Origin of the sequence: Pseudomonas fulva, from assembly GCF_023517795.1 — a bacterium.
Lineage (GTDB): Bacteria > Pseudomonadota > Gammaproteobacteria > Pseudomonadales > Pseudomonadaceae > Aquipseudomonas > Aquipseudomonas fulva_D.
In genome coordinates, this window is sequence record NZ_CP082928.1 from 1,885,165 (window position 1) to 1,998,642 (window position 113,478).

The 113,478-nt window shown below is 65.5% G+C and carries 106 protein-coding genes (2 of these 106 cut by a window edge); 52 read left to right on the forward strand and 54 right to left on the reverse strand.

Annotated elements, in window-relative coordinates:
• The 6 genes from K8U54_RS08450 to K8U54_RS08475 all read right to left on the reverse strand — a co-directional run.
• A protein-coding gene (locus K8U54_RS08450) for a sarcosine oxidase subunit alpha (protein WP_249909713.1) crosses the window boundary here: on the reverse strand, positions 1-2,292 show its 5' portion. Its footprint begins 741 nt before the window's first position; the window shows 2,292 of its 3,033 coding nt (coding positions 1-2,292); its start codon is at positions 2,290-2,292; its stop codon lies off the left edge, out of view.
• Positions 2,289-2,615, reverse strand: coding sequence for a sarcosine oxidase subunit delta (locus tag K8U54_RS08455; protein ID WP_249909714.1), 327 nt, complete (start codon positions 2,613-2,615; stop codon positions 2,289-2,291). Before K8U54_RS08455 ends, K8U54_RS08450 begins: the two co-directional genes overlap by 4 nt.
• A 55-nt stretch (positions 2,616-2,670) precedes the next feature.
• On the reverse strand, positions 2,671-3,921 hold the full coding sequence (locus K8U54_RS08460; RefSeq protein ID WP_249909715.1) for a sarcosine oxidase subunit beta family protein: 1,251 nt from the start codon (positions 3,919-3,921) through the stop codon (positions 2,671-2,673).
• Positions 3,922-4,050: 129 nt separating this feature from the next.
• Positions 4,051-5,304, reverse strand: coding sequence for a serine hydroxymethyltransferase (gene glyA, locus K8U54_RS08465; protein WP_249909716.1), 1,254 nt, complete (start codon positions 5,302-5,304; stop codon positions 4,051-4,053).
• Positions 5,305-5,465: 161 nt separating this feature from the next.
• On the reverse strand, positions 5,466-6,194 hold the full coding sequence (locus tag K8U54_RS08470) for a TraX family protein (protein WP_249909717.1): 729 nt from the start codon (positions 6,192-6,194) through the stop codon (positions 5,466-5,468).
• Between the two features lie 101 nt (positions 6,195-6,295).
• Entirely contained in the window at positions 6,296-6,595 is a 300-nt protein-coding gene (locus K8U54_RS08475) for a hypothetical protein (protein ID WP_070885087.1), read from the reverse strand.
• Between the two features lie 213 nt (positions 6,596-6,808).
• On the opposite strand from K8U54_RS08475, the gene K8U54_RS08480 reads away from it, so the two are divergent.
• Complete coding sequence (locus K8U54_RS08480; protein WP_249909718.1) at positions 6,809-7,846, forward strand: threonine aldolase family protein; 1,038 nt, start codon at positions 6,809-6,811, stop codon at positions 7,844-7,846.
• Positions 7,847-9,047: 1,201 nt separating this feature from the next.
• Here K8U54_RS08480 and gbcB read toward each other — a convergent pair.
• Positions 9,048-10,148, reverse strand: a complete 1,101-nt coding sequence (gene gbcB / locus K8U54_RS08485; protein WP_249909719.1) for a glycine-betaine demethylase subunit GbcB — start codon at positions 10,146-10,148, stop codon at positions 9,048-9,050.
• Between the two features lie 354 nt (positions 10,149-10,502).
• Between gbcB and gbcA the strand changes: the two genes are divergently transcribed.
• Both gbcA and K8U54_RS08495 read left to right on the forward strand, forming a co-directional pair.
• Complete coding sequence (gene gbcA, locus K8U54_RS08490; protein ID WP_249909720.1) at positions 10,503-11,795, forward strand: glycine-betaine demethylase subunit GbcA; 1,293 nt, start codon at positions 10,503-10,505, stop codon at positions 11,793-11,795.
• Between the two features lie 234 nt (positions 11,796-12,029).
• Positions 12,030-16,028, forward strand: a complete 3,999-nt coding sequence (locus K8U54_RS08495; RefSeq protein WP_249909721.1) for a hypothetical protein — start codon at positions 12,030-12,032, stop codon at positions 16,026-16,028.
• A gap of 269 nt (positions 16,029-16,297) precedes the next feature.
• Here the strand turns inward: K8U54_RS08495 and K8U54_RS08500 are convergent, their stop codons facing one another.
• The 4 genes from K8U54_RS08500 to choX all read right to left on the reverse strand — a co-directional run bounded on the left by K8U54_RS08500 (position 16,298) and on the right by choX (position 19,647).
• Positions 16,298-16,768 (reverse strand): thioesterase family protein, encoded by a 471-nt coding sequence (locus tag K8U54_RS08500; RefSeq protein WP_249909722.1) that lies wholly within the window; start codon positions 16,766-16,768, stop codon positions 16,298-16,300.
• Positions 16,769-16,770: 2 nt separating this feature from the next.
• Entirely contained in the window at positions 16,771-17,736 is a 966-nt protein-coding gene (locus K8U54_RS08505; RefSeq protein WP_249909723.1) for an L-carnitine dehydrogenase, read from the reverse strand.
• A 20-nt stretch (positions 17,737-17,756) separates the two neighbouring features.
• Positions 17,757-18,641: a 3-keto-5-aminohexanoate cleavage protein gene (locus K8U54_RS08510; protein WP_249909724.1), complete on the reverse strand. Its 885-nt coding sequence runs from the start codon at positions 18,639-18,641 to the stop codon at positions 17,757-17,759.
• A gap of 70 nt (positions 18,642-18,711) precedes the next feature.
• Positions 18,712-19,647 carry a choline ABC transporter substrate-binding protein gene (gene choX / locus K8U54_RS08515; protein WP_249909725.1) on the reverse strand — a complete coding sequence of 312 codons (936 nt, stop codon included), beginning with the start codon at positions 19,645-19,647 and terminating at the stop codon, positions 18,712-18,714.
• A 191-nt stretch (positions 19,648-19,838) separates the two neighbouring features.
• On the opposite strand from choX, the gene K8U54_RS08520 reads away from it, so the two are divergent.
• Positions 19,839-20,810, forward strand: a complete 972-nt coding sequence (locus tag K8U54_RS08520) for a GlxA family transcriptional regulator (protein ID WP_249909726.1) — start codon at positions 19,839-19,841, stop codon at positions 20,808-20,810.
• Between the two features lie 23 nt (positions 20,811-20,833).
• Here the strand turns inward: K8U54_RS08520 and K8U54_RS08525 are convergent, their stop codons facing one another.
• Positions 20,834-24,190, reverse strand: coding sequence for a hypothetical protein (locus tag K8U54_RS08525; RefSeq protein ID WP_249909727.1), 3,357 nt, complete (start codon positions 24,188-24,190; stop codon positions 20,834-20,836).
• Positions 24,191-24,920: 730 nt separating this feature from the next.
• Here K8U54_RS08525 and K8U54_RS08530 point away from each other — a divergent pair.
• Positions 24,921-26,651: an ATP-binding protein gene (locus tag K8U54_RS08530; RefSeq protein WP_249909728.1), complete on the forward strand. Its 1,731-nt coding sequence runs from the start codon at positions 24,921-24,923 to the stop codon at positions 26,649-26,651.
• A gap of 48 nt (positions 26,652-26,699) precedes the next feature.
• Here the strand turns inward: K8U54_RS08530 and K8U54_RS08535 are convergent, their stop codons facing one another.
• The 13 genes from K8U54_RS08535 to K8U54_RS08595 form a co-directional block, all read right to left on the reverse strand.
• Complete coding sequence (locus K8U54_RS08535) at positions 26,700-27,755, reverse strand: EscU/YscU/HrcU family type III secretion system export apparatus switch protein (protein WP_249909729.1); 1,056 nt, start codon at positions 27,753-27,755, stop codon at positions 26,700-26,702.
• A complete protein-coding gene (gene sctT, locus K8U54_RS08540; protein ID WP_070885073.1) occupies positions 27,755-28,573 on the reverse strand; it encodes a type III secretion system export apparatus subunit SctT in 819 nt (272 codons plus the stop codon). Before sctT ends, K8U54_RS08535 begins: the two co-directional genes overlap by 1 nt.
• Before the next feature lie 3 nt (positions 28,574-28,576).
• A complete protein-coding gene (locus K8U54_RS08545; protein ID WP_042556779.1) occupies positions 28,577-28,846 on the reverse strand; it encodes an EscS/YscS/HrcS family type III secretion system export apparatus protein in 270 nt (89 codons plus the stop codon).
• 3 nt (positions 28,847-28,849) lie between these two features.
• Complete coding sequence (sctR, locus tag K8U54_RS08550) at positions 28,850-29,509, reverse strand: type III secretion system export apparatus subunit SctR (RefSeq protein WP_042556778.1); 660 nt, start codon at positions 29,507-29,509, stop codon at positions 28,850-28,852.
• On the reverse strand, positions 29,506-30,510 hold the full coding sequence (gene sctQ, locus K8U54_RS08555) for a type III secretion system cytoplasmic ring protein SctQ (RefSeq protein WP_249909730.1): 1,005 nt from the start codon (positions 30,508-30,510) through the stop codon (positions 29,506-29,508). Before sctQ ends, sctR begins: the two co-directional genes overlap by 4 nt.
• On the reverse strand, positions 30,507-30,977 hold the full coding sequence (locus K8U54_RS08560) for a hypothetical protein (RefSeq protein ID WP_249909731.1): 471 nt from the start codon (positions 30,975-30,977) through the stop codon (positions 30,507-30,509). The genes sctQ and K8U54_RS08560 overlap by 4 nt, the downstream gene beginning before the upstream one ends.
• On the reverse strand, positions 30,974-32,296 hold the full coding sequence (locus K8U54_RS08565) for a FliI/YscN family ATPase (RefSeq protein WP_249909732.1): 1,323 nt from the start codon (positions 32,294-32,296) through the stop codon (positions 30,974-30,976). Before K8U54_RS08565 ends, K8U54_RS08560 begins: the two co-directional genes overlap by 4 nt.
• Positions 32,277-32,876, reverse strand: coding sequence for a type III secretion system stator protein SctL (gene sctL, locus K8U54_RS08570; RefSeq protein ID WP_249909733.1), 600 nt, complete (start codon positions 32,874-32,876; stop codon positions 32,277-32,279). Before sctL ends, K8U54_RS08565 begins: the two co-directional genes overlap by 20 nt.
• On the reverse strand, positions 32,873-33,499 hold the full coding sequence (locus K8U54_RS08575; RefSeq protein ID WP_249909734.1) for a hypothetical protein: 627 nt from the start codon (positions 33,497-33,499) through the stop codon (positions 32,873-32,875). The genes sctL and K8U54_RS08575 overlap by 4 nt, the downstream gene beginning before the upstream one ends.
• On the reverse strand, positions 33,496-34,275 hold the full coding sequence (sctJ, locus tag K8U54_RS08580; RefSeq protein ID WP_249909735.1) for a type III secretion system inner membrane ring lipoprotein SctJ: 780 nt from the start codon (positions 34,273-34,275) through the stop codon (positions 33,496-33,498). The genes K8U54_RS08575 and sctJ overlap by 4 nt, the downstream gene beginning before the upstream one ends.
• Positions 34,276-34,277: 2 nt before the next feature.
• On the reverse strand, positions 34,278-34,598 hold the full coding sequence (locus tag K8U54_RS08585) for a hypothetical protein (protein ID WP_371923720.1): 321 nt from the start codon (positions 34,596-34,598) through the stop codon (positions 34,278-34,280).
• A 102-nt stretch (positions 34,599-34,700) separates the two neighbouring features.
• On the reverse strand, positions 34,701-34,901 hold the full coding sequence (locus K8U54_RS08590) for a hypothetical protein (RefSeq protein WP_249909737.1): 201 nt from the start codon (positions 34,899-34,901) through the stop codon (positions 34,701-34,703).
• Positions 34,902-34,925: 24 nt separating this feature from the next.
• Positions 34,926-35,555, reverse strand: a complete 630-nt coding sequence (locus K8U54_RS08595; protein WP_249909738.1) for a type III secretion protein — start codon at positions 35,553-35,555, stop codon at positions 34,926-34,928.
• Positions 35,556-35,663: 108 nt separating this feature from the next.
• On the opposite strand from K8U54_RS08595, the gene K8U54_RS08600 reads away from it, so the two are divergent.
• Positions 35,664-36,467, forward strand: a complete 804-nt coding sequence (locus K8U54_RS08600; protein ID WP_249909739.1) for a tetratricopeptide repeat protein — start codon at positions 35,664-35,666, stop codon at positions 36,465-36,467.
• A 26-nt stretch (positions 36,468-36,493) separates the two neighbouring features.
• Here the strand turns inward: K8U54_RS08600 and K8U54_RS08605 are convergent, their stop codons facing one another.
• The 7 genes from K8U54_RS08605 to K8U54_RS08635 form a co-directional block, all read right to left on the reverse strand.
• Positions 36,494-36,889, reverse strand: a complete 396-nt coding sequence (locus K8U54_RS08605) for a hypothetical protein (RefSeq protein WP_249909740.1) — start codon at positions 36,887-36,889, stop codon at positions 36,494-36,496.
• 14 nt (positions 36,890-36,903) lie between these two features.
• Positions 36,904-38,181 carry a type II and III secretion system protein family protein gene (locus tag K8U54_RS08610; protein ID WP_434059992.1) on the reverse strand — a complete coding sequence of 426 codons (1,278 nt, stop codon included), beginning with the start codon at positions 38,179-38,181 and terminating at the stop codon, positions 36,904-36,906.
• The gene (sctV, locus tag K8U54_RS08615; RefSeq protein WP_249909742.1) at positions 38,178-40,316 is read right to left on the reverse strand and encodes a type III secretion system export apparatus subunit SctV; all 2,139 of its coding nucleotides are present in this window, start codon (positions 40,314-40,316) and stop codon (positions 38,178-38,180) included. The genes K8U54_RS08610 and sctV overlap by 4 nt, the downstream gene beginning before the upstream one ends.
• On the reverse strand, positions 40,313-40,654 hold the full coding sequence (locus K8U54_RS08620) for a tetratricopeptide repeat protein (RefSeq protein WP_249909743.1): 342 nt from the start codon (positions 40,652-40,654) through the stop codon (positions 40,313-40,315). Before K8U54_RS08620 ends, sctV begins: the two co-directional genes overlap by 4 nt.
• Complete coding sequence (locus K8U54_RS08625) at positions 40,651-41,022, reverse strand: hypothetical protein (RefSeq protein WP_249909744.1); 372 nt, start codon at positions 41,020-41,022, stop codon at positions 40,651-40,653. Before K8U54_RS08625 ends, K8U54_RS08620 begins: the two co-directional genes overlap by 4 nt.
• Position 41,023: 1 nt before the next feature.
• A complete protein-coding gene (locus tag K8U54_RS08630; protein ID WP_249909745.1) occupies positions 41,024-41,989 on the reverse strand; it encodes a SctD/MshK family protein in 966 nt (321 codons plus the stop codon).
• A 141-nt stretch (positions 41,990-42,130) separates the two neighbouring features.
• The gene (locus K8U54_RS08635; protein WP_167364722.1) at positions 42,131-42,292 is read right to left on the reverse strand and encodes a hypothetical protein; all 162 of its coding nucleotides are present in this window, start codon (positions 42,290-42,292) and stop codon (positions 42,131-42,133) included.
• 426 nt (positions 42,293-42,718) lie between these two features.
• On the opposite strand from K8U54_RS08635, the gene K8U54_RS08640 reads away from it, so the two are divergent.
• The 13 genes from K8U54_RS08640 to K8U54_RS08700 all read left to right on the forward strand — a co-directional run bounded on the left by K8U54_RS08640 (position 42,719) and on the right by K8U54_RS08700 (position 58,757).
• Positions 42,719-43,696, forward strand: a complete 978-nt coding sequence (locus K8U54_RS08640; RefSeq protein ID WP_249909746.1) for a dipeptidase — start codon at positions 42,719-42,721, stop codon at positions 43,694-43,696.
• Between the two features lie 135 nt (positions 43,697-43,831).
• Positions 43,832-44,362 (forward strand): DUF5943 domain-containing protein, encoded by a 531-nt coding sequence (locus K8U54_RS08645; RefSeq protein ID WP_074889884.1) that lies wholly within the window; start codon positions 43,832-43,834, stop codon positions 44,360-44,362.
• 87 nt (positions 44,363-44,449) lie between these two features.
• On the forward strand, positions 44,450-46,510 hold the full coding sequence (gene dgcA / locus K8U54_RS08650) for a dimethylglycine demethylation protein DgcA (RefSeq protein ID WP_249909747.1): 2,061 nt from the start codon (positions 44,450-44,452) through the stop codon (positions 46,508-46,510).
• A gap of 128 nt (positions 46,511-46,638) precedes the next feature.
• Positions 46,639-48,627, forward strand: a complete 1,989-nt coding sequence (gene dgcB / locus K8U54_RS08655) for a dimethylglycine demethylation protein DgcB (protein WP_249909748.1) — start codon at positions 46,639-46,641, stop codon at positions 48,625-48,627.
• Positions 48,628-49,857, forward strand: a complete 1,230-nt coding sequence (locus tag K8U54_RS08660) for an electron transfer flavoprotein subunit alpha/FixB family protein (RefSeq protein WP_249909749.1) — start codon at positions 48,628-48,630, stop codon at positions 49,855-49,857.
• Between the two features lie 89 nt (positions 49,858-49,946).
• On the forward strand, positions 49,947-50,720 hold the full coding sequence (locus tag K8U54_RS08665) for an electron transfer flavoprotein subunit beta (RefSeq protein ID WP_249909750.1): 774 nt from the start codon (positions 49,947-49,949) through the stop codon (positions 50,718-50,720).
• Between the two features lie 39 nt (positions 50,721-50,759).
• Entirely contained in the window at positions 50,760-51,011 is a 252-nt protein-coding gene (locus K8U54_RS08670) for a hypothetical protein (RefSeq protein ID WP_249909751.1), read from the forward strand.
• A 430-nt stretch (positions 51,012-51,441) separates the two neighbouring features.
• Complete coding sequence (gene sbnA, locus K8U54_RS08675; protein ID WP_249909752.1) at positions 51,442-52,416, forward strand: 2,3-diaminopropionate biosynthesis protein SbnA; 975 nt, start codon at positions 51,442-51,444, stop codon at positions 52,414-52,416.
• A 6-nt stretch (positions 52,417-52,422) separates the two neighbouring features.
• A complete protein-coding gene (sbnB, locus tag K8U54_RS08680) occupies positions 52,423-53,454 on the forward strand; it encodes a 2,3-diaminopropionate biosynthesis protein SbnB (protein ID WP_249909753.1) in 1,032 nt (343 codons plus the stop codon).
• On the forward strand, positions 53,448-55,238 hold the full coding sequence (locus K8U54_RS08685; protein ID WP_249909754.1) for an FAD/NAD(P)-binding protein: 1,791 nt from the start codon (positions 53,448-53,450) through the stop codon (positions 55,236-55,238). The genes sbnB and K8U54_RS08685 overlap by 7 nt, the downstream gene beginning before the upstream one ends.
• A complete protein-coding gene (locus K8U54_RS08690; protein ID WP_249909755.1) occupies positions 55,235-55,849 on the forward strand; it encodes a glutathione S-transferase family protein in 615 nt (204 codons plus the stop codon). The genes K8U54_RS08685 and K8U54_RS08690 overlap by 4 nt, the downstream gene beginning before the upstream one ends.
• Positions 55,850-55,861: 12 nt before the next feature.
• The gene (locus tag K8U54_RS08695) at positions 55,862-57,298 is read left to right on the forward strand and encodes an L-lactate permease (RefSeq protein WP_249909756.1); all 1,437 of its coding nucleotides are present in this window, start codon (positions 55,862-55,864) and stop codon (positions 57,296-57,298) included.
• Between the two features lie 16 nt (positions 57,299-57,314).
• Positions 57,315-58,757 (forward strand): PLP-dependent aminotransferase family protein, encoded by a 1,443-nt coding sequence (locus tag K8U54_RS08700; RefSeq protein WP_249909757.1) that lies wholly within the window; start codon positions 57,315-57,317, stop codon positions 58,755-58,757.
• Between the two features lie 565 nt (positions 58,758-59,322).
• On the opposite strand, the gene K8U54_RS08705 is transcribed toward K8U54_RS08700, so the two are convergent.
• Positions 59,323-60,423 carry a GlxA family transcriptional regulator gene (locus K8U54_RS08705; protein WP_249909758.1) on the reverse strand — a complete coding sequence of 367 codons (1,101 nt, stop codon included), beginning with the start codon at positions 60,421-60,423 and terminating at the stop codon, positions 59,323-59,325.
• 1,259 nt (positions 60,424-61,682) lie between these two features.
• On the opposite strand from K8U54_RS08705, the gene K8U54_RS08710 reads away from it, so the two are divergent.
• The 7 genes from K8U54_RS08710 (at position 61,683) to modC (ending at position 68,816) form a co-directional block, all read left to right on the forward strand.
• Positions 61,683-62,879, forward strand: a complete 1,197-nt coding sequence (locus K8U54_RS08710; protein ID WP_249909759.1) for a quaternary amine ABC transporter ATP-binding protein — start codon at positions 61,683-61,685, stop codon at positions 62,877-62,879.
• 1 nt (position 62,880) lies between these two features.
• Positions 62,881-63,762 (forward strand): ABC transporter permease, encoded by an 882-nt coding sequence (locus K8U54_RS08715; RefSeq protein ID WP_249909760.1) that lies wholly within the window; start codon positions 62,881-62,883, stop codon positions 63,760-63,762.
• 43 nt (positions 63,763-63,805) lie between these two features.
• Positions 63,806-64,750, forward strand: coding sequence for a choline ABC transporter substrate-binding protein (locus tag K8U54_RS08720; protein ID WP_249909761.1), 945 nt, complete (start codon positions 63,806-63,808; stop codon positions 64,748-64,750).
• A gap of 208 nt (positions 64,751-64,958) precedes the next feature.
• A complete protein-coding gene (locus K8U54_RS08725; protein ID WP_249909762.1) occupies positions 64,959-65,819 on the forward strand; it encodes a glycine betaine ABC transporter substrate-binding protein in 861 nt (286 codons plus the stop codon).
• A 186-nt stretch (positions 65,820-66,005) separates the two neighbouring features.
• Positions 66,006-66,764, forward strand: a complete 759-nt coding sequence (gene modA / locus K8U54_RS08730; protein WP_434059993.1) for a molybdate ABC transporter substrate-binding protein — start codon at positions 66,006-66,008, stop codon at positions 66,762-66,764.
• Between the two features lie 277 nt (positions 66,765-67,041).
• Entirely contained in the window at positions 67,042-67,725 is a 684-nt protein-coding gene (gene modB, locus K8U54_RS08735; RefSeq protein ID WP_249909763.1) for a molybdate ABC transporter permease subunit, read from the forward strand.
• Positions 67,722-68,816, forward strand: coding sequence for a molybdenum ABC transporter ATP-binding protein (gene modC, locus K8U54_RS08740; RefSeq protein ID WP_249909764.1), 1,095 nt, complete (start codon positions 67,722-67,724; stop codon positions 68,814-68,816). Before modB ends, modC begins: the two co-directional genes overlap by 4 nt.
• Positions 68,817-69,083: 267 nt before the next feature.
• On the opposite strand, the gene K8U54_RS08745 is transcribed toward modC, so the two are convergent.
• Together K8U54_RS08745 and K8U54_RS08750 are read right to left on the reverse strand one after the other, a co-directional pair.
• Positions 69,084-70,022 carry a sigma 54-interacting transcriptional regulator gene (locus tag K8U54_RS08745; protein ID WP_249909765.1) on the reverse strand — a complete coding sequence of 313 codons (939 nt, stop codon included), beginning with the start codon at positions 70,020-70,022 and terminating at the stop codon, positions 69,084-69,086.
• 52 nt (positions 70,023-70,074) lie between these two features.
• Entirely contained in the window at positions 70,075-70,656 is a 582-nt protein-coding gene (locus K8U54_RS08750; RefSeq protein WP_249910421.1) for an RBBP9/YdeN family alpha/beta hydrolase, read from the reverse strand.
• A gap of 270 nt (positions 70,657-70,926) precedes the next feature.
• On the opposite strand from K8U54_RS08750, the gene oscA reads away from it, so the two are divergent.
• The 5 genes from oscA (at position 70,927) to K8U54_RS08775 (ending at position 75,058) form a co-directional block, all read left to right on the forward strand.
• On the forward strand, positions 70,927-71,109 hold the full coding sequence (gene oscA / locus K8U54_RS08755; protein WP_013793331.1) for a sulfur starvation response protein OscA: 183 nt from the start codon (positions 70,927-70,929) through the stop codon (positions 71,107-71,109).
• 132 nt (positions 71,110-71,241) lie between these two features.
• Complete coding sequence (locus K8U54_RS08760; RefSeq protein WP_249909766.1) at positions 71,242-72,243, forward strand: sulfate ABC transporter substrate-binding protein; 1,002 nt, start codon at positions 71,242-71,244, stop codon at positions 72,241-72,243.
• A 77-nt stretch (positions 72,244-72,320) separates the two neighbouring features.
• Positions 72,321-73,133: a sulfate ABC transporter permease subunit CysT gene (gene cysT / locus K8U54_RS08765; RefSeq protein ID WP_249909767.1), complete on the forward strand. Its 813-nt coding sequence runs from the start codon at positions 72,321-72,323 to the stop codon at positions 73,131-73,133.
• Positions 73,134-73,143: 10 nt separating this feature from the next.
• The gene (gene cysW, locus K8U54_RS08770; RefSeq protein ID WP_249909768.1) at positions 73,144-74,004 is read left to right on the forward strand and encodes a sulfate ABC transporter permease subunit CysW; all 861 of its coding nucleotides are present in this window, start codon (positions 73,144-73,146) and stop codon (positions 74,002-74,004) included.
• A 61-nt stretch (positions 74,005-74,065) separates the two neighbouring features.
• The gene (locus K8U54_RS08775; protein WP_249909769.1) at positions 74,066-75,058 is read left to right on the forward strand and encodes a sulfate/molybdate ABC transporter ATP-binding protein; all 993 of its coding nucleotides are present in this window, start codon (positions 74,066-74,068) and stop codon (positions 75,056-75,058) included.
• A gap of 477 nt (positions 75,059-75,535) precedes the next feature.
• Here K8U54_RS08775 and K8U54_RS08780 read toward each other — a convergent pair whose 3' ends face one another.
• The gene (locus tag K8U54_RS08780) at positions 75,536-76,057 is read right to left on the reverse strand and encodes a DUF962 domain-containing protein (protein WP_249909770.1); all 522 of its coding nucleotides are present in this window, start codon (positions 76,055-76,057) and stop codon (positions 75,536-75,538) included.
• Positions 76,058-76,145: 88 nt separating this feature from the next.
• Between K8U54_RS08780 and K8U54_RS08785 the strand changes: the two genes are divergently transcribed.
• Both K8U54_RS08785 and K8U54_RS08790 read left to right on the forward strand, forming a co-directional pair.
• The gene (locus tag K8U54_RS08785) at positions 76,146-76,823 is read left to right on the forward strand and encodes a Crp/Fnr family transcriptional regulator (protein ID WP_249909771.1); all 678 of its coding nucleotides are present in this window, start codon (positions 76,146-76,148) and stop codon (positions 76,821-76,823) included.
• 107 nt (positions 76,824-76,930) lie between these two features.
• On the forward strand, positions 76,931-78,883 hold the full coding sequence (locus K8U54_RS08790; RefSeq protein ID WP_249909772.1) for an alkaline phosphatase family protein: 1,953 nt from the start codon (positions 76,931-76,933) through the stop codon (positions 78,881-78,883).
• Positions 78,884-78,901: 18 nt separating this feature from the next.
• Here K8U54_RS08790 and K8U54_RS08795 read toward each other — a convergent pair whose 3' ends face one another.
• On the reverse strand, positions 78,902-79,426 hold the full coding sequence (locus tag K8U54_RS08795; protein ID WP_249910422.1) for a dihydrofolate reductase: 525 nt from the start codon (positions 79,424-79,426) through the stop codon (positions 78,902-78,904).
• 113 nt (positions 79,427-79,539) lie between these two features.
• Here K8U54_RS08795 and K8U54_RS08800 point away from each other — a divergent pair, with 113 nt between their 5' ends.
• From K8U54_RS08800 to K8U54_RS08820, 5 genes are all read left to right on the forward strand, one after another.
• Positions 79,540-80,646, forward strand: coding sequence for a glycerophosphodiester phosphodiesterase (locus tag K8U54_RS08800; protein ID WP_249909773.1), 1,107 nt, complete (start codon positions 79,540-79,542; stop codon positions 80,644-80,646).
• A 68-nt stretch (positions 80,647-80,714) separates the two neighbouring features.
• The gene (locus tag K8U54_RS08805; RefSeq protein WP_249909774.1) at positions 80,715-82,091 is read left to right on the forward strand and encodes a DUF2868 domain-containing protein; all 1,377 of its coding nucleotides are present in this window, start codon (positions 80,715-80,717) and stop codon (positions 82,089-82,091) included.
• Complete coding sequence (locus K8U54_RS08810) at positions 82,084-83,502, forward strand: GTPase/DUF3482 domain-containing protein (RefSeq protein ID WP_249909775.1); 1,419 nt, start codon at positions 82,084-82,086, stop codon at positions 83,500-83,502. Before K8U54_RS08805 ends, K8U54_RS08810 begins: the two co-directional genes overlap by 8 nt.
• Positions 83,499-83,771 carry a hypothetical protein gene (locus K8U54_RS08815; protein WP_249909776.1) on the forward strand — a complete coding sequence of 91 codons (273 nt, stop codon included), beginning with the start codon at positions 83,499-83,501 and terminating at the stop codon, positions 83,769-83,771. The genes K8U54_RS08810 and K8U54_RS08815 overlap by 4 nt, the downstream gene beginning before the upstream one ends.
• Before the next feature lie 16 nt (positions 83,772-83,787).
• Positions 83,788-84,108, forward strand: coding sequence for a cupin domain-containing protein (locus K8U54_RS08820; RefSeq protein ID WP_249909777.1), 321 nt, complete (start codon positions 83,788-83,790; stop codon positions 84,106-84,108).
• A gap of 101 nt (positions 84,109-84,209) precedes the next feature.
• On the opposite strand, the gene K8U54_RS08825 is transcribed toward K8U54_RS08820, so the two are convergent.
• Positions 84,210-85,091, reverse strand: coding sequence for a DMT family transporter (locus K8U54_RS08825; RefSeq protein WP_249909778.1), 882 nt, complete (start codon positions 85,089-85,091; stop codon positions 84,210-84,212).
• 90 nt (positions 85,092-85,181) lie between these two features.
• Between K8U54_RS08825 and K8U54_RS08830 the strand changes: the two genes are divergently transcribed.
• The gene (locus K8U54_RS08830; RefSeq protein WP_249909779.1) at positions 85,182-86,105 is read left to right on the forward strand and encodes a LysR family transcriptional regulator; all 924 of its coding nucleotides are present in this window, start codon (positions 85,182-85,184) and stop codon (positions 86,103-86,105) included.
• The gene (locus K8U54_RS08835; RefSeq protein ID WP_249909780.1) at positions 86,102-86,431 is read left to right on the forward strand and encodes a hypothetical protein; all 330 of its coding nucleotides are present in this window, start codon (positions 86,102-86,104) and stop codon (positions 86,429-86,431) included. Before K8U54_RS08830 ends, K8U54_RS08835 begins: the two co-directional genes overlap by 4 nt.
• Before the next feature lie 69 nt (positions 86,432-86,500).
• Here the strand turns inward: K8U54_RS08835 and K8U54_RS08840 are convergent, their stop codons facing one another.
• The 4 genes from K8U54_RS08840 to K8U54_RS08855 all read right to left on the reverse strand — a co-directional run bounded on the left by K8U54_RS08840 (position 86,501) and on the right by K8U54_RS08855 (position 89,498).
• Positions 86,501-87,025: an REP-associated tyrosine transposase gene (locus K8U54_RS08840; RefSeq protein WP_249909781.1), complete on the reverse strand. Its 525-nt coding sequence runs from the start codon at positions 87,023-87,025 to the stop codon at positions 86,501-86,503.
• Between the two features lie 89 nt (positions 87,026-87,114).
• Entirely contained in the window at positions 87,115-87,909 is a 795-nt protein-coding gene (locus K8U54_RS08845; protein WP_249909782.1) for a thymidylate synthase, read from the reverse strand.
• Positions 87,906-88,706 (reverse strand): prolipoprotein diacylglyceryl transferase, encoded by an 801-nt coding sequence (lgt, locus tag K8U54_RS08850; RefSeq protein WP_249909783.1) that lies wholly within the window; start codon positions 88,704-88,706, stop codon positions 87,906-87,908. The genes K8U54_RS08845 and lgt overlap by 4 nt, the downstream gene beginning before the upstream one ends.
• A gap of 9 nt (positions 88,707-88,715) precedes the next feature.
• On the reverse strand, positions 88,716-89,498 hold the full coding sequence (locus K8U54_RS08855; RefSeq protein WP_249909784.1) for a sulfite exporter TauE/SafE family protein: 783 nt from the start codon (positions 89,496-89,498) through the stop codon (positions 88,716-88,718).
• 25 nt (positions 89,499-89,523) lie between these two features.
• Here K8U54_RS08855 and K8U54_RS08860 point away from each other — a divergent pair, with 25 nt between their 5' ends.
• On the forward strand, positions 89,524-89,988 hold the full coding sequence (locus K8U54_RS08860) for a hypothetical protein (protein WP_249909785.1): 465 nt from the start codon (positions 89,524-89,526) through the stop codon (positions 89,986-89,988).
• On the forward strand, positions 89,979-90,725 hold the full coding sequence (locus K8U54_RS08865; RefSeq protein WP_249909786.1) for an NRDE family protein: 747 nt from the start codon (positions 89,979-89,981) through the stop codon (positions 90,723-90,725). Before K8U54_RS08860 ends, K8U54_RS08865 begins: the two co-directional genes overlap by 10 nt.
• A 117-nt stretch (positions 90,726-90,842) precedes the next feature.
• Here the strand turns inward: K8U54_RS08865 and ptsP are convergent, their stop codons facing one another.
• Entirely contained in the window at positions 90,843-93,122 is a 2,280-nt protein-coding gene (gene ptsP, locus K8U54_RS08870) for a phosphoenolpyruvate--protein phosphotransferase (RefSeq protein ID WP_249909787.1), read from the reverse strand.
• 10 nt (positions 93,123-93,132) lie between these two features.
• A complete protein-coding gene (locus K8U54_RS08875; protein ID WP_013793353.1) occupies positions 93,133-93,612 on the reverse strand; it encodes an RNA pyrophosphohydrolase in 480 nt (159 codons plus the stop codon).
• Positions 93,613-93,777: 165 nt separating this feature from the next.
• Here K8U54_RS08875 and K8U54_RS08880 point away from each other — a divergent pair, with 165 nt between their 5' ends.
• A complete protein-coding gene (locus K8U54_RS08880; protein WP_249909788.1) occupies positions 93,778-94,431 on the forward strand; it encodes an HAD family hydrolase in 654 nt (217 codons plus the stop codon).
• A gap of 67 nt (positions 94,432-94,498) precedes the next feature.
• Here K8U54_RS08880 and K8U54_RS08885 read toward each other — a convergent pair whose 3' ends face one another.
• On the reverse strand, positions 94,499-95,032 hold the full coding sequence (locus tag K8U54_RS08885; protein WP_249909789.1) for an SgcJ/EcaC family oxidoreductase: 534 nt from the start codon (positions 95,030-95,032) through the stop codon (positions 94,499-94,501).
• Between the two features lie 160 nt (positions 95,033-95,192).
• On the opposite strand from K8U54_RS08885, the gene K8U54_RS08890 reads away from it, so the two are divergent.
• The 4 genes from K8U54_RS08890 to K8U54_RS08905 are packed head-to-tail and all read left to right on the forward strand — an operon-like array spanning position 95,193 to position 99,848.
• On the forward strand, positions 95,193-96,380 hold the full coding sequence (locus K8U54_RS08890; RefSeq protein WP_249910423.1) for a sensor histidine kinase: 1,188 nt from the start codon (positions 95,193-95,195) through the stop codon (positions 96,378-96,380).
• Entirely contained in the window at positions 96,377-97,057 is a 681-nt protein-coding gene (locus tag K8U54_RS08895) for a response regulator (RefSeq protein WP_249909790.1), read from the forward strand. Before K8U54_RS08890 ends, K8U54_RS08895 begins: the two co-directional genes overlap by 4 nt.
• On the forward strand, positions 97,054-99,378 hold the full coding sequence (locus tag K8U54_RS08900) for an ATP-binding protein (protein WP_249909791.1): 2,325 nt from the start codon (positions 97,054-97,056) through the stop codon (positions 99,376-99,378). Before K8U54_RS08895 ends, K8U54_RS08900 begins: the two co-directional genes overlap by 4 nt.
• Positions 99,375-99,848 carry a response regulator gene (locus tag K8U54_RS08905; protein ID WP_249909792.1) on the forward strand — a complete coding sequence of 158 codons (474 nt, stop codon included), beginning with the start codon at positions 99,375-99,377 and terminating at the stop codon, positions 99,846-99,848. Before K8U54_RS08900 ends, K8U54_RS08905 begins: the two co-directional genes overlap by 4 nt.
• A gap of 7 nt (positions 99,849-99,855) precedes the next feature.
• Here the strand turns inward: K8U54_RS08905 and K8U54_RS08910 are convergent, their stop codons facing one another.
• Positions 99,856-100,296, reverse strand: a complete 441-nt coding sequence (locus K8U54_RS08910; RefSeq protein WP_249909793.1) for a DUF2269 family protein — start codon at positions 100,294-100,296, stop codon at positions 99,856-99,858.
• A gap of 112 nt (positions 100,297-100,408) precedes the next feature.
• Positions 100,409-101,923 (reverse strand): threonine ammonia-lyase, biosynthetic, encoded by a 1,515-nt coding sequence (gene ilvA / locus K8U54_RS08915; protein ID WP_249909794.1) that lies wholly within the window; start codon positions 101,921-101,923, stop codon positions 100,409-100,411.
• 301 nt (positions 101,924-102,224) lie between these two features.
• Here ilvA and rpiA point away from each other — a divergent pair, with 301 nt between their 5' ends.
• Positions 102,225-102,896 (forward strand): ribose-5-phosphate isomerase RpiA, encoded by a 672-nt coding sequence (rpiA, locus tag K8U54_RS08920; protein WP_249909795.1) that lies wholly within the window; start codon positions 102,225-102,227, stop codon positions 102,894-102,896.
• A gap of 36 nt (positions 102,897-102,932) precedes the next feature.
• Here the strand turns inward: rpiA and K8U54_RS08925 are convergent, their stop codons facing one another.
• From K8U54_RS08925 to K8U54_RS08945, 5 genes are all read right to left on the reverse strand, one after another.
• Entirely contained in the window at positions 102,933-103,847 is a 915-nt protein-coding gene (locus K8U54_RS08925; RefSeq protein WP_249909796.1) for an SdiA-regulated domain-containing protein, read from the reverse strand.
• 103 nt (positions 103,848-103,950) lie between these two features.
• A complete protein-coding gene (locus tag K8U54_RS08930; RefSeq protein WP_249909797.1) occupies positions 103,951-104,862 on the reverse strand; it encodes an SdiA-regulated domain-containing protein in 912 nt (303 codons plus the stop codon).
• A 365-nt stretch (positions 104,863-105,227) separates the two neighbouring features.
• The gene (locus K8U54_RS08935; RefSeq protein WP_218548973.1) at positions 105,228-105,575 is read right to left on the reverse strand and encodes a NirD/YgiW/YdeI family stress tolerance protein; all 348 of its coding nucleotides are present in this window, start codon (positions 105,573-105,575) and stop codon (positions 105,228-105,230) included.
• A 274-nt stretch (positions 105,576-105,849) separates the two neighbouring features.
• Positions 105,850-106,515 carry a fumarylacetoacetate hydrolase family protein gene (locus tag K8U54_RS08940; RefSeq protein ID WP_249909798.1) on the reverse strand — a complete coding sequence of 222 codons (666 nt, stop codon included), beginning with the start codon at positions 106,513-106,515 and terminating at the stop codon, positions 105,850-105,852.
• 24 nt (positions 106,516-106,539) lie between these two features.
• A complete protein-coding gene (locus tag K8U54_RS08945; RefSeq protein ID WP_249909799.1) occupies positions 106,540-107,931 on the reverse strand; it encodes an FAD-binding oxidoreductase in 1,392 nt (463 codons plus the stop codon).
• Between the two features lie 184 nt (positions 107,932-108,115).
• On the opposite strand from K8U54_RS08945, the gene serA reads away from it, so the two are divergent.
• Positions 108,116-109,345, forward strand: a complete 1,230-nt coding sequence (gene serA, locus K8U54_RS08950) for a phosphoglycerate dehydrogenase (protein ID WP_075933329.1) — start codon at positions 108,116-108,118, stop codon at positions 109,343-109,345.
• Between the two features lie 62 nt (positions 109,346-109,407).
• On the opposite strand, the gene K8U54_RS08955 is transcribed toward serA, so the two are convergent.
• The gene (locus K8U54_RS08955; protein ID WP_249909800.1) at positions 109,408-110,031 is read right to left on the reverse strand and encodes a 2OG-Fe(II) oxygenase; all 624 of its coding nucleotides are present in this window, start codon (positions 110,029-110,031) and stop codon (positions 109,408-109,410) included.
• An 82-nt stretch (positions 110,032-110,113) separates the two neighbouring features.
• Here K8U54_RS08955 and K8U54_RS08960 point away from each other — a divergent pair, with 82 nt between their 5' ends.
• Positions 110,114-110,845, forward strand: coding sequence for a hypothetical protein (locus K8U54_RS08960; protein WP_070885010.1), 732 nt, complete (start codon positions 110,114-110,116; stop codon positions 110,843-110,845).
• Here K8U54_RS08960 and K8U54_RS08965 read toward each other — a convergent pair.
• On the reverse strand, positions 110,839-111,780 hold the full coding sequence (locus K8U54_RS08965) for an alpha/beta hydrolase (RefSeq protein WP_249910424.1): 942 nt from the start codon (positions 111,778-111,780) through the stop codon (positions 110,839-110,841). The two genes, K8U54_RS08960 and K8U54_RS08965, sit on opposite strands and share 7 nt — an antisense overlap.
• A 123-nt stretch (positions 111,781-111,903) precedes the next feature.
• Between K8U54_RS08965 and K8U54_RS08970 the strand changes: the two genes are divergently transcribed.
• A complete protein-coding gene (locus K8U54_RS08970) occupies positions 111,904-112,500 on the forward strand; it encodes a DUF6436 domain-containing protein (RefSeq protein ID WP_249909801.1) in 597 nt (198 codons plus the stop codon).
• Between the two features lie 117 nt (positions 112,501-112,617).
• Positions 112,618-113,478, forward strand: the 5' end (the start) of a protein-coding gene (locus tag K8U54_RS08975; RefSeq protein ID WP_249909802.1) for a penicillin acylase family protein. 1,518 nt of this gene lie beyond the right edge of the window; only the first 861 of its 2,379 coding nucleotides appear in the window; the start codon lies at positions 112,618-112,620; its stop codon lies beyond the right edge, outside the window.

Here is a 113,478-nt window from a genome sequence, read left to right on the forward strand (position 1 = left end):
GTACACCTTCAGCTCCGGCCATTCGGTCTGGTGGTAGATCTCCAGCCACTCCAGCACGCGCCCGGCACCGCCGGTGGTGGTGGTCATGACGAAATGGTTGTCGGCCAGGCAGGCGGTGACGCCGTCGTCGAAGACCATGCCGTCTTCCTTGCACATCAGGCCGTAGCGGGCCTTGCCGACGTCCAGCTTGGTCCAGGCGTTGGTGTACACGCGGTTGAGGAACTCGCGGGCATCCGGGCCCTGGATATCGATCTTGCCTAGGGTCGAGGCGTCGAGAATGCCCACCGCGTTGCGCACGGCCTTGCACTCGCGGGCCACGGCGGCGTGCAGGTCCTCACCGTTCTTCGGGAAGTACCAGGGGCGTTTCCACTGGCCGACGTCCTCGAACTCGGCGCCCTGCTGCAGGTGCCATTTGTGCAGAGCGGTGTAGCGCTTGGGCTCGAACAGCTCGCCGCAGTGACGGCCGGCGATGGCGCCAAACGTAACGGGCGTGTAGTTCGGGCGGAACATGGTGGTGCCCATTTCACTGATGCTGATGCCCAGCGAACGGGCGGCGATGGCCAGGCCGTTGATGTTGCCCAGCTTGCCCTGGTCGGTGCCGAAGCCCAGCGCGGTATAGCGCTTGACGTGCTCGACCGACTCGAAGCCCTCGCGAGTGGCCAGTTCGATGCCGGCAGCGGTGACGTCGTTCTGCTGGTCGACGAACTGCTTCGGCGCACGGGCGGTGTTCTTGTCGTGGGGCACCTGGAACAGCGCGATGGTGGCTTCCTCGATGCGCTTCTCGGCCTTCGGCAGGGTGCCGGTGACGGGCTGGAAGCCCACCTCGGCAGCGGCCTTGGCACCCGCTTCGAAACCGTCGGCGAGGCTGTCGCCCATGCCGAACACGCCGTTCACGGCACCGGCGCAGTGCCGTTTCTGGAAGCCCTCACCGGGTACGAAGGCGAGGATGTCTTCTCGCCATACCGGACGACCGCCGAGGTGCGACGCCAGGTGCACCACCGGGCTGTAGCCGCCGGAGCTGGCGATCAGGTCGCAGTCCACTGTCTCGCCGGGGCTGGTGACCTTGTGTTTGGCGGCGTCGATGGCGCAGATACGTGCACCGGTCACCCGCTTGCTGCCACGGGCCTCGACCACCGCGCTGCCGGTGAGCACGCGCACGCCACGCCGGCGCGCTTCTTCGACCCAGCTGCCGCGCGGGTTGCTGCGGGCGTCGGCCACGGCCACCACCTGGCGACCGGCGTCGAGCCAGTCGAGCACCACGCGGTAGGCGTAATCGTTGTTGGTCGACAGCACCAGCTTCTGGCCGGGCGCCACGCCATAGCGGCGCACGTAGGTCGACACGGCATCGGCCAGCATGTTGCCGGGCACGTCGTTGTTGCCATACACCAGCGGGCGCTCGTGGGCGCCGGTGGCCAGCACCACACGACCGGCACGTACACGGTGCAGGCGCTGGCGCGGCTGGCACGCTCCGTTAACCAAGGGCGGCGCGACCTCGCCGAGGTGATCGGTGAGGCGCTGGTGGATGGTGAGGAAGTTGTGGTCGTGGTAACCGTTGACCGTGGCGCGCGGCAGCAGGGTCACTTCCGGCATCGCTTCCAGCTCGGCGATGGCCTTGGCGGCCCACTCGGCGGCCGGCTTGTCGTCGAGCATCTCGCGGGTGGACAGCAGGCTGCCACCGAACTCTTCCTGTTCATCGGCGAGGATCACCCGGGCGCCACTGCGCCCGGCAGCCAGGGCTGCAGCCAGACCGGCAGGGCCGGCGCCGACCACCAGCACGTCGCAGTGCTGGTTCAGGTAGTCGTAGATGTCCGGGTCGTTTTCCTTCGGCGAGCGGCCGAGACCGGCGGCCTTGCGGATGTACTTCTCGTAGGTCAGCCACAGGTTCTGCGGGTACATGAAGGTCTTGTAGTAGAAACCGGGCGGCATCATGCCGCCGCCGACCTTGCCGAGGATGCCCATCAGGTCGGTGTTGACGCTCGGCCAGCCGTTGGTGCTGGTGGCGGTCAGGTTCTGGTACAGCGCCTGCTGGGTGGCGCGCACGTTGGGGATCTGCGCCGCCTCGGTGGAGCCGATCTGCAGCACCGCATTGGGCTCTTCGGCGCCGGCGGCGACGATTCCGCGCGGGCGCGAGTATTTGAAGCTGCGGCCGATCACGTCGACGCCGTTGGCCAGCAGCGCGGCGGCCAGGGTGTCGCCGGCGTAACCCTGGTAGGTCTGGCCGTTGAAGTTGAAGGTCAGCGGCTGGCTGCGGTCGATGCGGCCACCCTGGGCAAGACGATTGACCTGGCTCATGCCGTTACTCCTTGGTCGACGGCCTTCTTATCGGCGAGCGAAGCGTCAGTGACGCTGGGGCGCTCGCCGATCTTGTAGGTTTCGAGAATCTCGTAGCTCACCGTGTGACGGGTGACGTTGAAGTACTGGCGGCAGCCGGCGGCGTGGATCCACAGCTCGTGGTGGATGCCGCGCGGGTTGTCGCGGAAGAACAGGTACTCGCCCCACTCCTCGTCGGTGCAGGCGTTCGGGTCCAGTGGACGGGCGATGTGTGCCTGGCCGCCGGCGTGGAATTCTTCTTCGGAACGCAGTTCGCCACAGTGAGGGCAGAAGATGTGCAACATGCTCAGTACCTCCAGAAAACCATCGTCCCCCTCTCGCCGAGAGAGGGCGCCAAAATCAGTGGGCCACGCCGGCTGCGCCGTGTTCGTCGATCAGCGCGCCGTTGTGGAAGCGCTCGATGGAGAAGGCCTTGGCCAGCGGATGCATCTCGCCCTTGGCCAGGCTGGCCGCGAACACGTTGCCCGAGCCGGGCGTGGCCTTGAAGCCACCGGTGCCCCAGCCGCAGTTGAAGTAGAGGTTCTTGACCGGCGTCTTGGCGATGATCGGGCAGGCGTCCGGCGTGGTGTCGACGATGCCGCCCCACTGGCGGTTCATGCGCACCCGCGAGAGCACCGGGAACATCTCGACGATGGCCTGCAGGGTGTGCTCGATGGTCGGGTAGGAACCGCGCTGGCCGTAGCCGTTGTAGCTGTCGATGCCGGCGCCGATGACCAGGTCGCCCTTGTCCGACTGGCTGATGTAGCCGTGCACGGCGTTGGACATGATCACCGTATCGATGATCGGCTTGATCGGCTCGGAGACCAGGGCCTGCAGCGGGTGCGATTCCAGCGGCAGGCGGAAGCCGGCGAGCTTGGCCAGGTGCCCGGAGTTACCGGCGGCGACCACGCCGACGCGCTTGGCGCCGATGAAGCCCTTGCTGGTTTCCACACCGATCACCGCGCCGTCCTGCTTGCGGAAGCCGATCACTTCGGTCTGCTGGATCAGGTCGACGCCCAGGGCGTCGGCGGCGCGGGCGAAGCCCCAGGCCACGGCGTCGTGACGGGCCACGCCGCCACGGCGCTGCAGCGAAGCGCCGAGCACCGGGTAACGGGTGTTCTTCGAGCAATCCAGGTAGGGAATCATCTCCGCCACCTGCCTGGCGTCGACCACTTCGCCGTCGATACCGTTGAGGCGGTTGGCGCTGACCCGGCGCTCGATGTCGCGCATGTCCTGCAGGGTATGGCCGAGGTTGAACACGCCGCGCTGGGAGAACATGACGTTGTAGTTCAGATCCTGGGACAAGCCTTCCCACAGCTTCATGGCGTGCTCGTAGAGGTGCGCGGACTCGTCCCACAGGTAGTTGGAACGCACGATGGTGGTGTTGCGTGCGGTGTTGCCGCCGCCCAGCCAGCCCTTCTCGACCACGGCGACGTTCTTCACGCCGAATTCCTTGGCCAGGTAATAGGCCGTGGCCAGGCCGTGGCCGCCACCGCCGACGATGATCACGTCATAGACCGGCTTGGGCGTCGGGTTGCGCCACATGCGCTGCCAGTTCTCATGGTGGCTGAACGAGTGCTTGAACAGGCCGAAGCCGGAATAGCGCTGCATAAGGGACTCCTGAATTCTGCTTGCCGTAGGCGCGCACCCGGACCGCAGGACGGATGAAACCCATCGATCGGCGATGGGTTCCTGCGTCCTAGGGCATCAAAGCGGCAGCTCCGACGTGACGACGATGCGTTAGCGATAGACCGGGTAATCGGCGCACAGACCGGCCGCCAGGCCAGCCACCTGGGCCTCGACGTCGGCGTCGCCGAGGTGCTCGAGGATGTCGGCGATCCAGCCCGCCAGCTCACGGCACTGCGCTTCCTTGAAGCCGCGGGTGGTGACCGCCGGCGTGCCGATGCGCAGGCCCGAGGTCACGAACGGCGACTGCGGGTCGTTGGGCACGGCGTTCTTGTTGACGGTGATGCCGGCGCGGCCGAGGGCGGCGTCGGCGTCCTTGCCGGTGATGCCCTGCTTGATCAGCGAGAGCAGGAACAGATGATTGTCGGTGCCGCCGGAGACCACGTCGAAGCCGCGCTCGATGAATACCTGGGCCATGGCCTGGGCGTTCTTGATCACCTGGGCCTGGTAGTCCTTGAAGCCGGGCTCCAGGGCTTCCTTGAAGCACACCGCCTTGGCGGCGATCACGTGCATCAGCGGGCCGCCCTGGGCGCCCGGGAATACCGCGGCGTTGAGCTTCTTCTCGATCTCTTCGTTGGCCTTGGCGAGGATCAGCCCGCCACGTGGGCCACGCAGGGTTTTGTGGGTGGTGGTGGTGACCACATCGGCCAGCGGCACCGGGTTCGGGTACAGACCGGCGGCGACCAGCCCCGCCACGTGGGCCATGTCGACGAACAGGTACGCCCCGACCTTGTCGGCAATGGCGCGGAAGCGCGGGAAATCCAGGGTCTTGGAGTAGGCCGAGAAGCCGGCGACGATCATCTTCGGCTTGTGCTCCACGGCCAGGCGCTCGACTTCGTCGTAGTCGATCAGCCCGGTATCGGTGTTGATGCCGTACTGCACGGCGTTGTACAGCTTGCCCGAGGACGACACCTTGGCGCCGTGGGTCAGGTGGCCGCCGTGGGCCAGGCTCATGCCCAGGATGGTGTCGCCCGGTTGCAGCAGCGCCAGGTAGACGGCGGAGTTGGCGGAAGAGCCGGAGTGTGGCTGCACGTTGGCGTAGTCGGCGCCGAACAGCTGCTTGGCGCGCTCGATGGCCAGCGCCTCGACCTTGTCCACATGCTCGCAGCCACCGTAGTAGCGCTTGCCCGGGTAGCCTTCGGCATACTTGTTGGTCAGGCCGCTGCCCTGGGCTTCCATCACCCGCTTGCTGGTGTAGTTTTCCGAGGCGATCAGCTCGATGTGATGTTCCTGGCGACGCTCCTCGGCCTGCATGGCACTGAGCAGGGCGTCATCGTAGCCTTGAATCTGATCTTGCTTGCTGAACATCACGTTTCTCCCCGAGGCGCCTCGCAGCGCCGCATCTGGCTCGGTTGCTCGATATGAGTCTTGTTGCAGCGATGGTATGACTGGCCCTGGCGAGCCAGATGCCTATGTACGCCACGGGAGATTGCGTTTGCGACATGCCTGAGCGTCGCAATTGTGCATGCTCAGAGGCTGCGCAGCGCCACCAGAACAAGAAAGTGCGCGGGGTAGAACACATAAGCCCAGCGCCGCACCGGCGGCACCGCAAATGGCGGTTGTTGGCGCACCAGCAGCAGGCCCAGCAATGGCGCGAACAGACACGTGGCCAGCACGCTCCAGGCGAAGGGATCGCCACGGGCCGCATCGGCATAGAACGGCGCCCAGTAGTTGGCCGCCAGGCAACAGACCATCGGCAACAGCCATACGCCACGGAACCCACGCAGCGCCAGCAGGAAGGCCGCCGGCAGCAGCGCGCCGAACACGCCGAACATCAGCCACCCATGGGCCAGCACGGCAGTCGCCAGCGCGCCGGCGCCCAACCAGCGCGCCTGGATGTCAGTTCGCTGCACGGCATTGGCGATCAGCAGGCCGAGCACCAGGGTCGGCATCACGTTGAGCGATTCGGCGGTGGGCACCAGCAGCCGGTACGGCCATTCGGAGATCAGCGCGAACAGCAGCAGCCAGCCCAGGTAGCGCAGGGACAAGCCAGCGGCGTCCCCTACCCTGGGCCGCGCGACATTGGCGGCGATGGCCAGGCAGAACAAGGGGAAGGCCAGGCGCCCAGGCACATAAAGAAAGTACAGCGACGGCCAGGCATGGCGCAGGTGATCGATCAGCATGGTCAGCAGCGCCAGCCATTTGATCAGGTCCAGGGCGGCATCACGGCCAAGTCGTGGAGGTGAGAATGGGGGCATGCGCACGCATCACGCTGAGAAATAGAGTTTCACGGTAGAGACTGCCAGTGACTCAGCGCAAATAAAGAAGGCGGCGCAGAACTGCGCCGCCCTTCAGGCACTTATTGCAGTTTCGCGTTGCAGCTGCTCGAGGCCGTGACCAGACGCTTCTGCAGGGCGGCATCCGGCGGAACCTGCTTGCTCATCTCGGCCATTTCCGCCTCGCTGAACTCCTGGCTGACCTTGGTCGCTGCGCAATCACAGAAGGCAGTCAGCTTTTCCTGCGAATGGCCGGACTGAGCGCCCTTCACGCACTCCTGAACGAAGGTCGACTTGGCTTCCGGCGACCATTGCTCGGCGGCCACGGCTGGCAGGGCGAAGGCAAGCGGTGCGAACAGTGCGATCAGATGACGGTAGCTCATGGTGGGCTCCTGTAGCTGGGGATCGGCGAGTCCTTGAGTGAACTCTCAGTTTTGTGAGCCCATCGGCGCCCGCGAGTTCAGAATTAATGGGCTGGCCCAGCGCTGACTTGCCAGCGGAACAATATGTCGCCCCGGCGAGTTCTATGCACCGGTGCGGCGGGATAAAGTACCGGCATACGCCCGGACGAGGGCGACGCAGACAAGGACCTTCCAATGCCCGACAACGCCCAGCAATTCGCCAGCGACAACTACTCGGGCATCTGCCCCGAAGCCTGGCAAGCCATGGCCGAGGCCAACCAGGGCCACCAGCGCGCCTACGGAGATGACGAATGGACGGCCCGCGCGGCCGACCATTTCCGCCGCCTGTTCGAGACCGACTGCGACGTGTTCTTCGCCTTCAACGGTACCGCCGCCAACTCCCTGGCCCTGGCTTCCTTGTGCCAGAGCTACCACAGCGTGATCTGCTCGGAGACCGCCCACGTCGAGACCGACGAATGCGGCGCGCCGGAGTTCTTCTCCAACGGCTCCAAGCTGCTGACCGCGCGCACCGAGCAGGGCAAGCTGACGCCCGCCTCGATCCGCGAGATCGCCCTCAAGCGCAAGGACATCCACTTCCCCAAGCCGCGGGTGGTCACTCTGACCCAGGCCACCGAAGTCGGCACCGTCTACCGCCCCGAGGAGATCCAGGCGATCAGCCGGACCTGTGACGAACTGGGCCTCAACCTGCACATGGACGGCGCGCGCTTTTCCAACGCCTGTGCCTTTCTCGGCTGCAGCCCGGCGGAGCTGACCTGGAAGGCCGGTGTCGACGTGCTGTGCTTTGGCGGCACCAAGAACGGCATGGCCGTCGGCGAGGCGATCCTGTTCTTCAACCGCGACCTGGCCGAAGACTTCGACTACCGCTGCAAGCAGGCCGGCCAGCTGGCTTCGAAGATGCGCTACCTGTCGGCGCCCTGGGTGGGCATCCTGCAGGACGATGCCTGGCTGCGTTACGCCAACCATGCCAACGCCTGCGCCCAACTGCTCGCCAGGCTGGTGGAAGACGTACCGGGCGTGAGCCTGATGTTCCCGGTGGAAGCCAACGGCGTGTTCCTGCAGATGTCCGAGCCGGCCATCGCCGCCCTCACCGCCCGCGGCTGGCGCTTCTATACCTTTATCGGCGCCGGCGGCGCACGCTTCATGTGCTCGTGGGACACCGACGAAGCGCGGGTGCGTCAGCTGGCTGCGGATATCCGCCAGGTAATGTCCTGACGGCAGCCTGCAACGCCGCTACCGAGCGACGGTGGATCAGGTCGCGTCCTGATCCACGCCTTGCCACGCCCCTCGACTCCCTCCTCCGCCTTGATTACTCGCTATCTGTGGATAACAGGCCTGCAAGTCGGTCGCATGCCGCGTATCCGCCTGCTTTTCAGCCTCCCCTGCTGCGGGCCCTCAAGACAGCCGATGCCTCGCCTGGGGATAGCGATTCGAGCAATCCCCAGATGAGGTGGACGAGCTTGTGCACAAGCTGTCGGCATATGGCTGTAGCACACGGCCTGCAAAGGCTCCAGGGCTTCGTACGAAAAACGTTCAATTTCGCGGGTTACCGGTAGGCTTACACACAACTGCTGTGCAGGAGCGCGCTCACAAGCTGTGCATATGTCGCTCCAGGCCCTATACACAAAGGCCTCCAGCGCACCGATCATTTCTTGATCAGCGACTTGAAGGGCTGCTCCATCCACAGCAGGACCAAACGGTGAGTGGAGGCCTGTGGAAATTCGTCCCCACGATGCGGGGATGATGCCGTGGATAACTTGTCAGTACATCGCTGCAGGCCCCGCCGTAAGGGCCCTCTGGCGAAGCGCCTAAAAAATGAGCGGTATCAATCGGTTAGCAACTTATCTACACACAAAAGTTGTGCGCTTAGCTGTGCATAACATGTTCAGCCACCGCTGTAGGCCAGCTCCCACGGGGCCTGCAGGCTAGCGGACAATTAGTGATCAGCACTCCACAGAGCGATGTTCCGAGTATAAATCGACGAGCGCTCGAAGGCGCTGTTGAACAACGCTGCGCAGACTTTCCCCAAACGCCGTGGACCAAGCTGTGCAAAAGCTGTCGCCATAACGCTGAAGCCCAGCAAATGCGGAGCCTTCAGCCTATCGATCATAAATCGTACAGCACTTATATGAGCCAGCCGACATCGCAGTGCCGATTATGTACGACGGGCTGTGCATAGAACTGTGGATAGTCTGTATAACTCTGGACTAATCGGCTGGAAATGCGTCCGCTGGTGGTAGGCTGCCTGGCCCCTTGGCAGCGGAGCGGCAGGAAAGTTGGTGGCGCCATGCAGACGCCGGCGTTGCACACAATTATCGTGCGCCGAGCTGTGGATAAGCTGTTGGGCATCTGCCACAGCGCCCGTGGGGCGGGCGCTGTGGCGCACTGATCGAATTTCGATCAGTGCCTGCTTGCATCAGTAATCGATGCTCACGTCGTTACGCGGCACGCTGCAGCACGACAGGATGTAGCCTTCGGCCACGTCTTCGTCGGTGATCCCGCCGTTGTGCTCCATGTCCACGTCGCCTGCGGTCTTGAGCACCTTGCAGGTACCGCAGATGCCCATGCCGCACGCCTTGGGGATATGCAGGCCCAGCTTGGCCGCTGCAGCGTGCACGGTTTCGCCCGGGCCGACCTGGATGCTCTTGCCGGTGCTGGTGAAGGCCACCTGGTTGCGCTCGGCCGCCGGTACCTCGGGCGCATCGGCGGCCAGCTCGGCGAGTTCCTTGACATCCTCGCGCACGTCGGCCGGCACCGGGCCGAAGGCCTCCTCGTGGTAGCGGCTCATGTCGAAGCCCTTGGCTTCGAGCAGGCGCTTGACCGCGCTCATGTACGGCGTGGGCCCGCAGCAGAAGATTTCCCGCTCCAGGTAGTCCGGCGCCATCAATTCCAGCATCGGCTGGTTGAGGTAGCCCCGGTAGCCCGACCAGGACTCGCCCAGGCCGTGCTTCTCGCAGATCACGTGCAGATTGAAGTTGTTGATCCGCGCGGCCATGTGCTCCAGCTCGCGCTGATAGATGATGTCCTTTGGCGAACGGGCGCTGTGCACGAACACCATGTCGACGTTGGCGTTGGTGTCGTAGAACCAGCGCGCCATCGACATCACCGGGGTGATGCCCACCCCGCCGCTGAGAAACAGCACCTTGTCGGCCGGGAAATCGATGGCGTTGAACAGCCCCACCGGGCCGTGTACCGCCAGCTCCTGGCCTTCGCTCAGGTTGTCGTGCAGCCAGTTGGAAACCTTGCCGCCCGGTACCCGCTTGATGGTGATGGAAAAGCTGTAGGGCACCGACGGCGAACTGGAGATGGTGTAGGAGCGCATCACCGGCAGGCCATCGATCTCCAGCTCGAGGGTGACGAACTGCCCCGGCTTGAAGAAGAACAGCACCGGCTGGTCGGCCATGAAGCAGAAGGTGCGGACGTCCCATGTTTCCTGGATGACCTTGACGCAACGCACCACGTGACGGCCGTTGCTCCAGGTCTGGGTGGTGACGGGATAGAGGAAGTCGTTCGACATGTCGGTTCTCTCGCGCACGCAGGCCGCTCACCGGCCCATTCTTTGCCGCGATTGTGCGCAACGCCTCTGGCGCTCATTTACCTGCCAGCGACATCGGCATGCTCACCGCGACCTGCCCCGTAGACACTGGCGTACCCAGTCGGGAAATGATTCGGCCATGTCGCCCATGGATAAGGTTCGCCCCGCGCCGGGCTCCACACTCGCCCCCAAGCCGAACAGGATAAGAGCGTCCGCCGCAGCCCCTGAGCAATGCGCCACTCGGCAGGCGATCCGGGCCAGGCGACGCCACCTAGCGTCAACCGCACCAGCCTAATTCATAGCGGCCGCACCGCGCCCGCCACGAGGAGTTTCCCGATGACCGTCACCTCTACGCTGAGCCTTGGCGACCCGCTGGAACCGGCCCGCGCCGCCGCCGCCGAGATGCTGCAGAACCGCGAGCGCACCTTCTCCCTGCCGCAGCCGTTCTACAACGACGAACGGGTGTTCCAGCTCGACATGCAGGAGATCTTCCACAAGGAATGGCTGATCGCCGGCATGACCTGCGAGATCCCGGCCAAGGGCAACTACCTGACCCTGCAGATCGGCAACAACCCGATCATCGTCATCCGCGGCGCCGAGGGCGTCGTGCACGCCTTCCACAACGTCTGTCGCCACCGCGGCTCGCGCCTGTGCACCAGCGAAAAGGGCAAGGTCGCCAAGCTGGTCTGCCCCTACCACCAGTGGACCTACGAAGTGGATGGCCGCCTGCTGTTCGCCGGCACCGAGATGGGCGCCGACTTCAACCTCGCCGACTACAACCTCAAGCCGGTGAACTGCAAGACCGCCGGCGGCTACATCTTCATCTCCCTGGCCGAGAACCCACCGGCCATCGACGAGTTCCTCGCCACCCTGGCGCACTACATGGAACCCTACGACATGGAGAACGCCAAGGTGGCCGTGCAGACCACCCTGATGGAAAAGGCCAACTGGAAGCTGGTGCTGGAGAACAACCGCGAGTGCTACCACTGCAACGGTTCGCACCCGGAACTGCTCAACACCCTGCTGGAGTGGGACGACACCAACGATCCCCGCGCGACCCAGTCGTTCAAGGACCATGTGGCCGAATCCGCCGCCAAGTGGGAGGCCGAGAAGATCCCCTACCTGCACGCCGGCTTCGGCCTGCGCAACCGTATCGTGCGCATGCCGCTGCTCAAGGGCACCGTGTCCATGACCATGGACGGCAAGCAGGGCTGCAAGAAACTGATGGGCCGCATCCAGAACCCGGACCTGGGCTCGATGCGCATCCTGCACCTGCCCCATTCCTGGAACCACTGCATGGGCGATCACCTGATCGTGTTCACCGTGTGGCCGATCAGCGCCCAGGAAACCATGGTCACCACCAAGTGGCTGGTGCGCAAGGACGCCGTGGAAGGCGAGGATTACGATGTCGCCCGCCTGCGCGAAGTCTGGGACGCCACCAACGACCAGGACCGTCGCCTGGCCGAGGAAAACCAGCGCGGTATCAACTCCACCGCCTATCAGCCCGGCCCTTACTCGAAAACCTACGAGTTCGGTGTGGTCAACTTCATCGACTGGTACAGCGAGCGCATGCTCAGCAACCTGGGCGCGGCGCCGGCACCCTATCTGCGCGATGTGAAGACCCAGTGAGTGGCATGCAACGGCGCGGGTAGCCCTCGCCGTTGCTGACAACCCCGGCACCTCTCGAAGCCCCGCAGGCCCTGGCCTGTGGGGCTTTTTTATGCCGTTCGCCATGTGAACGGAATGTTTCACAGCATTTCACGCCGGCAAGCGGAACAATCGAACGGTCCCGGCCCACAGACGCACACGCGGTATTGTCAGCGACGCGAGTAGGCCACCCGTCCACTTGGCGAGGAATCTGCCGTGAGCGTGAAACCCCTGAGCAAAGGCCCCAACGAACAGAGCGGCGCCGACAGCCTGCGTTTCGACAACATCATGCGCCTTAGCCAGAAGGCCAAGAGCAATACCAAGCCCAAGCAGGATCGCAGCGCCACCGACAACGAGCAGTGGCCACCGATGGACAAGACCCGGGTCGATGCGCCCAGGGATGGCAAGATCCGTTACGAGCTCGAGGGCCAGGGCGTGGTGGTCGAGCGCTCGGTGAATCCCGAGCTGTACAAGTTCCTGGTCAACCTGCATGCCCTCAACCAGGCTCCCGAGCAGAAGGCCCAGGTGGTCGCGGCGATGGACGACGAGCACGCCATCGCCGACCGCAACACCGAGGTGCAGGACTGGGGCGACTACACCCAGTTCAAGTGGCAGGGCAACCTGGAAGAGGCCGAGGTGATCACCTACGTCACCGCGGACGGCGAGACGGTCACCGTGTCCAAGGCCCTCACCCCGGAGCTGTTCCTCGAGGTGCAGCAGATCGGCCTGTCGCGCTATACCCTCGAACAGCGCGTCGCCGATGGGCGGGAGGTCGCCGGCCCCGACACCTATGTGGCCGAACATGATATTGCCCTCTGGGGTGGCCCGGAGGAATTCGGCAATGGCGTCATCCAGTTCGAAACCAAGGATGGCAAGAAGTACGTGGTGTCCGAGCATGAAAACAAGGCGATGTACGACCGTGTTGCTGGGATGTGGAGCGACCACGTCAAAGGCGGCGACTCGATCCAGAAACTGCGTGAGAAATATGACCTGCCCGACCTCGACAAGCTGGATCTGCTCGGCCAGAGCAGCGGCGAGAAGGCCAACAAGGACGACAAGGAAGAGATGACGGTGGTCGAGCTGGCCACCAAGAACCTGCTCGACAAGTACAAGAAGCTCATCGACGACGGCAAGGTCGGCAAGGACAGCGACATCTACAAGCTGGTCAAGGCCATCGAGGGCAAGGCGTCGATGGAGAGCGGCCACCGCATCACCCCCTACATCGAGGATCCGCGCGGCGGCAACACCACCTGGCGCAAGTTCGACAGCGATGGCGAAACCCTCAGCACCGAGGACATGCAGGACATCCTCAACGGCAACTCGGTGGATGAGCTGCTCAGCGAGATGTTCACCAACGGCAACGGCGAGAAGGACAAGATCGGCAAGGAATACCAGGCCGAACTGGACAGCGCCATCGAGAAGATCAGCGGCGAGGACAAGACCAGGCTGGCCGATGAACTCTACGACACCCTGACCAGCCTGGATTTCGTCAGGTACCTGGCGGAAATGAAAGAGCAGGGCCTGGGCAGCGAGGGCCAGGCAGAGGTCGCCCGGCTCGCCTCCAGCCTGGAGCTGCTCGACCCCGAACGCGCCCGCCAGGCCGAATCGGCGCTCAAGCAGAACGGCATCCTGGTCGAGATCGATACCCTGGTCGGCGACCCCGGTGCGATTCCCGACGAGTACAAGGAACTGGCCTACAAGGACATGGGCGCGCTGATCAAGACCGTGCTCAAGTCCGCCGACATTCCGCGCCGGGTGCAGGACAGCATCGAGAAGTTCTACAACGAGCTGCTCAATGACAAGACCAAGATGGCCGACTTTGCCAAGCTCTCCGAGCAGCTCAACAACGGCACCATCACCCAGGCCGACTTCAATAAGCAGTTGGAAACCAAGTACATCCCGGCTGAAGTCAGCAAGGACGACTTCACCCGGGCCATCGGCACGCTGAACCAGTACGGCGTGCTCGGCACCATTTCCGCCTTCGGCTCCCTGGGCGGGGCGATCTACATGCTTTCGGCCAAGAACGGCCAGCTGTCCGACGAGCCCCTGGAACGCCTGGCCATCGCCAAGGATTTCATCACCTTCCTCAGTGGCGGTGCGCAATTCGAGAAGACCGGCATCTTCGACCTCTTCACCAAGACCAACACCGCCGAACTGCTGGGCCTGAGCAAGACCCTGCCGGAAATCTGGGGCAAGGAAAACGGCACCCTTGGCAAGAAGGTCGAAGGCTTCCTGCGTGATCGCGGCATCAAGGGCGTGCCCGAAGCAGTGGAGAGCCGCGCCAACAGCGTGATCGAGCTGGGCTCGCTGAATGGCGGTGGTGGCGGCAGCGTGCTCGATCAGGTCCGGCTTTCCGCCGAGGCCGCCGGTATCGGCCCGCTCGACGATGCCGCGACTCGCGCCCTGCTCGATGACATCGTGCAACGGGCCGGCGGCAACCCACCCGACGACTACTCACGCTACAACAGCCTCAATCAGCTCGCCGACGAGCAGAACCTGGTCATCACCGAAGACACCATCAACCAGAGCATCGCCGAACGCCAGGCCGGGGCCGGGCTGGGGCAGGTACCAGACGATGCCTCGGTTCGCGAGTTCGCCGACTTGCTCGATGACGCGGCCAACCGCCCGCTGCCACCCTCGGTCACCTCCTCGGGGTACTCCACCTACACCGACGCGGTGTCGACCATCTATGAAGATGCGGTGGAGTACTTCGAAGAACGCAATATCACGCCGCCGAGTCGCGAATCGGTCGAGCGCGTGGTCAGCGAGCGCATCGAGGAGTCGGGCCGCAGCGTGCCGGCGGCCAACGATCCGTTCGACGGCGATCTGCGCCTGGATGGCGACGCGATCAACCAGATGTTCGAGCACGACAACCGCACGCCACCGGCCGCCGAGGTGATCGACGATGCCGTCGACCGCCTCAATGACACGGTGCGCAATGGCTCGGTGCAGGGCATCGTCGACACCGACACCATCAACAACGCCCTGGGCGGGGCCGACACCCCGTCGATAAAGCCTGGCCTGGCGGCGAAGATCGGCGGCACCCTGACCAAGGTGCTGGGCGTGGCGCCGGATATCCTCAGCGTCGCCGATATCGTCATGGGCGGCTTTACCATCAAGGATGCCATCGCCAACAACAGCGATCTGGGCAAGGCCGCTGGTGCCCTGCAGATCATCAGCGGCGTGGCAGGCACCACCGCCGGCGTCATCGGCACCGTCGGGCTGTTCGCCAGCATCGGCGCCCTGGCCGGTGCCACCGGCCCGCTGTTCCTGATCACCGCGGGGCTCGGGCTGATCGGCGGCATCATCGGCATTTTCGTCGACCACGAGAAGAAGCAGAAAGCCACCGACAAGGAAGGCCAGTGGTTCAAGGATCTGGCTGAACTCGGCCTGACCCAGGAAGACTGGGGCGACAAGCTCGAGTATGCCCGCTACAGCTTCTACGAATACGACGGCCGCGATGCCCCGGCCGGCCAGAGCATCTACGACTACCAGAAAGACGAATGGGAGCATTTCAAGGAAACGCCCCAGGAAGGCGGCTCGTCCATCAACCGCCTGGACGACGACAAGCACATGGCCAAGTACGACAAGGCGTTCTACGAAGAGAACCGCGAGGTCATCCACACCATCCGCGAGCGCTGGGACGATTGGAACGGCAAGGACGCCATCGTCAGCAAGGACGATCTGGATAAAATTTCCAAGGGCAACGGCAGCGAAGAAGAGAAAGCAGCCGCGAAGTTCCTGCTCAACAACAGCGAATTCTGGGAGCAACTCGATACCCAATGGGGCAAGGGTGGCCAGGACAACAAGGTCAGCACCAACGACCTCAACACCTGGCTGAAGATGGTCGGCGCTCACCAGGAGGATTACGGGCGCGCCTATTACGATGAACACAAGGACATCATCGAAACCATTCGCGAGCGCTGGGACGCCTGGAACGGCAAGGACGACATCGTCAGCAGGGACGATCTGGATAAAATTTCCAAGGGCGACGGCAGCGAAGAGGAGAAAGCAGCGGCGAATTTCCTGCTCAACAACCCGGGCTTCTTCGAGCAACTCGACAACCTGGCCAAGAACGACAGGCGCGATGGCAAGATCAGCACCGGCGATCTCGACACCTGGCTCAAGGCCATCGGCCTGGAGAAGACCGACAAGAGCGAGCTGACCTACAACCCCAACGACGACACGCCGGCCTGGCGCCAGATGCGTTTCTGATGAACCGGCGGGCACCTTCCCCTGTAGGTGCCCGCCTTAGAACCTGTTCACAGTCTTTTAGGCGACATTAAAGAGACTGCAAAAAGGCAGAAGCGGACATCGGGCGCTGTCGCTTTTGTAGGGTGGACGACGCTTCACCTACGCGGCCCGACCCGTCCACCGCTTCGAAACCGAATGGTGGATGAAAAAAGCGTCATCCACCCTACGTCCGCTTTCGCCACATTGCAGTCAAAACGCTGAAGTGGGACTGATAGATCGTGAACAGGCTATTAGGTCGCCGGCAAACCGATGACGCGCCCGACATTGACGGATTGCGGTGCGTGCAACTGCGCCATAGCCAGTAGCTGCACCTGCTGCGCGACCTGCTCATCGAACGGTGCCGAGCGGCCGCTGGCCGTGTCGATATTCATCAGCATCTGCTCGCTTTCGGCCACGATCTGTCCATCGTCACAGCGCTCGATCAGGTGATGGATATGCAGGCGCTTGCGATCATGGCCGAGCAGTTGGGTGCGCACCTGAACCTCGACGCCAAGCTTTACCTCGGCGAGAAAGTTCAGGTGACACTCCAGGGTGTAGAGCGTGTGCCCCGTGCGCGCCCTGCCCGCCTCGTCGAGGCCGATGAGGTCCATCAGCCCATCGGTGGCGAAGCTGCAGATCAGCAGGTAATAGGCATCGCGCAGGTGGCCGTTGTAGTCGACCCAGTCGGGCTGCACGGCGGTCTGGTAGGTGACGGGCAGCATGCTCAGTCCTCGAAGGCGAAGCCGTGGCGGGCCTTGGTTTCGCGGATGGCGCCGAGTACCGCCAGCAGGCAGTCGTCGCGGTAGCGCTCCAGGTCGGCGAGGCTGCGCTGGCCCTGCTGCACGCTCGTGCCGGCGACCACGTCGTCGATCAGCTGCTCGGTCAGCTCGGGGGCCTGCAGGTAGGTCCAGGGCAGCTTCAGCGCCGGGCCGAACTGGGCCATGAAGTGGCGCATGCCGGCGTCGCCGCCGGCCAGGGTGTAGGTCAGGAAGGTGCCCATAAATGACCAGCGCAGGCCGGCGCCGAAACGGATCGCGTCGTCGATCTCGCCGGTGGTGGCCACGCCATCGTTGACCAGATGCAGCGCCTCGCGCCACAGCGCTTCGAGCAGGCGGTCGGCGATAAAGCCCGGCACCTCCTTGCGCACCTGCAGCGGGCGCATGCCCAACGCGCTGTAGACGGCGATGGCCGCTTGTACCGCCTCCGGCACGGTGCGCTCGCCGCCGACCACCTCGACCAGCGGCAGCAGGTACACCGGGTTGAACGGGTGGCCGACCACGCAGCGCTCCGGGTGCTGCGCCTCGGCATAGAACTCGCTGGGCAGCAGACCCGAGGTGCTGGAGCCGATGATCACCTCGGGGCGCGCCGCCTTGCTGATCCGCCCGTGCAAGTCGAGCTTGAGGTCGAGCCGCTCGGGGGCGCTCTCCTGGATGAAGTCGGCATCGCGCACGCAGGCATCGAGGTCGGCGAAAAAACGCAGGCGGTCCTGCGACGCACCCGGCGCCAGCCCCTGCTTCTCCAGCGCCGGCCAGGCGTTGGCGATACGGGTGCGCAGGGCCGCTTCGGCGCCGGGCGCCGGATCCCAGGCGTGCACGTCCAGGCCATGGGCCAGGGCGCGGGCGATCCAGCCAGCGCCAATCACGCCGGTGCCCAGGGCAGCGAAAATCTTGATATCGGTAACGTAGGACATGGCAGGCTCCAGGCGACGGCTCAGCGTTTTTTCAGGTTCATCTTTGCCCGACCTTCGGCCGGGCTGAGCACACGGCCGCCAAGGCGCTCGATGATCTCCACCGCCCGCCCGACCAGCGAGCCGTTGCTGGCCGGCACGCCCTTGTCCAGCCAGATGTTGTCTTCCAGGCCCACGCGCACGTTGCCGCCCAAGAGCATGGCCTGGGCGAGCATCGGCATCTGCATGCGGCCGATGCCGAAGCCGGCCCAGGTCAGGCCTGGCGGCAGGTTGTCGACCATCGCCTTCATGGTCGCGGTATCCGCCGGCGCGCCCCAGGGGATGCCCAGGCACAGCTGGATCAGCGGGTCGTCGAGCAGGCCTTCCTTGAGCATCTGCTTGGCGAACCACAGGTGGCCGGTGTCGAAGATCTCCAGCTCGGCCTTCACGCCCAGCTCGGTGATGCGCTTGGCGCCGGCGCGCAGCTGCGCCGGGGTGGACACGTAGATGAAGTCGCCATCGCCGAAATTCAGGGTGCCGCAGTCCAGGGTGCAGATTTCCGGGCGCAGCGCTTCGATATGGGCCAGGCGGGTCAGCGGACCGACCAGGTCGGTGCCGGTGCCGAACTCCAGCGGCTGCTCGCCCTTGCCGATCTCCAGGTCGCCGCCCATACCGGCGGTGAGGTTGATGATCACGTCGGTGTCGCTTTCGCGAATGCGTTCTACCAGCTCGCGGTACAGCGCCACGTCGCGGCTCGGCTTGCCGGTGTGCGGATCACGCACATGGCAGTGGGCGACGGTGGCACCGGCCTTGGCCGCCTCGATGGCGGCCTCGGCGATCTGTTTCGGCGTGACGGGAATGGCCGGATGGCGGCCGACGGTGTCGCCGGCGCCGGTGACCGCGCAAGTGATGATTACGTCATGATTCACGGTCGATCTCCTCATTATTCGGGGCGAACGCCGCCCCCGCACGTGGCACGGTGATGAAAGGGCGGTGTGATTACTGAGTGAGTTTCAGGGCCTGGGCAGCGGGTTTGCCATCGCGCGTGGTAACGCCGTCGAGCCAGCCGCTGACGACCTGGGGATTGGCGGCGATCCACTCGCGCGCCACCTTGCCCGGCGCCTGGCGATCCATGATCGGCTGCATCAGTTCGGCCTCCTGCTCACTGTTGAAACGCAGGCTGGTAAGCAGGCGATTGGCGTTGGGGCAACGCTGGGCGTAATCCGGCGAAGTCACGGTGGACACCGTGGCGGCGCCATCGTTGGGACCGAACACGTCCTCGGTACCGGTCAGGTAGGTGATCGGCATCTGCAGGTTCATCGGGTGCGGCTTCCAGCCAAAGAACACCACCGGCTTGCCGTTGCGCACCGCGCGGCCGACGGCGGCGAGCATGCCCGCCTCGCTGGACTCCACCAGCTTGAATTCGCCGAGGCCGAACCGGTTGCCGTCGATCATCTTCTGGATCGCCGTATTGGCGCCCGAGCCGGCATCGATGCCGTAGATCTTGCCGTCGAGCTGGTCCTTGAAGCGGGCGATATCGGCCAGGGTCCTGATGCCCTGCTCGGCGGCATAGGTCGGTACGGCAAGCACCGCCACGGCGTCGTTCAGCGACGGCTGCTCGGCCACTTTCACGGCACCGGCGTCGAGAAAGGGTTTGATGTTGTCATCCATGATCGGCTTCCAGTAGCCGAGAAAGGCGTCGACCTGACCCTTCTGGATGCCGGCGAAGATGATCTGCTGGGAGGCCTGGGCCTGTTTGGTTTCATAGCCGAGCCCCTGCAGCAGCTCGCTGGCCACGGCGGTGGTGGCGACCACATCGGTCCAGCCGACGGCGCCGAGGCGCACGGTCTTGCAACTGGCGTCTTCGGCGGCCAGCAGGGGTGAACTGAACAGGGTGAAGGTGCAGCATGCTGCGAAGGCGGTGAGCGCTTTCATGATGGGGCTCCTCAACGGTTTAGTCTGGTTCTTAGTACCGTGTGACCGGAACGGCTGAATTCCGATGAGCCCACCTTACGCAGTTGCCTGGCCTACGATTCGCACTATATCGACATAAAACCAGAACATACCGACTTGATTAGCCGTCAGCCGTGCCGTTAGATGACGGCTTCTCGCACCGGAGCGCCGCCATGGCCCACCCCTTCTGCTTTCTGCTGCTGCCCGGCTTTTCGATGATGGGGCTGATGTCGGCCATCGAACCGCTGCGAGTCGCCAATCGCTTTCACGCGCCCCATTACCAGTGGCGCCTGCTCAGCGAAGACGGCGAGGCGGTGCCGGCCAGCAATGGCATGTCGCTCAATGTCGATGGCCCCCTGGAGCACGATGTGGCGGGCAGCACGCTGTTCGTGGTCGCCGGTTTCGAGCCGCTGGCCAGCTTCGGTCCGCAACTGGCCAGCCGCCTGCGCCGTGCCGACCGTGAGTGCCTGGTGCTCGGCGCCATCGATACCGGCAGCTTCGTGCTGGCCGAGGCCGGGCTGCTGGACGCCCGGCAGCGCTTCACCCTGCACTGGGAGGCGCTGGACGCCTTTCGGGAACGTTATCCACAGCTGCAGCCGACCCAGGAGCTGTTCGAGATCGACGGCCGGCGCATCACCAGCGCTGGCGGCACCAGCAGCCTGGACCTGATGCTCGGGCTGATCGGCCGCGACCATGGCGAGGCGCTGTCGATCCAGGTGTCCGAGCAGTTCGTGCTGGGCCGCATCCGCACCCGGCTGGATCACCAGCGCATGCAGATCAGCAGCCGCTATGGCATCCATGACAAGAAGCTGGCCCTGGTGATCGGCGAAATGGAGCGCTGCACCGAGGCGCCACGAAGTCCGCAGCAACTGGCCGACACGGCAGGCATCGGCACCCGCCAGCTGGAGCGGCTGTTTCGCCAGCATCTGAACACCACGCCGGTCACCTTCTACCTCGCCCTGCGCCTGGACAAGGGCCGTCAGCTGCTGCGCCAGAGCGACCTCAGCGTGCTGGAGGTAGCCCTGGCCTGCGGCTTCGAGTCGGCCTCTTACTTCGCCCGCCGCTACCGCGCGCGCTTTGCGGTCAGCCCGCGGCAGGATCGGCGCGAGGCCGCGCCGAGGTCAGGCCTGGCGCCGCATGCCTAGTAGCCCGAGCGGCGCTGTCGACCTCAGCTCACCTGCTCCAGCCACTTGTCGACGTCCTTGCGGCTGATCTTGCCGTCTGCCTTGGTGTTGTTGGGGTGGAAGCGGATGGTGTCGAGGAACTCGAAGAACTCCTTGTTCTCCATCAGGAAGCGCACCGCATCGATGTCTTCCTTGGAGTTGTCGAAGCGGTCGTCGCCCTTGAGCAGCTTGTTGAAATCCTTGTCGCTGATGATGTCGTCGCTGCCCTGCCACTGCTCCCAGTTGTCGACGATCCGGTCGATCTTGTCCTTGTTGTCGCGGTAGAAATCGGCGTCGAACTTGTCGTTGTAGGTGACCAGGTCCTGCATATTGTCGGTGAACCAGTCATCGTCGATCTTGCCGTCCTTCTCGACCTTCTCGGTGAATTCCTTGTAGTGCTCGGGCTGCGCTTCCCAGACCGGAATGTCCTCGGGGTACCAGGCGTCGAAGCGGTCCTCGTACTTTCCTTCGTAGTAGTTGTACTCGTAGCTCATGTGCACCAGGTAGTTGAGCTTGTCGCCCCACTCTTTCTCCAGCACACCGTCCTTGTCCAGTTCGCGGAAATAGTCGCGCACCTTCTCGACGGTCTCCTCGCTCTTCTTCAGGGCCACCACGCCACCGATGATGGCGCCGATGAAACCGAGCACCGCGCCCACGCCGCCGGCAGCGGCGCCCACCACCCCGGCCACCGCCGACGAGCCCACGCCGATGGCCGCAGCCAGGCCGGCACCGCCCATCACCAGCCCTGCGGTGCCGCCAACCAGCTGCAGGCTCTTGGCCGCGAACTGCTCCGGCGTGCCGCCTTCCTTGCGCAGTTTGTCGATGCCCATACCGCCAAGCACCAGATCCAGCACCCCGCCCACCACGTCGGCGGCGCCGCCGATGGTCGACAGCGCGCCGCCCACCCAGCGCAGCCGGTCGGCCTCGGGCACCTTGCTCAACTCAGGGTTCCTGTCGGTGACGCTGAGGAAGCTGCTGCGCGCCGCGTCCTGCTGCTCCGGCGGCAGTTGTTCGATCAGGTCCTCGACTCTCGGCCGTGATTTACGGGTGGTGTCATCGAACTCCTGCCAGAAACTGTCGGCGGTGAACTTGTCACCCATATCGAGCTGGGGCAGCTCCTTGAGGTTATCGAGCTTCTGCTGCCGTTCCTTGAGTTCGATGGCGTCGGTTTCCGACACGTCCTTGGGCTTGAAGTGCTTGTCCCAGACGGTTTCCTTGAGGCTCTTGCCTAGCCCCAGCGAGTCCGCAACGCCTGGCTTGCGGAACAGTTCTTCGTAGGCACCCGTAACCATGACGGCCATCGGTGAGATCATGCTGATGGTAGTCACGAAGTTCTTGGCCGCCTCGATACGCTCGGCCGGCGTGTCGCCGAAGTTCAGCCCGCCATCGGAGAGCTTGTAGATCCCGGCGACCATCGAGATCAACCCGGCACCGGAACTCAGTACCCCGGTCTTGCCAAGCTTGCCCAGTACCCCGGCGACACCGTCGCGCTCGGCCAGGGGGACCTTCTGCACGGCTTTTTCAATCTTCTCGGCGGTGATGGCGCCGCCATTCCCCGAGGGATCCTTGATGCTCTCGGTGGCGCTGTCCTTGAGCAGCTGGGTCAGCGGCTCCCGGGAATTTTCCGCCGCGGTGACCAGCTTCTGTTCCTCGGCATTCAGCTCGGGCTTGGCCTGGCCCTTCTCCTTGCCGCCGCCAAAGAAGTAGTTGTAGATGTCGGTGCCGCGTTTGGTACCCAGCACCGAGGTCATCATGGTGGTGAGCAGCGTGGAGACCATGTCGGTGGTGGCCTTGTCGATGTTCTCCTCGCCCACGCCGTCGATGCCATCCTTGTACAGCTCGTTGAGCTGCTCGATGGGAATGCCGAACTTGAACTCGGTGTCGATCTGCGCCGCCAGTTCGGAATCAAGAAGGCTCAGTGACTGCATGTCGGCGGCGTAGCGCGCCGCTGCGCCTTCAGGATTGTCCTTCTCCAACGCCTCGAGCGCCTCCTTGTACTCGGGGTCGCGCAGGGTCTCGGCCAACTTGTCCTTGAAGCCGTCCTTGTCCTCGACCTTGTCGATCGCCTCCTTGAGGAAGCGCTCGTTGTCGGCGGCGATGTCCTCGTCGGTCATCAGCGCCAGCAGCTCCTCACCGAGCTTGCCCTCGTCCACCAGCCCGCGCATTTCGGACGGACTCATTTCCTTGGGGTCTTTGCCGTAGCTGGTATTGGTGGTGCCGCTGAACGCGCCGTTGGTGGTGGTGTAGGGCAGGAACTGGAAGCCGCCATTGAGCATCGCCCGGGCCTCGAGCAGGCGCAGGTACTTGGCCTCCTTGGAGTCGGCGGGCTTGTCCTTGTAGGCCTCCTTGAGATTGTCGTAGTAGAGCTCGCCGACGGTCTTGGCCTTGCCGTCCTTCTTCTCGCTGGTTTCGGCGAGCATCAGGTCGGTTTCCTTGGCGGGCGGCAGGTCGCGGTCCTCGAACGCCTTGTCGACGGCGCCCTGCTGCTTCTCGGCCTGCACCCCGCTGAGGTTGGCGAAATGCTCGGGGGTGACGCTCTCGATCACGATGAACTTGCCCTTCCGGGGCGTTTCCACGGCCAGCACACCAGGCGCCAGGGTTTCCACCTTGGTGTCGTCGGTAACCACCGGAATATCATCCCGGCCGCTCATCACCTTGTAGCCGTCATCGTCGATCTTGTTCTCGATCTTGTCGCGGGTCTCGGCCAGCTCCTTGACCTTCTTGTAGGCTTCCGGCGAGACCTCCTTGGACACCGCGTACTTCTTGCCATCGGCCGTGGTGAACAGCGCCGTGTCGTTCGCCCCATAGGCACCGTTGTCGTCGACGGTCAGCTGAAAGCCGTTGCCGGGGTGATAAACCGCCGCGCTCATGTCCATGTAGCCGTCTTCGATGAAGCGCAGATCCCCCAGCTCGGGTATCTCGTCGGCGGAGGTGACCACCTCGAAACCACCGGCCTCGCGCTGGCCAAGCCAGTTTTCATGCTCCTCGGACAGCTCCTTCTCGGTCCAGGCCGGTGGCCCGGGGACGTCACCGGCATCCAGTTTTTCCTTGGCCACCTCATGCAGCCGCGGGTTGACGCCGGCGTGCACCAGAACCTGATCACCGTTTTTCATGGTCACCAGCAGCAGGTCGTCCCAGAGCATGAGACGGTGGCCGCTGGACGACAGCCACTCGGTCTCGACGTTGGCGATGTCCTCCTCCTTCCACTGGTGATTGCTCTCGGCCAGTGGCGGCTTGCCGTCCAGATAGGGGCCGCGGTACTCCTTGTAGGCCTCGATGCCTTCCTTGTCGAGCTGCCCGCCCTTGCTCTGCGCTTCACGCAGCTTGTCGTCGAAATCGGTATCGCCGGTTTGTCCGGTCACGCGTTCTGGTCTTGTTGTATCGATGGTGCTCATCGGCTTTGCGCTCCGGCTCGATAAGTGGACAAGGTCGCAAAACGGCGCTGCGCTCCTTGTGCGAAAGAAGGTGGCTATGGCACTTGTTGAACGGCGCAGGCCAATGCGTGATGCACCGTCGGTTGACGGAAACGAGAACGGTGCACGCAAAAAGCGCGGTCTGCTGCCCTCTCATTCAAGCAATCGTCACATTGATGTAACAACCTGATCGCGAAGGATTTCGCAGCTTTTCACGGCGACATATGGCCCTTAACAGGACAGGAGGGCGGCGCTGAACAGACTGTCAGGAGCAACGCGACATGCCACCGACCACGCTCGCCGCACTTGCCTCGGGTCGGATTCCCGAACAGCTTTTGCGGCGCTATCCGAAGTTCCGAACGGGCTCGGCCGGCCAGACTGCCGCTGCCATTGACAATCAATCAGTTAGCAATCGCCGAGAAGGCTTCCAGCGCGGCACGTTAATTGCGAAGTACACCCCGCCTCTGATCGACACCGCTTTGCAGCACTGCGGTGATATACAAAAACAAGTACGTTCTGGAGGGATCTTCTTGCCTATTCAAACTGCCGCACCGGCACGTTCCGCCAGCGACCGCCGCGTCGGGCCTCCATGCGAACCGAACCCGAGCATGACCTGGTGCGCCTGTGCGCAACCGTCACCAGTGCGTACAACAACCATAATCCTCGAGGGACTATAGGCATGTATTCGACCACTCTCGGCACCACCACGCCGACCGAGACGCCTTACGACCATGCACCATTCAGCAGCGAAGGCGCCGTGCGGTTCGGCGCCTTCATCCTCTACCCACGCCAGCACCTGCTGCTCAAGCACGGTGAACCGGTCAGCCTGGGCAGCCGTGCGCTGGATTTGCTGATCGCCATGGCAGCGCGGCCGGGAGAGCTGCTGGAGAAATCCGAGCTGATCGCCTGCGCCTGGCCGAAGGTCATCGTCGAAGAGTGCAACCTGCGTGCGCAGATCGTCGCCCTGCGCCGGGTGCTCAGCGAGGACGAAACCGGCTTCGAATACATCGTGACCGTGCCGGGCCGGGGCTACCGCTTCGTGGCGCATACCGAGCCCTATGCGGCCGGTAGCGAGCCCGCCATGACGGAACGTCTGCAGTCGCTGCCCAGCCTGATCACCCGGCCACTGGGCCGTGATACGGTGCTGCAGCGCCTGGCCGAGCAGCTGCAGCACACGCGCCTGGTATCCCTGGTGGGCCCTGGCGGCATCGGCAAGAGCACCGTGGCATTGGCGCTCGGCAATCAGCTCGCCGGCGACATGCCCCATGGCACCTGCTTCGTCGACCTCAGCGAAATCGACGACAACAACCGCATCCCTCACGCCCTGGCCGCAGCCCTGGGCCTGCCGGCCAGCAGCGATCCCCTGCGTGAAGTGGTGCAGCACCTGCAGCAACGACGCCAACTGCTGATTCTCGACAATTGCGAGCAGGCCCTGGACGGCACGGCGCTGGTGGTGGAAACCCTGCTCAAGTGGACCCCCGATTGCGCCATCCTGACCACCAGCCGCGAGCCGCTGCGCGCAGCCGGTGAGCAGATCGAGCGCCTGCTGCCCCTGCAGCTGCCCGCCGCCTGCGAGCACCCCAATGCCGAACAGGCGCTGGGGTATCCGGCCATCGAGCTGTTCGTGGAACGGGTGCAGGCCAGCGACACGGCCTTCACCCTCAATGACGGCAACGTGGCGGACGTGATCAACATCTGCCGCAAGCTCGACGGCATTCCCCTGGATATCGAAATCGCCGCGACCCGGGTCAGCGCCTTTGGCCTGGAGCCCCTGGCCGAGCTGCTCGATGGTGAGTTCCGCCTGCAGATGGAAGGCCGCCGTACCGCACCGCCCCGTCATCGCTCGCTGCGTGCCACCCTGGACTGGTCCTACCAGACCCTGGCACCAGCCGAGCAGGCCATGCTGCGGCTGGTGGCGATCTTCAACGGCACCTTCACCCTGAACGCCGTGCGCGCGCTGGTCGAAGGCGACGCGGTGCTGTCGGGCGACCCCCTGCCGCTGATCGAAAGCCTGGTGGACAAGTCCCTGCTGATCGCCCACCGCGATGACACCCTCAAGTACTACCAGATGCCCAAGAGCGAGCGCCTCTATGCCCTGGAGAAGCTCGACCAGACCGGCAGCACCCAGCGCCTCGTCGCCCGCCATGCGGCCTACGCCCTGGGGGTGGTGAAGAAGGCGGCCAGCCAGCTCGACGCCGTGGTGCCGGAAGCCTGGAAGAACCTCTACGGTGCGGAGAGCGACACCATCCGCTCGGCGCTCACCTGGGCCTGTTCCACCGATGGCAACCAGTCCCTGGGCCTGGAACTCACCCTGGCCGCCCTCGGCCTCGGCCCCTACCGTGATCGCTCGTCGCGCCCCCGGGTGGAGGAGCCGGCAGCCCAGGAGCCGTTGCGCTACCAGGTTCGCTGAGCACAGCCCCTAGGGCATCGTGGCCGGACGGCGGCCCCCACGACAGCCCTAGATCAGCCGTGCGGCAACCAGCGCATCGGCCACCGGCTGGAAGGTATTGGCCGGAATCGGCTCGCCCTTCACCGCCCGCTTGGCGATCTCGGCCGCCAGCCTGGCGTCCGGGCTACGGGGCACCCCCAGGCTCGCCGACTGCGCCAGCAGCGCTTTGGCGTCCTCGCCCGAGGCCATGCACACCAGCACCGGCACCGGGGTTTCGCCACGCACGTAGCGCACGCCGACCAGCCAGCCGTCTTCGCTGCCGATCATCAGGGTGGCATGGGCGATGCCGACCTTGCGGCTGCTCAGGGCCTGCATCTCGCGGCGCTGGCGCTGGCGTTCGCGCTTGATCAGCGGATCGCCGTCCATGTCCTTGCGCTCGCGCTTCTGCTCGCTGCGGGTCATGCGCATCTCGCGCTGGAACAGCCAGCGCTGCAGCAGTACGTCGACGCCGCCGATAAGCAGGTAGGTGAGCAGCACCGTGGCGAGCAACGGCTTGAGCAGCACGAAGAACACCGACTCGATGCAGCCGGCACCGCAACGCGACGACTCCATCAGCGCCTGCAAGGCGATGCGCCCCACCACGTAGAAGGCCACCGACAGCACCACCACCTTGATCAGGCTTTTGAGGAACTCGATGAAATTGCGCATGGAAAAGATGCGCTTGGCCCCTTCGACCGGATTGATGCGCGAGATTTCCGGCTTGATCGGTTCGCCGGAAAACAGCACGCCACGCATGGTCACGATGTTGGTAAGAATCACGCAGACCACCGTCACCCCGAGGATTGGAAACGCGGTACGCAGCAGCACCTGCTGGGCACTTTCCAGCAGGCGCGGCCACACCGTGGCGAAGGGCTCCACGTAGATGGTCGCCGCCAGGTCGAGCAGGCCGCGCACCCGTGACTCGGCGACGCCGGCGAGAAAGGCGATGCACACCGAGCAGCCGAGCAGCACCACCGCCGAGACCATGTCCTGGCTTTTCGAGACCTGGCCTTTCTGCCGCGCCTCGCGCAGCTTCTTGTCGGAGGCCGGCTGGGATTTCTCCTCGCTGCCGCTGTTGCCGGCCATCAGGGCTCACCCGCGCCGGACAGCGTCTTGAGTACCTCGACGGTGCCGCGAAATTCCGCCAGCTGCTCGAGCATCAGCGGGATCAGGAAGCCGCAGTAGAGCACCATCAGAAAGGTGAAGATCAGGTTCTTGATCGATAGCGAGAGGTCGAAGATATTCATCTGCGGCGCCATGCGCGACAGGTAGGCGAGCATCATGTCCGCCACCAGCAGGGCGATGATCAGCGGCGCCACCATCAGCACGCCGATGCGCATCACCTGGTCGAGAATCGCCAGCACCGCCTCCAGCGCCGCGCTGGCGATCACCGGGGTGAAGGCGGTAACCGGCCAGAGCTGGTAGCTGTGGTAGAAGCCGTCGACCATCAGGATGAAGCCGCCGGACATGAAGAACAGGGTGATCAGGGTGACGCTGAGCAGGGTTGCGGTGACCCCGGACTCACCCGCACCGGAGGGGTCGACCAGTTGCGCCATGGTCGAGCCGCGCTGCAGGTCGACCAGCTCGCCGGCCACCTCGGCGGCCCAGAACGGTATGCCGAACAGCAGGCCCACGGTCACCCCGATGAGGAACTCCTTGACCATCAAACCGGCGAGAAAAAAGCTGCCGTAGTCCTCCAGGGCGGTCAGCGCCGAGAACGCCGGCAGAAACATCGGCGCGGAGATCGCCACGGCCACGCAGCTGCGGATCATGCCGGTCAGCCCCAGGCGATTGAAGGCCGGGGTGATGAACACCAGGCCGAGCGCCCGACAGACCGCCAGGGCCGCCGCCGAAATCACCGGATAAGCGATCTCGGCGATGCCCAGACCGATATCGGCATCCATGCCCTAGCGCGTCCAGGCGGGGAAATTGTCCAGCACGTGGCTGGCCAGCGCCGCCACCTGGGTGGCCAGCAGCGGGCCGATCAGCACCAGCACCAGCAGCACCGCCACCAGCTTGACCGCCTGTGGCAGGGTCTGGTCCTGGATCTGGGTGAGCGCCTGCAACAGGCCGACCCCCAGGCCGATGAGGATGGCTACCCCGAGCGCCGGGGCGCTGAGCAGCAGCACGGTCATCAGCGCCTGTTTCATCAACGACAGAAATACGTCCTGGCCCATGCGTTACCCTCCTCCGTAGCTGAGGATCAGGCCGTGCATCAGCCGTGACCAGCCGCTGACGGCGACGAACAGAAAGATCTTCAGGGGGATCGAGATCAGCGTCGGCGACACCATCATCATGCCCATGGCCATCAGCACGTTGGCCACCAGCAGGTCGATCACCAGAAAGGGGATGTAGAGCAGAAAGCCGATCTCGAAGGCCCGGGTCAGCTCGGAGCTGACGAACGCCGGAATCAGCACCACCAGGTCGTCGTCGCGCAGGTCGGCGCGGGCCTCCTCGGACCACACGGTCTCGGTGGCCTGCACGAAGAAGGCGCGCTCGGACGGGTTGGCGAAACGTGACAGGTGGGTCTGCAAGGGCGCATGCAGGGCGTCGCCCAGCTCGCGCAACTCCTCGGCGTTCTGCAAGCTGATCGAGCGGCCCTCCACCTCGCGGTACATCTCGCCGATCAGCGGCGTGGTCACGTACACCGCGAGGATCAGGGCGATGCCGTAGAGCACCAGGTTCGGCGGCGTCTGCTGCACGCCCAGGGCGTTACGGATCAGGAACAGCACCACGGAGATCTTCAGAAAGCCGGTCAGGGTCACCACCGCCAGGGGAATCAAACCGATCGTGGTGACGACCAGAATGATTTCCAGCAGATTCGGTTGGTAATCCGTCATAGGCTGGCGAACCGGGTCAGGCGCACCCCAAGCCCATCGCCGATGGCAACCAGCTCGCCGCGCCCTACGCAGCGGCCATTGACCAGCAGCTCGACCTGCTGAACATCAGCGTCGGGCAATGCCAGCACGCTGCCCTCGCCCAGCTCGCGCAGCTGTCCCAGGGGCATCTCCAGGCTGCCGATCTGGCAGACCAGGGTCAGCGGCACATCGTCCAGTTGCGCATCATCGGCGTCTTGCCCCATGGCGTTCTCCATCGTCGGGTTGATCGGTTGCAGGGCTTCGAGCAGGTGCAAGCCGGACTGCTGGCGTTTGAAACGGGCCTGCCGGTGGCCACCGGCGAGCACCAGCAGGCCGTCGGCATCCGCCGGGCAGTCGAGCATCAGCACGTCGCCCGGCCGCAGGCTGCGCAGTTCGCCCAGGCTCAGGGGCTGCCAGCCGCGCTGCAGAGCCAGGCGCAGCTGCAAGGTCGGCAGCGGATGACGCGCCACCGGCAGGTAGCGTTCCAGCAGATCGGCGACGCCTTGCGCGGCGGCGTGGCTAAGTTCCAGGGTGAGCATGCCCAGCGGGGTACCGTCTGCGCTGAGTTGCAGAGTGAGCATGAGGTCGTCGGGTTGCGAGGCGGCGTCCAGGCTCACCGGTTGGCCCAGGGCAACTTCGAGCGGCTCGATCCAGGGCAGCAGCGCCTTTTCCAGCAGCACGCTCTGCAACGCCGCCGGCAGGCCCTCGAAGTCGCGCTGCAGCGCCAGCGATGCCAGCAATCGCTCGAGCAAGGCGGCATCCAGATGCAGGTGCAGCGCAGCCGTGCCCAAGCGCCCTGGTACGACGCACGCGGCGTCCTGCAGGGGCGCGCCGCCGACGGCGGCTTCGAGGCGCACACCGGCGATCTGGCCCTGCCAGGGCTGACGCCGGCGCAGCAGCCGATTGAGCAGCGCCTGCCTGGCGACATCCAGTTGCGGCAGCAGGGGCAATACCGGCACGGGCAGCGTTTGGCGACAGTTCATCGGCGCAGGGCTCCATGGGGACGGTCTTCGGCCAGGCTTTCCTCGCGGGCCTCGGCGGCGCGCTGCTGGCGGCGGGCATGGTGCTGCAGCAAGGGCTCCAGCGCCTCGCACTGCAACTGCCGACGCAGCCAGTGCTGCTGGGCCTGGTCACGGCTGGCCTGCACCTCTTCAAGCTGACGGGAGGCCTGGTCGGCCTGCTCCGCCAGGTGGCCCCGTTGTGCCTCGAGCGCGTCGAGCAGCTCCAGCGCGCTGCGGTACTGGCCCACCGGTAGCGCCCCTGCGGTGAGCAGGGCCTGCAGCTGCCCGGCCTCGCCTTCGAGCAGCGCCAGTGCCTCGCTGACCCGCGCCTGGGCGCACTGCAGTTCGGCGGCAGCCTGCTGGCAACGCGCCTGCCAATTGGCCAGTTGCGCTTCGGCACGGCGTACGCGCAGGCGGCGCAGCGCGTCCAGCTGCCCAACGGCGCTCATCCGAGCACCTTGCGCAGCGCGCGCAGGGTGTCGTCGAAGCCACTGGGCTCGGCGGCGTCCTGACGCAGGAACTGTTCGATGGCGCCCTGGCGGGCGATCGCCTCGTCAGCCAGCGGATCGCTGCCAGCCACGTAGTCGCCGGTGCGCAGCAACAACTCGATATCGGCGTGCCGCGCCATCAGGGCACGCAGGTGGCCGGCCAGCTGCCGCTGCTCCGGCTCGACCACGCGATCCATCAGGCGGCTGCGGCTCTGCAGCACGTCGATGGCCGGGAAATGGTTGCGCTGGGCCAGCTCGGCGCTGAGCACCAGGTGGCCGTCGAGGATCGAGCGCACCTCCTCGGCCACCGGATCGAGGGATGCATCGCCCTCGGTGAGCACCGTGTACAGCGCCGTGATGCTGCCGGTGGCCGCCGGGCCCGAGCGCTCCAGCAGGCGCGGCAAGGCGGAGAACAGCGAAGGCGGATAACCGCGACGGGTCGGCGGCTCGCCGATGGCCAGGCCGATCTCGCGCTGGGCACGGGCGAAGCGGGTCAGGCTGTCGAGCAGCAACAGCACATGGCGGCCCTGGTCGCGGTGGTATTCGGCATGGGAGGTGGCCACCAGCGCCGCCTTGACCCGTTCGGTGGCCGGGCGATCCGAGGTGGCGACCACGGCGACGGTGCGCGCCCGCGCCTCTGCGCCCAGGTGCACGTCGAGCAGCTCGCGCACCTCGCGGCCGCGCTCGCCGATCAGGCCGATGACGATCACCTGGGCTTCGCTGCGCCGCACGATGCTGGCCAGCAATGACGACTTGCCGACCCCGGGCTCGCCGAAGATGCCCATGCGCTGCCCACGGGCCACGGTGAGCAGACCGTCGATGGCGCGGATGCCCAGTGGCATCGGCTGGGCGACGATCTGCCGGGAAAAGGGTGCAGGCGGCTCGGCCTGCAGCGGATAGCGATGCAGACCGCTGACCGGCGCACCGCCATCGAGCACATCACCCAGGGGGCCGATCACCCGCCCCAGCAAGGCATCGCCCACCAGCACGCTCTGGCTCTCGCCAGTGGCGACGATTTCGGTACGGGTCGACAGTCCCTCCAGGGAACCGACGGGCGAGAGAATCGCCTCATCGCCATCGAACCCCACCACCTCGGCGGTGAGCACCCGCCCGCTGGCCGGGTCGCTGAGCCGACACAGCTCGCCAATGCCCACATTCGGCACGCTGGCCTGGATCAGCGTGCCGCGGATGCTGCGGATGCGCCCGCGTAACGGCCGTGGCTGGGCATCGACCAGGCGCGCGCTGAGGGTCGGCAGCAGGTCACGCAGAGGCGCGTTCATCGCCGCCCTCCAGGCTGCCGGGCAACAACGCCTGGCGCAGGCCTTGCAGCTGGGTGTGCAGGTCCAGCTCGACGCTGGCCTGGGGGCTGCTCAACCGCGCATGGCCGGCAGCGAGGCTGTCATCGGCCTCCACCTCGAGGCGCTCGCCAAGGTCGCGCAGTTGCTCACGCACGGTGGCGAGCTGATCCGGCGGCACCTGCAGGCGCAGCCGCTGGGCGTGGCGAAAGGCGCCAAGTGCCTGGCGCGTGCACCGTGCCAGGCGGGTGGCGTCGTCCAGCTCACCGATCACCTGCCGGGCGATGCCCAGCGCCAGGTCGGCCATCTGCGCTTCCAGGCCGGCCAGGTAATCATCGACCTGCTGCGTCGTGCGCGCCAGCAACAGCGCCGCTTCGCGTTGCCCCTCGGCGAGGCCGGCCGCCAGGCCCTCGTCTCGCGCCTGGTCACGCAGTTGCTGCAAGGCTGCCTGGGTTCGCTCGGCCTCCTCGCGGGCCGCCTGCATGAAGGCGTAGCCGTCGAGCCACTGCGCCGCCTCCTCGGCACGCAGGATGCGCTGGCCCGGCTTGCCTGGCAGCGTGCTCATGCAGCGCCTCGCTCGGCAGGATCATTGATGGCAAGGGCGACCTGACGCACCAGCTGGACGTCATCGGCACTGCCGCTCGACAGCGGTGCAGCCAAGCCGAAGCGCAGGCGCAACCAGCCTTGCAGGGCTGTCGGCTGGGCCGCCATCCAGGCCTCCACGCAGCGCTGGCCATCCGCCTCGATGGCGGCCAGCAAGGCATCGCCGCTCATCAGCGTGGGCGTACCGGCCGGTGTTTCGCGCCAACCAATGGCCAGGTCGTAGGTGGCATCACCCAGCCGCTCGCGCAGCTGCTGCACCATCGGCCCGCGAATTTCCCGGGCCAGGGCCACGGCATGTCGGCAGGCGCCACAGGCGCTGGCCAGTTGGCTGAAGGCTGGCGGCGGCAGGAGCAGCACCGGCAGGTCGTCGTCCACCACCTCGCCGGCGCCGCCCAACGGTTGCAACCCGTAGTAGGAAACCAGCAGCTCGCCGAGACGTGCTTCGAAGCGGCGTTGCTCGATCAGTTCGAGCACCCGCTCACGGGGCACCGCACCGAGCAGCGCAGCCTCCAGGCAATCCCGGGCGACGAATGCCATCGGCCGGGTCAGCAACATGCGCCAGGCATCGCGCAACACCTGGCTCACTCGCTTTCCCTCAGCACGTAGGTGCCCTGCCCCTGGCGCTCGCGCCACAGCAGCCAGCCCAGGGCGCCGGCCATGCCGAGCAACAGCAACAGGGCGCCGAAAAACAGGGTACGTGCCCGCGACACGCTCTCGTCGAGCATCCACACGCCGAGAAAGGAGCTGAGCGGCGGCCGCGCATCGTCACGCAGGTTGCGGATCGCCGCCTTGATCGCGGTGACCGACACGCCGTCGTAGTTGAGCCCGGAAATGCTGTTGGCAACCAGGGTCTTGATCTGCGGAATCAGCTGGTCGATGTCGGTATCGGCCTCGTAACGGATCAGCACCGAGGCCGACGATGGCGAGATCACCCGCTTGAGCAGGTCGTTGTCGGGCAGCACCACGTGGACCCGAGCCGACAGCACGCCATCGATCTGCGACACGGTGTGCGACAGCTCTTCGCTGAGCGCATAGACCATCTGCGCCCGCTCCTGCACCGGTGAGGACACCAGGCCGTTGTTCTTGAACACCTCGCCCATGTTGGAAAACTGCTGCTGCGGCAGGCCGGCTTCGTCGAGCAGGGCCACGGCGTCGGACAGGCGCTCCTGGGGCACGCTGACGGTGATCCGGCCGTCCTCCTGTACCTGGCGCTGGGCGGCGATGCCCTCGCGCAGCAAGGCGGCAACCATGCTGTTGGCCTCACGCTCGCTGAGGTTGCTGTACAGCACCATGCCGTCACAGGCCTGCAGCAACAGCGTCAGCAGCAACAGCGCGAACAGCCGCAAAGGATGCCCACCCATGGTCACTGGCCCCTTAACAGGGTGTTGGCAGAGCCGGAAATCTGCGTGGCACCGCGCACCACCATCTGGGTCTCGATGGAGTAGTCGAAGACCCGGCTGAGCGAGCCGACCAGGCGGTCGATCTGCTGTTCGTTGACCTTGCCCGGCTCGACCCCGGCGCCTTTATCCACCGGTGCACTGCTGATGTAGGGCGTGCGCTCCACCGCGGCACTGTCGGAAAAACCCTTGGAGCGGTCGATGAAACCGTTGAGCCGCTCCATGAGGTTTTCGCCGATCTGATTCGGGCTGGCGCCCTGGGGCATGCCCTTGGCCTGGCTGGCCATATGCTCGAACAGGTTCTGCGATACCTGGGCGACGTCCTGGCCGGCGGCCGTAGGCGCCGCCGTGGCAACTGCTGCACTGACTGTCATGGCCGATCCCCGTGGTTATTCTTCGTCGTCCGCGGTGGCTTCCTTGAGAATCTCCTGGGCCCGCGGCATGACGATGAACTGGCCACCGAGGATGATCGCCTGGGTGATCATGTCGTCGGTCATCGTGTCCCCTTGGGCGTTTTCCAGCGCCTGGTCGAATTCGGCTTCGGGGGTGTTCTGGGGACTGGTGTTGCCATCTACCGAGCTGACTGCCATGGGATCTCTCCTTTCGTCTGAGGTTTATTCGTCCGCATCCTTCACTACCTGGATGCCGGCGCTGCCACGGAACACCCGCACGCCCCGCTCGCGAACCACCTCGGGTTCGGCGACTAGCGGGCTCTGCAGCTGATCGATACGTTGCTGGACCAGCGCCATGTAGGGCGGCGGCCCGGAAATCAGCATGCCGTCACCGTGAAAGCTGCTGCGCAGCGACAGGTGCTTGCCTGCTACACCCAGCTCGTCCAACGCGGTCTGCAACTCGTCGAGCTGAAAACCGCTGGGTTCGAACTGGCGAATCTCGATTTCTTCCTCACTGTTCACATGCAGCATGTTGCCGTCGAAAAACCAAGTCAGGCCGCCGTTGCCGCACAGGGCGTCGAGAAACTCGCCGGCACTGGCCGCGCGCAGGTTGCTCTGGGCACGGCCCTTGACCCGGTTGGAAATCGCCATCGGCAGCCCGAGGTTGCGCCCGAAGGCTTCCAGGGTGCTGCGCAGATCCTGGTTGATCACCACATAGTCGTAGGGTTGATCGAACCAGGGTGGCGTGACTTCGGCGCGGGCCGTGCCCACACCGCCAGCCAGCAACAGCAGGGTCAGCGCCAGGCAGCGCCCGATGGAGCCACTATCGGCGCAGGCAGGTCGATGAAACAACCGCCGCCCGGCAACAATCACAAGATTTCGCAGCCGCTTCACAGATGCCGCCGAAGCTGGCTCTATAGAATGCCGTGCACGTGCCGAACCAACCCAGGAGCACCGCCCTTGCCGTCGATTTCCACCCGCTGCATCCTGCTTGCCAGCCTCGCCCTGCTGGGCGCCTGCAGTAACCACACGCCGAGCACGCCCGCAGCAGACGGCGATGAGGCCTATCAGCGCCTGATGAAACTGGCCGGCGATGTCGAATCGCGCGGTGACCGCGGTACCGCCGCGACGCTCTACCAGAGGGCTGCCGAACAACCGGGGGCGGGCTTCGACGCCTGGCAGCGGCTGGGCCATGCGCGGCTGGAGAGCGGCAACACCCAGGGCGCCGAGGCGGCCTACCAGAAAGCCGTCGCGCTGCAGCCGGACAACCCGGTGGGCCTGCTCGGCCTGGGCACCGCGCAGCTGCGCCTGGGCTACCCGGAGCGCGCCCAGCCGCTGCTGGAAAGCGCCGCCCGGCAGTTGCCCAACGATGCCCAGGCCTTTGCCCGCCTGGGCGCCGCCGAGGCGCAACTGGGCAATGTCACGGCCATGCAGAAGGCCTTCGCCACGGCACGCCGGCTGGCCCCCGACGACCTCGACGCGCGCAGCAACCTGGCCCTGGCCTATGCGCTCAACGGCGACACCGGCAATGCCCTGCGCGAGATCGCCGGCATCGACCGTGCCCCCACCGCGCAGCGGCGCCATCAGCGCAATGTGCTGCTGGTTCAGGTACTGGCGGGCGCCCAGGGCAAACCGGCCAGCGTGCAGCTCGACGACACCAGCGCCAGCCAGCGCCAGGCGCTGATCGCCGAGGCGCAACGTATCGCGGCCATCCGTGACCCCGGCGAACGCGCCCGGGCCCTGGGGCTGAGCACCGGGCAGTAGAACCTGCTGGCGGGTGATGGCGAGGCTCATTGCCCACCTCCGGTATCGCTCTGCGTGGCCTGCTCCTGGCGACGGCGGCGCTTCTCGTCGGTCTCGAAACCTTCCAGATACGACTGCGCCGCACGGCCCACCGGCGCGGCCAGGGTCGGCCCGGTCGGCCGGCCACGCAGCAGGTCGCCACGGCGCTCGACCATCTGCAGCAGATTGGCGTTGTTGGCGCAGCCTGGCGGCAACGGCAACAGCTCACGTTCGTCGACCGGCTGGCCCTCGTTGCTGACGCGCCGGCAGGCATCCGGCACCAGCAGGGTCTGGCCGTTAGCGTCGACGATGGTCTGGTAACCGGGGGAATAGTCCGGCGCCTGCAGTTCGGTCTGGCAGGCACCCAGCAGCAGGCAGGTGGACAACAGGCTCAGACGGCTCATCACGGCACTCCCGTTCATTGCAGGTGGAACCCGAAGGAGCTGCTGCGCGCCGGGGCATCGGCACGGGCGCCCAGCGTTTTGTCGAGCGGCGTGAGCATGGCCTGGGTCTGCACCGGCTCGACCAGATAGGGGGTGATGAGGATCACCAGCTCGGTCTCGTTCTGCTGAAAGCGTTTGGAGCGGAACAGGTTGCCGAGCACCGGCATGTCGCCCAGCAACGGGACCTTTTCCAGATCCCGTGAATTTTCCCGCTGGAACAGGCCGGCAATGGCGAAGGTCTGCCCACTGCCGACCTCGACGCGGGTGTCGGCGCGGCGCACGCGGAACGACGGGACGCGGAACCCGGAAACTTCCAGGGTGCTGCCGCCCATCAGGCTGCTGACTTCCGGGCGCACCTGCAGGCCGATGCGGTCACCCGGCAGCAGGGTGGGGCTGAACAGCAGCGAGACTCCGTAGGATTTGTACTCGACGCCCACCAGGTCGCTGTTCACCGGCACCGGCACTGGCACTTCACCGCCCGCCAGGAAGCTTGCCGTTTCACCGGTCATGGCGGTGATGTTCGGCTCGGCGAGGATCTCCAGCACGCCATTGCTCTGCAGCGCCTCGAGCACGCTGTCGATATTGAAGTTGCCGCTGTCCAGGCCCACGCCGATCAGGTTGGAGCCGCCGGCAGCGGCCTCGGCCGCCAGGTTGCCGCCGGTGAGCAGGCCGAACGAGAAGGTGCCGTTGTTGAACAGCGCATTCCAGCTCACGCCGTAGCGCAGCAGCTCTTCGCGCGACACCTCGGCGAAGCGCACGCGAATGTTCACCTGGGCAGAGCCCGCGTAAGTCGCGGTGTTCACCGCCCCCTGCCAGTCCTGCCCGGTGGGGTCGAGCAGGGCATTGAGGTCCAGGGCCTCGGCGACGTTGCTGACCTGGCCACGGGCCGCCAGGCGGTTGCCGACGCCCTGAACGTCAGCGCCGCTCTGCGGATGACGGTTGCGCAGCGCACTGCTGATCGGCCGGCCGTTGCTGCCGACGCTGATCTGCAGCGAGGCGACTTCCCGCTCGTCACTGCCCAGGGCCACCAGGGTGGTGTGGCCCGGGCGCTTGCCGAACAGGTAGATGACCCCGGGCGACACCACCTGCAGGTCGGCCACGCCCGGTTCGGCGATCATCACCGCCTCCACCGGGTCGCTGAAGCGCATGATCCGCCCCTCGCCGGTGCCCAGGCTGATATCGCCCCCCAGCGGGGACTGGGCTATGGCCAGCAGTGGCAGGCAGCACAGCGTCAGCAGCAAAAGGCGCATCATGTCGCACCCGCCAGCGCGGCTGCAGGTTGGCTTTTTTCCGCCCGCGCGGTGCTCGGCGTGCCGAGCACCTTGATCGCCTGCAGGCTGTATTCCGGGGCCAGCTCGGTAAAGGACAGCACGGCCATCTCCAGTTCGTCACGAATGCACAGGCGCAGGATCCGGCGGCGCAGCTCCGGGTGCACCACCAGGGTCGGTTTGACCAATTCGGGCAATTGCGCGCACTCCTGGCGCAGCGCCTTGAGCAGGCCGCGGGTGGCTTCCCGGGCACGGACCTCGCCGCGTCCGGTGTCCTGCTGGCGCGCTGCCTCGAGCAGCTGCGCCTCCAGGGCCGAACCCAGCACGAAGGCGGCGATCACCCGCTGTTCATCGGCATGCTGGTGGCTGATCTGCCGCGCCAGGGCGGTACGCAGGTGGTCGCTGAAGCGCCCCACATCACCTTCGCGGCCGCCCCACTCGACCATCGCTTCGAGCAGCGCCCGCCGGTTGCGGATCGACACGCCCTCGGCGACCAGGCGCCGCAGGGCGTCGGCGATGCGCTGCAGGGGCACGGCCCGCAGTGCTTCCTTGACCAGTTCGCCATGGCTCTCCTCCAGGTGCGCCAGCAATTGGCGGGTTTCCTGGATACCGAGAAAGTCCCCGGCATAACGACGCAGCACACGCGCCAGCACATCACGCAGGATCTCATCGGGACGCAGGTAGACGATCCCCGCGTCGCTCAGCTCGGCCTGGTGTTCGCTGGCGATCCACAGGCCGACGCGGCTGCCCAGGGGCGATGCGCGTTCCTCGCCGGTAATATCGAGCAGTTGCAGATGCACGGGGTCGTCCTTGAGCAGCACCTGGGCCGGGTTCAGTTCGCCCTGGTCGACCGGCACGCCTTCCAGCTCGACCCGGTAGCTACCGGTCGAACCGGCCATGTCGACGACCACCGACGGCATCGGGAACTCGATGCCCAGCTCGTTGTGCAGGTCGTGGCACAGCACCTCGAGGCGTTGCTTGAAGGGTTGCAGCGGTACCACTTCGGCCAGCCCCGGGCCGATCGACAGCAGCACCCGGGTGTCCGCTGCGGCGACCGGGGCATCCGCCTGCTGCTCGGGTTCGGGGGCGACGGCCGCCTCCTCGACCACCTCGGCAGCCACGACCTCGGCTTGCTCCTCGCGCTGCTGGCGGCGCCGCAGCAGCCAGGCGCACAGCCCCAGCACGGCCGACAGGCCGAGAAACACCGGCGCGGGGAAACCGGGGATGAACGCCACGGCGGCGAGAATCAGCGCGGTCAGCGTCAGGGCACGCTGGCTGTTGCCCATCTGGCGGATGATCTCGGTACCCAGGTCGGCCTGCTCGGCCTCGTTGTTGACCCGGGTCACCACGGTGCCGGCGGCCACGGCGATCAACAGCGCCGGAATCTGCGCGATCAACCCGTCACCCACGGTGAGCAGCGAGTAGGTGTGCCCGGCATCGGCGAAGGACATGCCGCGCGACAGCATGCCGATCAGCAGGCCGCCGATCAGGTTGACGAAGAGGATCACCAAACCGGCGATGGCATCGCCCTTGACGAATTTCATCGAGCCGTCCATCGCGCCGAACAGCTGGCTCTCGCGCTGCAGGTCGGAACGCCTGCGGCGCGCCTCGTTGGCATCGATGTCGCCGTTGCGCAGGTCGTTGTCGATGCTCATCTGCTTGCCGGGCATGGCGTCCAGGCTGAAACGCGCTGCCACCTCGGCGACCCGCTCGGCACCCTTGGTGATGACCACGAACTGCGCCACGGTGATGATCAGGAAGATCACCAGACCGACCACCACTTCGCCGGCGATGACGAACTTGCCGAAGGCCTCGATGATATGCCCGGCATCGCCGTGCAGCAGGATCAGCCGCGTGGTGCTGATCGACAGGGCCAGGCGGAACAGCGTGCTGAGCAGAATCAGCGCCGGCAGCGCGGACAGCTCCAGGGGCTTGCGAATGTAGAAGGCGACGATCAGCACCAGGATGCTCAGGGCGATGCTGATGCCGATCAGGGTGTCGACCAGGTAGGTCGGCAGCGGGATGATCATCATCACGATGGCCATCATCATGAAGGCGACGATCACCACCTCGGTACGTTGCGCCGCCATGCCCGCCAGGGCACTCAGACGCGCCATCATGCTGCATCCTCCAGGCGCAGCGCCCGGTAGCGGGCAAAGCTGGCGCGTGCCTCGGCGTGCTGACCGGCGCTCCACAGCGCCCGGCTGCGCAGCAGCAGCCAGGCCGCCGATTCACCCTGCAGCCCATGCAGACGGTCCAGGGTGTGCAAGGCCCGCTGCCCATCGCCATTGGCGGTGAAGGCCGCCGCCAGGCGCGCCAGCAACACCGGGTCATCGGGATTGAGCTGCACGGCCAACAGCAGCAGCACCAGGGCGCGCGGTCCCTGACCGACCCGCAGGTAGAGATCGCCGAGGCCCTGGAGCAGCCTGGCGGCATCGTGGTCGTCGCGCAGCATCATGGCTCCACCTCGGTTTCGACGCGCTGGCGATCCAGGGCCTGGCGGGTGTCGAGTTCCTCGCGCACCAGGCTCATGGCCAGGGCCCGGGTTTCACCGTCGAGGGGCAGCGACGGCAGGATGCGTTCGAGGATGTCTTCGAGAATTTCCGCCGGCCGCGAGCCCGCGAACAACCCGGGCTCGACGCCTGCGGCCAGCTCCAGGGCGTGCAGATCGTCCTGCACGGTCGGCAGTGGCAGCGTGCGCGGCAGGCTGGGCTGGCGAACGGCGGGTGGCGCGATGGGTGATGCAGGGAGCAGCTCACTCGGGCGAGTGCGAACGTCGGAGGCGGCATCCGATGGCGCCAGCGGGGCGCGTGAATCGATCTTCATGCTAGCCCTCAGGCACTGGCTCAGGCGCTGGCGAAGGCCCGAGCGTCAGGGCGAAGCGCTCCTCGCCCAGAGCCAGCACCACCTGACCGTCCTCGATACGCTCGAGCTTCCACCCGCCTTCCAGGGGGGCACCAGGGTACAGGCGGGCACCCGCTGCATTGATCACGTAGGGGTTGTCGCCAAACCACACGGCCTGGAAGTTGACCCGCGGCCGGGCGGCGCTTTCACGCACGCTGACATCGCCACGCAGCACGTACTGGCGCCCATAGCGGCCATCGAAATACTGCTGCAGGGCAAGCCAGTCCTGCTCCTGGCCAGGTTCTACGGTTCCGCTGACGCGCAGCTGCCCGGCACTGGTATCGAGCTTGAGATCGTTCAGCCCGGCGGCCTTGGCCTGGCCGGCCAGATCGGCGCGGGCCAGCTGCAGCGACGCCGCCCGGGGCGCTTCCGCCGGCTGCTCCTCGGCGAGAGTCAGGCGCTGCAGGGACTCGGGCTCGGCGCTCTGCATCGGCCCATCGCGCAGCACCGCCAGGGCGCCCGCGCAGATGAACATGAACAAGGCGGCAGTCGCCCATTGCGCCTTGCCGTACCACACCGGGTTGGCCGCCGGCCCGCCGGCCTGGGGCATGGCCAGGCGCAGGGTCGCCGTGCCGATACGGATATCCACGGGCAGTCGGCCGCGGTAGCCGTGCCCGCGCGCGATCGGGGTTTCACGCCCATTGTGGATGACCTGCACATCACCACCGGTAGCCTCGACACCGACGTGGCGTGCACCCAGGCGCAGGGTCAGGTGACGTTCCGCCACCCCGGCGTCACGCAGCATCAGGTTGGCTGCCGCGCCACTGCCAATGCAGTACACCGCTTCATCCAGCGGTAGCGACACGCCACGGTGAATGCCGGCGGTCACATCCAGCCGCGGCAGGTCGCCGCCGTTCAGCGAGGAGGTACTCGAGGCTATCGCAGTCATAGGACTCACCGGGGCTCAGGGACGACGCTATCGAGCAACGCATGGGACCAGAACGGTCGGATCACGCACTCGATGGAAAAGGTGCCGATAACGGCGCAGACACAGGTTGCAGGCGACGCCGAGCGCCGCCTGCAGCCCGGGTCAGTTCTGCGGACGCTGCTTGGTGGCGTCGAGTTCGGCTTTTTTGGCCGTGGTGATTTCGGTGATCTTGGCGGATTTCTCGATCGCCATATCGAACACTGCGGACATCTTCTCGATCGCTGCGTCCGAATTGCCTGGGTTTACGCTAGGAGTCTCAGCCATGGGATATCTCCGAAAATATCTAAGTGGTAATGAGCGGCATCACCCACGGTGATAACCGGTTTCAGGAAAGCCACCTCGTCGAGCGGGCTTTCCTGCAACGACTCGAAGACTAGAGAGCGATCGCCAGACGATGTTGTTAAAGGTTGTTAAAGCTTGTTGAGCGTCGATTAACGCACCCTGCGTACGCACCTGGCGCCCCAAGCACGCCCGCACCAACCCCGGGCACGGATTGCCCGGGCCGGGGCCTGGGTAGGCCGTCGCCAATGCCGCAGGCGAAGGTGCCGCCTTATCCGATCACGACCTCGGCTTGACGCTTTCGGCAATACCCCCGTCGTTTTTGCATCGGGTCGCCGGGGCGTCCAGGCATATGCTGCCCACAAAGCGCCAGCAGCGAATCTGGTGCATTCATTCAAGGGGAGCCGCCTGATGAGCCCAGCCGAATTGCACGCCGACAGCATCGTCATCGACGGTCTGATCATCGCCAAGTGGAACCGTGAACTCTTCGAGGACATGCGCAAGGGCGGCCTTACCGCGGCCAACTGCACGGTGTCGGTCTGGGAAGGGTTTCAGGCCACCGTCAACAGCATTGCCGCCAGCAGCAAGCTGATCCGCGAGAACAGCGACCTGGTGATGCCGGTACGCAGCACCGCCGACATCCGCAAGGCCAAGGAGCTGGGCAAGACCGGCATCATCTATGGCTTCCAGAACGCCCATGCGTTCGAGGACCAGCTCGGCTACGTCGAGGTGTTCAAGCAGCTCGGCGTGGGCATCGTGCAGATGTGCTACAACACCCAGAACCTGGTCGGCACCGGCTGCTACGAGCGCGACGGCGGCCTGTCCGGCTTCGGTCGCGAGATCGTCGCCGAAATGAACCGCGTGGGCATCATGTGCGACCTGTCCCACGTCGGCAGCAAGACGTCCGAGGAAGTGATCCTCGAATCGAAGAAGCCGGTCACTTACTCCCACTGCCTGCCTTCGGGCCTCAAAGAGCACCCGCGCAACAAGTCCGACGCAGAGCTGAAATTCATCGCCGACCACGGTGGCTTCGTTGGCGTGACCATGTTCGCGCCCTTCCTGGCCAAGGGCATCGACTCGACCATCGACGACTACGCCGAAGCCATCGAGTACGTGATGAACATCGTCGGCGAGGACGCCATCGGCATCGGCACCGACTTCACCCAGGGTCACGGCCAGGACTTCTTCGAGTACCTGACCCACGACAAGGGCTACGCCCGCCGCCTGACCAACTTCGGCAAGATCATCAACCCGCTGGGTATCCGTACCGTCGGCGAGTTCCCCAACCTGACCGAGACCCTGCTCAAACGCGGCCACTCCGAGCGCGTGGTGCGCAAGATCATGGGCGAGAACTGGGTACGTGTCCTGGCCGACGTCTGGGGCGAATAAGCCCGACGCGATGCCAAACCGTAGGGTGGATGACGCTTTTTTCATCCACCACCCCACTGCGCGGTGACTCACCTTTCCGGTGGATGGATAAAGCGCCATCCACCCTACAAACGACTTGACTACGGAGTTATCCACATGGCCACCCACGCCCCCGAAATGCCCATCCAGGTCGACGACGAAACCGGCGTATGGACCACCGACGCCCTGCCGATGCTGTATGTGCCACGGCATTTCTTCGTCAACAATCACCGCGGCATCGAGGAGGTGCTCGGTGCCGACAAGTACGCCGAGATTCTCTACAAGGCCGGCTACAAATCCGCCTGGCACTGGTGCGAGAAGGAAGCCGAATGCCACGGCCTGCAAGGCGCTGCGGTGTTCGAGCACTACATGAAGCGCCTGTCGCAACGCGGCTGGGGGCTGTTCGAGATCCAGAAGCTGGACATCGACGCCGGCTACGCGGAAGTGAAGCTCAAGCACTCGGCCTTCGTGTACGTGTACGGCAAGGTCGGCCGCAAGGTGGACTACATGTTCACCGGCTGGTTCTCCGGCGCCATCGACCAGATCCTGTCCGCCAAGGGCAGCAGCCTGCGCACCGTCACCGTGCAGGAATATGGCGGCTCCGAAGAAGGCCACGACGATGGCCTGTTCGTTACCCGTCCCCTGTAGCGGTTTACAGCGTGGCAGCGCGCCTTGCCGCTGCCACTCATAAAAACAGAACCGTGAACGCTTAGCCGCCGAATCGAGGAGAAGGTCATGGCCTTCGAAGCAATGTTCCAGCCGATCCAGATCGGCAAACTGACCATCCGCAACCGCGTGCTCTCCACCGCGCACGCCGAGGTCTACGCCACCGACGGCGGCATGACCACCGAGCGCTACGTCAAATACTACGAAGAGAAGGCCAAGGGCGGCATCGGCCTGGCGATCTGCGGCGGCTCCTCGGTGGTGGCCATCGACAGCCCGCAGCAATGGTGGGCCTCGGTGAACCTGTCCACCGACCGCATCATCCCGCACTTCCAGAATCTCGCCGACGCCATGCACAAGCACGGCGCCAAGATCATGATCCAGATTACCCACATGGGCCGCCGCTCGCGCTGGGACGGCTACCACTGGCCGACCCTGATGTCGCCCTCTGGAATCCGTGAACCGGTGCACCGCGCCACCTGCAAGACCATCGAGGTCGAGGAGATCTGGCGCATCATCGGCAACTACGCCCAGGCCGCGCGCCGCGCCAAGGAAGGCGGCCTGGACGGCGTCGAGCTGTCCGCCGTGCACCAGCACCTGATCGACCAGTTCTGGTCGCCACGCGTCAACAAGCGTACCGACGAATGGGGCGGCAGCTTCGAAGGCCGCATGAAGTTCGGCCTGGAAGTGCTCAAGGCCGTGCGCGCCGAGGTCGGCGACGATTTCTGCGTGGGCATGCGTATCACCGGCGACGAGTTCCACCCCGACGGCCTGTCCCACGAGGACATGAAACAGATCGCCGCCTACTACGACGCTACCGGCATGCTCGACTTCATCGGCGTGGTGGGCTCGGGCTGCGACACCCACAACACCCTGGCCAACGTGATCCCCAACATGAGCTTCCCGCCGGAGCCGTTCCTGCACCTGGCGGCCGGCATCAAGGAAGTGGTCAAGGTGCCGGTGCTGCACGCGCAGAACATCAAGGACCCGAACCAGGCCACGCGCATTCTCGAAGGCGGCTATGTGGACATGGTCGGCATGACCCGCGCGCACATGGCCGACCCGCACCTGATCGCCAAGATCAAGATGGGCCAGATCGACCAGATCAAGCAGTGCGTCGGTGCCAACTACTGCATCGACCGCCAGTACCAGGGCCTGGACGTGCTGTGCATCCAGAACGCGGCGACCAGCCGCGAATACATGGGCGTGCCGCATATCATCGAGAAAACCACCGGCGCCAAGCGCAAGGTGGTGATCGTCGGCGGCGGCCCGGCCGGGATGGAGGCCGCTCGCGTCGCTGCCGAGCGTGGCCATGACGTGACCCTGTTCGAGAAGCAGGACAGCCTCGGCGGGCAGATCAGCATCGCCGCCCGCGCCCCGCAACGCGACCAGATCGCCGGTATCACCCGCTGGTATCAGCTGGAAATCGCCCGCCTGGGCGTGGACCTGCGCCTGGGCACGGCGGCCGATGAGGCGACCATCCTCGACCTGCGCCCGGACATCGTGGTGCTGGCCAACGGTGGCCATGCCTTCCTCGAGCAGAACGAGCACTGGGGCGCGGCCGAAGGCCTGGTGGTCAGCGCCTGGGACATCCTCAGCGGCAAGGTGGAGCCCGGCAAGAACGTGCTGGTGTACGACACCATCTGCGAATTCACCGGCATGTCGGCGGCCGACTACCTGGCCGACAAGGGCAGCCAGGTGGAGATCGTCACCGACGACATCAAGCCCGGCGTGGCCATGGGCGGCACCACCTTCCCGACCTACTACCGCAGCATGTACCCCAAGGAAGTGGTGATGACCGGCGACATGATGCTGGAGAAGGTCTACGCCGAGGGCGACAAGAAGGTCGCGGTGCTGGAGAACGAATACACCGGCGCGCGGGAAGAGCGGGTGGTCGACCAGATCGTCATCGAGAACGGCGTGCGCCCGGACGAGGGCCTGTACTACGGGCTCAAGGACGGCTCGCGCAACAAGGGCCAGATCGATGTCGAGGCGCTGTTCGCGATCAAGCCGCAGCCGTGCCTTTGCGAAGCGGGCGACGGCTACCTGCTGTTCCGTATCGGCGACTGCGTGGCCCAGCGCAACGTGCACGCGGCGATCTACGACGCCCTGCGCCTGTGCAAAGACTTCTGATCTAAACGACGCCCTTGTGGGAGCGGGCCGGGACGCCTAGTCCATGCCCGCGATTGATTTGTGCCAAGGCTATGCCCGGTTGCGGGCCGGCCCGCTCCCACGACATCTCGTCCGGTGAGGACAGACCGATGCTGAACACCCTTCTACCCATCCTGCTCTTCGCCGCCCTGGCCCTCGCGGTCCTTGGCGCGGCCAAGCGCTTCTTCATGTGGCGCCGCGGTCGGCCGGCCCAGGTCGACTGGGTCAAAGGCCTGCTGCAGATGCCGCGCCGCTACCTGGTGGACCTGCACCACGTGGTCGAGCGCGACAAATACATGTCCAGGACCCACGTGGCCACCGCCGGCGGCTTCGTACTGGCAGCGGTATTGGCCGTCGCGGTGCATGGTTTCGGCCTGCACAACCGCATCCTCGGCTTCGCCCTGCTGGCCGCCACGGTGCTGATGTTCACCGGCGCCCTGTTCGTTGCCAGGCGCCGCCTGAATCCGCCGGCGCGGCTGTCGAAAGGCCCGTGGATGCGCCTGCCGAAAAGCCTGCTGATGTTCGCCGCCAGCTTCTTTATCGCCACCCTGCCGGTGGCCGGGGTTCTGCCCGCTGACTTTTCATGGCAGAGCAGCGGCGGCTGGGTCCTGGCGGCCATTCTCACCGTTGGCGTGGCCTGGGGCGTGTCCGAGCTGTTCTTCGGCATGACCTGGGGCGGGCCGATGAAGCACGCCTTCGCAGGTGCCCTGCACCTGGCCTGGCACCGCCGCGCCGAGCGTTTCGGTGGCGGTCGCTCGACCGGCCTGAAAGCGCTGGACCTGAACGACCCGAAAGCCCCCCTGGGGGTGGAAAAGCCCACCGACTTCACCTGGAACCAGCTGCTCGGCTTCGACGCCTGCGTACAGTGCGGCAAGTGCGAAGCCATGTGCCCGGCCTTCGCCGCCGGCCAGCCGCTGAACCCCAAGAAGCTGATTCAGGACATGGTCATCGGCCTGGCCGGCGGCAATGACGCCAACTTCGCTGGCAGCCCCTACCCCGGCAAGCCGTTGGGTGAGCACAGCGGAGGCCCGCACCAGCCAATCGTGGCCCGGCCGATCGTCTCCCTGCAAGGCAAGGCCCTGGTCGATGCCGACACACTGTGGTCATGCACCACCTGCCGCGCCTGCGTCGAGGAATGCCCAATGATGATCGAGCACGTCGATGCCATCGTCGACATGCGCCGCCACCTGACCCTGGAAAAAGGCTCGACGCCGAACAAGGGCGCCGAAGTACTGGAAAACCTCATCGCCACCGACAACCCGGGCGGCTTCGCACCCGGTGGCCGGCTGAACTGGGCCGCGGACCTGAATCTGCCGCTGATGGCCGACAAGGGCAGCGCCGAAGTGCTGTTCTGGGTCGGCGATGGCGCCTTCGACATGCGCAACCAGCGCACCCTGCGTGCCTTCGTGAAGATCCTCAAGGCTTCGGGTGTGGACTTCGCGGTGCTCGGCCTGGAAGAACGCGACAGCGGTGACGTCGCCCGCCGCCTGGGCGACGAAGCGACCTTCCAGCAACTGGCCAAACGCAATATCGCCACTCTCAACAAGTATCAGTTCAAGACCATCGTCTCCTGCGACCCGCACAGCTTCCACGTGCTGAAGAACGAGTACGGCGCCCTGGGCGGCCACTACCAGGTCATGCACCACAGCACCTTTATCGAGAACCTGCTGCAGCGCGGCACCCTGAATCTTGGCAAGCACAAGGGCGGCTCCGTCACCTACCACGACCCCTGCTACCTGGGCCGCTACAACGGTGAGTACGAGGCGCCGCGCGCGGTGCTCAAGGCCATCGGCATCGAGGTGAGGGAGATGGAGCGCTCCGGCTTTCGCTCGCGCTGCTGTGGCGGTGGCGGCGGCGCGCCGATCACCGATATCCCCGGCAAGCAGCGGATTCCCGACATGCGCATGGAAGACATCAAGGAAACCGGCGCCGAACTGGTCGCCGTCGGCTGCCCACAGTGCACCGTGATGCTCGAAGGCGTGGTCGAGCCGCGCCCGCAGATCAAGGATATTGCCGAGCTGGTGGCCGAGGTGTTGATCGAAAGCGAGGTGCCCCAGAAGAAACCCCTCGCGCAACCCACTGCCGTGGAGGTGGCCTGAATGAGTGACATCATCCGCCGTGACCCGCGCGCCGAGCGCATCGCCCGCAACCGCCTGCACCCGCTGCACGCGGCCCTGCAGCCCCAGCAGATTCAGTGGATGGGCCCCAACGGTATCGTCCGCAAGAACCCCCATGCGGCAGCGGCCGGTTTCATCGGCCCGGCCGGCCTCAAGCGTATCGACCGCAGCGGCGCTCAGCAGGGCGGCGGCTCCAAGCGCCAGAGCAGCGGCGCGGCCGTGCAACTGCCGCTGCATGTGGTCGAGCAGCCGGCGTTCGTCATCGCCGTGGTACCGGATATGGTCGGTGGCCGCCTGAGCAGCCACGACAAGGACCTGCTCGGCCTCGCCCATCAGCTGGCCGGCCAGGAAGGCGCCGTGCTGGCCGTGGTATTCGGTGAGCACAAGGAATCCGCGTTCGACAGCGCCGGCGTCGACCGCCTGCTGCAGCTGGCAGGCGACGAATACAGCGGCTACTCGCCCGAACAGCGGGTGCTGGCCCTGCGCGCCGTCGACAGCCAGTTCGCCCCGCGCCATTGGCTGCTCCCGGATAGCCGCACCGGCGGTGGCGAACTGGGCCGGCGGCTGGCCTCCAGCCTGGGCGAGCGCCCGGCCACCCGCGTCTGGCAGGTCAAGGATGGGCAAAGCACCGGCCGCGCCGGTGCGGGCCGCGAGGACATCGTGCGGACGGCGCCGCGGCTGATCCTGGCCGCCGCCGAGTGCGCCGAGCCGGTCAGCGAAACCCGCCACGAGGCACGCCAGGTCGAGCTGTCGACACAGGTGGCGCGCAACCTGCCACGCATCGAGGACCTGGGCTCGGTCGCCGTCGACCCGGCGCAGATCCCCATGGCCGAATCCGAATTCATCCTGTCCGGTGGCAACGGCGTGAAGGACTGGGCGCTGTTCCACCGCGCTGCCGTCGCCCTGGGCGCCACAGAAGGTGCGTCGCGGGTGGCGGTGGACGACGGTCATATGCCGCGGGCCCGTCAGGTCGGCGCCACCGGCACCTGGGTCACCGCACGGGTCTACGTGGCAGTCGGTATCTCCGGGGCCATCCAGCACCTGCAGGGCATCGGTGCCTGCGACAAGGTGGTGGCGGTCAACCAGGACCCGGGCTGCGACATGATCAAGCGTGCCGACCTGGCGGTGATCGGCGACGCCGCCGCCATCCTCCAGGCCTTGATCGAGCGCGTGGAAGCCCACCGTAGCGGAGCCAAACGTAATGCGGCCTGAAGTCCTTATCGCGGGCATGGCCCGCTCCCACACCCGCGAACTCGTGGGAGCGGGCCATGCCCGCGAAAAACAATACAGGGGGTCGCAGCATGGCTGATCTGAATGTCGTCACCCTGGTGTCCATCGGCTCCCACCCTGCCTCGGGCCGGCCCCGACGCGCCGAACAGGATGCCCGCGCCGTCGAGTTGGGCCTCAAGCTGGCCGGTGAAAAACTCAACGTGGTGCATGCCGGCGACCCGCAGGAAGACACCCTGCGCGCCTACCTGGGCATGGGCCTGCCCGGCCTCACCGTACTCGAGCAGAGCCGCGAGGCCGACGCCCTGCCGGCCCTGGCCGAGCACCTGCAACTGGCCAAGGCGCAACTGGTGCTGACCGGCAGCCAGGCAGAAACCGGCGAAGGTTCGGGTATGCTGCCCTACCTGCTGGCCGAGCGCCTGGGCTGGCCACTGATCGTCGGCCTGGCGGAAGTGGAAAACATCGAGGGCGGCAGCGCCCAGGTGCTGCAGGCCCTGCCCCGCGGTCAGCGGCGGCGTCTCAAGGTACGCCTGCCCTTTGTCGCCAGCGTCGATGCGGCCGCACCGGCGGCGCGCCAGAGCGCCTTCGGCCCGGCCCGACGCGGTGCGCTGGAGCGGGAAGCAGTGGAACTGGTCGATGATCCGTTGTATGCCGATGCGCAGTGGCAGCCAGCTCGACCACGGCCCAAGCGCCTGAAGGTGATCAAGGCCAAGACCGGCGCCGAGCGCATGAAGGCGGCGACCGCGAAGGCCGCTGGCGGTGGTGGCCAGGTGATCACGGGCGTCTCGCCACAGGAAGGTGCAGAGGCTATCTTCAAGCTACTGCTGGATGAGGGCGTGCTGCGCTGACGGTACGCCGAATTCGAATTTGTCACGAGGACAATCACGATGATGCATGCCGACTTGATCGACCAGGAAGATCTGCGCGAACGCCTGATTGCCCTGGGTTTCAGCATCCCCAGTGGTGCCAGCGCCGAGCAGGCCTGCGAATACGCGGTGACCGGCCTGTGCCCGGAACGTGCCCTCGCCCTGCGCCATATGGTCGAAGAGATTCTTGCCGGCAGCGCCACCGTGCTGCCAACCGTACGCGAAGCCATCTCCCGCAAACTGCTGCCGGCTCTGGTGCCTAAGCCACGCTGAGCTCCAACTGAAGCACACTTGCGAGGGCTGCCATTATTGTTTCAGCTCGCCCTCCTTTTTAAAAAGTGCAACTGCTTACCTTGCTAGCCGTAGCCGATGACTTGAGTTTGGAGGCATACGGCTCTCCAGCACTTCACACAGCCATCAGAACTCTGCGCGTGTATTGAAAAACGCCACATTCCTGTATCTGTCGCACTCCCCCTCCCAGCCGCAACATCCCTCCTGTAGCGCTAGTCGGCGCACTTAAATGCCAACTCTAAACGATATAAGCACCATCATTTCTAAGGATGGAAAGCGAATTTACAAATAGCCGCAGAGCAGGCAAGTACGCCGCTGGTAGTTACTTCTCCGAGACCCTCTATTTCCAAGCCAACCGGCACTGCGGCCTCAGGGCCCATTTCGTTCGGGAAGCCTTAACAAGGATGTGCTAATGATTAAGCAATTGATAAATGAAGACAATTACATCCAGATTGATCAGTTGTGCAGCGCCAAAGTGCAACTCAAGATCGAAGGACTTAACCCGGCAGGCTCAATCAAGCTCAAAACTGCTTACGCCATCATTTCGGATCTTGAAAGCCGTGGGCTGATCCCCCCCAGAACGCGGCTGATCGAATCATCCTTGGGCAACCTCGGCGTGGCCTTGGCGATGGTCTGCGCGGCCAAGGGCTACCAGTTCGTCTGCGTCATCGACCCGAACACTTCGGCGCCCAACCGAAAGCTGATTCAGGCCCTGGGTGCACAGGTAATCGTGGTCGACCAGCGCGACGAGAACGGTGGTTTCCTCTACTCGCGCATCCGCCTGATCGAACAGATGGTCGCGCAGAACCCAGACTACATCTGGCTCAATCAGTACCAGAACCCGAACAACCCGCTGGCCCACTACAACGCCACCGCGCGGGCCATCGCCGAGAAGTTCGGGCATGTCGACTACCTGTTCGTCGGCGCCGGCACCACCGGCACCCTGATGGGCTGCAAGCGCTACTTCGCCGACCACCACCCGCGCACCAAGGTGATCGCGGTGGACTCGGTCGGTTCGGTGACCTTCGGCCTGCCCGGCGGCACCCGCCATATCCCTGGGCTCGGCACCAGCCGCCGCCCCGAGATCTACGAGCCCAGCGATATCCACGCCTTCCTCACCGTGCCCGAGGTGCACACGGTCCAGGTGTGCCGCTGGCTGGCGCAGCGCTACGGCCTGCTGTTCGGTGGTTCCACCGGCACGGTGCTGGCCGGCGTGCAGCAGTGGGCAGCGCAGATCCGCCCGGACGATGTGATGGTGGCGATCTCCCCGGACATGGGCGAGCGCTACCTGGAAACCCTCTATTCAGACGACTGGGTCAGCCAACGCTTGGGCCCGGGCGCGCTGCAACCCTTGTTCCCCGAATTCCCTCTCTCCCTTACGGCGTAACCAGTCATGACCGCACAAGCTTCGATTCCCCCGTTCCACGTGATCCCCGGTTCCACCGTCAAGGACATCCTTGCTGGCATGCGCCAGGAGGCCATCAAGGTGGTCGCGCAGACCTACCTCACCCACGAGCGCGGCGAAACCGTCAACCCGGACAGCTACTTCCTGCGTTTCCCCGAAGAGCCGGCCAATCGCATCATTGCCCTGCCGGCGGCGATCGTCTACAAACAGGGCGAACAGTCGGTATCAGGCATCAAGTGGATCGCCAGCTACCCGGACAACATCCACGCGGGCATCCCACGCGCCTCGGCGGTACTGATCCTCAACAACCCACAAACCGGCTACCCCTACGCGCTGCTCGAAGGCGCGCTAATCAGCGCCGTGCGCACCGCCGCCTCGGCCGTGCTGGGCGCCTGGCTGCTCAATGACAAACAAAAGCGTGCCGGTAGCCTGTCGATCATTGGCGGCGGCGTGATCGCCCGCAACATCCTCGACACCTTCATCGGCGACGACTGGTCGTTCGGCCAGGTCGGCGTGCATGATCTCAACCGCGAGTCGGCCGAGGCACTGGCCGGTTTCGGTGAGCAAATGGGCCTGCCACAGGTGCAACTGTGGTCGCTGAAAGAAGCGCTCAAGGCCGATATCGTGGTGTTCGCCACCAGCGCCGGCACCCCGTACGTCAGCGGCGACGACACCTTCCGCCCAGGCCAGATCGTGCTGAACATCTCGCTGCGCGACATCGATGCCGGCATCGTCGCCGCCAGCTACAACTACTTCGACGACGTCAGCCACTGCCTCAAGGCCAACACCTCGCCGCACCTGGCCGAGCAGCGCTTCGGCCACCGTGATTTCGTCACCGGCACCGTGGCACAGATCCTGCGCGGCGAACTGCAGGTTAACCGTGACAAAACGCTGATTTATTCGCCGTTCGGCATGGGCATCCTTGACCTGGCCCTGGGCCGGCGTATCCATGACGTGGCCCTCGAGCAAGGCTCGGCTGTCGCCGTGCCGTCGTTCTTCGGGGAGGAGCGCAGATGGTGAGCAAGCCCCTGCACGTCGGCCTGGTGGGCTGCGGCTCGCGCGGGCTGTCGATCTTCGAGCGCCTGCTGAGCATCGCCGAAACCCGCCCGCAACAGCCGCTGCTGATCGACATCTTCGACCCCAACGTGTTCGGCACCGGTGCCCACTGGCCCAACCAACCGGACTACCTGCTGCTCAACACCGTGGCCGGGCAACTCGGGGTGTACCCCGACGCGGCGGCCTTCGGCACCCTGCACGATGCCCGCGAACGCTCGGGCCCGGACTTCCTGGACTGGTGCCGGGCCAAGGGAGTCAAGGTCGACCCGAAGACCGGCCTGGTGACCGACGACGGGCGCGCGGTGGAGCCGGAGGACTTCCTCCCGCGCCGGCTGCTCGGCGCCTACCTGGCCGACGCCTTCTCGCGCATCCTGAGAAGCGCGCCAGCCTGGGTGGCGGTACGCCTGCACCCGCACCCGGTGGTCGGCCTGCGCACCGATGCGCAGCAGGCCTACCAGCTCAAGCTGCCGTCGGGCGACTTTGTGACCGTGAACCGTTTGATCCTGACTGTCGGCCATACCGGGCGGGTGCGGGCAGACGAGGAAGGCCGGGTGGGTGATATCTACCCGCTGCCGGGCAGCCTCGACAGCATCGCCGCCGGCGAAGCCGTGCTGCTCGAGGGGCTGGGCCTGGGGGCAATGGATACCCTGGCGGCGCTGACCGCTGGCCGCGGTGGCGCCTACCACCGCATGGCCGACGCCAGCCATGTGTACTTCTCATCCGGCAAGGAGCCGGTGATCTATATCCAGTCGCGTGACGGCCTGCCGTTCCGCGCGCGCCCCAATGGCTTGACCCGGGCGCCACGGCACAAGCCGATCTTCCTCACCAGTACCCACATCGATGCACTGCGCCAGCAGGCGCCGAACGGCCAGCTGGACTTCGAGCGTGACGTGCTGCCGCGCATGCTCCTGGAAATGCGCGCGGCCGGCATGGCGGTGCTGCATGCCAAGACCGACCCGGCGCGCCACCGTGAAGTGCTGGAGCAACTGCGCACAGTCAGCCTGCAAACGCCCATCGATACCCGCGAGAGCGAAAGCCTGCTGCGTCACTACGAGGCGCTGTCCGGCACCATCGACCCGCAGGCGCTGATCCTGCACAGCCTGCCGGCACAGGTGAACGCGCACAACTACCATGCGTGGATCTACGACGCCATCGAGGCCGACCTGCACGAGGCCCGCATCGGCCGCGCCGAATCGCCGGTCAAGGCAGCCATCGAGGTGTGGCGCGATCTGCGTGACCGGCTGCGCGAGGCAGTCGACTTCGACGGCCTCACCGAGGCTTCGCACCGGCAGTTCTACGGCCGCTGGCACAAGGCGATCAACCGGCTGGTGGCCGGGCCGCAGAAGGAGCGCCACGCCGACCTGCTGGCCCTCAGCGACGCCGGGCTGCTGACCTTCCTGCCGCCGGGCGGCGTGCCAGCCGCCAAGCCTTACCGGCGCGTGGCCGGTTACGTGCAGGGCAGCGGCGTGCACGACAGCGACTGCGCCCCGGTACGCGACCTGGCGCGGCTTGGCCTGATCCGCCCGCGCACCGACGTGCCGGGCCTGGATGGCATCGATGTCGACGCGGCCTGCCACCCTCGCGCCAGCAGCGGCGAACCGGTGCGCAACCTCTGGGTGCTCGGGCCGCTGGCCGAGGGCTCCTGCTACTACAACCACTACGTCACCTCGGCCGGCGCGCCGTCGCGGCTGTTCATCGACGCCCACAAGGCCGCCTCGGCCATCCTCGACACAAGGACCACCCCATGAAGCTCTACTACCAGACCCACTCGCCCTACGCCCGCAAGGTGCTGGTGATGGCCCATGAGCTCGGGCTCGCCGAGCGCCTGGAGGTGATCCACCACGAGACCAGCCCCACGACCCGCAACGAGACCATCTACCAGGCCAACCCGCTGGGCAAGGTGCCGGTGCTGATGCTGCCCGAGGGCGAGGCGCTGTTCGACTCGATCGTGATCTGCGACTACCTCGATACCTTGCACCAGGGGCCGAAGCTGATCCCGCTGCAACGCCCCGAGCGCTACCAGGCCCTGCGCCTGCAGGCGCTGGCCCAGGGCCTGTGCGATGTCGGCATCAAGCTGCGCTGGGAAGTCGAGCGCCGCCCGGCGCACCTGCGCTACCCGGCCTATGGCGAGGGCCAGAAGTACAAGCTCGAAGAGTCGTACCGCTACCTCGAACAACAAGTCGAACTCGACGGCCCGCTGAACGTTGGCCACGTGGCCCTGGGCACCGCCCTGGACTGGATCGCGTTCCGCGAGCTTTGCGACTTCGCCCAGCACCCGCGCCTGAACGCCTGGTACCAGCGTTTCTGCGACCGCCCCTCGATGCGCGTCACCGAGTACAGCGGTCAGACCCACGATTAAGGAACACAGCACATGGCTGCTCTCTTGTTGCAAATGTCGCCCATCGGCCTGGTGATCGCCCTGATCCTGCTGGTGCGTCGCCCGCCGGTGCAGGCAGCGCTGGCCGGCGTCGCGGTGGTCTTCCTGCTGTGGGGCATGGGCGCCGCGGCACCGCTGTCGGCCGCCGCCAGCTCGGCGATCATCAAGGACACGATGATCCTGTTCCTCAGCACCGCCTGCGTGATCGTGCCGGGGCTGGCCTTCGTCATTCTGGTGGAGCGCGGCGGCGCGCCGCAGGCCATTGGTGCCTGGGTGCGTGAGCTGGGCTGGAAGCCACCGGCGCAGGTGATCTTCATCGTGCTGGGGTTGGCGCCGCTGCTGGAAGCGATGACCGGCTTCGGCGTCTCGCTGATTGCCACCGTGCCGCTGCTGATGGGGCTGTTTTCGCGCCAGGCCGGGATGAAGATCGCCCTGGCCGGCATGGTCATCATGCCGTGGGGCACCCTGGGCCTGGCCACGGTGATCGGCGGCTTGCTCACCCACCTGCCGGCCAACGAGCTGGGCAGCCATTCGGCGCTGATCAGCGCGCCGGTGTTCCTGATGCTGGCGGGCATCGCCCTGTGGCAGGCCGGCATTCGCAGCGCCCTGCCATGGCTGGGCTTGTGTGCGGTATCGGTGCTGTTCAGCGCGGTGCTGTACGGTATCAACCGCTTTGTCGGGCCTGAGGTATCGGGGGTGCTGGCGGGGCTGACCGTGGCCGCCGTGGGCCTGGTGATTTCGTACCTGCAACGCAAGCGCCTGGTGCGCTGGCCGGCGGCAGCCTGGCCGTACCTGGCGCTGCTGGGGGTGATCGTCGCCTCGCGCGCACTGTTCGTACTGTCGGGCTGGGATGGCGTGTGGGTGATCAAAGGCGAGCATGTATCGTGGAAGCCGCTGGCCTCGCCGGGGCTGGCGCTGCTGATCGTCACCGTGCTGATGACCCAGCGCCAGCGCGCCGAAGACAGCTTCCCGTGGGCTTCGCTGCTCAAGCGCGCCAAGTTCCCGGTGGCGACCATCTTCCTGTTCCTGCTGCTGTCGCAGGTGATGGTCAACGCGGGCTTTCTGGTCGAGGCGCAGCGCGCCCTGCAATCGCTGTCGGGGATTTCGCTGGCGCCGACCGTGGCGCTGCTGGCGGGTATCGCTGGCTACGTCACCGGTTCCAACGTGGGCGGCAACACCCTGGTGATGCCGTCGATCGCCGCCCTGGGCAGCGACTACGGGCCGTGGCTGGCGGCGATGGTCAACAGCGCCGCCGGGCATGGTGCGCTGGGCTCGCTGTCGATCCTGTCGCTGATCACCGGGCTGGCGGCCGCCAACCGCGATGAAGAGCACGGGCTGATCCGCTTCGCCTTCGGCTTGGTGGCGCTGAACATCGCCATCGTTGCTGCAACCGGGGTGGTTTTACTTTATGTTCTAGGAGGTCATTCCTGAGCTTACAAGAGACACCATGGATCGGTTCGAAGCACCTGATAAACGCTGGCGGAGAGTCAAGGACTGGATCATCCGTCAGATCGACAGCGGTGAATGGCCTGCACAAACCAAGCTGCCGTCGATCCGCACCCTGGCCCGCCTGTTCGACACCAGCATCACCACCGTACAGCGGGCCCTGGCCGACCTCGAGGCCAACGCCTATGTGCTGACCGAGCCCAGGGTCGGCTACTTCGTCTCGACGGCGGGGCGTGCCAACCCGGCCAGCCGCTTCGACTTCTCCAGCGTCACGGTCAACGTCAACCACGCGGTGGTCGCCATGCTTTCCCAGGCGGCCAGCCGCACCACCCTGTCGCTGAGCTCGGCCGTGCTACACGGCGACCTCACCCCCCACGTGCTGCTCAACAAGTGTATTGCTACACTGGCCAGCAAGGCCGACCCGACAATCGCCGGGCTGGTGACGCCACCCGGGCATACGGCGCTACGTCGGCGCATTGCCGGGCTGATGCTGGCCCGGGGCGTGGTCTGTGGTCCGGACGAAGTGCTGGTGACCTCCGGCGATACCGTCGCCCTGGAACTGGCTCTGGAGGCTGTGGCCCAGCGCGGTGCCACGGTGGCCATCGAAACTCCCACCTACTATGGCATCCTGCAGACCATAGAGCGTTTGGGAATGCGCGCACTGCCCATAAGCACCCATGCCGAAAGCGGAATCGATATAGATCACTTGAAGGAGGCACTGGCGCAGAAAAAGGTCGATGTGATCTTTCTCAACCCTACACTGCAGAATCCACGCGGCTTCATCATGTCCGAAAATGACCGCGCAAAGCTTTCGCAGCTAGCCCATGAAGCCGATATACCGATCATCGAGGACGATATTTTTTTTGATCTGGTGCCGGAGGGCGAACGGCCAAAAGCAATCAAGAGCTATGACCGAACCGGGCAAACCATCTACTGCTCATCGTTCTCCAAAACCGTCGCACCGGGTTATCGAGTGGGTTGGTGCGTCGCTGGCAAGTACCGCGATGCGATCCTCGCACAGATGTTTTCGCGCAACCTGGCGGTGTCGAGTCTCGCGCAATGCACACTCAATGAGTTCATTGGGCGTGGCTATCTGGAAGAACACTGCGCTCAACTGCGCAAACAACTGACGGCCATAAACAATATGGTACAGGCACTGGTGCACTCAGCATTCCCGCCGGGGACGACATACGTGCCACCGCGTGGGGGATTCATTCACTGGCTGGAATTGCCGGAGAAGACAGATATGGCCCGCTTGCAGCAGCTTGCCCAAGTGCGGGACTACCACATCGCCGACAGTGGAATCTTCTTCGCAGATGGCCAAGCCACCAAGGGACTTAGACTATGCATGGGCAGGCCACTTTCTGCAGAGCTGGTTGTGGGCCTGACAGTATTAGGTGAGTGCGCCTTGCAAGCCCAGCAGGCTCAGCTTACAACTCCCTAATACAGGACAGAAAGTCGACTCCCCCTGAGCGCGACTAAGCGTCGCCATTGCCGATGGCAACTCGTGCGATAGATCATGAAGTGCCTACATATTGGCGCCGCTGCCGACTCGATCACGCAATGGTATGTCACAGTACTCGCGGTAGCACTTGGCGAATACGACATGGACACCAAAACAGTATCTCGACGCCACTTAATGATCGGCGTCTACTTACCCGACAGACGCCGCGCGCCTGCAACCGCAGGAGTTGCCCCCAAATGCTGTGCGCAGGCCTGTGGATAAACTGTTGGATAACCGCGCAACGCTCCCATTCACGGGGCGCTTGGCCGGCTGGTCACTTTTCGCTCGACGCCAGCATCACGCCTGCCACGAAAGGCCCGGTACAACGCACTTTCAGCCCTGAATCAATTATTGGCCTGAGGGCATTCTGCCCGCTGATGTTTTGCGCACAAATACTCTGTGCATAACTGTGGATAATCTGTGAAAGACAGCGCAGACGCCACGGCTCTAGGGCGTCTGCGGGAATTGAGCATTTTCTGCGCAGCGCAGGAAAAAAGGGTGGTGATCAGACCACCCGCACGCTGGCGAACGTCGACTCGCCCTGGGCACGACTCAATGCCGCCATGGCCGTGGACGACTCGTGCAGCAGCTCATCGTGCACGGGCAGCAGGGCCACCACGTTGGCGCTGCTACCGGCACGCTCATCACGGGGCGGAATGCCAAAGTACTCGCGGTAGCACTTGGAGAAGTGCGGCGTGGACACGAAGCCGCACACCGACGCCACCTCGATGATCGACATGGACGTCTGCTTGAGCAACTGGCGAGCACGGATCAGGCGCAGCTTCAGGTAGTAGCGCGACGGTGAGCAGTGCAGGTATTTCTGGAACAGCCGCTCCAGCTGGCGACGCGATACATCGACGTAGAGCGCCAGTTGGTCGAGGTCGATCGGCTCCTCCAGATTGGCCTCCATCAGCGCGACGATTTCCTGCAGTTTCGGCTGGTTGGTGCCGAGCATGTGCTTGAGTGGCACGCGCTGGTGATCCTGCTCGTTGCGGATGCGCTCGTAGATGAACATCTCGGAGATCGCCGCCGCCAGTTCGCGGCCATGCTCGCGGCCGATCAGGTGCAACATCATGTCCATCGGCGCAGTGCCGCCGGACGAGGTATTGCGGTTGCGGTCGATGGAGAACAGCCGCGTGGTAATGGCGGCGCGGGGGAACGCCTCCTGCATGGCGGCGAGAAATTCCCAGTGCACGCTGCAATCGTAGCCATCGAGCAACCCGGCCTTGGCCAGCGCCCAGCTGCCGGTACACACCGCGCCCATCTGCCGGCCCTGGCGGGCCTGGGCCTGCAGCCACTGCACGTGGTCGCGGGTGACGCTGCGCTGAATGTCCACGCCGCCGCAGACTATCACCGCACTGAGCGCCGGGGCGCTGGCGGTACTGGCATCGGGGGTGATCTTCAGGCCGTCGCTGGCGCACACCGGCTGGCCGTCGAGGGTCAGGGTGTACCAGCGATACAGCTCCTTGCCGGAGAGCTGGTTGGCCATGCGCAGGGGCTCGACGGCCGATGCCAGGGAAATCAGGGTGAAGTTGTCCAGCAGGAGAAAGCCGATGGACTGGGGAACACGACTATGGAGCTGCGCTCCCTGATTGAACTGGGACATCGATGAACCCTCACGCTAACCAGGTTATGAGCCTTCATGGCGAGGCTCTGTTTTCTTGTAATTACGCCCGACTGGCAGTCAAGCAGATGGCCTGTATAACGCAAAGGCCATGCCGACATTGAACGCCCGTTCAAACAAGAGTTGGCGGTAGCTGGAAAGGTTGGTTGGCGGGGCCTTGGAGGCCCCTGAAACGGCAAGGGGAAAAGGGCGCAATGTGCCATGCCACAAGGGCTTGAGCATTTTGGTAGCAGTGGCTGGCGTAACAGTGTTTCCGCACAGTCTGCAGGGGGTAACCGAGCAGTACGACAAGAAAATGACTGAACGGTCACTTAGGTGACATATCGCCAAAGCACCCATGCACCACAAGCTGGCGAAAGCCCGCCGCGCTGAGCAAAAAATGCTCACTGCCATGGGGCATCCACGCATTTCCATCGGCTGGCCGATCGCTCCCCGGTTACAGGCGATGGCGAGTGCGATGACTGCCGGAAAAGCACCGGCGGCTAGATGAAAACCACCGCCAATTATTTGCCCTTCGACGCTGGAAGACGCCATTGAACGGCTCGAAAACGACCGAAACTGATACGCTTTCTGCTCCCTACCAACAGCTTTACATACGTTTTTTTTAAATTTGCTGTAGCCCGCATGGCTCCTGGCCTTCACTCGTCCTGAAGGCTGAAAACCACGCCATGCGCGGCCTGCAGCCTTGGCCAAGAGCGGAAAGAATCTGTTATGGTTTTTTAGGTGACGGCTTCGTGTCGTCGCCCAACACGTCAGGGTCGTAATTCGATAATTGCCACGACCGCAAGACTATATCGTTGAGTCAGCCGATTTCGTCGCTGCCGCTCTTGACCAGGGAGGCAGACTGGGGCCCTCCGCTCCGGACCGAAGAACAGATAAGTGCTGGCTACCGCAACAGGGCGCCAGCCCAACAAGAAATTTCGGATGTACGCGCATCTCGGATGAGGTGTGAATACCCAAAGGATTGGGCTTCGTAACACTGCCAGAGGGTTTGGAAAGCAGTTTGCAGCACGGCAACGCATTACATCATTCGTCCCGTCCACCTATGGCGTTTGCCTCGGCAACCGCTCTGGGGCGCGCTCGAGTGCCTGCAGAACGCCATGTGACAGAACGCTGTCCAAACCCAGGAACCGTGTATATACCCACAAGCAAGAACAGTCTGCACTGCATGACGGGTGCCCGGTGGGCGCTCGGCAAGTTGCCTGTGACTGCTCTGATGTCTACTGAAGGGGAACCATCCCATGCAGTCTGGAAAAATCGTCGTCGAAAACCTCTACAAGGTATTCGGCGACAAGCCGCAAGATGCCATCGACCTGCTCAAGCAAGGCTGGAGCAAGGACAGGATCCTCGCTGAAAAGGGCGCCGTGATCGGCGTCAGTGACGTGTCGTTCAGCGTCGAAGAGGGCGAGATCTTCGTCCTGATGGGCCTCTCCGGCTCGGGTAAATCCACCCTGATCCGCCTGATCAACCGGCTGGTCGAACCCACCGCCGGCAATGTCTACATCGACGGCCAGAACGTCGCCAAACTCCCCAAGGACCAGCTCATCGATCTGCGTCGTCGCGACATGAGCATGGTCTTCCAGTCCTTCGCCCTGATGCCCTCGCGCACCGTTCTCGAAAATGCGGCCTTTGGTCTCGAAGTGGCCGGAAAGGGCCGCAAGGAACGTGAAGAACGCGCCATGCAGGTGCTCAAGCAGGTCGGCCTGGACACCTTCGCCGGCAAATTTCCCCATGAGCTCTCGGGCGGCATGCAGCAGCGGGTCGGCCTGGCCCGTGCCCTGGCGGTCGACCCGTCGATGATCATCATGGACGAGGCCTTTTCCGCCCTCGATCCACTCAAGCGCCGGGAAATGCAGGACATCCTGCTGGAACTGCAGAAGACCCACCGCCGCACCATCATCTTCGTGTCCCACGATATCGAGGAAGCGATGCGCATCGGCAACCGCATCGGCATCATGGAGGGCGGCAAGCTCGTTCAGGTCGGTACGCCGCAGGAGCTCATCGACAATCCCGCCAACGACTATGTGCGCAACTTCTTCGATACTGTCGACACCAGCCGCTATCTCACTGCAGGCCAGTTGAAGGCCAACAGCGTGCCGGTGTACGTGCACAACGGCAAGGCGCCCGACGCGCAGACCGTGTGCCGTGAGCTGCAGGCGCAGGACAAGCACTACGCCTTCATCGTCGACGAAGACAACAAGTTCCGCGGCTCCATCAGCCTGGAGAAGATCGCCCTGCTGGTCGAAGGCGGCGACTCCCCGGCGCTCGATGGCGACGTGCTGAAAGCCATCAGCCCGGTTCCCGAAGACCTGCCACTGGATCAGGTGATCAACCGCCTGGTGGACAACGAGGGTCCAATTCCGGTGGTCGACCAGGATGGCCATTACAGCGGTGCCATCAGCAAGGGCCGCCTCCTGACCCGCCTGCAGGGAGAATGACATGAGCGAGAAACTGGATCTGGGCAGCTGGGTGAACGACGCGGTTCAGCACATGCTGGACAACTACAGCGGCGTGTTCGACAGCATGGGCAGCGTGGTCAGCGGCTTCTCCGAAGCGATCGAGAACGTGCTGATGCTGCCGCCGGCATGGCTGCTGATCGCCATCTTCGTGGCCCTGGGCCTGTGGCGTATCGGCTTTCGCTTCGCGCTGTTCACCACCGTGGCCTTCGTGCTGATCGTGATGACCGGCTTCTGGGAGCAGACCGTGGTGACCCTCGGCCTGACCTTCTCGGCGACCCTGATCAGCCTGCTGATCGGCATTCCGCTGGGCATCTGGGCGGCCAAGAGCGAGCGCGTGTCGACCATCATCCGGCCGATCCTCGACTTCATGCAGACCATGCCGGCATTCGTCTACCTGATTCCGGCGGCCATGCTGTTCGGCCTCGGCCGGGTGCCCGGCATCATCGCCACGGTGATCTTCGCCATGCCGCCGGCGGTGCGCCTCACCAGCCTGGGCATCCGCCAGGTCAACAAGGAAATCGTCGAGGCCGGCCAGTCGTTCGGCTGCAACAGTCGCCAACTGCTGTTCAAGGTGCAGCTGCCCAACGCCATGCCGTCGATCATGGCGGGCGTCAACCAGACCATCATGATGGCCCTGTCGATGGTGATCATCGCCTCGATGGTCGGTGCCGGCGGCCTCGGTAACGACGTGCTGGCGAGCATCCAGCGCCTGGACATCGGCCTGGGCTTCGAAAGCGGCATGGCCGTGGTGCTGCTGGCGATCATCCTCGACCGCATCACCGAAAGCTTCGGTACACCGCAGACCGCCGCAAACCGCGCGGGTTGGCTGAGCTGGCTGAGTGCGCGACTGCAGCGCCAGTAAAAGGCCATACTCAGCATCCTCTAAATCACACAAGGATTCGCGGATGAACATATTCCACAAAGCAGCGGGTGTCGGCCTGCTGTCCTGCGCTCTGGCCCAGGGCGCCTGGGCCCAGGAGCCGGCGAGCTGCAAGCAGGTGCGTTTCGCCGAAATCGGCTGGGCGGATATCGCCGCCACCACCGGCGTGGCCATGACCCTGACCGAAGGCCTGGGCTACACGCCACGCAAGACCATGGCCTCGGTGCCGATCGCCTTTACCGGTGTGAAGAACAAGCAGATCGACGTGTTCCTCGGCTACTGGGCACCCTCGATGGATTCGGTGATCGAGCCGTTCACCAAGGACAACAGCGTCAAGGTGCTGGCCAAGCCCAACCTGGAAGGCGCCAAGTACACCCTGGCGGTGCCGACCTACGCCGCCGAAGCGGGCCTGAAGAGCTTCCAGGACATCGCCAAGTTCAAGGATCAGCTGGGTGGCAAGATCTACGGCATCGAGCCGGGCAACGACGGCAACCTGCTGATCGACGGCATGATCAAGGGCGACAAGTTCGGCCTGGGCGACTTCAAGATGGTCGAGTCCAGCGAAGCCGGCATGCTCGTCCAGGTACAGCGCGCGATCCGCAAGAAGGAGCCGGTGGTGTTCCTCGGCTGGGCGCCGCACCCGATGAACACCCAGTACGACATGACCTACCTGTCCGGTGGCGATGACGTGTTCGGCCCGGACTACGGTGCCGCCAAGGTCTACACCGTGGTGCCCACCGACTACGAGGAGCGCTGCGCCAACGTCGGCAAGCTGCTGAACAACCTGCAGTTCAACGTCGAGATGGAAAGCCAGCTGATGGAGAAGGTCCTCGACAAGCAGGACCCCGCCGACGTCGCCAAGCAATGGATCAAGGCCAACCCGCAGGTGCTCGACGCCTGGCTGCAAGGCGTGACCACCTTCGACGGCCAGGACGGTGCGGCCGCCGTGAAGAAATTCGTCGGGCTCTGAGCCCGCACTCACCGCGACCCGCCTGCGCCTGGGCGGGTCAGGTACGGCAGGCGACGCGGCACGCATCGCCTGTCAGCCGGGGGCCCGAGCCCCCAGCGCCGGTGCCAACAGGGCGATGCCCTGCTCTGCACAGCTGGTGCCGCAAGGCCCGCGATCAGAACGAGCCAGTAAACCACCTGAACTGCCACTCACTGACGGAGCAAGACCTATGCACAATTTCAAACGCCTCTGCCTGCAGAGCCTCGGTGCCGCCGCCCTGGCCCTGGGCATGTCCGGTGCCATGGCCGCCGACAAGCCGGCCCTCAAGATCGGCTACGTGAACGGCTGGGACGACAGCGTCGCAGTCACCCATGTCGCGGGTGAAATCCTCAAGACCAAGCTCGGTTACGACGTGACCCTGCAGCCGGTGGAACCGGCGATCATGTGGCAGGGCATCGCCCGCGGCGACCTGGACGCCACCCTGTCCGCCTGGCTGCCGGCCACCCACGGCGAGTACTACGAGAAGCTCAAGGACAAGGTCACCGTGCTGGGCACCAACTACGACGGCGCCAAGATCGGCCTGATCGTGCCTGAGTACGTGGAAGCCAAGACCATCGCCGACCTGGAGAAGTACGCCAAGGACTTCGATGGCAAGATCACCGGTATCGATGCCGGCGCCGGCGTGATGCGCCGCACCGAAGAAGCGATCAAGGAATACGACCTTAAGAGCATCAAGCTGATGCCAAGCTCGGGGCCGGCCATGACCACCGCCCTGACCCGCGCGGAACGATCCCAGAAGCCGATCGTGGTGACGGGCTGGATTCCGCACTGGATGTTCGCGCAATGGAAGCTGCGCTTCCTGGAAGACCCGAAGAACGTCTTTGGTGAAGCCGAGCACGTCGACACCGTCGCCAACCCAAGCCTGAAAACCAAGGCACCGGAAGCCGCCGCCTTCCTGGAGAAGCTCTCCTGGAGCGCCGAGGAAGTCGGCGCGGTGATGCTGTCCATCCGCGACGGCGTGAAGCCGGACGAAGCGGCCAAGCAGTGGATCGAGAAGAACCCGGATCGCGTGGCCGAGTGGCTGAAATAAGCTGACGCCCGCTCCCCGTCGCTTCGACAAATGCCAGTCAGTGCGCTGACTGGCATTCTTGTTTCTGCCCTTTCGACACCCCTGTCGCTCGATACCTGACGGTTTGGCTTCCCTACCGCCGTATATTTTTGTATATAGCGGTATCGCCAGTGGCCGCCTCTCGCGGCCCTTCGCTCAGGAGCCCCCATGCGCCACCGCCTCGTTCGTTCGCTTCTCACCCTTTGCGCCAGCTTCGCCATGGCGGGCAATGCCCTTGCCGATCAGGTTCAGGTCGCTGTGGCGGCCAACTTCACCGCGCCCATGCAGGCCATCGCCAGCGCCTTCGAGCAGGACACCGGGCACAGCGTGCAGGCGTCCTACGGCGCCACCGGGCAGTTCTATGCGCAGATCAGCCATGGCGCCCCCTTCGAGGTGTTCCTGTCCGCCGATGACAGCACCCCCGCCAAGCTCGAGCAGGAAGGCCAGAGCCTGGAGGGCTCGCGCTTCACCTACGCCATCGGCAGCCTGGTGCTGTGGTCGCCGAAGGAAGGCTTCGTCGATGGCCAGGGTGCGGTGCTCGGCAAAGGCGATTTCAAGCACCTGGCCATCGCCAACCCGAAGGCGGCGCCCTACGGCCTGGCCGCCACCCAGACCCTCGACAAGCTGGGCCTGAGCGAGGCAGTCAAGGGCAAGATCGTCGAAGGCCAGAACATCACCCAGGCGCTGCAGTTCGTGTCTACCGGCAACGCCGAGCTGGGCTTCGTGGCCCTGTCCCAGGTCTACAAGGACGGCCAGATCAGCAGCGGTTCGGCCTGGGTGGTACCCGAAGCGATGTACCAGCCGATCCGCCAGGATGCGCTGATCCTCAAGAAGGGCGAAGCCAACCCAGCCGCCAAGGCGCTGGTCGAGTACCTGAAAGGGCCGAAAGCCGCGGAAATCATCAAGGCCTACGGTTACCAGCTCTAGAGAGCATGTCGGAATCTCCTGCGGGTCGATGCAGCAAGGGGCTGCTATGTGGCGCAAGTGGCCTTTCGTAGGGTGGACGACGCTTTACCTACGCGGCCCGACCCGTCCACCGCTCTGCGATCGCAATGGTGGACAAAAAGAGCGTTGTCCACCCTACGCTGGGAGCGGCCGCTTCTGCCTTTTTACAGCCCTCCATTTGCAATGCCGGAACCTGCGTTGGAAGATCGGCTGCCGACTCTGGCCCCCGTCTCACCACCAACTCTTGAAAGGCCACCGAATGCCCCTGGGCCCCAATGACTTCGCCGCCATTCTCCTCACCCTGGAGCTGGCGACCCTGACCACCGTGCTGTTGCTGCTGGTCGGCACGCCCATCGCCTGGTGGCTGGCGCGCACCGGGTCCTGGCTGAAGCGGCCGATTGGCGCCATTGTCGCCCTGCCCCTGGTACTGCCGCCGACGGTGATCGGCTTCTACCTGCTGATCAGCATGGGGCCCAATGGCTTTTTCGGCCAACTGACCCAGGCCCTTGGCCTGGGCACCCTGACCTTCACCTTCACGGGGCTGCTGATCGGCTCGGTGTTCTATTCCCTGCCGTTCGTGGTGCAGCCCCTGCAGAACACCTTCGAAGCCATCGGCCGCGCGCCGCTGGAGGCGGCCGCCACCCTGCGCGCCCGGCCCTGGGATACCTTCTTCAGCGTGGTGCTACCGTTGGCCAGGCCGGGCTTTCTCACCGCGGCGATCCTAGGCTTCGCCCACACCGTCGGCGAATTCGGCGTGGTGCTGATGATCGGTGGCAATATTCCCGGCAAGACCCAGGTGGCCTCGGTGCAGATCTACAACCACGTGGAAACCATGGAGTACGCCCAGGCCCACTGGCTGGCCGGCGGCATGGTGGCGTTCTCCTTCCTGGTGCTGCTGGCGCTCTACTCCAGTAACCGGCGCGGGCAGAAGGCCTGGATATGAGCGACAAGCAGATACAGGCACGCTTCACACTGGCTCACCCGGGCTTCACCCTGGAGGTCGACCTGCACCTGCCCGGTCGCGGAGTCAGCGCCCTGTTCGGTCATTCCGGCTCCGGCAAGACCACCCTGCTGCGCTGCGTCGCCGGCCTGGAACGCGCGGGCAGCGGTTACCTGCGAATCAATGGCGACACCTGGCAGGACAGCGCCAGCGGCATCTGGCGACCGGCCCACCAGCGCCCGGTCGGCTACGTGTTTCAGGATGCCAACCTGTTCCCTCACCTGTCGGTGCGGCGCAACCTCGAGTTCGGTTTCAAGCGCATCGCCAGGGCCGAACGCCGCGTGCCCTTCGAGCAGGCAGTCGAGCTGCTCGGCATCGAGCACCTGCTCGAGCGCCTGCCGCAGCGGCTGTCCGGTGGCGAGCGCCAGCGCGTCGGCATGGCCCGCGCCCTGCTCACCAGCCCGCGCCTGCTGCTGATGGACGAACCCCTGGCGGCGCTGGATCTCAAGCGCAAGCGCGAGGTGCTGCCCTACCTGGAACGCCTGCACGACGAGCTCGACATTCCGATTCTCTACGTCAGCCACGCCCCGGACGAGGTGGCGCGCCTGGCCGATCACCTGGTGCTGCTCGACGAAGGCCGGGTGACGGCCAGCGGGCCGCTCAAGGAAACCCTGATCCGCAGCGACCTGCCGTTCATCTTCGAGGACGATGCCGAAACGGTGATCGACGGCCAGGTCGAGCGCCACGACGCCCAGTACGACCTGCTCGACATCCGTCTTCCGGGCAGCACCGCCTGCCTGCGCCTGGCCCACGCGCCATTGCCGGCGGGCCGTCGGGTGCGCATCAAGATCAAGGCGCGGGACATCAGCCTGAGCCTGCAGCAGGCCCGCGACAGCAGCGTGCTCAACCTGCTGCCGGCAACGGTCGAACGCTGGTTCGACCTGCCCAATGCGGCGCACCGCCTGGTGGAACTGCAGCTGGGCGACCAGCGCATCATCGCGCGCATCACCCGCTACTCCTTCGATGGACTGGCTATCCGCGCCGGACAGCCGCTGTGGGTGCAGGTCAAGTCGGTGTCGCTGCTGGCGTCCTAGGCGTATCGCGTAGAGAAACCTGGGTATCGCTGCGCTCAACCCAGGCTACGAACGCAGACGTGCGAGGGAGCGGGCGGCGCCACCTAGTCCATGCCAGCGAAGCGTTCGCGCGCATGGCGCGCTCCCACAGGATCACCACACGGCTCCATCCGTAGGGTGGGTGGAGCGGCGCCAAGCCAGGTATTGGAATAGCCGCGATCCCGACGCGCCGCGTAGCCCGCCAGCCGATATCACGTGTTGCACCATTGGTGGGTTACGGCGCGCCCATCAAACTGCAATTCGCTGCTCGGCACGTCGTAGCAACTCACGCAACGCGGCCAACTGCCCGGCATCGCCTTCATCGAGCAATTGCTGGAGAGCATGCTCGACCCGTTGCAAAGGCGGCGCGGCCGGCAGGTTGAGGTGGCGTGCGTCGAGTTCCTCGCCGCTGCAGACCAGCAGGGCAAAATGCACCACGTTCTCCAACTCGCGGGTATTGCCTGGCCAGTCATGCCGCTCCAGCACCCGCTGGGCAGCCAGCGTGATGCTCGGCAGGGGCAGGCGCAAACGCTGGGTGTAGATGCCGAGAAAGTACTCGGCCAGTGGCAGTACATCACCGACCCGCTCGCGCAACGGCGGCAACGCCAGGTGGCCATCACTGAGGTAATGGGCCAGGCGCTCGTCGAACTTGCCGACCTCGACTGCCCGCCACAGGTCGATGCTGGTGGCCGCAACCAGCCGCACATCCACCGGCGTCGGCGCCGATGCCCCGACACGCCAGGCTTCGCCGGTTTCCAGCACGCCCAGCAACTGCGTCTGCAAGGGCAACGGCAGGTCGGCGATCTCGTCCAGATACAGGGTGCCGCCATTGGCCGAACCCAGCCAGCCGGCGCGGCTGCTCGGCGCACCTTGATGGGCACCCGCGGTGTAGCCGAACAACTCGGCCTCGCCATGGTTGGGGCTCAGGCCGCTGCAACTCAGGGCCACGAACAGGCCGGGGCGCTCACTGGAGCGATGAATATGGCGGGCCAACAGCTCCTTGCCCGTACCGGTTTCACCCTCGATCAGGATCGGCACTGGCAAGCCGGCGAGGCGCTCGACCTCCTCACGCAGCTTCCGGGTACGCGGGTCGATGAATACCAGCGCCTTGGCACGAATGCTCAGCGGGCTCTTGTCGGCGTCGGGAAAAATCAGCAGCGACGGGTCAGCTGCCGTAGACGGGCTCATACATGACTCTCCATGACGGTGAGGCCGCAAAAGGCCAGGCAGCGGCTACCGATCAGGCACGCAGGCGCAACTGCTGTTCGATGCGGCTCTGTAGGCGGAACAGGTAAGCGAAACCCTGATCCCAACGCTGGTGACCGGATTTCACGTTGATGTGCCCGGCACCGCTGAGAATGGCGACTTCGCTGCCCCAATCTCGGGCCAATTCGATGGCACGTGCGGCGCTGGCGGCCGAGTCGTTGTCGGAGCCCACCAACTGACTGGGAAATGGCAGCGCCTGGCGTGCGATCGGCGCGAAGTTGCGCAGGGCCTCCGGGCAGTTGGGGCGCTCCACGTCGGCCGGCGCCACCAGCAGCGCGCCGCGCACGCGGCGTATGGATTCCGTCGACGCTTGAGCAGCCCAGCGGGCGACGGTGACGCAACCCAGGCTGTGGGCGATCAGGATCGCCGGGCGCGGATCGGCAGCGATCTGCCGTTCCAGCGCAGCGATCCAGTCCTGTTGGCGTGGCGCCAGCCAGTCCAGCTGCTCGACCCGCGCACTATTGGGCAGGCTGCGTTGCCAGTGGCTCTGCCAATGGTCATCACCCGAGCCCTGCCAGCCAGGGACGATCAGGTAGCGAACCGCTTCACCGCGCATAGAGCGTTCACCGCGCATAGAGCGCCCTCCGTATCTACATGGCTTGCAGTGTACGAGGGCAAAATCCGATGTAAAAAGAATAAGAACTTATTTTCTTATTCCCTAATACGGTTCGTCGACTGGTAGAAGCAAAACACTCGCATATGCTTAAAAGATATATAAATGTTCTTAAACAGTATTTTTAAGAATATTTCTGTCTGCTTAGTATCCGCTCCACGCCCCGCCACCGACAGCCGTCGCACCACGATTCGAGGGCAAGGAGCCAAAACCATGACCGCCACGCTTCGCAATCTGGAAGGCCAGGATGACGCCACCATCTTGCGCGAGATCCAAAGCGCCCTGAACGGCCTCAAGTTCGGTTCGGTGGAAATCACCGTGCACAACGGCCAGGTGGTACAGATCGAGCGCAAGGAGAAATTCCGTCTCCAGCAGCCTGGCAGCAAGAACGCCTGAGCGCCTTTCGCCACCCGACCACGGGCCGCCCGCATGAGCCGTTACCCGTGCTGCCGATGTAACCCGCGAATGCCGGCCTAGAGAGCAGACATCGCACCGCCAGACACGTATTCAGCATTTAGGAGCTTCAACATGTCCATCCGCCGTTTCGCACTCGCTGCACTTGCCAGCGCCCTGGTTGCCGGCCCGGTCGCCGCCCAGACCCTGCTCAACGTGTCCTACGACCCGACCCGTGAGCTGTACGTGGAGTACAACAAGGCCTTCAACAAGCACTGGCAGGAACTGGGCAACGAGCCGCTGACCATCCAGCAGTCCCACGGCGGCTCCGGCAAGCAGGCCCGCGCGGTGATCGACGGCCTGCAGGCCGACGTGGTGACCCTGGCGCTGTCCGGCGACATCGACGCGCTGAACCTCAACCAGCCGCTGATCGACAAGGACTGGCAGAAACGCCTGGCCGACAACAGCACGCCGTACACCTCGACCATCGTGTTCCTGGTGCGCAAGGGCAACCCGAAAGGCATCAAGGACTGGGATGACCTGGTCAAGGATGGCGTGGAAATCATCACCCCGAACCCGAAAACCTCAGGCGGCGCGCGCTGGAACTTCCTGGCCGCCTGGGCGTACGCCAAGAAGAAATACGGCAGCGACGAAAAGGCCTTGGAATACGTGACCGAGCTGTACCGCCACGCGCCGGTGCTCGACACCGGTGCCCGTGGCGCGACCATCAGCTTCGTGCAGCGTGGCCTGGGCGATGTGCTGCTGGCCTGGGAGAACGAAGCCTACCTGTCGCTGGCCGAAGAAGGCGGCGATCAGCTGGAAATCGTCACCCCGTCGCTGTCGATCCTCGCCGAGCCGCCGGTGGCCGTGGTCGACAGGAACGTCGACCGCAAGGGCACCCGCAAGGCCGCCGAAGCCTACCTGCAGTTCCTGTACAGCGAGGAAGGTCAGCGCATCGCCGCGAAGAACTTCTACCGCCCCCGTGACGCCAAGGTGGCGGCCGAATTCAAGGACCAGTTCAAGGAGCTGGAGCTGGTCACCATCGACAAGGACTTCGGTGGCTGGGCCAAGGCGCAACCGAAGTACTTCGATGACGGCGGCGTGTTCGACAACATCTTCCAGAAGATCAACCAGTAAGTTCAGCTGATCGATCGCGCCCGTCACTCCCCGTGGAGCGACGGGCTTTGCCGTGGACCTGAGCAAAAGGACTCACCATGTCTCGTCGAACTTCCTCGGTCATACCCGGCTTCGGGCTGACTCTGGGCTACACGCTTACCTACCTGGCGCTGATCGTGCTGATCCCCCTGGGCGCCATGTTCCTGTTCTCCATGCAGCTGTCCGCCGAACAGTGGTGGAGCCTGCTCAATAATCGCCAGCTGCAGTTCTCCCTGAAGCTGTCGTTCGGCACCGCCCTGGCCGCGGCCCTGCTCAACGGCATTCTCGGCACCATCATCGCCTGGGTCCTGGTGCGCTACACCTTTCCCGGCCGGCGCCTGATCGACGCCATGGTCGACATGCCGTTCGCCCTGCCCACCGCCGTGGCCGGCATCGCCCTGACCGCGCTCTACGCGCCCAATGGCCTGATCGGCTCGCTGTTCCCGTTCAAGATCGCCTACACGCCCCTGGGCATCACCCTGGCCCTGGTGTTCGTGACCCTGCCGTTCGTGGTGCGCACCCTGCAGCCGGTCCTGGCCGATATTCCCAAGGAAGTCGAAGAGGCCGCTGCCTGCCTGGGCGCCAAGCCGTTCCAGGTATTTCGCCATGTGCTGCTGCCCAGCCTGTTGCCGGCCTGGTTGACCGGTTTCGCCCTGGCCTTCGCCCGTGGCGTGGGTGAGTACGGCTCGGTGGTGTTCATCGCCGGCAACATACCGCTGAAGACCGAGATCCTGCCGCTGCTGATCGTCTCCAAGCTGGACCAGTACGACTATCCGGGCGCCACCGCCATCGGCGTGATCATGCTGGTGGTCTCGTTCATCCTGCTGCTGCTGATCAACATCCTGCAGCGCCGCATCCAGCCGCAACTCTGAGGAGCCCGTCATGAGCCTTGCAACCCTTGGCAAGAACGCGGCGCGCCCAGCGAGCCGCTCCCCCGGCGCCATCGCCCTGATCGTCGTGGCCTGGGCGGTATTCGCAGTGATCCTGCTGCTGCCGCTGTACATCGTGCTGAGCCAGGGCCTGAGCCGTGGCCTGGCATTCTTCTGGGAAGCCATCAGCGAGCCGGACGCCATTTCCGCACTCAAGCTGACCCTGCTGGCCACCGCCATCTCGGTGCCGCTCAACCTGGTGTTCGGCGTGGCCGCCGCCTGGGCGGTGACCAAGTTCGAGTTCCGCGGCAAGAGCCTGCTGATCACCCTGATCGACATGCCCTTCTCGGTATCGCCGGTGGTCGCCGGCCTGATCTACGTGCTGCTGTTCGGTTCGCAGAGTTTTCTCGCGCCCTACCTGCAGGACCACAACCTGCAGATCGTCTACGCCGTGCCGGGCATCGTGCTGGCGACCATCTTCGTGACCTTTCCCTTCGTCGCCCGCGAGCTTATCCCGCTGATGGAGGAACAGGGCACCACCGAGGAGGAGGCCGCGCGCCTGCTCGGCGCCAACGGTTGGCAGATGTTCTGGCATGTCACGCTGCCTAACGTAAAATGGGCGCTGATTTACGGCGTGGTGCTGTGTACGGCCCGGGCAATGGGCGAGTTCGGGGCGGTATCGGTGGTTTCCGGGCACATCCGCGGCTACACCAACACCCTGCCGCTGCATATCGAGATTCTCTACAACGAATACAACATGGTCGCCGCGTTCAGCGTGGCCATCCTGCTGCTGGTGATGGCCCTGATCGTGCTGCTGCTGCGCCAGTGGAGCGAAGCGCGCCTGAGCCGCCAGCTCAAGGCGAACGACGATTGAACCCCTTTTGCCGGCGCCGCGCCCCCTGCGCGAACCGGCCAGACAGACACAGGTAGACACCATGAGTATCGAAGTCAGCGGCATCAACAAGCACTTTGGCCAGTTCAACGCGCTCAACAACATCAACCTGAACATCCAGAGCGGCGAGCTGGTCGCCCTGCTCGGCCCGTCCGGTTGCGGCAAGACCACCCTGCTGCGCATCATCGCCGGCCTGGAAACCCCGGACAGCGGCAACATCGTGTTCCACGGCGAAGACGTCTCCGAGCACGACGTGCGTGATCGCAAGGTCGGTTTCGTGTTCCAGCACTACGCCCTGTTCCGCCACATGACGGTGTTCGACAACGTCGCCTTCGGCCTGCGCATGAAGCCCAAGGGCGAGCGCCCCAACGAGAGCACCATCAAGAAGAAGGTCCATGACCTGCTCGGCTTGGTGCAGCTCGACTGGCTGGCCGACCGTTACCCGGAGCAGCTCTCCGGTGGCCAGCGCCAGCGCATCGCCCTGGCCCGCGCCCTGGCGGTGGAACCGAAGGTGCTGCTGCTCGACGAGCCCTTCGGCGCCCTCGACGCCAAGGTGCGCAAGGAGCTGCGCCGCTGGCTGGCGCGCCTGCACGAGGAAGTGCACCTGACCAGCGTGTTCGTCACCCACGACCAGGAAGAAGCCATGGAAGTGGCCGACCGCATCGTGGTGATGAACAAGGGCGTGGTCGAGCAGATCGGCTCGCCGGCCGAGGTGTACGAGAAGCCGGCCAGCGACTTCGTCTACCACTTCCTCGGTGATGCCAACCGCCTGTACGTCGGCGACGATCATCATGTGCTGTTCCGCCCCCACGAAGTGAGCCTGTCCAGCGAGGCGCTGGACGGTCACCAGGCCGGCGAGGTACGGGACATCCGCCTGCTTGGCGCCATCACCCGCATCACCCTGAAGGTCGAGGGCCAGGACGAGCTGATCGAAGCCGAAGTCGCCAAGGATCACCTCAGCCTCGACAACCTCGCCCGCGGCACCACCCTGTACTTCAAGCCCAAGGGCGGCAAGCCGGTGAGCACCGGCGTGTAACAAGAGCCGCAGGCGAGAACGCCCTGGCCACGCAGCCAGGGCGTTTTCATTTACGCCTTCGCCATCAGGGACCATGGGACGATTCAAGGAGAACGCGGAAGATCCCTGGCTTGGCGAACTGCCCAACTTTGTGGGAGCGGGCCATGCCCGCGAAATCACGGCCATGGGCCGTTCCCACAGGAGTTGCGGGAACCTCTGACTCGGCGTAATTGCCCAGTTCCTGTTGACGCGACTTGCGGGCAAAGACCAAGCGCCCGCCACCACAATATCCCACAAACGCTGCTTTCTCTTGGAGCCTGTTCAAAATCTCGCGAGCTAGAGCAATGCAAGGCCTAGGCGGCCCCACAAAAACAGGCGAGGACCGGTCGGAGTCGCGCCCGACTTTACGAGCTGTAAATGAGCAGTCCGACTGGGCTGGCAATCCAGCCTGTTTTTTAACGCAGCAGTGCCGACGCGCAGCAGACTTTGAACAGGTTCTCAGGCCACCTTGCGCTCACGTATGCAGGTCGGCCCGGCACGTTCGACCACTTCATGCTCGACCTCCTGGCGCAGGCCGAGGAGAAAGGCCGCTTCGGCGACCACGAACAGCGGCCCGATGATCAGCCCGGTGAGGTCGTCGACGAACGCCGGCTTGCGGCCTTCGTAGAAATGGCCGATGAACTGGATGATCCAGCCGACCACGAACAGCCCCAGCCCCATGCTCAGCCACAGCGCCGTACCGGCCATCGCCAGCCCGGCGCTGAACCACAGGCACAAGCCCAGCAAGGCGCCCATCACCGCCCCGAAACGAAGGTCCAGGCGCAGATAGAACAGCGTGCTCAGCAGCGCAGCCAGGGTCGCCGGCGACAGCCACAGGCCGCCCACAACAATTCCCGGGCGCGACAGCAGCACGGTGACGGCCAGCACGATCATCGGGATACCGACGAAGTGGGTGACGATATTGCGCCGGTCGCGGTGGTAGGCCGCGTATTGGGCGAGGTGATCCACCAGGGTTTTCATTGTTGTTATCCTCTCGGGGTGCGTACCGCCTCATCATGGCGCGGCACGCACGCCAGCACTGTCAGCTAGCCGACAAAGCGGAATTCCCATGACCGATCTGCGCGACACCCTGCTTCAGGGCCAATGGTTCGCCGCGTTGCCGGCGCCCTTGCAGCAGGCGCTGCTGAGCCAGGGCCGGCGGCTGAACCTGGAGGCCGGGCAACGCCTGTTCAGCCGCGGCGACGCACCCAGCGGGCTGTATGCCGTGCTCAACGGCGCCATGCGCGTCGGCAGTGTGGATGCCGACGGCAAGGAGGCGCTGCTGGTGCTGGTGGAAGCGCCGCATTGGTTCGGTGAGATCGCCCTGTTCGACGGCCAGCCGCGTACCCACGACGCCGTTGCCGAAGGCGCCGGCAGCCTGCTGCATGTGCCCCAGGCGGGCCTGCTGAGCCTGCTCGATACGCACCCCGCCTATTGGCGCGACCTCGCCCTGCTGATGGCCCACAAGGTGCGCCTGGCCTTTATCGCGCTCGAGGAGATCAGCCTGCTGCCCGCCGCACAACGCCTGGCGCGGCGCCTGCTGCTGATCGCCGAGGACTATGGCGAAAGCCAGGGCCCGCGGCGCATCATCCACCTGTCCCAGGAGCAATTGGCGGCCATGCTGGCGATCTCCCGGCAGACCGCCAATGGCGTGCTCAAGGAGTTGCAGGCACGGGGCATCGTCAAACTGACCTACGGCGAGATCGAGATTCTCGATCTGCACGCACTGCGCGAGGCCGCGCACTGAAGCATGAAGCTTTTGTGACAGCCGAACCAATGGCCAAGCGCCATGTCCTTATTGATTCTCTGAACCACAGGCCGGCTGGCTGAGCCGGCGGCCGCCAACCACCCGGGATGCCGTTGCCAGACTCTGCCCCCATCGACCTGCCCAGCGTACTCGCCGGCCCGCTCCTGCGCCGGCTGGAGCCCGATCGCCTGGTGCTCTGGCTGGTCGCCAGCCGCCCGCTGCAGCTGACCTTGCGCCTGGCGCCGGGCGACCGGGCCGAACGCGATCACCCGCTGGACGACGACGCCTGCCAGCGCCTGGTGGTCGGCGAACGTGCGGTCATCCACCTGATCGACCTGCACCTCGACACGCCGCTGCCGCAGGACGAGCTGATCGCTTACGACCTGCTGGTCGACGGCCAGCAGGGTATCGCCGACTGGGCCGCGCACCTGCTGTATGACGGCGCGACGCGGCCCAACTTCGTGCTGCGCTCGCGCATCGACCACCTGCTGCACGGCTCCTGCCGCAAGCCACACCATGCCGCCAACGATGGCCTGCTGTGCGCCGATCGGCTGCTGGCGGCGCCCCATGCGCCGGGCGAACGGCCAGCCCTGCTGATGCACAGCGGTGATCAGGTGTACGTCGACGATGTCGCCGGGCCGATGCTGCGCGCCATCCACCAGCTGATCGAGCGCCTGGGCCTGTACCACGAGAAACTCGAAGGCGCGGTCGTCGATAACAGCGCCGATCTCTATGGCCACCCGGCCAGCTATTACCACCGTGCCGACCTGCTGCCCGCGCTGAAGAGCAACGAGACCCTGCGCGAACGCTTCTTCGGCGGCAGCGAAAAGCCCATCTTCACCAGCGCCAATGCCGACAACCACCTGGTCACCCTGGCCGAAGTGCTGGCCATGTACCTGCTGGTGTGGTCGCCCACGCCCTGGTTGCTGCTCGACCGCGAAGCGCCCGAGCTGAGCACCAAGGATGCCCAGCGCTACGACCGCGAGCGCGCCTGCATCGCCGCCTTCGTCGCCAGCCTCGGTGACGTGGCGCGGGTGCTGGCGCACCTGCCGAACCTGATGATCTTCGATGACCACGACATCACCGATGACTGGAACCTGTCGGCCCAGTGGGAGGAGACCGCCTACGGCCATCCCTTCTCCAAGCGCATCATCGGCAACGCGCTGATCGGCTACCTGCTGTGCCAGGGCTGGGGCAACGATCCCGACGCCTTCAGCGAGCCCCTGGCCAATGCCCGGGCACTGTGCGAACGGGCCACAGGCGTCGGCCTGGACAGCCCGGCCCAGGATCGCCTGATCGACCAGCTGATGGGCTTCCAGCACTGGCACTACGTGCTGCCCAGCAGCCCGGCGCTGCTGGTACTCGACACGCGCACCCGGCGCTGGCGCAGCGAGCGCAACCTCAGGCGGCCGTCGGGCCTGCTCGACTGGGAAGCGCTCAGCGAACTGCAGCAGAACCTGCTCGACCACCCGAGCGCCATCATCGTTTCGCCGGCGCCGATGTTCGGGGTCAAGCTGATCGAGGCCGTGCAGCGGGTATTCAGCTGGGCCGGCCATCCGCTGATGGTCGATGCGGAAAACTGGATGGCCCATCGCGGCGCCGCCAGCGTGATGATGAACATCTTCCGCCACTCGCGCACGCCCCGGGACTACGTGGTGCTGTCCGGCGATGTGCACTACTCGTTCTTCTACGAGGTCAAGGTGCGGCACCGGTCGCGCGGCCCGACCATCTGGCAGATCACCAGCAGCGGCGTGAAGAACGAATTCCCACGCCGCCTGCTGGACGTCTTCGATCGCCTCAACCGCTGGCTCTACGCGCCTTGGTCGCCGCTCAACTGGCTGACCAAGCGCCGGCGCATGCAGGTCTTCCCGCATATCCCCAAGCACAGCAAGTCAGGCGAGCGCCTGTGGAATTCTGCCGGCCTCGGCCAGGTGCTGTTCAATGCCGAAGGCCAGCCCAGCCGCGTGTTCCAGCTCAACGCTGACGGCTCGCCGCGCACCGAATTCATCGATGACCGTGATCAGGTGGCCGAGCCCAGCGAAGCGGCGAAACGCGTTTAACCCCAGGGCGATAGCGGGTTAAAGACGTGCCCAGGTCTCGAAGCTGTGCGCAGGCGCCGACTCGGTGGCCGGCTGCTCGTCGCGCTCGATACGCTGCCACTGCGCCTCGTCGAACGCCGGGAACCAGGCATCCCCTTGCGGCTGCAGCGCCACGCGGGTCAGGTACAGGCGGTCGGCAACCGGCAGCGCCTGCTCGTATAGCTGCGCGCCGCCGATCAGCATCACCTCGTCGGCGCCCTGCTCGCGGGCCCAGGCCTCGGCGCGCTGGTGTGCGGCCTCGACCGTGGCGAATACTTCGGCGCCTTCGAGCGTCAGGCCGGCCTGGCGGCTGACCACCAGATTGAGGCGGCCCGGCAACGGCCGGCCCAGCGAATCCCAGGTCTTGCGACCCATGATGATCGGCTTGCCGAGGGTCTTGGCCTTGAAGTGCTTGAGGTCCGCCGGCAGGTGCCAGGGCAATTGGTTATCGCGGCCGATCACGCGGTTTTCGGCGAGGGCGGCGATCAGGCAGAGGGGGAGTCGAGTGGTCATGGCGGCGAGCATAGCAGAGCCCGCCATGGGCCCGCATGACTTGCCGCATTGTCATCGTCACGCCATGGTTGTCGGTGCAGGCTGTTGGCAACCCATCAGCCAACATCGCTCAGGAGAGATGCCCGATGCCCCTACGCCAGCCCCGCATGCTACTGCTCAGCGCCTTGCTCGCCCTGCCCTTCACGGCGAATGCCGACACCCGGGAAGCGCCCGCCGGCAAGCGCGCCGACGATGGCAAGCCGCTGATCATCGCCCACCGTGGCGCCAGCGGTTACCTGCCCGAGCACACCCTCGCCGCCTATGCGGTCGCGGTGCTGCAGGGCGCCGACTATGTCGAGCCGGACCTGGTGATGAGCAAGGACGGCCAGTTGTTCGCCCGCCACGACAACGAGCTGGGCCTGACCACCGACGTGGCCCAGCACCCGGAATTCGCAGACCGCAAACGCAAGGCCAGCATCGATGGCGTGGAGCTCGACGGCTGGTTCAGCGAGGACTTCACCGCGGCCGAACTGAAACGCCTGCGCGCCATCGAGCGGATTCCCGATATTCGCCCGGGCAACACCCGCCTGGATGGCCAGTTCGAGATTCCGACCCTGCAGGAAATCATCGACCTGGTGAAGGCGCTGCAGGTCAGCCAGGGCCGCGAGATCGGCCTGTATATCGAGACCAAGCACCCCGCGCACTTCCAGAAGCTCGGCCTGGCCATGGAAAAACCGCTGGTCGAGGCACTGGCCCGCAACGGCTATCGTGATGCAGAGGCGCCGGTGTTTATCCAGTCCTTCGAAGTCAGCAACCTGAAGGCGCTGCGCCAGCTCGGCTCGCTGCGCCTGGTGCAGCTGTACGGCAAAGGCCAGCCCCAGGATCAGGTGGAGCAGGGCAACCCGCTGTCCTACGAGCAGATGGCCACGCCGGCCGGGTTGAAGGCGGTCGCCGGGTACGCCAATGGCGTCGGCCCGGACAAAGGCTACGTGATCCCACGCAAACAGGACGGCAGCCTGGGTGAGCCGACGCGCTTCGTCGCCGACGCCCACGCCGCCGGCCTGGTGGTGCATCCCTATACCTTCCGCGCCGAAAACCAGTTCCTGCCCACCGACCTGCAACGGGGCAGCGACCCGGCCACCCGCGGCGACATCGACGCCGAGCTGCGCGCCTTCCTGGCCACCGGCATCGATGGGCTGTTCATCGATCAGCCGGATATCGCCGTGCGCCTGCGCGAGGCCGCCGGCCGTTAACTGCGAGCTGTTGTCATTCACCACGCAGCGGGTATGCTCCCGGAGACCGACACTCACCGGGAGATCGCGTGTCCCTACCCAAGCTGCAACGTCTCTGGCTCTGCGAGGCCGTGCGCCTGCGCGAAGAACATGCCGGCCTGCTCGAAGACGGCGAAGCCAATCGTCGCGCCCAGGTGGCCGGCGGTGACCTGGCCACCCGCATCGAAACCCGGGCCCTGCTGCTGGCTGAACGTGATGGCCAGCAACAGGCGCAACGCCATTGGCTGCAAGGCGCGCGCCTGGCCCTGCTGCTGCTCGGCCTGCTGGCCCTGGCCAGTGGCGCTGGCCTGGCGGTAGCTGCGCTGGGCGACGGGCAAACGCCGGTCAACGTGTTCTGGGCCCTGGGCAGCCTGCTCGGCCTGCATGTTCTGATGTTGCTCGGCTGGCTGCTCGGCCTGCTGTTTGGCGGCGGCCACGGCGCGGTGCTCGGCCGCCTGTGGCTGTGGCTCAGCGAGAAACTGGCCCGTGACGCCAGCGCGCTGCACACCGGCCCCGCCCTGGTCCTGCTGCTGCGTCGCCAGCGCCTCAATCGCTGGCTGGTCGGCATGGCCGTCCATGGGCTATGGCTGGTGGCGCTGACCACCGCCCTGGTGATGCTCCTGGCATTGCTCTCCACCCGCCGCTACGGCTTCGTCTGGGAAACCACCCTGCTGGGCGGCGACACCTTCGTCGCCCTCACCCAGGCCCTCGGCGCACTGCCTGGCCTGCTCGGTTTTCCGGTACCCGATGCCGCCACCATCCGCGCCAGCGGCGACAGCCCACTGCCCCTGGAGGCCGCTCGCCATGCCTGGGCCGGCTGGCTGATCGGCGTGCTGGTGATCTATGGCGTACTGCCACGCCTGCTGCTGGGGCTGCTGTGCCTGTGGCGCTGGCGTAGCGGCGTGGCACAGTTGCAACTGGACGTCGACCTGCCCGGTTACGACCTGCTGCGCGAGCGCCTGCAACCCAACAGCGAGCGCCTGGGCGTCTGCGATGCCGAGCCGGCGCAGCTTTATCAGGTGCGGGCCGCGGCTGGCGTCGACACCAGCAGCGGTGCGTTGCTGGTGGCCATAGAGCTGGATGACCGGCGCCCCTGGCCGCCGCTGCTGCCCAAGTCGGTGGCCGACGCCGGCATCATCGACAGCCGCGAACAACGCCGCCAATTGCTCGACCAGCTCACCCGCTTTCCGCCGGCGCGCCTGGCCATCGCCTGCGACCCGCGGCGCTCGCCGGACCGCGGCAGCCTGGCGCTGCTCGCCGAGCTGGCCCGTTGCGCCGGCGCCACCCGTATCTGGCTGCTGCAGCCGCCCCAGGGCGAAACCCTCGACAGCGAGCGCCTTGGCGACTGGCACAAGGCACTGGACGACCTGCAACTGGCCCATCGGGACAGCTCGCCCCTGACCTGGCTGGAGACTGGCCATGACTGACTTGCTGCGCACTGTTCGCCCCGCGCCTGAGTCCGCCCTGCGACTCGCCGTGGTCGGCCACACCAACGTCGGCAAGACCTCGTTGCTGCGCACCCTGACCCGTGATGTCGGCTTCGGCGAGGTGTCCCATCGCCCCAGTACCACCCGCCATGTCGAAGGTGCACGCCTGTCGGTGGACGGCGAGGCGCTGCTGGAGCTCTACGACACACCGGGCCTGGAAGATGCCATCGCCCTGCTCGACTACCTCGACCAGTTGGACCGCCCCGGCGAGCGCCTCGACGGCCCGGCGCGCTTGGCGCGCTTTATGGAAGGCAGCGAGGCGCGCCAGCGCTTCGAGCAGGAAGCCAAGGTGCTGCGCCAGCTGCAGGCCTCGGACGCCGGGCTGTATGTGATCGACGCCCGGGAGCCGGTGCTGGCCAAATACCGCGACGAGCTGAACGTGCTGGCCATGTGTGGCCGGCCGCTGCTGCCGGTGCTGAACTTCGTGGCGGGCGCCAACCACCGTGAAGACGACTGGCGTGAGGCCCTGGCGCGCCTGGGGTTGCATGCCCTGGTGCGCTTCGACAGCGTGGCGCCGCCGCTCGATGGTGAGCGCCGCCTGTACGAAAGCCTGGCGCTGATGCACGAGAAGTCGCGCCCGCAATTGCAGCGCTTGATCGACGATCACGAAGCCCAGCGCGTGGCCCGCCACCGCAGCGCCAAGCGCCTGATCGCCGAATTGCTGGTCGACTGCGCCGCCTGCCGGCGCAGCGTCGCCAACCAGCCGGAGCTGGCCAAGAGCGCCATCGAGGAGCTGCGCGCTCAGGTGCGCCAGCGTGAACAGCGCTGCGTGGAAGCCCTGCTGCGCCTGTACGCCTTTCGCCGCGAGGACGCCCGCGCCGATGACCTGCCCTTGCTGGACGGCCGCTGGGGCGAGGATCTGTTCAACCCGGAAACCATCAGGCAGCTGGGCATCCGCCTGGGTGGCGGCGCCGCGGCGGGTGCAGCGGCCGGCGCTGGTGTCGATCTGCTGGTCGGCGGCCTGACCCTGGGCACCGCTGCCCTGGCCGGCGCGCTGCTTGGCGGTGGCGCGCAGACCCTGCGCAACTACGGCTCGCGCCTCAAGGGCAAGCTCCAGGGCCAACGCGAGCTGACCGTCGACGACGCCGTGCTGCGCCTGCTCGCCCTGCGCCAGGAGCACCTGCTGGCCGCGCTGGATCAACGCGGCCACGCGGCCGTCGAAGCGGTACGCCTCGGTGCCCTGCAGGACAGCCAGTGGCGCGAAGGCAAGCTGCCGGGCGCCCTGCGCGTCGCCCGGGCACGGCCGGAGTGGTCGTCGCTGAACCCCGGCGCGCGCCTCGATCAGGTCGAGCGACTGGAACAGGTCGAGCGCCTGGCCCGGGAAATCGGCTCGGCACCGAGCGGGTCATGACCTTCTGCGCAGAGCTGGCCGCCGTGCTGGCCCGCGAATTGAGCAGCGGCAACCGCCTCGGCCAGGCGCCGCATCGCGCCGGCTGGCCGCAGCCGGACTCGCTGTTCGCCGCCCTGAGCGAGGATTTCAAGAGCGACCTCAAGCACCTGCCGGCCTGCCTGCAACATGGCCATTGCAACGACCCGCATTACGGCTGGTACGAGGAACTCTACTGCCGTGATCACCACCACCTGCTGGTTGCCGGGGTGCCCAGACCCGGCCGCCGCTGAACCCGAGCCCAGACCGATGCCCATCGCCAATCTGTTCCATGACAGCGCGCCGCCTGCCCAGGGCGAGCGCTTCGACACCCTGCTCAGCCATCGCAACCTGGTGATCGAGCGCATCCTCAGTTCGTCACGTATCGAATCGGTGGACTACGTGCAGGAGCAGGATGAATGGGTGCTGCTGGCCCGCGGCGAAGCGCGCATGACGGTAGCGGGAGAAGCTGTCGAGCTGACTGCCGGCGATCACCTGTTCCTGGCAGCCGGCACGCCCCACCGCGTAGAGCGCACCAGCGACGGCGCACTGTGGCTGGCCATCCATCTGCATCCTGGCAATGGCGTTTGACTGTGGGAGCGCGCCATGCGTGCGACCGGGTATCGCCCCGTAGGGTGGAAGACGCCTCACCTACGCGGCCCGCCCCTTCCACCACGAACAATCACCTCAACTCAGCGCCTGAGCAGGCTGGTCCACAGCGTGGCCGCGACGATCAGCAAGCCACCGATCCATGCCTGCACGCTCAATTGCTCGCTGAGCCACAACACCGCGAACAGCGCACCGAACAGCGGCTCGCTGCCCATCAACAACGACACCCGGGTCGGGCTGCTACGGCGCAGCGCGTAGTTCTGCACGAAGAACGCGAACAGCGTGGCGAACAGCACCAGATACAGGGTGCCGATCCAGAACGCCGGCGCTGTCGGCAGTGCCGGCAAACCGCCCGGCAGGACGATCACGCCGAGCAGCAGGCAGCCAACACCGATCACCCCGGTCTGCACCGCGGTCAGCGCCAGTGCGGGCACCTGCGTATGGGCGGTCAGCCGCCCGGTCAGGCACACCAGCACGGCGCGCAGCAGCGCCGCCATCAGCATCAGGCCGTCGCCGAGGTTGAATTGCAGGTCGACGCCGCCGCTGAGCAGCCAGGTGCCGAACAGCGACAGCGCCACCGCTGGCAGCAGGCGCGAGTCGGGGCGGCGGTCGAACATCAGCCACTCGACGAAGGGGGTGATGACCACGCACAGGCTGATCAGAAACGCCGCATTGCTGGCCGAGGTGTGCAACACGCCATAGGTTTCGCACAGGAAGATCGCCAGCATCACGCCGCCGAGTGGAATCCCCGGTGCCCAGGCCTGGCGCCCTTCGCCACGCAACTGCGGCAGCAGAATCACAAAGGTCAGGCAGAAGCGCACGGCGAGAAAACCCAGCACCGGATAAAACACCAGCGCCTCCTTGGCCACGCCATAGCTGGTGCCCCAGACCATGGCGACCAGCAGCAAGAGCACATCGCTGGCCTGCAGCAGGCGCGAAGGGGAACGGCTAACCAGGGTGGACATGGGGATACTTCCTGCAATCGGTGAGGCGCGCATTGTCCATTGCGTCCCTGAGCGTGATAATCCGTCAACTCCGAACAAGACCTGTTCCCCATGCGCACGAATCTGACACCGCAACTGCTTCCCTATCTGGCCATCTTCGTGCGCGTGGTCGAGGCCGGCAGCTTCTCTGCTGCCGCTCGCCAGCAGGGCAGCACGGCGTCGGCGGTGAGCCGGCAGATCGCCCACCTCGAGCAGACTCTCGGCGTGCGGCTGCTGGAGCGCACCACACGGCGTCTGCGCCTGAGCGAAGCCGGCAGCGAGGTGTTCGAGCGCTGCAAGGACATGCTCGACGCCGCCCAGGCCGCCCTGGATGTGGGCGAGCGGCTGATGAGCCAACCGCGTGGCCGGGTGCGCCTGAGCGTGCCCAAGGCTTTCGGTCGTTTTCTGGTGATGCCGCTGATCGAGGATTTTCTGCAGCGCTACCCGGAAGTGGATGTCAGCCTCAACCTCAGTGACCGCAGCCCGGATTTGATCAGCGAGCAGTTCGACCTGCTGGTGAGCATCACCGACCAGCCGCCGCCGACCCTGGCCGGTCGGCCGCTGTGCAATGTCCAGCAGCTGCTGTGTGCCAGCCCCACCTACCTGCAGCGCCATGGCACACCCCAGCACCCGGGCGAGCTGGTGCGCCATGCCTGCCTGTATCTGGACGAAACCCCGGACGACCACCGCTGGCATTTCAGCAACGGGCCGGAGCAGTGCGTGGTGGCGGTGAGCGGCCGTTTCGCCAGCAACCACAGCGAAGTACGCCTGAACGCGGTGCTCGGCCACCTGGGCATCACCTGCTTGCCGCACTTCACCGCCGCGGCGGCGCTGGCCAGCGGCGAGCTGGTGCGGGTGTTGCCGCAATGGCGCTACACCGGCTCCTACCAGGGCACCGCATGGATTCTCTACCACCCGACCCGCCACCTGCCGCCCAAGCTGCGGGTGCTGATCGACCACCTGGCCGAGGGACTGGGCAAGGGACCAACACCATGAGTGGGCGGCTAGATAGACTTCGCCAATGGCTGGAACGCCGTCGCCTGGAGCGGCAGCCGGTGGATACGGCCGATCACGTGACCCTGGAAGCTATCGACACCGAGGTCGGCAACCGGATCCTGGAGAGCCTCAAGGCCGACGGCTGGCGCCAGGTCGCGCAATACAGCCCGCTGGCGTTCGACAAGGGCATCGATTACGACAGCTACCGCCTGCGCCGTGGCCTGGAAGAGCTGCGGCTGGAGTGGGACAACTGGGTCGAGTGGACACTCAGCGGGCCGGGCGAACGCATCGAGGAAATCGCCGAGCGATTTTCATTGCGCCCCTGACAGACTCCATCCCGTAGGGTGGGCTTCAGCCCACCAAGCCCGACCAAGCTGCCGTACGAAAACCAACCTTCATTCGCCAAAGTTTCCAGCATCATCGTAACCGCCCCAACCCATCGGAAGAACGCCTCGCTCAACGTACCGATGGAAACTGGAAAACGGCCAATCCGCGACGCAATTGACCAAACCATGCTTGACGGGGTTGAAGTGGATGTAATCGACATGTCGGGCAAGATCATTCTCATCACGTATCTGATGCTCCCAGAAACGCCTCTGCCATATCCCCTTCTCGCGCTTTCTGTACTTGCTGGCGCTTAAGGATGTGGCTTTGGGAAGCGCGTGGGAAAAGCGACTCTTGATCAACGCCCAACGTTGCGAGTAGTCACTATCGCCATTCGGCAATGTCCAGATCGCATGCAAGTGATCAGGTAGCACGCAAATAGCGACGGTCTCGAAGGGCAGTCGATCGCAAGCCTCGGCGTAGGCTCGACGCAATAAGGGAATTTTTTCGACCAGCAAACCAGACTGCCGATCCGCAAGCGTGACGGTGAAGAAGTAGGTTCCGCCAGGAACCGATTGGCGGCGGTAGTTCGACATGGCAATCCTTTGCCTCGCTTGCGACATTGATAAGGTGGTGGGCTGAAGCGGACCGCCGCCCGGCCCACCCTACATCGTAAGAGCCGGGCTCAGACCGCTACCGGCGCCTTGATATGCGGGTGCGCTTCGTAGCCGACCAGCTCGAAGTCCTCGAACCTGAATGCGAACAGGTCTTTCACTTCCGGGTTGAGCTTCATGGTCGGCAGCGGCAGCGGCTCGCGGGTCAGTTGCAGGTCGGCCTGTTCCAGGTGATTGGCGTACAGGTGGCAGTCGCCGCCGGTCCAGATGAACTCGCCCGGCTGCAGGTCGCAGACCTGGGCGACCATCAGGGTCAGCAGCGCATAGCTGGCGATATTGAACGGCACGCCGAGGAAGATATCGGCCGAGCGCTGGTACAGCTGGCAGCTCAGCTTGCCGTCCGCCACGTAGAACTGGAACAGCGCGTGGCACGGCGGCAGGGCCATCTGTTCGACCAGTGCCGGGTTCCAGGCCGAGACGATCAGGCGACGCGAGTCCGGGTTCTTCCTGATCATCTCGATCAGCTTGCTGATCTGGTCGACCGACTCGCCGTTGGGCGCCGGCCAGTTGCGCCACTGGTAGCCGTACACCGGGCCGAGGTCGCCGTTCTCGTCGGCCCACTCGTCCCAGATGCGTACGCCGTTGTCCTTCAGGTACTTGATGTTGGTATCGCCCTGCAGGAACCACAGCAACTCGTGGATGATCGACTTGAGGTGGCACTTCTTGGTGGTGACGATGGGAAAGCCGTCCGCCAGGTCGAAGCGCATCTGGTGGGCGAACACGCTGTAGGTGCCGGTACCGGTGCGGTCTTGCTTGAAGGTGCCGTTGTCGCGCACATGGCGCATCAGGTCGAGATACTGTTTCATCGCACCACCTCCACAGTGGCCTGGCGCTTGTAGGCATAGACCATCAGGCCCAGGCCGGCGAGCACCATCGGCACGCAAAGCACCTGGCCCATGGTCAGCCAGCCCCACGCCAGATAGCCGAGTTGGGCGTCCGGCACGCGGACGAACTCGACGATGAAGCGGAAGATGCCGTAGCACACCGCGAACAGGCCGGAGACCGCCATGGTCGGGCGCGGTTTGCGCGAGTAGATCCACAGGATGACGAACAGCGCCACGCCTTCCAGGGCGAACTGATAGAGCTGCGACGGATGGCGCGGCTCCGGCCCGCCGGTCGGGAACACCATAGCCCAGGGCACGTCGGTGACCTTGCCCCACAGCTCGGCATTGATGAAGTTGCCGATACGCCCGGCGCCCAGGCCGATCGGCACCAGCGGGGCGATGAAGTCCATCAGTTCGAAGAAGCTCTTGCCGTTGCGCCGGGCGAACCACAGGGTGGCCAGCATCACGCCGATCAGGCCGCCGTGGAACGACATGCCACCCTTCCACACTTCGAGGATCAGCAGCGGGTTGGCGATATAGGCCGGCAGGTCGTAGAACAGCACGTAACCCAGGCGCCCACCGACGATCACCCCCATCGCCACCCAGAACACCAGGTCGGAGAGTTTCTCCTTGCTCCAGGTCGGGTCGAAGGCGTGCAGGCGCCGCGAGGCGAGGAACCAGGCGCCACCGATGCCGACCAGATACATCAGGCCGTACCAGTGAATCTGCAGGAAGCCCAAGTCGAGGGCGACCGGGTCAATATTCGGGTAAGGCAGCATCAGGATTCCTCACAACAGAAAATTCAGGCCGACGATAAACAGCAACAGGGCAAACAAACGCTTGAGCACCCGCGGCGACAGGCGATGGGCCAGGCGCGCGCCGGTACGGGCGAAGAACACGCTGGTCAGGGCGATGCCGAGCAGCGCCGGCAGGTACACGTAACCAAAGCTCCAGTGAGGCAGACGCGCGTCGCCCCAACCCAGCCACAAGTAACTCAGGGCGCCGGCCGCGGCGATCGGCCAGCCACAGGCCGAGGAGGTCGCCACCGCCTGCTGCACGGACACCCCGCGCCAGGTCAGGAAGGGTACGGTCAACGAGCCACCACCAATGCCGATGATCGCCGAAGCCCAGCCGATCACGCCACCGGCAGTGCCCAGACCGACCTTGCCCGGCACCTCGCGGCTGGCCTTGGGCTTGAGGTCCAGCGCCAGCTGCAAGGCCACGCACAGGGCGAACACACCAATGATCTTCTGCAGCACCAGGCCATCGATGGATTCCGCCGTCAGCGCCCCCAGCGCCGAGCCCAGCACGATCCCCACGGTCAGCCAGACGAACAGCCCCCAGCGCACCGCGCCGCGGCTGTGGTGCTCGCGCACCGCATTGACCGAGGTGAACAGGATGGTCGCCAGCGAGGTGCCTACCGCCATATGGGTCAGCACCGCGGCATCGAAACCCTGGGCGGTAAAGGCGAAGATCAGTACCGGCACGATGATCATGCCGCCACCCACGCCGAACAGCCCGGCCAGCAGGCCGGCGGCGGCACCGAGCAGGATGTAGAGAAGGAAGATCATGGTGTGCTCTGCGAAGCGATGCGGCATGGTAACGGAAGCCGGCCATGCACTCTACTTCACGACGATTGATGGCTTTGCGTACAGTGGCACTTTCCATGGACGAGAAACCGCTGTGTTCAACACCCTCTATTTGCGTATCGCCTGCGATCAGTTGCACATCATCCACTTGGAAAGCGGCAATGAGCTGCAATTGCGCGCCGACCCGCCATTCAGCAACGTGCGCCTGCTAGTGGCCGACTTCGGCGTCGCGGATCGGCTGATCAAAAAGGCGGTCGCAGCGGTAATCCGCAAACGTTTCATGCGTCTAAGCCTACCGCCGCGCCTGGTCGTGCATCCGCTGGAACGGCTGGAAGGCGGCCTCTCGCAGGTCGAAGAGCGCATATTGCTGGAGCTGGGCAAAGGCAGTGGCGCCAGCAAGGTCGCGGTACATGTCGGCGCACCACTCGACGCAGCAGGCGTACACGCCTGCCTCAAAAAGCCATGTGCCTGATCGTCCTCGCCTGGCGTCCAGGCCACAGCCTTCCCTTGCTGGTCGCTGCCAACCGCGATGAATTCCATGCCCGCCCGACCGCAGCCATGGCCGAGTGGCCGCAGACGCCCGGCCTGATCGCCGGGCGCGACCTGCAGGCCGGCGGCACCTGGCTGGGCATCGGCCCCGATGGCCGCTTTGCCGCTCTCACCAATATCCGAGACCCGCAGGCTGAGCAGGGCTCCCGCTCACGCGGCGAACTGCCGCTGCGCTTTCTGCAGGGAAACCAGGGGCCAGAGGCTTTTCTGAACCAGCTGCGCCACGAGGCGGATGAATACAGCGGCTTCAACCTGCTGGTCGGCGACCGCCAGGCACTGTGGCACTTCAATTCGCACGGCGGACAGGCCCAGGCACTGCCGCCCGGCATCCATGGCGTTTCCAATGCCGGCCTGGATACGCCGTGGCCAAAGCTGCAGCAGGCCAAGGCAGCACTCGCCGATGCACTCGACGCAGCCGATGAGGAGCCGCTATTCGCGCTGCTGGCTGACCCCAATAGACCTGACGATACGGCGCTGCCGGATACTGGCGTGGGCCTGGATCTGGAGCGCCTGCTCGGCAGCGTGTTCATCACCAGCCCGAGCTACGGCACCCGCGCCAGCACGTTGCTATTCACCTATGCCGATGGAGGACGGCGGATTATCGAACGCAGTTTCGGCCCTGAAGGTACGCCGATTGGCGAGGTGCGCTTCGAGCGCTAGAGGGGCAAGAGCTGTCGCTGACCTGTTTTGCGTGAACGGGTGAGGACGTCTAGTCCATGCCCGTGATGCTTTCGCGGGCATGGCCCGCTCCCACAGATAAACCGACAATTTCCGCCGTCAAGCCTGAATACCCGACGCCGGATTGAGCATCCGGCCCAGGCCCAGGTTGCGCAGGGCCAGTTGCAGGGTACTGTGGATAACCTGCGGGTTGTCGATGCGCATGGCCTGGCCAAGCAGGTCCTTGGCCTTGCTCAGGCTGATCTGGCGCAGCAGCCATTTCACCTTGGGCAGGTTGGTGGCGTTCATCGACAGGCTGTCGAAGCCCATGGCCATCAGCAGCACGGCGGCGCTCGGATCGCCGGCCATCTCGCCGCAGATGCTCACCGGTTTGCCTTCGGCATGGGCGTCCTCGACCACCTTGGTCAGCGCCTGCAGCACGGCCGGGTGGAGGAAATCGTAGAGGTCGGCGACCCGCGGGTTGTTGCGGTCCACCGCCAGCAGGTACTGGGTCAGGTCATTGGAGCCGACCGACAGGAAGTCCACCTGGCGAGCCAGGTCGCGGGTCTGGTAGACCGCGGCAGGAATCTCGATCATCACCCCGATCGGCGGCAGCGGCACGTCGGTGCCTTCGTCGCGCACCTCGCCCCAGGCGCGGTGAATCAGGTGCAGGGATTCCTCCAGCTCCTGGATGCCGGAAATCATCGGCAGCAGGATGCGCAGGTTGTTCAGGCCCTCGCTGGCCTTGAGCATGGCGCGCACCTGCACCAGGAAGATTTCCGGGTGGTCGAGGGTCACGCGGATGCCGCGCCAGCCCAGGAAGGGGTTCTCTTCCTTGATCGGGAAGTAGCTCAGCCCCTTGTCGCCGCCGACGTCCAGGGTACGCATGGTCACCGGCAGCGGATGGAAGGCGGTCAGCTGTTCGCGGTAGATGGCCAGCTGTTCCTTCTCGCTGGGAAAGCGATCCTTGATCATGAACGGCACTTCGGTGCGGTACAGGCCAACGCCCTCGGCACCGCGCTCCTGGGCGCGCACCACATCGGCGAGCAGGCCGGTGTTGACCCACAGCGGCATCTGATGGCCGTCGAGCGTCTCGCAAGGCAGCGCGCGCAGGGCGTCGAGGCCCTTGGTGAGCTGGCGATCCTCCTCGACCACATCGGCGTACTGCTTGCGCAGGATCTCGCTGGGGTTGGTGAACACCTCGCCGTGGTAGCCGTCGACGATCAGCTGGATGCCGTCGATCTTCGAGTACGGCAGCTCAACCGCGCCCATGACCGTGGGAATCCCCATGGCCCGGGCGAAGATCGCCACGTGGGAGTTGCCCGAGCCCTGCACCGACACCAGGCCGACCAGCTTGCCTTCCGGCACTTCACCGAGCATGGCCGGCGACAGTTCCTCGGCGACCAGGATGCAGTTGTCCGGGTACACCAGGGTCTGCTGGCGGGCCTGCTGCAGGTAGGCGAGCAGGCGACGGCCCAGGTCGCGGACGTCCGAGGCGCGCTCGCGCAGGTAGGCGTCGTCCATCAGTTCGAAACGGTTGATGTGCTCGCTGACCACGTGGCGTAGGGCGCCCTGGGCCCACTGGCCGGTCTTGATGACGTTGACCACCTCGTTACCGAGGGCCGCGTCTTCGAGCATCATCTGGTAGACGTCGAACAGCGCGCGCTCTTCCGGGCGCAGCTGGGTGGCCATGCGCTCGGAGAGGTTGCGCATGTCGGCACGCACGCCCTCCAGGGCGTTCTGGAACAGTTTCAGCTCGGCATCGATGTCGTCGATGCTCTTGTCCGGCACCACTTCCAGGTCGGCCGGCGGCAGCACCACCACAGCGGTACCGACCGCCGCACCGGGCGAGCCCGGCACGCCGACGAACTTGGCCTCCTGAATGCCCTTGCCCTGCTTGCCCAGGCCACGGATCGAACCGGTAGCCTCGGCGTGGGCGATCACCCCGGCGAGCTGGGCGCTCATGGTGACCAGGAAGGCTTCTTCGCCTTCGTCGAACTGGCGGCGCTCCTTCTGCTGCACCACGAGCACGCCCATCACCCGCCGGTGGTGGATGATCGGTGAACCGAGGAAGGAGGCGTAGCGTTCTTCGCCGGTCTCGGCGAAGTAGCGGTAACGGGGATGTTCGGAGGCGTTTTCAAGGTTCAGCGGCTCTTCGCGGGTGCCGACCAGGCCGACCAGGCCCTCGTTCGGCGCCATGCTGACCTTGCCGATCGAGCGCTTGTTGAGGCCGTCGGTGGCCATCAGCACGAAGCGGTTGGTCTCCGGGTCGAGCAGGTAGACCGAGCACACCTGGGTGCCCATGGTCTCCTTGACGCGCTGCACGATGATGCCCAGCGCCGCCTTGAGATCCTTGGCGGCATTCACTTCCTGGACGATCTTGCGCAGCGTGTTGAGCATGCTGACCTGCCTAATCCCGTGCCAACAGGCGCGGTGCGAGTTCCTTGAGTGCGCGACGGTAGACTTCGCGCTTGAATGTAACCACCTGCCCCAACGGGTACCAGTAACTGACCCAGCGCCAGCCGTCGAACTCCGGCTTGCCGGTCAGGTCCATACGCACCCGTTGCTCGTCGGAGGTCAGGCGCAGCAGGAACCACTTCTGTTTCTGGCCGATGCACAGCGGCTGGCTGTGCGTGCGCACCAGGCGCTGCGGCAGACGATACCTCAACCAGCCCCGGGTGCAGGCGAGAATTTTCACGTCCTGCTCTTCCAGGCCCACTTCTTCGTTCAGTTCGCGGTACAACGCTTCTTCCGGCGACTCGCGGTCATTGATACCGCCTTGCGGGAACTGCCAGGCATCCTGGTTAATTCGACGCGCCCAAAGCACCTGGCCGACATCATTGGTGAGAATGATGCCGACGTTGGGGCGAAAACCATCAGGATCGATCACGGCACACAACCTCGTAAACGCATGTCTCCGCATTGTTCCACAAAGCTCGCGACAGCGGCAACGCGCTCGGGCGGGACTGCACGGCGGCCCGTCGCGCGGTTTTCCCCGGGCCGGCAAAGCCGCTATTCTGGCCGCCTCCATGGCCCTGTATGAAGAGGTGATGCTGTGCGTTTGGCTTTATTCGATCTCGACAATACCCTGCTTGGCGGCGACAGCGACCATGCCTGGGGCGACTGGCTGTGCGAGCGGGGGATTCTCGATGGCGCCACCTACAAGGCGCGCAACGATGCCTTCTATCAGGACTACCTGGCCGGGCGCCTGAACATCACCGACTACCTGAACTTCACCCTGGCCATCTTCGGTCGCACCGAGATGGCCCAACTCGATGCCTGGCACCGCGAGTTCATGGCCGAATGCATCGAGCCGATCATCCTGCCCAAGGCCCTGGCGCTGCTCGACAGGCACCGCGCCGCTGGCGACAAGCTGGTGATCATCACCGCCACCAACCGCTTCGTCACCGCCCCCATCGCCGCACGCCTGGGCGTCGACACCCTGCTGGCCACCGAATGCGAGATGGTCGACGGCCGCTACACCGGGCGCACCACCGACGTGCCGTGCTTCAAGGAAGGCAAGGTCACCCGCCTCAACCGCTGGATGCAGGAGAACGGCTTCGACCTGGACGGCTCGACCTTCTACAGCGACTCGATGAACGACCTGCCGCTGCTCGAGCAGGTCAGCTATCCGGTGGCCGTCGACCCGGATCCCAAGCTGATGGCCGAGGCGGAGGATCGCAACTGGCCGATCATGTCGCTGCGCTGAGATTTATCGCGCAAAAAAGAAGCCGGCGCACAGGGCGCCGGCTTTTTTTTGCATCCGCACCATGCATTTACAGGTGCTTGGCCTTGCTGGCCACCGAGGTCGGCACCACCTCGGGCATGGCCGAAGAGTGGTGGTTGAGGATCTTCCACTGTCCGTCCACCAGGGTGTAGACGAAGGTGTAGCGCGCCTGCACGTCGGACTTCTCGCCGGCGGCATCGGTCAGGTGGAAGGTATAGACGCCGCTGTCCAGGGCGGTGGTCGGGCTCAGGCGACGGATTTCCCGGTAGTTGATCTCGCCGACCGGCTTGAGCGCCAGGAAGTGCTCGAAGTAGTCGCGGATTTCCGCCGAGTTGGCGCGCACCCGGTTGGACACCGTCGGCTGCAGCACGGCATCGGCGCTGTACAGGCTCACCACCTTGGCCACGTCACCGCTCTGCAGCGCCTGGTTCCACTGATCGAACAACCCGGCCACTTCACGATCGGCCGCTTCGGCCGGCGCCGTCGCCAGGCTGTCGTAGCGATAGGGTTTTTGCTCGGGAGCGGCCAGCAGCGGGGTACTGGCGCAGAACAGCAGGGCGGCGGCGATGGCGTGCATTTTCATGATCGTTTCCTGTTTTTGGTTGACGAGGCCACTGTGCCCGGCGCTGTCAGCGCCGCCATCGGCTGGTTGGCGACATCGGCGTATGCCGATCGGCAGATGGGCGAGCAGCGGGCAGAGTCGATTTAATGGGATCATTGCCACCTGATCCGCGCCGCTTGCGCTGGAGAGCCCCATGCACAATGACGACAGCAGTGCCCTGGCCTTGCGCAGCCAGTATCGACAGTGGGAAAGCCGGGCGGCGCGCCTGAGCCTGCTGGTCGATACCGGCCGCCAACTGGGCGCGCTGCCACCCAGGGAGATGGGCCTGCGCGTGCTGCAACGCGCCTGCGCGTTCTGCGCCCTGGACAGCGGCATGGTGGTCTGCGAACTGGCCGGCGAGCACCAGGTGCTGGCCAGCCACGGCGCCCTTTCCAGCGAGCAGCAGGTGGCGCTGCTGGCGCTGAGCGACAGCGCCACGCCCCAGGCCCAGTGCCTGCCCATCGACCAGGGCGGGCTGCAGCTGGTCATTCGCCTGCCCCTGGCCACGGCCCAGGGCCACAGCTTTGGCAGCGTGCTGCTGGCCAGCGCGGTGCGGATCAACCCGCCGGACGACGAAGACCTCGAGTCCCTGCAACTGCTCGCCACTCTGTTCGCCGCGCACCTGGAAACCCAGCGCCTGCATGGCGATCTGCTCGCCCGCGAGCGCACCATGTCGGAACTGGTGCACCGCCTGCTCAATGCCCAGGAAGACGAGCGCCGGCGCGTGGCCTACGACCTGCATGACGGCCTCGCCCAGACCCTGGCCGGGTTGCACCAGCGCCTGCAGGGTTTCGCCAGCCAGTGCAGCGTGCTGCCCGATGCCCAGCAGCGGGAGCTGGGCACCATTCTCGACCTGGCCCAGCGCTGCGTGCGCGAGGGCCGCCAGGCCATCAACGGCCTGCGCCCCCAGCTGCTCGATGACTTCGGCCTGCTCCACGCCCTCGACAAGGAAGCCGACCGCCTGCGTGACGCGGGCCACCGGGTGCAGTGGCTGCAACGCAGCGATGCACGGCTGCCGGCCCACGTGGAAATCACCCTGTTTCGCATCGCCCAGGAAGGCATCAACAATATCCTCAAGCATGCCGGCCCCTGCAGCGTGCGCATCGGCCTGAGCAGCAGCGAAGCGGGCGCGATACTGCACATCGAGGATGACGGCCAGGGTTTCGAGGCACCGAGCCACAGGCCGATCACCGGCAACAGCGGCCTGGGCCTGGCCGCCATGGGCGAACGCGCCAGCCTGCTGGGCGGCCGCCTGCAGTGCCAGAGCGCGCCAGGGCGCGGCACCCGGTTGCTGGCCCAGGTGCCCCACGCCGAGGAGATCGCCCCATGACGACGCCCCTGCGCCTGGTACTGGCCGATGACCACGAGGTGACCCGCGCCGGCTTCGTGGCCATGCTCGGCGGCTGCGACGAATTCGCGGTGGTCGGCCAGGCCGCCGACGGCGACAGCGCGCTGCAGCTGTGCGAGCGCCTGCAGCCGGATATCGCCATCCTCGACATTCGCATGCCCGGCCTCAACGGCCTGGGCGCCGCGCGCCTGCTGCAACAGCGCATGCCGCAGCTGAAGGTGGTGATGTTCACCATGTACGACAGCCCCGAACACCTGGAGGCTGCCATCGGCGCGGGCGCCGTGGGCTACCTGCTCAAGGATGCCACCCGTGACGAGGTGATCGCCGCGCTGCGCCGGGTTGCCGCCGGGGAGGAGGCGCTGAACAGCGCCGTCAGCGCACGCCTGCTCAGGCGCATCGCCGACCGCAGCAACGCCGGCACGCCGCCCACCGACACCCTCACCAACCGCGAGCGGCAGGTACTGGGCCTGGTGGCGGGCGGCTTCAGCAATCGCGAGATCGGCGAGAAGCTGGGCATCAGCGCCGGCACCGTGAAGACCCATGTGGAGCGAGTGATCGCCAAGCTCGGCGTGGCCGACCGCACCCAGGCGGCGGTGCGCGGCATCGCCCTGGGCCTGGTCGCCCAGCCGGCGGCCGACTGGCCGGGCGCCGCGCCATGATGCGGCGTATCGACAACGCCTGGGCGGACCTGCCGCTGCGCGGCAAGGCCTTGGTCGGCATCTCGCTGCCGCTGGTGATCCTGCTGATCTCCCTGGTGCTGATCTACATCACCGAGCGGCAGACCGCCGAAGCCGAAGAGGACGTGCGCCGGGTGCTGCAGGTCCAGGGCGATATCCAGGCCGTGCAGACCCTGCTGGCCGAGGGCGCGGCCAGCGTGCGCGGCTACCTGCTGACGCGCAGCGACGACTTTCTGCCCGCTTACCAGCAGACCGAGCCGCGCATCGAGGCGGCCCTGGCGCGCCTGGACGCCAATATCCGTGATGCCGAGGTGCGCCAGCGCCTGGAACGCATCCGCCCGCTGATCAGCAACCAGCTCCACGGCCTGGATGTGCTGCGCAACGTCGACCTGCGCCAGGATCAGGAGCAGATCGCCGCCGTGCTCGACGAAAGCAAGCGCATGCTCGATACCCTGCGCAACCAGATCGACGCCATGCGCGTGCGCGAAGACGCCCTGCTCGCCGACCGCACCGCCAATGCCGCGGACAACCGCCAGCGCATGCTGCTGGCCACCCTGCTGGCCGCCGGCTGCGGCCTGTTCGGCGCGATCGTCGCGGTGCTGCTGCTCTCCAGCGGTATCGTCAGCCGCGTGCAGCGGGTGCAGCGCAGCGCCCGCCACCTGGCGCTCGGCAACCCGCTGGAGCCGCGGCACCACGAGCGCGACGAGATCGGCCGCCTGGGCGCCAGCCTGGAGGAGGCCAGCCAGCTGCTGGCCCAGCGCGAACGTGCCCTGCGCGACAACGAGGAGCGCCTGCGCCTGATCATCGAGGGCGTGCGCGACTACGGCATCTTCGCCCTCGACCCGCAAGGCCACGTCACCACCTGGAACGCCGGGGCCGAGCGGATCAAGGGCTACAGCGAAACCGAGATCATCGGCCGCCACTTCTCGCTGTTCTACCCACCCGAGCAGCGCCCGCACCACCCGCTGTATGCGCTGCAGGTCGCCGCCGAAAAGGGCCGCTACGAGGAAGAAGCCTGGCGCCAGCGCCGCGACGGCTCGCGTTTCTGGGCCAGCGTGGTGATCACCGCCCAGCACGATGCCAGCGGCACGCTGCGCGGCTTTTCCAAGGTCACCCGCGACATCACCGACCGCCGCGCTGCCGATATCGCCCTGCGCGCCGCCCGCGAGGAAGCCGAGAACGCCAGCCAGGCCAAGAGCGAGTTCCTGTCGCGCATGAGCCACGAGCTGCGCACCCCGCTCAACTCGATCCTCGGCTTCGCCCAGCTGCTCGACCTGGAATCGCCCAGGCCCCAGGTCACCCATATCCTACGCGCCGGCCAGCACCTGCTCACGCTGATCAACGAAGTGCTCGACATCGCCCGTATCGAGGCCGGCCGGCTGCCCATGAGCCCGGAAGCCATCGACCTGCACGGCGTGGTGCACGAGGCCATGACGCTGATCTCGCCGCTGGCCGACGAGGCCGGCATCCGCCTGTGCCCCCTGCCGCCGAGCACCGCGGCGGTTGGCGTGATGGCCGACCGGCAGCGGCTGATCCAGGTGCTGCTCAACCTGCTGTCCAACGCGGTGAAGTACAACCGCCCCGGCGGCGAGGTGCACCTGGACATCGAGGTGCAGGGCGAGCGCCTGGCCCTGGCGGTCAATGACAGCGGCGCGGGCATCGCCCCGGCGGACCTGCAGCGGTTGTTCCGCCCCTTCGAGCGCCTCGGCGCCGACCAGCACAGCGAAGGTACCGGCCTCGGTCTGGCCCTGAGCCGCAACCTGCTGCAGGCCATGGACGGCACACTGGAGGTGATCAGCGTGGTCGGCAGCGGCAGCCGTTTCGTGCTGACGCTGCCGACGGCGCAGGTCGAGCCCCAGGCCAGCCACGACGACCCCTGGCGCCCTGCGCCCTTGCCGGCACCGCTGAACACGCTGGAAAGCGGCAGCCTGAAACGCGTGCTGTGCATCGAGGACAACCTGTCCAGCCAGGCATTGATCGAAACCCTGTTGCAGCGCCGGCCGGGCGTGCAGTTGCTGTCGAGCATGCAGGGCCAGCTCGGCCTCGACCTGGCGCGCCAGCACCTGCCACGGGTGATCCTGCTGGACATCAACCTGCCGGATATGACCGGCATCGACGTGCTCAAGCGCCTGCGCGCCGACCCGCTGACCGCCGCCATCGCCGTGCTGATGATCACCGCCGACGCCAGCACCGCGGCCAGGCGCGCCATGCAGCAGGCCGGCGCCACGGCGATCCTCACCAAGCCCATTCACGTGCCGACCTTTCTGGCCTTTCTCGACCAGCACCTGCCGGAGCCCCCATGAGCGACGACTACCGCATCCTGATCATCGACGACCAGCGTCCCAACCTGGACTTGATGGAGCAGCTGCTGGCCCGCGAAGGCCTGCACAACGTGCTCAGCAGCACCCAGCCGACCCGGGCGCTGGAGCTGTACAACAGCTTCGAGCCGGACCTGGTGATTCTCGACCTGCACATGCCGGACTTCGACGGCTTCGCGCTGATGGAGCAGCTCAATCGGCGCATCCCGCAGAACGACTACGTGCCGCTGCTGGTGCTGACCGCCGACGTGACCCGCGCCACGCGCCTGCGCGCCCTGGCCTTGGGTGCACGGGATTTCATCAGCAAGCCGCTGGATGCCCTGGAAACCATGCTGCGGATCTGGAACCTGCTGGAAACCCGTGCGCTGTACAAGGCGCTGCGGGCGCGGCTGAGCGAGCCGCAACTCGAAGCGCTGCTGCAACCGTTGGTGGCGCAGCGCCAGGGCCGGCGTTAGCGCTGAGTTAAATGGGCTTGGCGCCCATCACCGCCATGATCGCCACCAGCAGCACCATGATCAGCGCGGTATAGACCAGCACCAGGCGCAGCGACTTGGCGGGCACCGGGCCCTCGGCCTGGGCCTGCCAGGCGCCCAGGCGGCCGAGCAGCAACAGGCCGACGATCATCAGCACTGCGAAGAGGCCGCTGCCCAGCAGCAGCCATAGCTGGCTCAACGGCCAGCCGGCCAGGTTGACCATCCACCAGCCGGTTACCGGCAGGCTCAGCGCCAGCACGGCGAACACCGGCAGGCTGATGGTGCGGGTGCGCCGCAGCTTGCGTTGCAGCACCGCCCGGTCGCCGCCGCGCCAGGCTTTCCAGAGCATCAAGGCATGGGCCAGCACGCCCGCCAGCAACAGGATGCCGGGCAGCGCATGGAGGACTCTGATCAGCAGATAATGCTCCATCACGGTTTCCTTCGATTTCTTATGGAGAATGGCCCCGGGTATCGCCTCGCTCGACCCGGGCCACCGGTAGCACCTTGGTAGCCCGGGTGAAGCGGCGCGTCAGGGGAAGCGACTAGCCAAGAAACAGCTTGTAGGCCGGGTTGTCGCTCTCGTCCCAGTACGGATAGCCGATCTCGTCCAGCGCCGGTGCCAGCAGGTGGCGCTCGTCTTCCGGCACCTGCAGGGCCGCCAGCACCCGGCCATCGGCGGCGCCATGGTTGCGGTAATGGAACAGGGTGATGTTCCAGCGCCCGCCCAGCTTGTTGAGGAAGTTGAACAGCGCGCCCGGCCGCTCGGGAAACTCGAAGCGGAACACGCACTCGTCCGGCACCGCCGCGGCATGGCCGCCCACGGTGTGGCGGATATGCAGCTTGGCCAGTTCGTTGTCGGTCAGGTCGAGTACCGGGAAGCCCTGGCCACGCAGGTTTTCCACCAGGGCCGCCCGAGGGTCGTTCTCCGGGTGGGTCTGCACGCCGACGAAGATGTGCGCCTCGCCATCCTGGTGGTAGCGGTAGTTGAATTCGGTGATCTGCCGCTTGCCGATGGCCTCGCAGAACGCCTTGAAGCTGCCCGGGCGCTCCGGGATGGTGACGGCGATGATCGCCTCGCGCTTTTCCCCCAGCTCGGCACGCTCGGCCACGTGGCGCAGGCGGTCGAAGTTGACGTTGGCGCCGGAGTCGATGCCGACCAGCACCTGGCCACTGATCCCTTCCCGTTCGACGTAACGCTTGATTCCGGCCACGGCCAATGCGCCGGCCGGTTCGGTGATCGAGCGGGTATCGTCGTAGATGTCCTTGATCGCCGCGCAGATCTCGTCGGTGCTGACGGTGATCACCTCGTCGACATGATCCTTGCAGATCGCGAAGGTGTGCTGGCCGATCTGCGCCACCGCCACGCCATCGGCGAACAGCCCGACCTGGGGCAGCACCACGCGCTCCCCTGCGGCCAGGGCCTGCTGCAGGCAATTGGAGTCGTCCGGCTCCACGCCAATGACCTTCACCTCGGGACGCAGGTACTTGATGTAGGCGGCGATACCGGCGATCAGGCCGCCGCCGCCGACCGGCACGAATACCGCATCGAGGCGCCCCTGGTGCTGACGGAGGATTTCCATCGCCACGGTGCCCTGGCCGGCGATCACCAGGGGGTCGTCGTAGGGATGGATATAGGTGTAGCCCTTTTCCTCGACCAGCTTCAGCGAGTGGGCCAGGGCCTCGGGGAAGGCATCGCCATGCAGCACCACCTTGCCGCCCCGCGAACGCACACCCTGCACCTTGAGCTCGGGGGTGGTGCGCGGCATGACGATGGTCGCCTTCACGCCCATGTGCTTGGCGGCCAGGGCCAGGCCCTGGGCGTGGTTGCCGGCCGAGGCGGTCACCACGCCGCGGGCCAGTTCTTCGGGCGAGAGCTGCGCCAGCTTGTTGTAGGCGCCACGAATCTTGAACGAGTACACCGGCTGCAGATCCTCGCGCTTGAGCAGAATCTGATTGCCCAGGCGTTCGGAAAGCTGGCGAGCGGGTTGCAGCGGGGTTTCCACGGCAACGTCATAGACACGGGAGGTCAGGGTCTTCTTGACGTACTGTTCGAGCATGGCAGGCATCGCAGGCGGCTTCGAGGGGAATCGACGAGTCTAACATCAGGGGCTGCCATCGTTTCAGCACCAGCCGCGTTGCGGCGGAAAATTTCACCGGGCTGCAGAGGGCCACAACAGCAGCGATTTCCAAGATCTGCGGCGAGGCACAGTGAAATCTCCCCCCACAACCCAAGGGCAGGGCCGGCGCGGTCGCGCTGAAGCGACAGCAGCCCCTACCATCCGCCGAGCGACCATACGAATTCCGGGGTTTTGCCGGCTATAATCGCGACCTCGTTTCCTTCCTTCTCGTGGAACCCGCATGACCCAGGATCAGCTCAAACAAGCCGTGGCCCAGGCCGCCGTCGACTTCATCCTTCCCAAGCTCGACGCCAAGAGCGTGATCGGGGTCGGCACCGGCTCCACGGCCAACTGCTTCATCGACGCCCTGGCCAAGCACAAGCTGGAGTTCGACGGCGCCGTGGCCAGCTCCGAAGCTACCGCCGCGCGGCTCAAGGGCCACGGCATCCCGGTGTATGAACTCAATACCGTCAGCGACCTGGAGTTCTACGTCGATGGCGCCGACGAAAGCGACGAGCGCCTGAACCTGATCAAGGGCGGCGGCGCGGCCCTGACCCGCGAGAAGATCGTCGCGGCGGTAGCACGCACCTTTATCTGCATCGCCGATGGCAGCAAGCTGGTACCGGTGCTCGGCGCCTTCCCGCTGCCGGTGGAAGTGATCCCCATGGCGCGCAGCCACGTGGCTCGCGAGCTGGTCAAACTGGGCGGCGACCCGGTGTATCGCGAAGGCGTGCTGACCGACAACGGCAACGTGATCCTCGATGTGCACAACATGAGCATCAGCGACCCGGTGAAGCTGGAAGCGGACATCAACGCCATCGTCGGCGTGGTCACCAACGGCCTGTTCGCCGCGCGCCCGGCCGACCTGCTGCTGCTCGGTACCGCCGAAGGCGTGAAGACGCTGCAGCGCTAAGCGCTCGGGCTGGACAGGAGGAGGCCGAGTGAGCGATCACCCGGCCTTTTTTTCGAAGGTGTAGAACAGGTTGGGTTCGCTGATCATGTAGATCACGCCCTGCTCGTCCATGGCGATACCTTCGGCCTGGGGCACGGACGCCTCGAGCCCCTGCTGGCCGCCGACCAGCGACAGACTACTGACCGGTTCGCCCTTGGTATCCATTTCCACCAGCAGCCGCGAATCATCGGACAGCGCCAGCAGGTGACCGGTACGGGCATCGTATTGCAGGCTGGACAGATCACGGACGAACAGGCCGGCATCGCGCTCACGGTCATCGATGATGCGGATCGCCGAGGGGCTGTGCGGATCGAGATGCGGGAAGCCGTGCACCTCGTAGATACGCAGCGGATCACGCTCCTTGGCAATGAACAGGCGCTTGCCCGCCAGGTCATAGGCCAGGCCCTCGAAGCCCTTGTTCTTGGCCTCCATTTCCAGGCCCAGCGACAGCTGCTGGCCGTCGGCAGCATCGACCTGGGTGGTGGCGTCGTCGATGCGAACCTCCACCAGGCGCTGCGGGCGTTCATCGGCGATCACCAGGACGCCAGGGGCGACGTACTCCACGGCTTCCGGATCGCCGAAGCCGACCAGACGGATCTCGCGCAGCACCTTGCCGTCGAGCGACAGCTCGATCAACCGGGTATTCTGGTTGGTGACGGTAAACAGCGTTTTGCGCACCGGATCGTAGGCCAGCGCCGACACATCGTCGACAAGCCCTTCGATCACCTTGGCCTCACGGCTCACCCGATAGCCATCGAGCCACAGCGTGTTGGCCGGCGCCTCGGCGGGCTGTCGCACATTGAACCAGGCCCGCTCGAATACCCGGAACTCCTGGCCCCAGATGGCCAGCAGCAATGCCGCGACCAGTATCAGCAGCAGCACCAGGGCCTTGAGGGAAATCAGACGACGCATACCCGCTCACTCATGGAGAAATAAACAGGGTCGCTCAGCCTGGAGCGCCCACCCGACCGCGACGCTAACAGCCCTCGCCTCGCTTCACCAGCGCGGCAGCCGACTAATCGGCCTTGCTGAACACATAGAAGAGGTTGGGCTCGCTGGTCATGTACAGCACGCCCTGATCATCCATGGTGATGCCCTCGGCCTGCGGCACCGATTTCTTCAGGCCCTGCTGCCCTTGCAGCAGCGACAGGCTGCTGAGCGGCTTGCCGGCTTCATCCAGTTCGACGACCAGGCGCGACTCATCCGACAGTGCCAGCAGGTGGCCGGTCAGGCTGTCGTAGTGGAGGCTGGAGAGATCACGGACGAAGATGCCGGCGTCGCGCTTGCGGTCGTCGCGAATCTGCACGGGGTTCGGCGCTGCCGGATCGAGGTTGGGGAAACCCTGCACCTCGTAGATGCGCATGGGGTCGCGCTCCTTGGCCACGAACAGCCGCTGGCCCTTCAGGTCATAGGCCAGACCCTCGAAGCCCTTGTTCTTGGTGCCCATCTCCAGGCCCAGCGACATCTGCTGCCCCTCGGCGGCATCGATGGCGGTGGTGTCATCATCGATGCGCACCTTGACCAGCCGCTGCGCGCGCTCGTCGGCGATGACGAAACGCCCGGGCGCCACATACTCGACAGCCTCCGGGTCGCCGAAGCCGACCAGCTCGATCTGCCGCAGCACCTTGCCATCCAGCGACAGCTCGATCAGCTTGGGATGCTGGTTGGTGACGGTGAACAGGCTTTTACGGTCCGGATCGTAGGTCAGCGCCGACACGTCGTCTTCCAGTCCTTCGATGCGCTGCGCCTCGATCACCACCCGGTAGTCGCTCAGCCACAGCGAATGCGCGGGCGCTTCGGCCGGCTGGCTGACGTTGAACCAGGCCCGTTCGAACAGGCGGAATTGCACACCAACGGCGATCAGCGCAGCCAACAGGGCAAGCCCCAACAACAGCAGTAATCCCTTGATCGAAATCAGACGGCCCATGACGACTCACATATGCAACGACAGAAATGACGACGCCGCCCCTCGATAGGTCGAGAGGCGGCCATTCAGTGCGGTGACGGGAAGCTAACAGCCCAGGGCCTGTTAACATTTCCGCACGACCGCGCCGGAGCCCGTTTTGCCGCGAGGCAAGGCACGAGCCGCGAAGTTTAGCGGGCTAAATGAGCCGGCGAGAAACGCAGCATCGCAGCAAAACGGGCCCGGCCCTTCGGGTTGCGCGAAAAATCTCGCCATGCGTTGTTGGAGGACTTGGCAAGGGAACAACCATTCCCTGCGTCCTCCGCCTAGCCTGGCGAGACTTTACGCGGCAACGCGGCTTGCGCGGAAGTGCTAACAGGCCCTAGGGCTTATTTCACCAGTTCGACGATATCGACGTCGATCTCACGGCTGGTCAGGTCCTTGTCGACTTCACCGGTCAGCTTGACGGTGGCTTTCTCGGAGATGGCTTGCGGCGGCCAGTCTTCGTCGTCGATCTCGACATGGATGGTGCCGGTGGCGTCCTTGAACTCGTAGAGCTCGTCCTGCAGGCGCTTGACGATCTGGCCTTGCAGCACCACCGGGGTATCGTCGCCGGCCTTCAGCGCCTGTTCGACCGTGGTGACCTGGGCGACCTGACCCGGGCCGGTATAGCCGGCAGCCAGGGCGGCGGTGGAGAACAGCGGAGCGAGCAGCAGTGCGAGTACGGGAGCTTTCATGGGGATGACCCTCTATCTGTAGATGACGGGGTCAGGTTAAGGCGCCTAGCTGAACCGAGGCTTAAAGCGGGCTTAAGCGAAGCTTAATTGGCAGGAGGCCGGTTTCAGGGCCGATGACCGCCGTGTGGCGCAAGCGGCCGATCGTAGGGTGGACGACGCTTCACCCGTCCACCGCTCTGCGATTGCAATGGTGGATGAAAAGAGCGTCATCCACCCTACGTAGCGAACGGCCGCTTCTGCCTTTCAGCAGCCCATGGATTGGGCACTACGCCTGTCAGATTACCCGGCTGGCAAAGCTCGAGTGTCCGACCAGATCCAGCACCAGCTCGTCGCCCTTGTTCAGCGGGCCGACGCCAGCGGGCGTGCCGGTAAGGATCACGTCGCCGGGTTGCAGGTTGAAGTGGCCGGCCATTTCCTGAATCACCGGCACGATCGGGAAGATCATGTCGGCGCTGCTGCCGTCCTGGCGCACTTCGCCGTTGATGGTCAGGCGGATGCCGATGTCGGTCAGGTCGCTGATCGCGTCACCCGGTACGAAAGGCGCCAGCACGCAGGCGCCGTCGAACGACTTGGCCGGCTCCCACGGGTGGCCCTTGTCCTTAAGCTTGCTCTGCAGGTCACGCAGGGTCAGGTCCAGGGCCGGGGCGAAGCCGGAGATGGCATCGAGCACTTCCTCCTCGCCCGGCTTGCGCGACAGCGGCTTGCCGATCAGCACGGCGATTTCCACTTCGTAGTGCACCGAGCCCCGGTCTTGCGGGATGCTGAAGCCGCCTTCGAGGGGCACCACGCAACTGCCGGGCTTGATGAACAGCATCGGCTCGGTCGGTAGCGGGTTGTTGAGTTCCTTGGCGTGTTCGGCGTAGTTACGGCCGACGCACACCACCTTGCCCAGCGGGAAATGGATACGGGTGCCATCGATGTACTGGTGCTGGTAGCTCATGGTCGCTCCTGTTGTTATGCACGTTCAGGCGAAGATCTTGCCCGGGTTCATGATGCCGTTGGGGTCGAATACCGCCTTGACCGCCTGCATGTAGGCGATTTCCGCCGGCGAGCGGCTGTATTCCAGGTAATCGCGCTTGACCATGCCCACGCCGTGCTCGGCGGAGATCGAGCCGTTGTAGCGCTGGACGGTCTCGAATACCCATTTGTTGACCCGCGCGCACGAGGCGAAGAAGGCCTCCTTGTCCATGTGCTCGGGCTTGAGGATGTTCAGGTGCAGGTTACCGTCGCCGATATGCCCGTACCAGACCACTTCGTAATCGGGATAGTGCTCGGTGACGATGGCGTCGATATCGCGCAGGAATGCCGGCACCTGCGAGACGGTGACGGAAATGTCGTTCTTGTAGGGCGTGTGGTGGGATATGGTTTCGGACAGGTACTCGCGCAGCTTCCAGAGGTTCTTCAGCTGGGTCTGGCTCTGGCTCATCACCCCGTCCAGCACCCAGCCCTGCTCGATGCAGTGCTCGAAGGTGCTCAGGGCCTCGCTGGCCACGTCCTCGCTGCTGGCCTCGAACTCCAGCAGGGCATAGAACGGGCAACGAGTATCGAATGGCGACGGCACGTCACCACGGGCCATGATGCGCGCCAGGCCCTTGTCGGAAAAGAACTCGAAGGCGGTGAGGTCGAGCTTGCCCTGGAAGGCGTGCAGCACCGGCATGATCGAGTCGAAATCAGGGGTACCCAGCACCATGGCGGTGAGGTTGCGCGGCGCACGGTCCAGGCGCATGGTCGCCTCGACCACGAAGCCCAGGGTGCCCTCGGCGCCGATGAACAGCTGGCGCAGGTCGTAGCCGGTGGCGTTCTTGATCAGGTCCTTGTTCAGCTCGAGCAATTCGCCGGTGCCGGTGACCACCTTCAGCCCCGCCACCCAGTTACGGGTCAGGCCGTAGCGGATCACCTTGATGCCGCCGGCATTGGTGCCGATGTTGCCGCCGATCTGGCTGGAGCCGCTGGAGGCGAAATCCACCGGGTAGTACAGGCCCTTGTCCTCGGCGAACTGCTGCAGCACGCCGGTGACCACGCCCGGCTGGCAGACCACGGTGCGGTTGGCGGCGTCGAACTCGAGGATCTGGTTCATGTAGTCGAACGACACCACCACCTCGCCATGGGTGGCGACTGCCGCCGCCGACAGCCCGGTACGGCCGCCCGAGGGCACCAGGGCGATCCTGTGGGCGTTGGCCCAGCGCACGATGGCCTGCACCTGCTCGATCGTCTTGGGAAACACGATAGCGCTGGGCGCAGGCGCGTATTGCCGGGTCCAGTCCTTGCCGTAGGTTTCCAGGGACGCGGCGTCGGTGAGCACCTTGCCGGGCTCGACCAGCGTTCTGAGTTCGTCAATCGGCATGGGATCGGTCATAGCAACTCTCGAAACTTTCATGGTCGCCCTGAGAACCGTTCAGGTCGCAACCGAGCAAGGAAAAGGGAAGCCATGCTAGCATATGCCCCCCGCAAATCGCGCTGCACAGCGACTTGCCGGCCCGATTGGCGAGCGCGCCGATCCTTCTCCTGACACTTAAATTAGTGGGGCAACAGGTACTCCGATGAGCACGACCTCTCTCGACAAGAGCAAGATCAAGTTCCTTCTTCTCGAAGGCGTCCACCAAAATGCCGTGGACACCCTGAAGGCGTCCGGCTACACCAACATCGAGTACCTCAAGACCGCGCTCTCCGGCGAGGAGCTGAAGGCCAAGATCGCCGACGCGCACTTCATCGGCATCCGTTCGCGCACCCAACTGACCGAAGAGATCTTCGACTGCGCCAAGAAGCTGGTCGCCGTCGGCTGCTTCTGCATCGGCACCAACCAGGTCGACCTGGACGCCGCTCGCGAGCGCGGTATCGCCGTGTTCAACGCGCCGTATTCCAACACCCGCTCGGTGGCCGAGCTGGTGCTCGCCCAGGCCATCCTGTTGCTGCGCGGCATTCCCGAGAAGAACGCTTCCTGCCACCGCGGCGGCTGGATCAAGTCGGCGGCCAACTCTTTCGAAATCCGCGGCAAGAAGCTGGGCATCGTCGGCTACGGCTCGATCGGCACCCAGCTGTCGGTACTCGCCGAAGCCCTCGGCATGCAGGTCTTCTTCTACGACACCGTGACCAAGCTGCCGCTGGGCAACGCCCAGCAGATCGGCAAGCTGCATGACCTGCTCGGCCTGTGCGACATCGTTTCCCTGCACGTACCGGAGCTGCCGTCCACCCAGTGGATGATCGGCGAAGCGGAAATCCGCGCCATGAAGAAGGGCGGCATCCTGATCAACGCCGCACGCGGCACCGTGGTCGAGCTCGACCACCTGGCCCAGGCGATCAAGGACGAGCACCTGATCGGCGCGGCCATCGACGTGTTCCCGGTCGAGCCCAAATCCAACGACGACGTCTTCGAAAGCCCGCTGCGCGGCCTGGATCGCGTGATCCTGACCCCGCACATCGGCGGCTCCACCGCCGAGGCCCAGGCCAACATCGGCCTGGAAGTGGCCGAGAAGCTTGTCAAGTACAGCGACAACGGTACCTCGGTGTCCTCGGTCAACTTCCCGGAAGTGGCCCTGCCGGCGCACCCGGGCAAGCACCGTCTGCTGCACATCCACGCCAACGTGCCGGGCGTGATGAGCGAGATCAACAAGGTGTTCGCCGACAACGGCATCAACATCTCCGGCCAGTACCTGCAGACCAACGACAAGGTCGGCTACGTGGTCATCGACGTCGATGCCGACTACTCGGACCTGGCGCTGGAGAAGCTGCAGCAGGTCAACGGCACCATCCGCAGCCGCGTGCTGTTCTAAGCACAGCGCAGTGACGACAAAGGGAGGCTTCGGCCTTCCTTTTTCATGCCTGCGAGCTGGCGTCAGAACCCCCCGTCGCCGCGGCGGCGGAACCAGCCGGTCAGCGACAGGCGATCGCGGGTGGCCGGCAGCACTTCGTGCGGCACGTCGGCAGACAGGAACACCACCAGCGTGCCGGCCTCGGGCAGCACGTCACGCACCTGGCCGTCCGCCAGGTACAGGCGCAGCTGGCCGCCCTCCTCGGCCTGCCAGCAGTCATTGAGGTAGAGCACGGCCGACACCGCCCGACGGTCATCGTCGCGGAAGCGATCCAGGTGCTTGAGGTAGAAGCCGCCCGGCGGATAGAACGCGAAGTGGCTTTCGTAGTCCACCAGCCCCAGGTAGAGGCTCTGGTTGATGGCCACGCGCAGCTCGTCGAGCAGTTGCAGGTAACCGTCGCAGGCCGGCGACTGCCCGGCCTCGAGCCACTGGATATGGTCGCTGCGGGTGCCTTCGTGCACCGCCACCGCGTGGCCACGGCCGGTACCGGCCGGCGCCAGGGTGCCCTGGGCGATGCGCTGGCGGCACTCATCCGCCAGTTCCCGGGTCAGAGAAGCAGGGGCGAATTGGGTTTGCAACGACCATCCGAATTCGGCAAGGTCATCGATGATGCGGCTCAGCAGCGAATCGGAAATGTCTGTGGTCATGGCGCGATTCTACCCTGTGTCGCGTACACCTCGACAAGCTCCACTTGGCTGCCGAAAATAGCCGCCCCAGACAGGAGTTCGTATGCGCGCGTTGTGTTGTTTCTTGCTGTTGCTCCTGAGCCTGCCGGCCATGGCCGACACCCATGCCGAGCTGTATGAAAAAGCCGGCTGGCCGCAGCAGCGTGCGCATTTCAGCGATGCACTGAGCGCCGCCCAGGCGCGTTACAGCAAGAGCCTGCCGCCAGCGGTGTACCAGGCGCTGGTCGACAACAGCAACCGACGCTTCGCCGCCCGCGCCATGGACGAGCGCGCCGAGAGCAGCCTGCGCGCAGGCCTCCCCGACCCGGCGCCGGCCCTGCGCTTCTTCGAATCGCCCCTGGGCCGCAAGATCGTCAGCGCCGAACTGCTCGCCACCCGCCCGGACCAATTGGCCAAGTACGCCGACGGCCTGCCGGTCAGCGAAGCCGATGCCACTCGCCGCCTGCTGATCCGCCACCTGGCCCAGGCCCTGCCGGCCAGTGAAGCGGGCGCGGAGATCAGCCTGGCCCTGGCCGGCGTGGCGGCCGACAGCCTCAGCCAGATGATTCCCGGCCTGCTCGGCGGCGGCACTGCACAAGGGCTGCTCGACGGCCAGCGCCAACGGCTGATGGCGCAGATCGACAAGGACCTGGACAACACCCTGCTGCACGTCTACCGCAACCTGTCCGATCCGGAGCTGGAAGAGTTCGTCACCTTCGCCCAGTCCAGCGAAGGCGCGGCCTACTACAAGGCGGCCCTGGCGGCAATCCGCGCCGGCCTGGCGGTGGGTCAGTAGGCGCGGCCCAGCTGCTCGCCCAGATAATCGAAATAGCGCTGGCGCAGCGGCGCCACCTCGTTGGCCAGGTGGTGGCGCGCCTCGGGTAGCCGCAGGATACGCGGCGCGCTGAACTTGTTCTCGAGCACCGCCAGGTTGTGCCGCCAGTCCACCGTCATGTCCGCCTCGCCCTGCACGATGAGCGGGCTGCGTGTGCTGCGCGGTGCCTGTTCGATACGCGGCACCCACTGGCTCAGCGCGCCGACCCAGACGGTCGGCACCACCCTGGGCTGCAAGGGATCGCGGTTGCGCAGGAAATCGAGAAACTCCGGATCGCTGGAGTTCTCGCTGAAGCGTCGCGGAATCTCCTGCACGAAACGGTGCAACAGGCGGTAGCTGAGCTGCGACCAGTTCCAGCGCCGTGGCCGCACCAGGGGGGCCAGCAGAATGGTTTCGCCGACCTCGGCCAACGGCTGGTCGTTGAGCAGGTAGTCGATCAGGATCGCCCCGCCGGTACTCTGCCCGCACAGGTGCCAGGGCGCCGGCAGGCCCAGCACGTCAGCCTGCTGCAAGGCGGCGCGCAGCACGGCCTGGTATTCGGCGAAATCCTTGATGCTGGCCCGCGGGCCGCTGGACAGGCCGTGGCCCGGCAAGTCCACGGCGAGCACCGCGAATCCGGCCTCCAGCGCCCAGTCGATCACATGCCGGTACAGACCGCTGTGGTCGTAATAGCCGTGCAGCAGCAACAGGGTGGCGCGGGGCGCAACGGGTTTCCACAACTGGGCGGCGATGCGGTAGTCGTCCACCTCGAACCAGCCGAGCCGGCTCTCGACCGCCTCGCGCGGCAGGAAGCCATAGAACTGCCGATAGGCCAGCTCCGCCGCCGACAGCGGCGCAGCGCTGGCCAGCGGACGCAGGCTGGCGACCAGCGGTTCGGGTTGGAAGATCTCGGGCATCGGCAGCATCGACTCTGATTGATTCACGGCAGCATCACCGGGGTGGGCAGCCGGTACAGTGACGATCTTCTGCTGCCAGGCTCGCCATGGCAAGCCACCGAATCGCCTACGGAAGCTTCAGGCATGGCCCGTTCCCGCCGCATCACGCCCCTCGCCTGCCTTGTCGCCATCACCTGGCTGGCCGCCATGATCGCCGCCTTCTGGTGGTTCGAGGCGCGTTATCTGCGCCCCCTCGATGAACGTAGCGCGCTGTTTGCCGGCAGCCAACTGCGCCTGCCGGCTCAGCTCGCTGGGCCGGGTGAGGTTCGCCTGGTGCACTTCTGGGACCCGGCCTGCCCCTGCAACGTCGGCAACCAGCAGCACCTCGGCGAATTGCTGGCGCGCTACGGCGGGCGGGGCGTGCAGTTCTATGCCGTGCAGAAGCCCGGCAGCCGGGGGCGACTGCCGGATACCTTGCGGGCACTGCGCTCACTCGCCGGGCTGGCCGGCAGTGAGCGGCTACCCGCCAGCCCGGCCGTGGCGATCTGGGATCAGCACGGCCGGCTGGCCTATTTCGGCCCCTACGGCAGCGGCATGACCTGCACCTCCGGCAACAGCTTCGTCGAGCCCGTGCTCGATGCGCTGCTCGACGGACGCAAGGTGCTGGCGGACAACAACCTGGCGAGCGGTTGTTTCTGCGCTTGGGCAGATGAACACGACGACCGTAACCGGCCTTACTAGCCGGGTCACGCACCGGCCGCTGCAGGTCAGCGGCCACGTCACGTCCTGAGCCGGTCGCCTTGCAGTCGGCGCGGATTGCCCGCAGCATGGCGGCCCGCGTGAGACAAGGACGGCAGCATGAAACGCTTCCTCATCATCCTGGCGGCCGTGCTGCTGACGGCCGCTGGCGGTGGCGCCTGGTACCTGCATGGCAAGCAACCGGTGCGCGACGGCGAGCTGGCCCTGCAACGCCTCGACGCGCCGGTGCAGGTGCGCTACGACGAACGCGGCGTGCCGCATATCGAGGCGCAGAGCGAAGCCGACCTGTACCGCGCCCTGGGCTTCGTGCAGGCCCAGGATCGCCTGTTCCAGATGGAGATGCTGCGCCGCCTGGCCCGCGGAGAGCTGGCCGAAGTGCTTGGCGCCAGGCTGCTACCCACCGACCGCCTGTTTCGCACCCTGCAGATCCGCGACCGGGCCGACCAGCAGGCCCGCGAACTGGACCCCGACAGCCCCCACGGCAAGGCGCTGGCCGCCTACCTCGATGGCATCAACCAGTATCAGGACAGCCGACCGGCACCCCTGGAATTCGACCTGCTGGGCATCGAGAAACGCCCGTTCAGCGCCGCGGATACCCTGTCCATCGCCGGCTACCTGGCCTACAGCTTCGCCGCGGCGCTGCGCAGCGAGCCCCTGCTGACGCGCATTCGCGATGAACTGGGCAGCGACTACCTGGCGATCTTCGATATCGACTGGCACCCCGACGGCGTGCTCGGCACAGCACTCGGCAACGACGACTGGCGGCTGCTCGACCGGATCGCCGCCCTGAGCGATCAGGCCCTGGCCGACAGCGGGCTGCCGCAGTTCGAGGGCAGCAATGCCTGGGCGGTGGCCGGTGCCCGCACCGCCAGCGGCAAGCCACTGCTGGCCGGCGATCCGCACATCCGCTTCTCGGCGCCCTCGGTGTGGTACGAGGCGCACCTCAAGTCGCCGGGCTTC

Bases quoted from the DNA above. Each gene is read 5' to 3' on its own strand.
- K8U54_RS08455 (WP_249909714.1), bottom strand. From the start codon at position 2,615: ATGTTGCACATCTTCTGCCCTCACTGTGGCGAACTGCGTTCCGAAGAA.
- K8U54_RS08460 (WP_249909715.1), bottom strand. From the start codon at position 3,921: ATGCAGCGCTATTCCGGCTTCGGCCTGTTCAAGCACTCGTTCAGCCAC.
- glyA (WP_249909716.1), bottom strand. From the start codon at position 5,304: ATGTTCAGCAAGCAAGATCAGATTCAAGGCTACGATGACGCCCTGCTC.
- K8U54_RS08470 (WP_249909717.1), bottom strand. From the start codon at position 6,194: ATGCCCCCATTCTCACCTCCACGACTTGGCCGTGATGCCGCCCTGGAC.
- K8U54_RS08475 (WP_070885087.1), bottom strand. From the start codon at position 6,595: ATGAGCTACCGTCATCTGATCGCACTGTTCGCACCGCTTGCCTTCGCC.
- K8U54_RS08480 (WP_249909718.1), top strand. From the start codon at position 6,809: ATGCCCGACAACGCCCAGCAATTCGCCAGCGACAACTACTCGGGCATC.
- gbcB (WP_249909719.1), bottom strand. From the start codon at position 10,148: ATGTCGAACGACTTCCTCTATCCCGTCACCACCCAGACCTGGAGCAAC.
- gbcA (WP_249909720.1), top strand. From the start codon at position 10,503: ATGACCGTCACCTCTACGCTGAGCCTTGGCGACCCGCTGGAACCGGCC.
- K8U54_RS08500 (WP_249909722.1), bottom strand. From the start codon at position 16,768: ATGCTGCCCGTCACCTACCAGACCGCCGTGCAGCCCGACTGGGTCGAC.
- K8U54_RS08505 (WP_249909723.1), bottom strand. From the start codon at position 17,736: ATGTCCTACGTTACCGATATCAAGATTTTCGCTGCCCTGGGCACCGGC.
- choX (WP_249909725.1), bottom strand. From the start codon at position 19,647: ATGAAAGCGCTCACCGCCTTCGCAGCATGCTGCACCTTCACCCTGTTC.
- K8U54_RS08520 (WP_249909726.1), top strand. From the start codon at position 19,839: ATGGCCCACCCCTTCTGCTTTCTGCTGCTGCCCGGCTTTTCGATGATG.
- K8U54_RS08530 (WP_249909728.1), top strand. From the start codon at position 24,921: ATGTATTCGACCACTCTCGGCACCACCACGCCGACCGAGACGCCTTAC.
- K8U54_RS08535 (WP_249909729.1), bottom strand. From the start codon at position 27,755: ATGGCCGGCAACAGCGGCAGCGAGGAGAAATCCCAGCCGGCCTCCGAC.
- sctT (WP_070885073.1), bottom strand. From the start codon at position 28,573: ATGGATGCCGATATCGGTCTGGGCATCGCCGAGATCGCTTATCCGGTG.
- K8U54_RS08545 (WP_042556779.1), bottom strand. From the start codon at position 28,846: ATGGGCCAGGACGTATTTCTGTCGTTGATGAAACAGGCGCTGATGACC.
- sctR (WP_042556778.1), bottom strand. From the start codon at position 29,509: ATGACGGATTACCAACCGAATCTGCTGGAAATCATTCTGGTCGTCACC.
- sctQ (WP_249909730.1), bottom strand. From the start codon at position 30,510: ATGAACTGTCGCCAAACGCTGCCCGTGCCGGTATTGCCCCTGCTGCCG.
- K8U54_RS08560 (WP_249909731.1), bottom strand. From the start codon at position 30,977: ATGAGCGCCGTTGGGCAGCTGGACGCGCTGCGCCGCCTGCGCGTACGC.
- K8U54_RS08565 (WP_249909732.1), bottom strand. From the start codon at position 32,296: ATGAACGCGCCTCTGCGTGACCTGCTGCCGACCCTCAGCGCGCGCCTG.
- sctL (WP_249909733.1), bottom strand. From the start codon at position 32,876: ATGAGCACGCTGCCAGGCAAGCCGGGCCAGCGCATCCTGCGTGCCGAG.
- sctJ (WP_249909735.1), bottom strand. From the start codon at position 34,275: ATGGGTGGGCATCCTTTGCGGCTGTTCGCGCTGTTGCTGCTGACGCTG.
- K8U54_RS08585 (WP_371923720.1), bottom strand. From the start codon at position 34,598: ATGGCCAGCCAGGCCAAGGGCATGCCCCAGGGCGCCAGCCCGAATCAG.
- K8U54_RS08590 (WP_249909737.1), bottom strand. From the start codon at position 34,901: ATGGCAGTCAGCTCGGTAGATGGCAACACCAGTCCCCAGAACACCCCC.
- K8U54_RS08605 (WP_249909740.1), bottom strand. From the start codon at position 36,889: ATGAGCCGTCTGAGCCTGTTGTCCACCTGCCTGCTGCTGGGTGCCTGC.
- K8U54_RS08610 (WP_434059992.1), bottom strand. From the start codon at position 38,181: ATGATGCGCCTTTTGCTGCTGACGCTGTGCTGCCTGCCACTGCTGGCC.
- sctV (WP_249909742.1), bottom strand. From the start codon at position 40,316: ATGATGGCGCGTCTGAGTGCCCTGGCGGGCATGGCGGCGCAACGTACC.
- K8U54_RS08620 (WP_249909743.1), bottom strand. From the start codon at position 40,654: ATGATGCTGCGCGACGACCACGATGCCGCCAGGCTGCTCCAGGGCCTC.
- K8U54_RS08625 (WP_249909744.1), bottom strand. From the start codon at position 41,022: ATGAAGATCGATTCACGCGCCCCGCTGGCGCCATCGGATGCCGCCTCC.
- K8U54_RS08630 (WP_249909745.1), bottom strand. From the start codon at position 41,989: ATGACTGCGATAGCCTCGAGTACCTCCTCGCTGAACGGCGGCGACCTG.
- K8U54_RS08635 (WP_167364722.1), bottom strand. From the start codon at position 42,292: ATGGCTGAGACTCCTAGCGTAAACCCAGGCAATTCGGACGCAGCGATC.
- K8U54_RS08640 (WP_249909746.1), top strand. From the start codon at position 42,719: ATGAGCCCAGCCGAATTGCACGCCGACAGCATCGTCATCGACGGTCTG.
- K8U54_RS08645 (WP_074889884.1), top strand. From the start codon at position 43,832: ATGGCCACCCACGCCCCCGAAATGCCCATCCAGGTCGACGACGAAACC.
- dgcA (WP_249909747.1), top strand. From the start codon at position 44,450: ATGGCCTTCGAAGCAATGTTCCAGCCGATCCAGATCGGCAAACTGACC.
- dgcB (WP_249909748.1), top strand. From the start codon at position 46,639: ATGCTGAACACCCTTCTACCCATCCTGCTCTTCGCCGCCCTGGCCCTC.
- K8U54_RS08660 (WP_249909749.1), top strand. From the start codon at position 48,628: ATGAGTGACATCATCCGCCGTGACCCGCGCGCCGAGCGCATCGCCCGC.
- K8U54_RS08665 (WP_249909750.1), top strand. From the start codon at position 49,947: ATGGCTGATCTGAATGTCGTCACCCTGGTGTCCATCGGCTCCCACCCT.
- K8U54_RS08670 (WP_249909751.1), top strand. From the start codon at position 50,760: ATGATGCATGCCGACTTGATCGACCAGGAAGATCTGCGCGAACGCCTG.
- sbnA (WP_249909752.1), top strand. From the start codon at position 51,442: ATGATTAAGCAATTGATAAATGAAGACAATTACATCCAGATTGATCAG.
- sbnB (WP_249909753.1), top strand. From the start codon at position 52,423: ATGACCGCACAAGCTTCGATTCCCCCGTTCCACGTGATCCCCGGTTCC.
- K8U54_RS08685 (WP_249909754.1), top strand. From the start codon at position 53,448: ATGGTGAGCAAGCCCCTGCACGTCGGCCTGGTGGGCTGCGGCTCGCGC.
- K8U54_RS08690 (WP_249909755.1), top strand. From the start codon at position 55,235: ATGAAGCTCTACTACCAGACCCACTCGCCCTACGCCCGCAAGGTGCTG.
- K8U54_RS08695 (WP_249909756.1), top strand. From the start codon at position 55,862: ATGGCTGCTCTCTTGTTGCAAATGTCGCCCATCGGCCTGGTGATCGCC.
- K8U54_RS08700 (WP_249909757.1), top strand. From the start codon at position 57,315: ATGGATCGGTTCGAAGCACCTGATAAACGCTGGCGGAGAGTCAAGGAC.
- K8U54_RS08705 (WP_249909758.1), bottom strand. From the start codon at position 60,423: ATGTCCCAGTTCAATCAGGGAGCGCAGCTCCATAGTCGTGTTCCCCAG.
- K8U54_RS08710 (WP_249909759.1), top strand. From the start codon at position 61,683: ATGCAGTCTGGAAAAATCGTCGTCGAAAACCTCTACAAGGTATTCGGC.
- K8U54_RS08715 (WP_249909760.1), top strand. From the start codon at position 62,881: ATGAGCGAGAAACTGGATCTGGGCAGCTGGGTGAACGACGCGGTTCAG.
- K8U54_RS08720 (WP_249909761.1), top strand. From the start codon at position 63,806: ATGAACATATTCCACAAAGCAGCGGGTGTCGGCCTGCTGTCCTGCGCT.
- K8U54_RS08725 (WP_249909762.1), top strand. From the start codon at position 64,959: ATGCACAATTTCAAACGCCTCTGCCTGCAGAGCCTCGGTGCCGCCGCC.
- modA (WP_434059993.1), top strand. From the start codon at position 66,006: ATGCGCCACCGCCTCGTTCGTTCGCTTCTCACCCTTTGCGCCAGCTTC.
- modB (WP_249909763.1), top strand. From the start codon at position 67,042: ATGCCCCTGGGCCCCAATGACTTCGCCGCCATTCTCCTCACCCTGGAG.
- modC (WP_249909764.1), top strand. From the start codon at position 67,722: ATGAGCGACAAGCAGATACAGGCACGCTTCACACTGGCTCACCCGGGC.
- K8U54_RS08745 (WP_249909765.1), bottom strand. From the start codon at position 70,022: ATGAGCCCGTCTACGGCAGCTGACCCGTCGCTGCTGATTTTTCCCGAC.
- K8U54_RS08750 (WP_249910421.1), bottom strand. From the start codon at position 70,656: ATGCGCGGTGAAGCGGTTCGCTACCTGATCGTCCCTGGCTGGCAGGGC.
- oscA (WP_013793331.1), top strand. From the start codon at position 70,927: ATGACCGCCACGCTTCGCAATCTGGAAGGCCAGGATGACGCCACCATC.
- K8U54_RS08760 (WP_249909766.1), top strand. From the start codon at position 71,242: ATGTCCATCCGCCGTTTCGCACTCGCTGCACTTGCCAGCGCCCTGGTT.
- cysT (WP_249909767.1), top strand. From the start codon at position 72,321: ATGTCTCGTCGAACTTCCTCGGTCATACCCGGCTTCGGGCTGACTCTG.
- cysW (WP_249909768.1), top strand. From the start codon at position 73,144: ATGAGCCTTGCAACCCTTGGCAAGAACGCGGCGCGCCCAGCGAGCCGC.
- K8U54_RS08775 (WP_249909769.1), top strand. From the start codon at position 74,066: ATGAGTATCGAAGTCAGCGGCATCAACAAGCACTTTGGCCAGTTCAAC.
- K8U54_RS08780 (WP_249909770.1), bottom strand. From the start codon at position 76,057: ATGAAAACCCTGGTGGATCACCTCGCCCAATACGCGGCCTACCACCGC.
- K8U54_RS08785 (WP_249909771.1), top strand. From the start codon at position 76,146: ATGACCGATCTGCGCGACACCCTGCTTCAGGGCCAATGGTTCGCCGCG.
- K8U54_RS08790 (WP_249909772.1), top strand. From the start codon at position 76,931: ATGCCGTTGCCAGACTCTGCCCCCATCGACCTGCCCAGCGTACTCGCC.
- K8U54_RS08795 (WP_249910422.1), bottom strand. From the start codon at position 79,426: ATGCTCGCCGCCATGACCACTCGACTCCCCCTCTGCCTGATCGCCGCC.
- K8U54_RS08800 (WP_249909773.1), top strand. From the start codon at position 79,540: ATGCCCCTACGCCAGCCCCGCATGCTACTGCTCAGCGCCTTGCTCGCC.
- K8U54_RS08810 (WP_249909775.1), top strand. From the start codon at position 82,084: ATGACTGACTTGCTGCGCACTGTTCGCCCCGCGCCTGAGTCCGCCCTG.
- K8U54_RS08815 (WP_249909776.1), top strand. From the start codon at position 83,499: ATGACCTTCTGCGCAGAGCTGGCCGCCGTGCTGGCCCGCGAATTGAGC.
- K8U54_RS08820 (WP_249909777.1), top strand. From the start codon at position 83,788: ATGCCCATCGCCAATCTGTTCCATGACAGCGCGCCGCCTGCCCAGGGC.
- K8U54_RS08825 (WP_249909778.1), bottom strand. From the start codon at position 85,091: ATGTCCACCCTGGTTAGCCGTTCCCCTTCGCGCCTGCTGCAGGCCAGC.
- K8U54_RS08830 (WP_249909779.1), top strand. From the start codon at position 85,182: ATGCGCACGAATCTGACACCGCAACTGCTTCCCTATCTGGCCATCTTC.
- K8U54_RS08835 (WP_249909780.1), top strand. From the start codon at position 86,102: ATGAGTGGGCGGCTAGATAGACTTCGCCAATGGCTGGAACGCCGTCGC.
- K8U54_RS08840 (WP_249909781.1), bottom strand. From the start codon at position 87,025: ATGTCGAACTACCGCCGCCAATCGGTTCCTGGCGGAACCTACTTCTTC.
- K8U54_RS08845 (WP_249909782.1), bottom strand. From the start codon at position 87,909: ATGAAACAGTATCTCGACCTGATGCGCCATGTGCGCGACAACGGCACC.
- lgt (WP_249909783.1), bottom strand. From the start codon at position 88,706: ATGCTGCCTTACCCGAATATTGACCCGGTCGCCCTCGACTTGGGCTTC.
- K8U54_RS08855 (WP_249909784.1), bottom strand. From the start codon at position 89,498: ATGATCTTCCTTCTCTACATCCTGCTCGGTGCCGCCGCCGGCCTGCTG.
- K8U54_RS08860 (WP_249909785.1), top strand. From the start codon at position 89,524: ATGGTAACGGAAGCCGGCCATGCACTCTACTTCACGACGATTGATGGC.
- K8U54_RS08865 (WP_249909786.1), top strand. From the start codon at position 89,979: ATGTGCCTGATCGTCCTCGCCTGGCGTCCAGGCCACAGCCTTCCCTTG.
- ptsP (WP_249909787.1), bottom strand. From the start codon at position 93,122: ATGCTCAACACGCTGCGCAAGATCGTCCAGGAAGTGAATGCCGCCAAG.
- K8U54_RS08885 (WP_249909789.1), bottom strand. From the start codon at position 95,032: ATGAAAATGCACGCCATCGCCGCCGCCCTGCTGTTCTGCGCCAGTACC.
- K8U54_RS08895 (WP_249909790.1), top strand. From the start codon at position 96,377: ATGACGACGCCCCTGCGCCTGGTACTGGCCGATGACCACGAGGTGACC.
- K8U54_RS08900 (WP_249909791.1), top strand. From the start codon at position 97,054: ATGATGCGGCGTATCGACAACGCCTGGGCGGACCTGCCGCTGCGCGGC.
- K8U54_RS08905 (WP_249909792.1), top strand. From the start codon at position 99,375: ATGAGCGACGACTACCGCATCCTGATCATCGACGACCAGCGTCCCAAC.
- K8U54_RS08910 (WP_249909793.1), bottom strand. From the start codon at position 100,296: ATGGAGCATTATCTGCTGATCAGAGTCCTCCATGCGCTGCCCGGCATC.
- ilvA (WP_249909794.1), bottom strand. From the start codon at position 101,923: ATGCTCGAACAGTACGTCAAGAAGACCCTGACCTCCCGTGTCTATGAC.
- rpiA (WP_249909795.1), top strand. From the start codon at position 102,225: ATGACCCAGGATCAGCTCAAACAAGCCGTGGCCCAGGCCGCCGTCGAC.
- K8U54_RS08925 (WP_249909796.1), bottom strand. From the start codon at position 103,847: ATGCGTCGTCTGATTTCCCTCAAGGCCCTGGTGCTGCTGCTGATACTG.
- K8U54_RS08930 (WP_249909797.1), bottom strand. From the start codon at position 104,862: ATGGGCCGTCTGATTTCGATCAAGGGATTACTGCTGTTGTTGGGGCTT.
- K8U54_RS08935 (WP_218548973.1), bottom strand. From the start codon at position 105,575: ATGAAAGCTCCCGTACTCGCACTGCTGCTCGCTCCGCTGTTCTCCACC.
- K8U54_RS08940 (WP_249909798.1), bottom strand. From the start codon at position 106,515: ATGAGCTACCAGCACCAGTACATCGATGGCACCCGTATCCATTTCCCG.
- K8U54_RS08945 (WP_249909799.1), bottom strand. From the start codon at position 107,931: ATGACCGATCCCATGCCGATTGACGAACTCAGAACGCTGGTCGAGCCC.
- serA (WP_075933329.1), top strand. From the start codon at position 108,116: ATGAGCACGACCTCTCTCGACAAGAGCAAGATCAAGTTCCTTCTTCTC.
- K8U54_RS08955 (WP_249909800.1), bottom strand. From the start codon at position 110,031: ATGACCACAGACATTTCCGATTCGCTGCTGAGCCGCATCATCGATGAC.
- K8U54_RS08960 (WP_070885010.1), top strand. From the start codon at position 110,114: ATGCGCGCGTTGTGTTGTTTCTTGCTGTTGCTCCTGAGCCTGCCGGCC.
- K8U54_RS08965 (WP_249910424.1), bottom strand. From the start codon at position 111,780: ATGCCCGAGATCTTCCAACCCGAACCGCTGGTCGCCAGCCTGCGTCCG.
- K8U54_RS08970 (WP_249909801.1), top strand. From the start codon at position 111,904: ATGGCCCGTTCCCGCCGCATCACGCCCCTCGCCTGCCTTGTCGCCATC.